The sequence below is a fragment of the Pseudomonas sp. S2_A02 genome, from assembly GCF_054668495.1.
In genome coordinates this window covers 1,037,103-1,151,354 of the sequence record NZ_CP162776.1, presented here as the reverse complement: position 1 = coordinate 1,151,354, position 114,252 = coordinate 1,037,103, and the positions used below count along the sequence as shown (strand labels likewise).

Here is a 114,252-nt window from a genome sequence, read left to right as displayed (position 1 = left end):
GATCGCCGTGGTCACGGTCGTTCGAGCCAGCCATGGTTCGGCAACGAGATGGACACTTACGCCGATGACCTGGCGCAGCTGATCGAGCATCTGGATCTGCAAAACGCCGTGCTGTTCGGCTTCTCCACCGGCGGTGGCGAAGTGGCGCGCTACATCGGTCGCCACGGCACCAGTCGGGTGGCCAAGGCCGGGTTGATTTCCTCGGTGCCACCGTTGATGCTCAAGACCGAGGCCAATCCCGGCGGCCTGCCGCTGGAAGTGTTCGACGGTATTCGTCAGGCGTCCCTGGTCGACCGTTCGCAGCTGTACAAGGATCTGGCCAGCGGTCCGTTCTTTGGCTTCAATCGCCCAGGGGCCAAGCCGTCCCAAGGCATGATCGACTGGTTCTGGCTGCAGGGCATGATGTCCGGCCACAAGAATGCCTATGACTGCATCAAGGCGTTCTCCGAAACCGACTTCACCGAAGACCTGAAGAAGTTCGATGTGCCGACCCTGGTGGTGCATGGCGACGACGATCAGGTCGTGCCGATCGAAGCCGCCGGCATCGCCGCGGCGAACCTGGTCAAGGGCTCCACATTGAAAGTCTACCCGGGAGCACCTCATGGCCTGACCGACACCCACAAGGATCAACTCAACGAAGATCTGCTGGCGTTCATCAAGGGCTGATCAGGATCAAAAGATCGCAGCCTTCGCCAGCGCCTACACGGTGATGTGAACCCCTGTAGGAGCTGGCGCAGCCTGCGATCGTTTGATTGTGAGAGAGGGAAGAGAACGCACGGCCCGACACCGCCAGACAAACGGTGAAACGCCTTCGCTGCGGGTGAAGATATGGGAAAAATGCGCCTGATCGCAGAAGCCGCATTCCAGGCTGATTTGCGTCAGGGTCAGGTCGGTGTTCTGGATCAACTGCTTGGCCAGGATGATGCGTTGCCGGCGAATCCAGTCTTGCGGCGAGAGGCCGGTGCTGCACTTGAACGCACGGGAAAAATGGCTGCGTGACAGGGCGCAGGCCCGTGCCAGTTCGGTCACTTCCAGAGTTTCACCGAGGTGATCGAGAATCAACTGCCTGGCCAGATCTTCACGCCAGGGGCTGAGCCCGCCAGTGGGTTTTTTCGCGTTTCAGTGGAGGACGCGCTGATCGCGTTTTGCTGAAAGTGAGCCATGGCCAATGTCCGTGTCGGAGGGCGCGCGCGGGTGCGCTGCACGGTAAGTCAGCACGTTCCCTCGAAAAAAAAGGTCTGCGCAGAGGGTTTCATTCTTGGTCGCGGGCGCTTTGGCTTGCGAGTTAAACGTTGTTAATTCCTCGATCGGCGCGGGCAGTCTCGAGTACAGTCAACCACACTCGTCAACCCTCGTGCCTGGCCGAAAACACAATGGGATTGTGCTTATGAACCGTAACGATCTGCGCCGCGTCGACATGAACCTGCTGGTGATTTTCGAAGCCTTGATGTTCGAAAAAAACCTGACTCGGGTTGCCGAAAAACTCTTCATGGGCCAACCCGCGGTGAGCGCTGCGTTGGGGCGGCTGCGTGATTTGTTCGACGATCCGTTGTTGCTGCGTAACGGTCGCGGGATGGAGCCGACAGCACGGGCGCTGGCGATTCTCAAGGAGCTGCAACCGGCGATGGACACCATCTCGGGGGCAGTCAGCCGTGCCAAGGAATTCGACCCGACGACCAGCTGCGATGTGTTTCGCATCGGGCTGTCGGACGATGCCGAGTTCGGTCTGTTCCCACCGTTGCTCCGGCAACTGCAAGAAGAGGCACCGGGGATCGTGGTCGTGGTGCGCCGCGCCAATTACCTGCTGATGCCGGCATTGCTGGCCTCCGGCGAAATCTCGGTGGGCGTCAGCTACACCACCGACCTGCCGGCCAACGCCAAACGCAAGAAGCTGCGCGACATCCCGTGCAAAGTACTGCGCGGCGACAACCGGCCAGAACCGCTGACCCTGGACGATTACTGCACGAGGCCTCATGCGATGGTGTCGTTTTCCGGTGACCTGAGCGGCAACATCGATGTGGATTTGGCCAAGGTCGGGCGCACACGACGCGTTGTTCTTGGGGTGCCGCAATTCAGTGGGTTACGCGCGTTGCTCGCCGGCACAGAGATGATCGCCACTGTCCCCGATTACGCAGCCTGCGCGTTGGTTGAAGGCTGTGCCTTGCGCGCCGAAGATCCACCGTTTCCCATCGATGCTGCGCAGTTGTCCATGGCGTGGAGCGGGGTGCACGACAACGATCCTGCGGAGCGCTGGTTGCGCTCGCGGATCAGTCAGTTCATGTCTGAGGCCCTGCAAATACCGGCCCCATAGGTGCTGCCGCAGGCTGCGATCTTTTTATCCTGACAGCCGACCCGATTTTGCGGATATACCCGATCCCCTGTGGGAGCGAGCCTGCTCGCGATGACGGAGTGTCAGACAACATCATTGTTGACTGGAAGACCGCCATCGCGAGCAGGCTCGCTCCCACAGGGCTTTGTGTCGTTCGGGCGTTCGGTGTGTCGGAGCAAAGAGAGCACGTACATTCAATTTTTCCCTACCCCGCAGCGGCACTATTAAGGCCAATGATCGATCAAGGGTAGGGCCATGAACGCTTCGCAATGGAATGAACAGGCTCAAGATATCGGGCTGCTGTTTCTGCGGGTCAGCGGTGCTTTATTTCTATTGGTCGTGCACGGCTTGCCCAAGCTGCTGGACTTCAGTGCGCAGCTGCAACTGATCGAAGACCCTTTCCACCTCGGTGCCCACCTCACCCTGAGCCTGGCGATCTTCGCCGAAGTGCTGTGCCCGCTGCTGATCATCGTCGGAGCGCTGGTGCGTTTGGCGTGCTTGCCTATTCTGTTTGTGCTGCTGGTGGCGTTGTTGATCGTGCATCCGCAATGGAGCGTGGCCGAAGGGCAGTTCGGCTGGCTGCTGTTGATCCTCTTCACCAGCCTCTTCATTGCCGGGCCTGGCCGGCTGGCGCTCAATGTTCGATTCACCGGAGCCTTCCGTTATGCCTGATTCCAATCGATTCGAAGAAGTCGTGACCCTGATCGTCAAGCACCGGGTCAAGGCCGGTTTTGAAGTCCCTTACGAGGCCTGGCTGCGCAACATCGTCAATGTGGCCGGGCAGAGCGAAGGACACTTGGGCGTGGATGTGATTCGCGGCAAGAACGGTGGGCTGGACATGTTCACCTGCGTGCTGCGTTTTTGCTCGACCGAGGCCATGCAGCGCTGGCTCGATTCGCCGCAACGTCAGGCGTTGATCGATGAAGCCGCGCCGATGCTGGCCGACGGGGACCAGACCGAGGTCAACCCGGTCAATGAGTTCTGGTTCTCACCGCTGACTGAGACCGGTTCGCCACCGCCGCGCTGGAAGCAAGCCGTGGTGACGTTGCTGGTGATCCTGCCGCACACCTTGCTGGTGCCGCTGCTCTGGGGGCCGCTGCTGCAGCTCAATGCCTTCCTGTCCAGCTACGTGGTCGCCACGTTTCTGATCACCCTGACCATTGTGCTGTCGGTGGTGTACGTCTTTATGCCGCTGGCCACGCGCCTGTTCGCGCCGTGGCTGGAAGCCGGCCGGTCCCATTCCACACAGCCTTAAGGAAACGCGATGAACGCCGATCTGATTCTGTTCAATGGCCAGTTCCATACCGTTGACCGTGAAAAACCCCTCGCCAGCGCCGTGGCGATCAGCGACGGCCGCTTCGTCGCAGTCGGCACCGATGCCGAGGCCATGGCCCTGCGCGGTTCGGGCACGCAGGTCATCGACCTCAAGGGCCGTTGCGTCATCCCCGGCCTCAACGACTCGCACTTGCACCTGATCCGTGGCGGCTTGAACTACAACCTCGAACTGCGCTGGGAAGGTGTGCCGTCCCTGGCCGATGCCTTGCGCATGCTCAAGGATCAGGCCGACCGCACGCCGACGCCGCAATGGGTGCGGGTGGTGGGTGGCTGGAACGAATTTCAGTTTGCCGAAAAACGCATGCCGACCCTGGAAGAACTCAACCAGGCCGCACCCGATACGCCGGTGTTCGTGCTGCATTTGTACGACCGCGCCTTGCTCAACCGCGCCGCATTGCGCGTCGCCGGCTACACCCGCAATACGCCGAACCCACCGGGCGGTGAGATTGTGCGCGATGCCAACGGTGAGCCGACCGGCATGCTGGTCGCGCGGCCGAACGCGATGATTCTGTACTCGACCCTGGCCAAGGGGCCGAAGTTGCCGCTGGAGTATCAGGTCAACTCGACCCGCCAGTTCATGCGCGAACTCAACCGCCTCGGCCTGACCAGCGCTATCGACGCCGGCGGTGGTTTCCAGAATTACCCGGACGACTATGCGGTGATCGAGCAGTTGGCCAAGGACCAGCAACTGACCATCCGCATCGCCTACAACCTGTTCACCCAGAAGCCCAAGGAAGAACTGACCGATTTCAAGAACTGGACTGGCAGCGTCAAGCTGCATCAGGGCGACGACTTCCTGCGGCACAACGGCGCCGGGGAAATGCTGGTGTTCTCGGCGGCGGATTTCGAAGACTTCCTCGAGCCGCGTCCGGACTTGCCGCAAACCATGGAAGACGAGCTGGAACCGGTGGTCCGCCACCTCGTCGAGCAGCGCTGGCCATTCCGTTTGCACGCGACCTACAACGAATCCATCAGCCGCATGCTCGACGTGTTCGAGAAGGTCAACCGCGACATTCCCTTCAATGGTTTGCCATGGTTCTTCGACCACGCCGAAACCATCACCCCGCAGAACATCGGGCGGGTGAGAGCGCTGGGCGGTGGCATCGCCATTCAGGATCGCATGGCGTTCCAAGGCGAGTATTTTACCGAGCGTTATGGCGCCAAGGCCGCCGAAAACACGCCACCGATCAAGCGCATGCTGGCCGAGGGTGTACCGGTCGGCGCCGGCACCGATGCGACTCGAGTGTCCAGCTACAATCCATGGACCTCGTTGTACTGGATGGTCAGCGGTCGCACCGTCGGTGGCCTGGCGCTGCACAGCGAAGGCCTGCCCCGGCAGACCGCGCTGGAACTGTTTACCCATGGCAGTGCCTGGTTTTCGTCGGAACAGGGCAAGAAAGGCCAGATCAAGGTCGGTCAACTGGCTGACGTGGCGGCATTGAGCGCGGACTTTTTCAGTGTCGAGGAAGAAGCCATCAAATGGATCGAATCGGTGCTGACCGTGGTCGGCGGCAAAGTGGTGTATGCCGCCAGCGACTTCGAAAAACTGGGCCCCCCAGTGTACCGGTGCTGCCGGACTGGTCACCGGTGGTCAAGGTGCCGGGTCACTGGCGTCCGGCTTCGCCGATGCAGGCGCAGGTTCACCAGTGCAGCGGGCCGTGTGCGGTGCATTCCCACAGCCATGAACGGGCGCGTTTGTCGAACGCGCCGGTCAGCGATTTCCAGGGGTTCTGGGGCGCGTTTGGCTGCTCGTGTTTTGCCTTCTAGTCATTTAAAAAAGCGCCGACCTGGTGTGTCGGCGCCCTGAGCAACGTCAATCCTGCGAGGAGTTTCACATGAGCAACGTTCCTTACAAACGTCTGAACAAAGATGATGCAGTTGTATTGTTGGTCGATCACCAGACCGGCCTGATTTCGTTGGTGCAGGATTTCTCGCCCAACGAATTCAAGAACAACGTGTTGGCCTTGGGCGACGTGGCCAAGTTTTTCAACCTGCCGACAATTCTGACCACCAGCTTCGACAGCGGCCCGAATGGCCCGATCGTGCCGGAGCTCAAAGAGCAGTTTCCGGACGCGCCGTTCATTCCGCGTCCAGGTCAGATCAACGCTTGGGACAACGAAGATTTCGTCAAAGCCGTCAAGGCTACTGGCCGTAAGCAGCTAATTATCGCCGGCGTGGTGACTGATGTGTGTGTGACATTCCCGACCCTGTCGGCGCTGGCTGAAGGCTTTGAAGTGTTCGTGGTGACCGACGCTTCCGGCACCTTCAACACCACCGTGCAACAAGCCTCCTGGGCGCGCATGTCGGCCGCCGGTGCGCAGCTGTTGAACTGGTTCTCTGTCGCCTGCGAGTTACAAGGCGACTGGCGCAACGACATGGAAGGCCTGGCCAACCTGCTGTCGCAGCGCATCCCGAACTACCGCAACCTGATCAACAGCTACACGAAGTTCACTGCGAAGTAAGAGGAACGGCTGCCGGTTTCGGTCGGCAGCTTTAAAAGATCGCAGCCTGCGGCAACTCCTACGGGGATTTTTGAGTGCATCTGATCATTTAGGGGTGTACACGCAACCCCGTAGATACCGTCTTAAACCTCACCGAGCAAGCGCAAGTTTCGGGTCATAAGGCTGGCCCGATTTGAGCACGCCATAAACGAAGTGCAGCAGCTTGCGCATCGCGGCACAAATGATCTGCTTGGGGGCCTTGCCGTTGGCCTTCAAGCGATCCTTCATGGCCATGATCGCCTTGTTGTGCTGCAGCGCCACCAGGCCGGGCATGTAAAGGCCTGCCCGCACGCGCGCTGAGCCGATTTTTGAGATCACAGTACGGCCTTTGAGCAGTCCCGAATCCTGCAGCTTGGGGTTCAACCCAGCAGCAGCAACCAGCTTGCGAGGATCGTCATATTTACGCAGGTCGCCCAGCTCGGCCAGCAGCCGCTCAAGCGTTTTCTGCCCGATACCGTCGATGGTCACGATCAAGTCGCGCATTTGACGCATATCCGGGTCGTCATCGATGTGTTTTTTGATCGCTTTGTGCGTTTCAGCGATCTCTTTTTCGATATGGTGCAGCACGGAGTTAATTGAGGCTTTGACCTTTTCGTCAGATACCCCCAGACGATTGAGCTCCATTTGCTGCATTTCCTGAAGGTCATCCAGGCGGCGAACCAAGGCTTTCAACTGGCGATACTTCAGAGGCTCCGGCGCCCATGGCTGAAGCTTTTCATCCTTTTCCCGGGCGAAGTCCGCGATCAGCTTGGCGTCGCTTTTATCGGTTTTGATCCGGCGTAACTCACTGCCGGCGTAGGCATGGGTCGTGGCCGGATTCACCACGCAAACCCGGTAACCCTTGTTGTAGACGAACTCGGCGAGCGCCAGGTGATAGACACTGGTGGCCTCCATCACGATCAGTGCCGAAGGTTCGACCTGCTTGTGCAGCCAGGCTTCAAACTCTTTGAATCCTTTGGCGTCGTTCGCCAGTTTGGCTTTGGTTTTATGCTTGCCATTCGGCAGGTGTGTAGCGATATCAAAGGTGTTTTTAGCGACATCGACGCCGACGAAACTGGACATGTCTTCTCCCAATCAGATCAGTTGCGATCATCACTACACTCTGTCCAACCTTGTGAATGCGGGCTCTCGCCAGAGACGGGCCCAAGATACCGTTCGAACTGTACGAGTGAGTGTGGAGGGTTGGAGCACGATCTACGTCACAGGCAAAAAGCCTAAGGAGCTGCACGGCTTCCAGGTCCCTCCCTCGATGATCAGTCGAGAACTATCGCTCCTGATGGAGCAATAGTCGAGATACAAGGAGCTGCCGCAGGCTGCGATCTTTTGATCTTTTGATCTTTTGATTTGGGGAGCCGGGAACCTTAAAAACGGCTATAAAGCGCTTGACCGTCAACCAGAGCGCGACAATGAACCCGTTCGAGGATATGCGTATTTTTTGCCAGGTCATGGACTCTGGCAGCTTCACTGCGGCAGCCGATCAATTAGGGTTGTCCAAGCAGTTCGTCAGCCGCCGCCTGATGCAACTGGAAGAGCGCCTCGGCGTGCGCCTGCTCAACCGTTCGACCCGGCGGTTGGACGTCACGCCGCTGGGGCAGAGTTATTACGAATCGGCCCTGCGCCTGCTCAGCGAAGTCGAGCAAGTGGAGCAGGGCATCGCCGGCCAGACCACTGAACCTCGTGGCACCATTCGCTTGAGCGCGCCGCTGTCATTTGCGGTCGCCCATTTGGGCAGTCTGCTGCCGGTATTTTTACAGCGTTATCGCGAGGTCACCGTGGAGGTCGACCTGAGCGATCGGCCAGTGGACTTGCTCGGCGAGGGCTACGATCTGGCATTGCGCATCGGCGTGCTGGAAGACTCGACATTGATCGCCCGACGCCTCGCCTCCATCGAGCGGGTGTACTGCGCGAGCCCGGCCTATCTGGCCGAGCGCGGCACGCCGCTCAAACCCGAGGATTTGCATACCCATGATTGCCTGCCTTATGGCCACGGTCGTCAGGTGCAATGGCGTTTCGAGGGGCGGGGCAAGCCGCTGAACGTCAACGTCACTGGGCGGATGCGGGTCAATAATGGTGAGTTGCTCAAGGACGCGGCCATCGCCGGCATGGGAATCACCTACCTGCCGACCTTCATCGTCGGTTCGGCCCTGGAGGACGGCCGACTCGTGCCGGTGCTGGATGATTTGCGCCCCGGGCCGCTGACCTTGTCGGCCGTCTACCCGCAACATCGCCAGAGTTCGCGACCGGTGCAGGTGTTGATCGAGTTCTTGCGTGAGCGGTTGAATCAACGCTAAGAGGGTTCGCCCCACAGCTGATTACAAGATCGCAACAAAGCTCGGATGGCGATTTTCCTGACGCTGATCCAGACTCTTGCCGGCCAATAAAAGGCCCGAATTCTGGAGCGTGCAATGGAAATGCCGACAAAAGAAAAAGCCATCGCCAGCAATCGCGATGCGTGGAATGACTCCGCCCAACACCACAAAGATACCCCTGAGTGGCAGGCCTGTTTGAGTGCCGTGAGCCATGGCGATTTTTCCTGTCTGGATGACACCCTCACCGGGTTGCTCCAACAGGTCGGCGTCGATGGCAAGGAGGTGGTGCAACTGGGCTGCAACAACGGACGCGAAAGCCTTTCGCTGTTTGCCTTGGGGGCCCGCCGTATCGTGGGTATTGACCAGTCGGAGGCCTTTCTCGATCAGGCCCGGGAGCTGGCATCCCGTTCACCCCATGAGCCCGAATTTATCGAGGCTGATATCCATCACTTGCCGACTGATCTTCACCAGTGCTTCGACGTGGCACTGATTACCATCGGTGTATTGAACTGGATGCCGGACATCGCCGAGTTCTTGCGCCATGCCGCGCAAACCCTCAAGCCCGGCGGCAGCCTGGTGGTATACGAAACCCACCCGTTCCTGGAGATGTTCGACCCCGAGTCAGCCGATCCCTATCGCCCCGACAGCTCGTATTTTCGCAGCGAACCTTTCGTCCAGAACCAGCCGATCGTCTACGAAGGCAAAGTCGAACAACAGGCCTCAGCGTCCTATTGGTTCGTCCACACCCTGGGCGCCATCTTCACCGGTGCCGTTGAGGCGGGATTGCAGATCAGCCACTTCAAGGAATACCCGCATTCCAACCGCGAAGAACTCTACGATCGGTATCAGCAGCAAAAGGCGCAGTTGCCGTTGTGTTACACGTTGGTGGCGGTGAAGCGCTGAGTGTCAGACCTGAGGAATGAGTTGCACTGACTGACGCCATCGCGGGCAAGCCCGCTCCCACATTGATCGCTGTCGTTCACAAATCCTTTGATCAAAGCAGATACCTGTGGGAGCGGGCTTGCCCGCGATGGCGGCGATACGGTCCACAGTCAAGCAACAACCATCGCTCCCACTGGCCAATCACGCCTGCGCCGCAGTCGTCGTCGGCTGCGCGGGTTTGCGCAGTTCAGTCAGCCGCGAGCCGCTGTAATAGGTTTCGCGGAAGAAGCGAAAGCGGCCGAACAGGTCGTAGATGTGGGTGATGCGCCCTTGCTCCTGGTAGTCCATGCGCAGGTGCATTTTCATGGCCTGGATGTTGCGGACATCGCAGACGTCCATGACCTTGTTGCAGCCTTGGTCCCGCATCGCCCCCCAGATATTGTACTGGGCATCCACCGACAGGCTGGAGCCGAAATAGAGAGGGATCATTTCACCGCCGAACTGGAAAAACTCACCGGGTTTGACCCGGAACCAGCAGCCGTAATAGTGCTGGTCAAAGTAGTCACTGAGGCTGCCCCAGATGAATCCGATCGCATCACCTGCCTCGTCCACATACATGTGCCCGGTGTGACCTTCGGAGGCGATTTGGGCCATGGCCTTGACACGGTTACCGTAATATTTGGTGAAAGCGATCGCGTTCTCCTGGGTAATCGTCACCCGCTTTAAACCCGTATAGGGCCGCAGTTTGTGCGGCGCCACCGGGGTGACCAGATCGCGCCCCAGCCACAACAGTTCTCGGTGGAAGTACACATAGCGCTTCCAGAGCGTCTGGAGCGTGTGGAGCAGGCCTTTTTGTTTGATTCGTTCGCGAAGCTTGGCGATGGCGCTCATGAGGTCCTCCGAGGCTGAAGCCAGGGTTGGGTGGGTAACGTTTTCAATGGCGATAATTCAAGGTTGCAACGGGTCCAGCTCAATCGAGTACTGCGGCTCTTCGTTGAATGTCGTTGACACATCGGCATAGGAAACTCTCGGAACGCCCGCAAGACGTTGCTCCAGGATGTGAGCCAGAGACTCTCCGGGGTTTAGATACATATCGCCAAAATCGGCGCCGATGTGCGTTGGATGGACAACGATTTCCAGCAGGCCGTCGATCGGCATTATCACGTTGCGCAGGTCTGCCGGGGTGCATACATACTGCGCAGTCGATCCGGCCAGATGGTTCAATCGATGATTGAGTAACGTCTTGAACAGCCGCTTGGGCACACTCAGGTTATTTCCCAGATGACGCGCCAGTCGCACGGGCACCCCTTGGTAGGCGGCGAAACGCGCGACGATTTCACCGATGGGCCAGATGTTGTGCACGTGCTGATGAGAGTCGATGTGGCTTGGGCGCAGGCCGTTATCCAGGCAGCGTTGCCATTGGGCTTCGAGTTCCTCCAGCACTGCATTGCGATCGTGGCGGTTCAGCCAGAGGCTGTGGCGAGGCAGGCTGAGGTCGAACAGGCCCTGGCTGTCACAGAACGTCGAACGCGCGAGAATTGACGGGCTTAACGGTCGGCCGTGGGTGAGGTTGAAGTGCAAGCCGATTCGCCCCTTGAGCAATGGCTGTCGGGCCATGACGCAGGCCTCCTCGAACGCCGGCATGTTGGCCATGGCGGTGGCGGAGCTGATGACCCCGGCCTGGAAGGCGCCGAGAATCACGGCGTTGTCGCTTGAGCTGAGGCCGAAATCGTCAGCGTTGACTATGACTTGGCGAGGCATGTTTGCCCTCCATGGTTTTTTCAGTGGACGCAGGACCTTGGTCGGCTTGCGTAGGAGTGGGGGCAGCAACAGCCAGCATCGCGGCACGCCAGTCCCGCCATTTTTTCAACCAGGGCTTGAGCTGGTGCCAGAGTCGCATGGTCAGCCCCAGGGCGAGACCGCTGGGGCGCCAGGAGTAGAAGCTCCAGCGCCAATGCTCAAGTTGCCCGGTCATGCGCTCCTGAAGTTGATGGCTGGAATTCATCAGGCTGACCCGAGAGGCGTCGATCCAGTGCCAGTTGTCATCCAGGCCCCAGCGAATCCACTCCTCGAGCAAAACACGACCGCTGCCCAGATCGGCGTACTTTGGCAGGAACGCCAGGTTGTAGTCGTACAGCCGGCCCTGTTCCAGCAATCCGAGCCGGTAGCTGATGCAGCGTCCGTCCAGCTCCAGCATGACTACCCGCAGCAGTCCTTGTTCGGCGAGGGCGGTGAAGGCCAGGTTGATCCAATGTCGGCTACGATCGCTGGTGAAAATCCCGACGCCTTCGACACCTTTCCAGCTCTGCGCTTCGACATCGCTGAGGGCCTGCAATAAAGGCCCGATGGTGGCCGCGTCAGGGGTTACGCGTCGGACTTGGGCACCATAGGCCAACATGCGTTTACGCGCCCGGCGCAGTTTGTAGCGCGGGTCGCCGGAGACTTCCTGTTGGTCGGCCTCGCTGATCAAATGCACCGGCACCCGGCAACTGAGGCGGCGCTCGCCGGTCGAGCTGTGGGCCATCCATGCGGTCAGCGCGCTTTCTTCGCCGATGGGTTCGGACAATTCATTGAGTTGCAGCATCGCATGGGGCACGCGACGGCGGATGATCACCAGTGCCTTGCGCATGCTGTCGGCATCAAGGCAGGTGAGCAGGGCCAAGCGATCGGTGAGGGGATAACCGAGGTGACGCAGGACCCGAAATGGCAGCTTTCCAAAGCGCTCCACGGACGCCACCAGCGGTAGGCACAAGGCCAATTCATCACCTTGCCAGCCCAGCAGAACGTGCAAGCATTCCCCGACGGTCAGTGCCTGTTCCGACGCGCACAGCCAGGCCAGGGTGTTGAACGGCGTGTGATCGGGCACGCGCAGGCGCAACCCCTCATAAGCAGCTGCCGGAAAGTCCGGGACGCACAACGACGTGCGCCATTCGAATCGTGCGACCATAACTTCAGGCCACCGCCTCAGGAACAGGTGAACGGGACGGTTTACGTAGCGCATCCAGGCGTGAGTCGCTGTAACGGGTCTCACGAAAGAAGCGCCAGCGACCGAATAGTCGATAGACGTGCTGGATGCGTCCTTGCTCTTGATAGCCCATGCGAATGTGCAGTTTCAGTGCCGGTATATTGTGGGCGTCGCAGACATCCACGACCGTGTTGCAGCCTTGGGCCTGCATGGCTTTCCAGAGTCGCAGTTGCAGATCCACCGAGAGCGTGGTGCCCCAATAGGCGCGAGCCAGTTCGCCGCCGAACTCGAAGAATTCGCCTTTCTTGACCGGGAACTTGCAGCCGTAGAAATGCCGGTCGTGATACTCCCGGGTGCTGCCCCAGATGAAGGCCACCGCGTCGCCTTTGCCATCCAGATACATGTGCCCGGTGTAACCCTCGGTGGCCAGTTCCTCCATGATATTGACCCGGTCGCCAAAGTGACGGGCAAAGGCTGCAGTGTTGTGCACCGTGATGGTCTTCACTTGCAGTGGTGGGCAAGGCTTGAGCTGGTGGGGCGGCACCGGGCTGACCAGGTCACGCTTCATCCACAAAAGCGCCCAGTGAGCAAACACGTAGCGCCGCCACACGATCCTGATCGTTGCACGCAGGCCTTTTCGTTTGATGTGTTGGCGAAGTTTCCCTAAGGCATTCATATCATTGCCTCCTGACAGGGACCGGTCGCGGATGGCGTCCTGCAGCGCGCGGTCGAGCGCGGCGCGGTCGTGGTGATGCAAGTTGACAGCGTTCATGAGGCGCTCCAGCTCAAGGCGAACAAGGTTTCGCCCGGCAGGTCGAAGCTGACGCGACCGTCGTGACAGTTGAATTGAGCGCTACGACTGCGGCTATCGGCACCGAAGTATTCCAGCGTGCCCTTGGCCAGCGGGCACGTCGCCCCGGCCAGATCGACACGCTGCAAGCGCACTCCCTTGTTGACCCCCAGTAAACTTCTCTGGTGTTCGGTGGCCATGGCCAGCACATCGACTTCGAAGGCGTCGTTGTCCAGGCGCATGACGTTTTTCAGCCAGTGCTGCTGGATGAATTGCTGGGCCAGACCCACCGGTTTGAGTTCGAAACGATCGCCGTCCAGCACCCGTACCATGCCTTTGGGGTAAGTCGGTTCGTCGGCGGCCTGGAACCAGTTGAGCATGTCCAGCAACCCGTCCTGGGCCGAGTTGACGACCACCGAAGTCCACCACAGGGAAGCAAAATGGGTTTCCTGATCGTAGGGACTCAGGCTTGAGCCGCTGGACAAGTTGGTCTGATCCAGCAGCAAGGCTTTGCGTGGCCGGCCCTTGGCATCGAGGCCTACCAGCTCGGCGGCACGGCGCACGCTGTCGCGGTAGACCCGAGTTGCCAGCAGGTCGCGAATCATCCATTCGTGCCAGGCGAGGGCGTCGATCTGCTCGCCGGATTCGGCCAGCAGGCGCCGCGCCCACTCGATACCGCGCTTGTCGGCGGCATTGTCGGCGAACGGGCCGTTGACGAAGCGCGAAGTGGCGGGCATGGCGATGCGCACACCGGCCTTGGCGTTGGCCGGATCGCTGCGCACTTGCCGGGCCATGCTGTTGAAGATCGCCTGGTAGTCGGCGTAGCTCGGGTAATTGAGGTTCGGCTCGTCGGCGAACGCGATGTAGTGCGTACCGTTGCCGCCGAGGGTGCGAGTGGCGGCGAGCCAGGCGTCGAGGCCAGCGTTGCTTTGGGTGTCGGCGCGCAAATCGGCCTGACGCTGGCTGCCGGCCAACAGCGTGAGGTCCTGCGTGATGCCGAAGCGGTTCTGATAGAGCTGGCGGAACGCATCTTCGTGGTGCGGATTTTGCGCGGTGACATCAACAAAACTGTAATAGGTGCCCGCTTGAGGCTTGAGGGCGTCGAGCGCTGCGAAACTGGATTGAGGGGGCAACACGTAGGGCAAGTAAATGCCCAGGTTCGGGGTGGGGCCGATCAGCTCTTTGTGCAGAGTCAAGCGGGTCTGGCCATCGTCCTCGCGCAGCGGCTTGAGTTGCTGCGGGTTCTGGGCGAACAGGTTCGCTGTGCCATCGAGCCAGAACGCGACCTTGCCGCTGCCTTGCAGGCGCAGACGCCAGACCTGTTCCTCCTGAGTAACAGGCAGTTCAAGTTGATCGAACTGCCAATAGGCGCGATAGGGTTTCAGCGCCAGGGACAGCTGTTTGTTGTCGCCCACACGCTGGGCCTGCAGGGCGTTGATCCCACCGTGAAACTTGCCGGCCAATACGGCGTGTTCCCCCGGCGCGACCTTGAAATACAGCTCATCGCCGCCACGGGTTTCGGCGCTGAAATGCACCTTGGCCGGGGCGAACAACGCCACGGTGTGTTCGTCGTGTTCGATCGTATAGCGGCGGAAACTGTAGCCCGGAATTTCCAGTCGATAACTGGCGGCACTCGGCGCCAGCGGCCAGCTCTGCTTGCCTCGGGTTTCACTGGCGGCGATCAGGCGCTCGCCCTTGAGGTTGCCGTTGCCATCGAGCAGGTAAAGGTGTTCTTCGTTGGCATCGGCCTGCCAGGCAGGGACCCAACGAATAGTCAGCGTGTCGGGGCGATCCGTTTGCAGGTACAGGCTGCCGTCGCGAATATCAGCCCAGCGCATGGGCGCCGCCTGGGCGCTCAAACCGAGGCCCAGGCTCAACAGCAGCATCAGGCGTTTCATGCCGATTTCCGCTGCAGCATCTGCAGCATCGGGGCCACATCGCTGGGCAGGATGATCAGAGTTTGCCAGACCGGTACGCCGCTCAACCGGCAGTACATCACCAGCAGCGCGAGGGTTACCGCCAGGTAGGCGATGGACGATGCCGTCGCGGCGCCGACGATGCCGTAAATCGGGATCAGCAACAGATTCAGGGCCAGGTTCAGTAACGCGCCGAGGCCCATTAACAGCGAAATTGTGCCGGGGCGATTTTTGCCCAGCAAGTCCAGGCGCAGGATGCTCGCATAGCAAAGGCCGAGCAGCCCCGGCAGCAGCGCCAGCAACGCCGGGTAGGCCGGCTGATAGGCAATGCCGAACAGCGTGACGATCAGCCATTCACCGATCACCGCCATGGTCAGGCAGGCGCCGAGCATCACCGTGGCGGTCAGGCGCAGGGCCAACGGGGTCAGGCGATCCATGCCTTCATCCTGTTGCAGCAGGCGTTTCATCAGCGGCGTGGTCACCGCTTCCGGGACGATCAGCAGCAACTCGGCGGCGGCGCTGGCCATGGCGTAATGCCCCAACGCCGTGCTGCCGAGCAGGGCGCCGATGAATAGATAATCGGAGCGTAGAATCACTTGCTGGAACAGCAGGTCTGGATGGCTGCGGGCGCTGTAGCGCAGCAGTTCATTCTGGCTGGCGCTGTCCCATTGCAACGCCAGGGGCTGAGCGCGCCTGAGCCAGAACCAACCGGCCAGCACCACCAGGCTGATGCCGGCCAGCCAACTGATCAGCGCCGCTTCCAGTGCAGCGTCTTTCCACATCCAGAACAAGGCCAGGAACAGCAGCAGTGGCGCCAGTGACTCCACCAGCCGCAAGGCATTGAACGCGACCACACCGCCCGACGCATTGTGCAAGGTCAGCAGGCCGCTTTTGAGCACGGTCAGCGGCACCGCCAGCAGTAACAACCAAGCGAGCAATCCCAATTGTGTGGTGATGTCGAGTTCACTGCCGAATTCGCGCACCAGCGCCACCACCAGCAACGTCAGCAAACCCGCCAGCAGGCAACCGAACACCAACACCTGGCTCAGCAACAATCCCATGGGCTGTTGCTTGGCCGCCTGATACCCCACCGCTGAATTCAGCCCGCCGCTGGTGGCGGCACTGATCAGATCAGGCAGGGTACTGAGCAATGCAAACAGACCGCGCTCGCTGGGTCCCAGAATCCGCGCCAGCAATACATTGCGCAGCAGCCGCAGGCCGATCATCGCCAGTTTGGTGCCCATGCTCAGGGCCAGGTGTTTGAGGTAATGACTGCGACTCATGGCTTGGCTCCGCGGTAGATGCGCCAGGACAGCAGCTCCGGGTTGCGCGCCGTGCGTTGGCTGATGCCGATTCGCGGCAAGGCCAATGGATCGCTGATATCACGATAAATTCCGGGGACGGTGCCCAGGGCAAACGGAAAATCGTGGTCGGCCACGTGTTCGCGCACCCGCGCATCGTGGTCGCCATTGGGGTAGCAGTAGACGGGCAGTGGCCGGTTGCAACCGTTGAGCAGGGCATTGCGGCTGCGGCTCAGCTCTTCATCCAGACATTGATCGTCAAGGCCGGTGAAGATCGCATGGCTGGCGCCGTGGGGGCCGAAGCGGATCAACCCGCTGGCTTCCAGCGCGCGTACTTGATGCCAATCCAGCGCCTGGGGCAATGACTCTTCCGGGCAGTGATCGGTGAGCCGGTCCAGTTCACCCGGGGGCAGGGTTTTCAAGCTTTGCAGAAAATGCAAAAGCGCCAGGCTACGGCACTGCACATCCAGATCATCGAGCAGCACCGGCAGCGGTCGCCCAAGCTGTTGCAGGCACTCAATCAAATGCGTCCGGGCTTTTTCACCGTGGCTGCGCCACAGGGTTTCCCCCAGGCTTTCCCACCAGAAGCGTTGCCGGCTGCCAATGAAATCGGTGGAGAGAAAAATGCTCGCCGGCATCTGATACTTCTTCAGCAACGGGAAGGCATTCAGCGCGTTGTCGCGCCAGCCGTCGTCGAAGGTCAGCGCTATTTTTGGCCGCTCGGTTCTGATGGCGCCGGGTTGCAAGATTTCCATCAGCGGCACGCATTCGAAGTTTTTTTTCAACCAGGCGAGCAGATGTTCGAACGCCTTCGGCCCGACGCACAGCTCATTGCGATGAGGCAGGTCGGCGGCGCGGTCATTGGCCAGCACCCGGTGCAGCATCAGGATCACCCCGGCGCCATGCAATTGGCGACGGCCTACGGGCGAGTTGAGATAAAGCCAGCCACTGGTGCGTTTTAATAATTGTTTGATCGCCATGGCGCGGTCCTTTCAACGATTTTGCTCGGGGTTCCATTGCGCGTACCGCTGGCCGCGCAAGAACTGCCACAGACCGATACTCATCCCGGCAAGGGTCACCAGAACGAACGCGGCGAGGCGAAAGGGTTTGGGCAAACGGTGTTGCACATCCAGCAGGCCGACGATGGCCATCGCGTAACCGAGCAGTTGCGCGATCAGGCTCAGGCGATAGAAGCCATGCACATTCCACAGCCAGAAATTGCTCAGCAGCAACGGCACCAACAGGATCGGTGCCAGGCGTCGAATCAGCTTGTGGCTGATCAGTGCAATCGCGTACAGGCCATACCGCCAAGGGTTCAGCATCTCCCGGCGCTGGGCCAGGCTTTGCAGGCCGCCAACGGTGACGCGCTGGCGACGACGCCATTGCTTGGCGATTTCGTCGACGCCCTGGTCGCTCACTCGTGCTTCGGGCACATAGACGATGCGTTTGAACGCCACCGGCGCGCAGGTGCTGATAAAGAAGTCGTCGTTGACCTCCGCCGGCACGTGCTGGAACAACTCACGGCGCAGGGCGAGCAGGGCGCCGTCGGCGGAGACCATGCAGCCGGTGCGATTTTCCATCTTGCGCAACCAGCCTTCGTAATGCCGATAAAGGCTGTCGCCCAGGCTCAGGCCCTTGCCCGGCACCGGGATCAGCATGTGCCCGGCACAGGCTCCGACCTCTGGATCGGCGAGGGGCGCGAGCAACTGGCCAAGGGTGTCGGTCGACCATTGGTTGTCGGCATCGGTGAACACCAGAATCTCGCCCGTGCTCAGGGCGACGCCAGCATTCAAGGTAGCTGCCTTGCCCTGACGGGGCAGGTCGAGCACGCTGATGCGCGGGTCGATGACCTTGTGGGCGCAGGCCACGGTGTCGTCCGTAGAGCCATCGCTGGCCAGAATGATGTGTAGCGAGCGCGCCTGATAATCCTGGGTGAGCAGGATGCGCAACTTCTCTTCGATATGCCGGGCCTCGTTGTGCGCGGCGATGATGATGCTGACGTTCATCGGTTGTGCCGGCACATGACGCCGCGCGGGGAACAACGGCGCGAGCAGCGTCAGCAGCAACGGGTAGCCGAGCCAGGCATACACCGGCAATAGCAGGCATAGCCAGAGAATGAATTCAGCCACGGGCCGGCCTCCTGGCATTCCAATGACAAAGGCTCAGGATGAGCGCGGCACCGGCCAGGTGCAGGCGCACCCAGTGCAGGCCCCACAGTTGCAGCATCAGGCCAATGTCACGGTGTTTCAGGCTGTGGCGCAGGCTCAGCACCAGCGCTGGCAGGCTGGCGATGAACACGATGAATAGCGCCACTTGAGGGAAACCATTGAACAGGGTGGATAGGGCAATGAAATCCAGCCCCCAGACGCTCATCGAAAAAGCCGGGAACCGCAACAAGCGCAAGCTCATCCCCTGGGTGCGCAGCAGTTGCAGGTGACTGCCCTGGCGCCACAACTCCTTGCCCATCCATTCACGCCAACTGCCTTCATAGCCCCAATGCAAGGCAACGCTTTGGTTGACCGCGAGCAATCGCGCGCCGGCTTCACTCAGGCGCATAGTGAACGCCTTGTCTTCACCGGTGCGCAGGGTTTCGTCGAAGCCGCCGACCTTGTCGAACCAGGTACGGCGCATCAGCAGGTTGGCGCTGGGCAACCATTGCACCGGGTGTAAGGTGTGAGTGGTCGGGCGGGCCATGCGGCGTTGCCAGGCCGTGGCAAACCACGGCGCCTGGATAGGGGTGTGCAAGTCCAGGGCAAGAACATCGGCCTGACCGCCGGACTCCAGTTCGAACAAGAGCGTCAGCCAGTCCCCGGGCATTTCGATATCAGCATCGATGAAGCCCAGCCATTCGCCTGTCGCCATCGCCGCTCCGCGATTGCGCAGGGCACCGATCAGCAGGCCGGGCAACACCAGCACCTGCGCACCGAACTGGCGAGCGATGTGCGGGCCCTGATCGTCGGAGCCGTTATCGACCACGATCAACTCGCATTCCAGCCCTGTGGCCTCAGCGGCTTTTTTCGCGGCGAGCAACGTCCGACCGATGTGTCGGGCTTCGTTGTACATCGGGATGACGAGGCTGATGCGGCTCATGCCCTGGCTTCCGTCGGCGGACGTTCTTCAGCCTTGAGACGTAACACGAACGTCAGGGCGAGCATGATCCACAGGTATTTGTGATTCGGTGCGCTGAGGAACATCAAAAACAGCATCAGCGACAGATAGCTGATACCCAGGTGCGTGATCAGGTCGGCCTGTTCCCAATCCCGTCGCAGTAACCAGGCATGACGGGCGCGGATCAGGTTGTACATCCCAAGGCCCAGCATGCCGACGAACAACAGCCCGGCGGGAATTCCCAGCTCACTGAAGATTTCCATGTACGTGTTGTGAGCGCGGCGGTACAAGTCGCCGGGCTTGCGGTTGGCGGAAAACACCTTGGCGTAACCGGAGCTGGCGTAGTGCAGCGGGAAGGTGCCGGGGCCGGAACCGAGCAACGGGTGCTCACGAACGATCTGGCTGCCGACCACCAGATATGACGCGCGGCGGCCGAGGGATTCGTCCTGGCTTTTGGCGCCAGATTTCAACACGCTCAAGGACTGGATGCGCTTGACGTAACCGGCGGGCATCGAATAGATGGCCAGCGGGATCACGATCGCAAGGCCAAGCATGGCAAAACCCAGATGGCGTGGACGGATGCGTGGCAATTGTGCGCGGTAGTGCCAGGCGCCGATCATCAAGCTCAGGAACAACACCACCAGCCCGGAACGGGAATCGGTTTTGGTCATGCCGCCCAGTAGCAAAATGCAGCAGCCGCCCCAGAACAATCGGTGCAACAGGTTAGGGCCGCGGATCATCAGCAGCAGGCCCAACGGCACGGCGAAGGCAATCAGCAGGGCAAACGAGTTAGCGTCTTCCAGCAGCCCGGCGGCGCGGCCCTGGTCCTGATACTTGGTGGAGAACATGGCCAGCGCGCAGGTCGCGCTGACGCTGAGGGTCACCAGCCGGGCGAACATCTCGAGGTTCAACTCGCGGCCGATCAGCAAGGTGATCACAAACAGAACCAGGCCGACGCTCAGATCCCGCAGATGACTCTGGGACATGTCCAGGTTGTCGGTATTGATCATGCTCAACAGGTACAACACCATGAACCAGATCAGGTAGCGCCAGATATTGCTGCGCAGGCGCTCGGACGGAATCTGGTGGATAGCCAGTTGCAACATCACGATCAGCGCCAATGACGCACCGATGAATTTGGTGCCCGACAGCGCACTGCCCTTGAAGAAACCTTCAAACGGCACCAGCGCCGCGATGCCCAATAAACCCCAGGCAGGTTTTCGGTACAACACCGCGACAGCCACCAGGCCGAGCACCGCGCCTGGCGCCAGATACGGATAAGGGCTGGCCAGCAAACCGAGGCAGACCAGGGCGAACAGACTGACGATCGAGAGCGGAAAGATCACGCGCGTGCCTCCCGTGCAGTACGGATATAAAGCTGCGACCAGCGTTCGGCCAAGGCCTTCAGGTCGTAACGGTCCAATTGCGTACGTCTAGCGTTGTCGATCAGTTCGCGAGCCAGGGCCGGCTCATTCAGCAGCGTGTCGATCTGCCGGGCGAGGGAGACGCTGTCGGTGGGTGTCGCCAGCAGGCCGTTGTGCCGGTCCTCCAGCACATCGGGAATCCCGCCGACGCTGAACGCCACCACCGGCACCCCGGCCTGCATCGCCTCCAGCAAAATCATCGGTGTGCCCTCGGTACGCGAACTGATCACCAGCGCATCGAGTTGCGGCCACCACCGGTTCATGTCGGTCTGATAACCCGGCAAGGTGATGCGTTTGTGCAAGCCGGCGGCGGCAATCCGCGCCAGCAGGGTTTGCTCTTCCGGGCCGTCGCCGAGCATCACGGCGTCCAGTTGCGGGTGTTGCTGACAGAGCGGAATCAGGGCATCGAGAAACAGGTCCGGGCCTTTTTCATTGCTCAGCCTACCGACGTAACCCGCCAGCCAGCGCGAGTGCGTGGCGTTGTGGGGTAGCAGGCCGCTGGCCTTTGGCAAACCATTGGGAATCACTTGCAGTTTCTCCGTCCGGACACTGGCCTTGCGGTGCAGCACGGCGATGCTTTCGGCTACGCAAACCACGCGATGCACCGACGCCGTGCGGCACAGTTGCAGGCTCAGCCAGCCGTAGACACGTTGCTTGCGACTGCGCGGGGTGAAACCGTGTTGGGTAATCACCAACGGCAAACGCAATAACGTCGCGCTCACCCAGCCAAACAACAAACCTTTGAAATTGTGCGTGTTGATCAGCGGCTGTTCAGCTCGCCGCTGACGTAAATGGCGCAGCAGCTCCCCCAGTCCCGCGCAATTACGGCAGTCAATCCCGGCCCCGCGAAATCGCGCGATCAGCGCTGGCGGCGCATCGAGAAACAGCACTTGGTGCTGCCCCGGCGTCGCCAGGCAATGGTCCAGCAGCATCCGCTCAGCCCCATAGAAGCCGCCGCTGCTGATCAAATGCATGATCGGCAGAGCGCTGGCGCTGAGCGGCCCGTTCAATGGCGCACCCAATACACGAAGCTATCCACAGTCCAGTTTTTGTGCGGATTGTTCGGCATAACGTCTTGCTCGTTGATCACCAACAGCACCGGCAAGCCCAGTTCATGGGTGATTTGCGCTGGGTGTTTGAAGCTGTGATCGAAGAACTCACGCATGTAGACGAAGGCAATCGCCAGCAGCAGACCGGTCAGCATCCCGAACGGAATGATCAGCAGCGGTTTTGGAAACGCCGCATCGGTCGGTTCGTACGGCGGGCTGAGTACCCGAGCGTTGGACATATCGTTGTCCAGCAAACCGGCGGAGCTGCTTTCAGCAAAGCGTTGGGCGTAGGTGGAGAACGCCGCGTGCAAGGCGTTGATCTCGGTGTCCATCTGCTGCAACTTGCTTTGCGCCACTTGCAACTGATGGATGCGGTCCTTGAAGTCGGCGATGCGCGCGGTTTTCTGCTTGATCACCGAGGTGACAATCGCCAGGTCGTTGGTCCGCTCCTGAATCCGGTTGCTGACGATTTTCAGGAACTGCTGACGGGTGCGGGAAATCTGCTCGCGGGTCAACAGCATCGGTTCACTGCCCGGCTGGAACACCGCCAGGTCATTCATGTAGCGGCTGACCTGAGTGGTCAGTTGCTCACCGAGCTGCCTGATCTCGCGGTCCTCGAACGCAATGTTGTCCACCGTGGTGGTGAAGGTGAAGGGGAAGGTGTAATCGCTGAGCCGGGATGTATTGGTGGCTGACGCCAGGGCGGTTTTCAGGTAGTCGAGCCAGCGCTGGCTTTGCAGCAGGCGATCCTGATACAGGTTCAGGGCCTGTTCTTCGGTGTTGATCGCATTGAGACGGAAGGTGATTTCTTCTTTCGGATCGGAGGAAGCCACGCCTTCGAGCAACGCCAGCCGTGTGCCTTCCAGGCCATCGAGGCGCACCTGATATTGCTTCTTCTTGGTTTCGTAGAAGCTCTGTGGCAGGTCGATCGATTGCAGTTCCTGACGACTGGCCAGGTAGTTTTGCAGCAGCGCCGCGACAAACCGGGTGCCTTGGGCGGGATCACCAAAGCTGTAGACAATGGAGATCACGTTGGAGCCCGGCAGGGTTTCGATTTTCAGGTTATCGACGGCCTCTTGGGTGTAGGTATCCAGAGCGGTGTCCCGAACCGGATCGGTCTCAAGTCCGAACGCATCACGTACCGGATTGACCACGTATTCACGCAAGGGGTTGGTCACGAAACGCTGGATCGGTTCGGTCACCAGTTTGCTGAAGATCCCGGGGTTGGGCGCGTACTCGCCTTTGTCCCGCAGGTCGCTGATGGTCTGACGGATCAGGGCCGGCGAACGCAGGATATTGCTCTCGGTTTCCATGTCTGCCAGTGACGGCGGAATGAACGAGGCATCACCTTGGGTCAGGGATGTGGTGGCATCTCCCTGGGAGAGTTTTTTGGACTGCACGATCACCTGTGCGGTGATGTCGAAGCTCTGCTTGAGCATCAGCGGCAGGACCAGCGCGATTACTGCAAAGACCAGGAAGACTCGTTTCACCAACTGCTTGTTGGCGAAGAAGATCCTGAAGAACTCATGCAGGTAGTTTTCCTTTGGGTTCATGGTCGGTCACCTGAGCGTTAGTTGTCACTGCCTTTGTTATCGACGCGGTAGCCGAAGCCGAAGCCTACCCCCTGGAACAACACCACATCCGCCAGTTGCCGTGCGAGCTCACCGGCGCTGGCCAGTTTGGTCTTGGGCACGTAGAGCATGTCGTTCGGCTGCAGGTAAGCAATCTGCGACGCATCGCCGGACAGGGCTTTTTCCACGTCGTAGTGCACGGCCTGCACATGGTTGCCGGTGCGGCGCATGATCACTACCGAATCGAGCCGCGCCTTGACGTTGGTGCCACGGGCCAGGGTCAGCGCTTCAAGCACCGAGACTGGCCGGTTGATCGGGTAGGAGCCCGGTTGCGCGACTTCACCCAGCACATAGATTTCATTGCCCGATGTGGATTTGAGCATGACGTCGACCGTCATCCGCCCCGGCAATTGCGCGTAGCGTTGATTGAGGAAAGTTTCCAGTTGGTTGACGGTCATGCCTTGCAGTGGTACTGAGCCGATTTCCGGAAAACTCGCATAGCCGTCGTTGCCCACGGTGATCTCCCGGCTCATGCCGGTAGCGGGGTGGTTCAGGGTGCTCTTGAGGTTCTGCTCGTTGCTCAGCGGGCTGGTGACCAGCACGGTCACCTGATTGCGATTGGGCTGGAACAGGGATTTGCGTTCATAAGCACGCTGGATCTCCTGCCGCGCTTCGACCGACGTCAGCCCGGCGATTTTCACCGCGGTGTTGGCCCCCGGCAGTTCGATGGTGCCGTCGGGCAGCACCAGTTGCGTGCCGTTGAGCTGGCTGGCCGCGGTAAAGTTCAGGGCAACCTGATCGCCGGGCTGAATGCGGTAAGCGCCCGAGCCACTGGTGCTGACGTGGAAGATCACGTCCAGCACGTCCTTGGGTCGCAGGGTCTGTTCGACCCTGGGCATGTCGGTGGCCTGGGCATTGGCCGGCTCGGCCGTGAGGATCTGTACCGGCATTTGTTGGGTTTCACTGGTGCTGGAGCAACCTGCAAGTGGCAGCAACAGCAGGAGAAGCATTTTGGCGTTCATAGCGTCATCCTTTTCTGCGGTTGCTTACAGGTTGTTGTAGAGCCATTTGGGCATGTAGTACTTGCGCCGGTTGAAGACGCTGCCCACCAGTTTTGCACCAGCCTGGGTCAGGCGCTGGGCCGCGGCCTGGGCCACTTCCCAACGCGTATCTTCGGCGCGCACCACCATGATCACGCCGTCCACCAGGGTGCTGATGACCAGGGTGTCGGCGGCTGAATACACCGCGTCGCCGTCGATCACCACGAAGCGATACAGATCACCCAGTTGGTTGAGCAACGGGGCCAATTGTTCGGTCGTCAGGTGCTCGGCGCCGCGGATATGCCGCCCGTTCGGCAGAATGTGGAAGGGCAGGCTGGAAACATTCACCAGGCAGTCCTGCAGCAGCGGCGGCGAGGCGTTGAACAGCAAGTCGCGAAAGCCGCGCTCTTTGGTCAGTCCCAGTTGTTGCGTGAGGTTGCTCTCCGACTGGCTGGCGTCCACCAGCAGCACTTGGCCGCTGCTCATTGACGCCAGTTGGCCGGCCAGCGCCAGGGCGCTGGTGGTGGTGCCGGTGCCTGCATTGGCAGCGGTCAGAAAGAGGATCCGCAGATCCAGGTCGAGCACGGTCGAGGTCAGGTTGGACTCGCTCGGGCTGGCGATGGTCAGGCTTTTATTCGATGAACCGTCCATTTAACTCGCTCCGTGGCCGCTGAATACTTTGAAGGGGGTTTTCAACAGGATCTTCAGATCAAGCAAGAGGCTCTGCTCGGCGATGTAGCTGAGGTCCAACTCAACGCGCTGGTCGAAGTCGATATTGCTGCGCCCGGATATCTGCCACAGGCCGGTCATGCCGGGGTAGATGCTCAGGCGTGCAAGGTGGTTGTCTTTGTAGCGGTAGGCGTTGAACGAGGTCGGTCGGGGACCGACTAAACGCATGTCGCCGCTGACTACATTGATCAGGTTGGGCAACTCATCGAGGCTGCTGCGCCGCAGGAAGCCGCCGATGGGGGTAATCCGCGGATCGTCGTCGATCTTGAAATCGATGGCGTCGGCGCCGTGCTTGTTCAGGTGCCGCAAGGATTCCTTGAGCTCCTCGGCATTGCTCACCATGGTGCGGAACTTGTACATGCCGAACAGGCGGCCGCGGTAACCGGTGCGCTTTTGCACGAACATCACCGGTCCCGGGCTGCTGAACTTGATCACCAGCGCCAGGCCCAGCAGCACAGGGGACAGCAGTAGCAGAATCACCAGCGCACCGAGGCATGCAACCACCCGGTTGGTTCGCGACAGGGTCCAGGGGCGACCACCGTCACGGCCGGTCAGCCAGCCGCGACCCTGCATGTGGATCGCCGTGTCCAGGCGCATTCGGTGTTCGGGGTCCAGACGTTTGTCACGCAGCATGTGATTGAGCAACACGCCTTTTTCTTGTCCAGTCATAGAGGCCTCCGCTGAAGCCCTTCCGCGAGTGGCGAGTGGGCATTGCGCAGTGGGTAGTAGTCACGGAACCAGGCGATGAATCGTCCGAGTCCTTCATCCAGCTCGATCCGTGGCTGGAAACCGGTGGCCTGGGCCAGATCACTGGCATCGGCGCAGGTGTTGAGCACGTCGCCCGGTTGCAGGGGCAGCAACTCGACGAGGGCTTTTTGTCCGAGGTGTTTTTCCAGCAGCGCCAGGTAGTCCTTGAGCTCCGCCGGCTGTTGTCCGCCAATGTTGTAAATGCGCCATGGCGCCATGCTGCTGGCCGGGTCCGGTTGTTCACGGTTCCACTGCGGTGCTGCTTGGGGCGCGCGCTCGATCAGGCGGGCGATGCTCTCGATGATGTCGTCGATGTAGGTGAAATCACGCTGGTGCTGGCCGTAGTTGAACAGCTTCACCGGCTGACCTTCGGCAATCGCCCGGGCGAACTGGATCGGCGACATGTCTGGCCGGCCCCAAGGCCCGTACACAGTAAAAAAACGCAAACCGGTGCAGGGAATGCCGAACAGATGGCTGTAGCTGTGGGCCATCAGCTCATTGGCTTTTTTGGTCGCGGCGTACAGCGACAACGGGTGGTCGACGCCGTCCTTGACCGAGTAAGGCGTGTGCTGGTTGGCGCCGTACACCGAACTGGACGAGGCATAGATCAAGTGCTTGACCGGGTGGTGGCGGCAGCTTTCGAGGATGTTCAGGAACCCGCTCAGATTGCTGTCGACGTAGGCCCGGGGATTTTCCAGGGAGTAGCGCACCCCGGCCTGTGCCGCGAGGTGAATCACCACCTCCGGTTGTTCACGAACAAACAATTCGTCGAGGGCGGTTGCGTCGGCCACATCGACTTTCGCCAGCGGAAAATCGCCGACGAGCCCACGTACCCAATCCACGCGGTCATGCTTGAGTTGCGGGTCGTAGAAGTCGTTGAAATTGTCCAGGCCACACACCTGATGCCCGTCGCGCAACAGCCGCAACACGCAATGGGCGCCAATGAAACCGGCCGCTCCGGTGACGAGTATCTTCATGACCGTGGCGTCTCGGGAGCGATGTGCCGAAGCCCAATGCCGCTGTAGTGCAAACCGGCCGCCGCCACGTGTTCCGGGTTGTAAAGGTTGCGCCCGTCGACGATCACCCGCGCGCGCAGTTTGCTCGCCAGCAGGTCGAAATCGACCACACGGAAATTCTTCCACTCGGTGCAGATCACCAGCGCGTCGGCGTCTTCCAGAGTGTCGTCGCGGGTGGCGCACAGGTGCAGGTCATCGCGGTAGCCGTAAATGCGCCGGCACTCGGACATGGCTTCCGGATCGTAAGCCTGCACGCTCGCACCTTCGGCCCACAGCGCTTCCATCAGATAACGGCTGGGTGCTTCGCGCATGTCATCGGTATTGGGCTTGAAGGCCAAGCCCCAAATCGCGATGGATTTGCCGATCAGGCCATCGGGAAATAGCGCCTGCAGTTTGCTGAACAGAATGTGCCGCTGGCGGTCGTTCACGTCGGTGACGCTGCGCAGCAAACGCAATGGCATGCCGTTGTGTGCGGCGGTGTGCAACAGGGCACGCAGGTCTTTGGGAAAGCACGAGCCGCCGAAGCCGCAGCCGGGGTAGATGAAGTGATAGCCGATGCGCGGGTCCGAGCCGATGCCTTTGCGCACAGCCTCAATGTCGGCCCCCAGCAACTCGGTGAGGTTGGCCAGTTCGTTCATGAAACTGATGCGGGTGGCAAGCATCGCGTTGGCCGCGTATTTGGTCAGCTCGGCGCTGCGGTTGTCCATGAACATGAGCTTTTCGCGGTTGCGGCAGAACGGCGCATAGAGTTCGCTCAACTGGTTGCGCGCTTCATCGTCATTGGTGCCGACGATGATCCGGTCCGGGCGCATGCAATCGGCCAGGGCGCTGCCTTCCTTGAGAAATTCGGGGTTGGACACCACCCGCACGTTCAACGCCTCTTTGCCACGGCGTTGCAGTTCCTCGTTAGCGGTGCTTGCCACCTGGTCCGCGGTGCCCACCGGCACGGTGGACTTGATGATCAGGGTGCGATCGGACTCCATGAAACTGGCGATTTGCCGAGCGACATTCAGCACATGGCTGAGGTCGGCGGAACCGTCTTCATCGGCGGGTGTACCCACCGCGATGAAAATCAGTTCGGCGTGTTCGACCGCGTCATTGGCCTGAGTGGAGAAGAGCAGGCGACCGGCCTTGATGTTGTCTTCCAGTGTGCTGGACAGTCCCGGTTCGCTGATCAGGGGCACGGCTTGCTGCAGTTGCTTGATCTTGTTGGGGTCAATATCAACGCACAGCACACGATGTCCGACATCGGCCAATGCCGCAGCTTGAATCAGACCGACGTAACCCGTACCAAATACGCTCACGTCCATACTGGCGTGCCTCGTAAAACGGTGGATGTAACTGAAATGAGACTGTCAAAAGGGGTATAGCCCAGCCATGGGAAAGCGAGTCAGCAAAATGACGGGTAGCGCGACCGGGGAAACCCCGATTTCACGGGCTATTTGCCATCAAGTGCTTGCCGTAGCTGGATTTGCCGCGGTTTTGAGGGGTTTCTGAGGGTTTGAAGAAAACGATAAACGGTCGTAAGGCTTGAAACACAAGGGTTACAGACGATTGAGTGTGTCAGATTTGAGGCAACGTTTTTTTGACGGTTTAGGAAAAAAACCGGCATTTCTTGCGCTTCGAGGGCTCGGTGCTAGTGTCAGAAAATGGCCGGCAATCTATTGGCCACGGAGGTGCTGTAATCACCATGATCCGTTACCTCAAGGAACTGCTGCTGGTTCTGTATTTACTCAAGAATTACGACGACTACCTCGATCGTCTTGACGCGCTGGGCATCGGTTTTCCTATGCTGTTGTATGGCGCAATGTTCGTCGTGCTGACAGTGGCGTTGTTCATGACCGCCTACATCCGTCAGACGCTGATCCGTCATCTGTTCGCGTTGGCGATGTTTGGCTCGGCGGTGTTCTTTGATGTCTATACGCAAGTGACTGCCGGCTACATGACTTACAGCAGTTTCGTGTCGTTGGTGTACTCCGGCGGGTTCATTCAGGAAGCGGCTTACCAGTACCATGATGCAATCATCAGCGGGACGGTCAGTGGTTTGTTGCTGCTGTTCGGTATCGGGCTCAAGCCGCGTCGACGGGCGCCATTACCGGGTGCGCTGTTAGTGGCTGCACCGGTGCTCGGGGTGTTACTGCTCAGCGTCGTACTATTCGTGCGGGCCGGTGAGGGTGCCCGTGGCTTGCCGATCATGTACACGCCGTTGGCCTATTTGAATCTGTTCACCTATGAAGCGTTGCACAACACCGTTGGCCCGCGTGAACCGGTGAGCCTGACGCGCATCGATCAGCCGGTGGGGCACGACATTGTGCTGATCATCGACGAGAGCATTTCCGGCAACTATCTGGACATCAACACGCCGTTCGGTGTGCACAGTAACCTCAAGGAACCGCGCCCGGGCGTGGACATTTTCAATTACGGCTACGCGGCGTCCATCGCCAATTGCAGTGCCGACACCAATGTCACCCTGCGCTACGGTGGCACCCGCGGCGACTACATGCGGATCAACAGCACGCTGCCGTCGATCTGGCAGTACGCAAAGAACGCCGGGCTGCGCACCGTTTACATCGACTCCCAACGCACCGCTGGCAACTTGCAGAACCTGATGAACGCTGCCGAGAAAAAGGACATCGACGAGTTCGTGCAATTCGACCAGACCAGCGTGCGTGACCGCGACATGGCAGCGGCGGCCAAGCTGATCGATCTGCTCAACGACGGTAAGCCGGAGCTGGTGGTGATCAACAAGGTCGGTGCGCATTTTCCCGTGCACGACAAGTACCCGGATGCGTTTATGGCTTACCGCCCGACATTGCCCCGTGGGCAGTTTGTCGAAGTGGCGGACACGGGCACACGCGATGGTTTCAACGGTCAGCCGGATGATTGGTTGCTGTACCGCAACGCCTACAAAAATACCGTGCTGTGGAATGTCGGCGAGTTCTTCGCTCGGGTTTTTGCCCAGGCGGATTTGAGCCATGCGCTACTGATTTACACCTCGGACCATGGGCAGGATCTGCATGAACGCGGTAACCCTGGGCTAAATACTCACTGCGGTGGTGATCCAGTGGAGGAGGAGGGAGTGGTGCCCCTGGTGGTGATTTCTGGCAGCGACTTGAAGACCCTGGATTGGCAGGCGCAGTTGCCGGCCAATAAGGATCGCTCCAGTCACTACAACATTTTCCCGACGTTGCTGCAGTTGATGGGCTATGACTTGGTGGGGATCGAGGCGGTGTACGGCAAACCGTTGAGTGTGCCGACGGCGGACGATTTCACCTTTAACTATCGTTTCAATGCGCGGTTGGGGGCCAAGCCTGAGTGGAAGCATATTGATCTGAACAGCATTGTGACTCCGGGGCAGGTGGTGCCGAGTGTGGCGGTGGGGCAGTGAGGTTGTTTGTTGGCTGAGTCGGCCCCTTCGCGAGCAAGTCGAATCGTCGCACCGCCGCTCCCACATTTGATCGATGTGTACACAGATTCTGCATACACCGGCGATCCCTGTGGGAGCGGGCTTGCTCGCGAAGAACGATAACGCGGTGTCGCTGCCGTCCGCTATCCTAGGCCCACTGTCTTCAACGAGTCTCCCCTCATGCTTTCGGTCCAGGGCGTCTTCAAAAGCTACGCCACCCCCCAAGGCCCATTGCCCGTGCTGCAAGGCGTCGACCTCACGTTGAAGCCCGGCAGCAGCCTGGCGCTGATGGGGGAGTCGGGCAGTGGCAAAAGCACCTTGCTGCACCTGATCGCCGGGCTGGACAAGGTCGACCGCGGCAGCATCCGAAGTGGCGAGCATCGGCTGGAGCAAATGAACGAAAGCCAATTGGCAAACTGGCGGCGGACCGAAATCGGTCTGGTGTTCCAGCAGTTCAACCTGATCGGCAGTTTGCGCGTCGAAGACAATCTGGCGTTTCAGGCGCGTCTGGCCGGGCGTCACGATCCACGTTGGCAGGCGCATCTGGTGCAACGTCTTGGGTTGGGGGATTTACTGCGGCGCTATCCGGAACAACTGTCCGGCGGGCAGCAGCAGCGGGTTGCGCTGGGGCGCGCCCTGGCATCGCAACCGAAACTGCTGCTGGCCGACGAGCCCACCGGCAGCCTCGATGAAGCGACCAGCGATGAGGTGTTGAAGTTGTTGCTGGAACTGCTCGACGACAGCCCGACGACGTTGTTGATGGTCACTCACAGCTCAAGAGTCGCCGCGCGGTTGGCAGACAAAGTGGTGCTGCACGGTGGCCGTCTGGCTGGCGCGGACGAACACTGAGGTGCGGGTTTTTCGCGAGACGCTACGGGCGCTGCTCAGCCATTGGCGACAGCACCCGGTGCAATTTTTCAGTGTGCTGACCGGGCTCTGGCTCGCCACCAGCCTGCTGACCGGCGTGCAAGCGCTGAACAGCCAGGCGCGAGAAAGCTACGCCCGGGCCAGTCAGCTGATCGGTGGTGAACCGCAAGCCAGTCTCAGCGCACCCGGCGGCGGAGTGTTCCCTCAGCAATGGTTTGTCGACTTGCGTCGTGCAGGCTGGCCGGTATCGCCCGTGTTGCAAGGCCGAGTGACACTCAAGGGCCATGAAGACCAGCGCTTGCAGTTAATGGGGATTGAGCCGGTGTCGTTGCCAGCCGGTTCCGCGGTGGCCGGGCGGTCGTTGCCGATCGAGCAGGTTGTCGAGTTTTTCACCCCGCCGGGCAGTACCTGGATTTCACCGCAGACCTTGCAGGCGTTGGGCTTGCACGAAGGTGAAACACCGGTGGCCCAGAGCGGAGTCGCCTTGCCGCCGTTGCGTGCCCAGGCCGACATGGCGCCCGGCGTGCTGCTGGTGGACATCGGTTTCGCTCAACAGATTCTGCAATTGCCCGATCAACTGTCGCGCCTGCTGCTGCCCAAGGATTTCATCGCAACCCTGCCTGATGCGTTAAAGGGCCAACTCCAGTTCAAAAGCAGCGGCGAAGAAAACAATCTCGCGCGCCTGACCGAGAGCTTCCACCTGAACCTCGATGCCTTGGGCTTTTTGTCGTTCGTGGTCGGCCTGTTCATCGTTCACGCGGCGATCGGCCTGGCGCTGGAGCAACGCCGAAGCTTGCTCAGAACCCTGCGCGCCTGCGGGGTCAGCGCACGCCTGTTGATTGCCTGCCTTGCCGTCGAACTGGGTGGCCTGGCGCTGATCGGTGGTATCGCCGGCGTCGTCAGCGGCTACCTGCTAGCTGGTGTGCTGTTGCCGGACGTCGCCGCCAGCCTGCGCGGTTTGTACGGTGCCGAAGTGCCAGGGCAGTTGAACCTCAGTGCGCTGTGGTGGTTCAGCGGCATCGGCCTGAGCCTGTTCGGCGCCTTGCTGGCCGGTGCCAACAGTTTGCTGCGGGCGGCGCGTTTGCCGTTGCTGGCGCTGGCCAATCCGCAAGCTTGGCATCAGGCCCACGCGCGCTGGTTGCGGCGCCAGGGTTGGGTCGCTGCGATGGCTGCGATAATCGCATTATTAGCGTTGAGCTTCGGCGACAGCTTGAGCAGCGGCTTCGTGTTGATGGCCGCCTTGTTGATCGGCGCCGCACTGGCCTTGCCGGTGGTGTTGAACAGCGTGCTCAACTGGGTGATTGGGCGCAGTCGTTCGGTGCTCAGCCAATGGTTTCTCGCCGACTGCCGTCAGCAGCTGCCGGCCCTGAGCCTGGCCTTGATGGCGCTGTTGCTGGCGCTGGCGGCAAACATCGGCGCCGGCAGCATGACCGCCGGTTTCCGTCAGACGTTCAGCAACTGGCTCGAACAACGCCTGACCGCTGAGCTGTACCTTAATCCGCAAAATCCTGCCCAGGCTCGAGAACTGCACATCTGGCTCAAACAACAACCTCAAGTTACCGCGGTGCTGCCGAACTGGCAGGTGTCGATTCAGTTGCAGGGCTGGCCGACGGACATTTTTGGCGTGATCGATCACCCGACTTATCGTCAGCACTGGCCCCTGCTGGAAGCCTTGGGCGACGACCCTTGGGAGCGACTGGCCAAGGACGACGCGCTGATGCTCAGCGAGCAATTGGCCCGGCGCTTGAAGTTACGACTCGGTGATCACCTGACGATCCCCACACCGAATGGCCCATGGTCGCCACGGATCGTCGGAATCTACGCCGACTACGGCAATCCCAAGGGCCATCTGCTGGTCAATATCAATCACCTGTTGCGCGGCTGGCCACAGTTGACACCCAGCCGTTTCAACCTGCGCATCGACCCGGCGTCGATTCCCGGGTTCCTGACCATGCTGCAAGCCCGTTTCTCCCTGGACGACAGCCGCATCGTCGATCAGGCCCGGCTCAAGGGCTGGTCCACGCAAGTGTTCGAACGCACGTTCGCCGCCACCGCCGCGCTCAATAGCCTGACGCTTTGCGTTGCGGGCGTGGCGCTGTTCATCAGCCTGCTGACCCAAAGCCAGAGCCGCCTCGGGCAACTCGCGCCACTGTGGGCGCTGGGCGTGACGCGGCGGCAGTTGATGCTGCTGAATCTGGGGCAAACCTGGTTGCTGGCGGTGTTGACGCTGGTGCTGGCATTGCCGTTGGGCATCGCATTGGCGTGGTGCCTGGACACCGTGATCAACGTTCAGGCTTTCGGCTGGCGCTTGCCGTTGCGGGTGTTTCCGTTGCAACTGTTGCAATTGATGGGCCTGGCGTTGATTGCGACATTGCTCGCGTCAGCGTGGCCGTTGTACACGTTGTATCGCACGCAACCGGCGGATCTGCTGAGGACGTTTGCTCATGAAGATTAAGCTCGGCGTGTTGTTATTGGCCGCGCTGCTGAACGGATGCGACAACCCGCCTGCGCCGGAAAAAGGCTTCGCCGGTCTGGGCCATCAGGCCGCCGCATTTACCCCGGTGGTGCCCGGACGAGTCTTCAATTTTCCGGCAGACCACGGCCCCCACGATGGCTTTCGCATCGAATGGTGGTACGTCACCGCCAACCTCAAGGACGATCAGGGCCAGGAGTTCGGCGCGCAATGGACGCTGTTTCGCAGCGCGTTGAAAGCGACTCCCGAACAATCTGGCTGGAGCAATCAAACCATCTGGCTGGGCCATGCGGCCGTGACTTCTGCCACGGCGCATCATGCCGCCGAACGCTACGCCCGGGGTGGCGTCGGCCAGGCCGGCGTGAGCCTGGCGCCGTTCAACGCATGGATCGACGATTGGCGTTTCAGCAGTCAGGCCACCGATGAAAACCCGCTGGCGGACTTGCAACTCAGCGCCCGCGACAAGGCTTTCAGCTACCAGCTTCGACTGACCTCCACACGTCCATTGGTGCTTCAGGGCGATAAAGGCTTCAGCCAGAAATCCGAACAAGGCCAGGCGTCGTACTACTACAGCCAGCCGTTTTTCCACGCCAACGGCATGCTGGAAATCGACGGCAAAACCTACACGGTCAGCGGACCCGCCTGGCTTGACCGCGAGTGGAGCAGCCAACCCCTGACCGCCAACCAGACCGGCTGGGATTGGTTCTCCCTGCACCTGGACAGCGGCGAACAGGTCATGCTCTACCGTATGCGACAAAAGGACGGCGCGCCGTATCTCACCGGTACCTGGATCGATGCGCAAGGGCAAACGCAGTTATTGCATGCCGACGACATCAGCCTCACACCCCAAGACACCGCCAACGTGGCCGGGCGTTCAATGCCCGTGCATTGGTCGATCAAAATCCCCGCCAAACACCTCGAAATCACCATCAGCGCCCTTAATCCCAAAGCCTGGATGGATTTGCGCATTCCCTATTGGGAAGGGCCGGTGCGGCTCAGCGGCAGTCATGGCGGGCAGGGGTATCTGGAGATGACCGGCTATTGACCGGAACTCTCGACGCCACGCCGTTTTCCTACGTAATGAAGCCCATTCACGGGAGCCCGCCATGAGCGACGATCTCAAACCGCCCACCCTTGCCACCTGGCAGCGGCTGTTCGACGACAAGGCCTACTGGCAGCAATCTCCCGACGTGCATTACAGCGAATTATTGCGCATCGCCGACGATCTGCTGGGGCAGGGCGCCATCGACCTCGATCAGTGGCAAATCCTCAAAACCAAGGCCGATCAATCCCACAAAGACTCACCCGCGGTGAACGTCGCCCATGAAGTCGACGATCCAGAGGCCTGAGGAAAAACCCATGAATCCGAAACCGACCACCCCCTCGGAAAACCCCGACGAACCCCGGCCACCAGGCGAAGTCGAACGCGACAACGACGCCTTGCGCCCCACCGACCCGACCCGGCGCAAGGAAAGTGGCAAGGGCACAGACAGTGGCGAATCCACCGCGCAAGAAACTGCGAACACTCCCTGATCAGCGTCTATGCAGGCGAAAATGAAAGATCTGAACGTAGAACAGAGCGTTGTGGTGACCTATACCGATGTGCTGAAAGTCACCAGTCAGCATCCAAGCTGATCATTACTTGTACGTATTGATTGTTCTTTTGCCAATAGGGGTAGAAGAACAATCAGTTTTAATGGTCGAACTGGTGAGTTTTAGAAGTTTGTATCCGATTTTTTAGCAAAAGCTTACGAAATATTACGTGCATAAATTTCATGTTTGTACCGAGGACATATCGGCCAAATTCTATTAAAATCCTTCTCGTTCGCCCGGTGTCAGGGCTCTTTACCGGTGCATGGATTGCCAGGCCATTACACTGGGCGAACACCTTCTTTGGGAGGCGGTGTTTAAAAGTTTTGGATATAAAAAATGGGCGACCTTGAAGTCGCCCATTTTTATTGGCTGGGTTAAAGGGGAGGCATTGGACACCCCATCAGGGGGGTGTAATGGCGTTTGTAGCCTGAGTCCATTTCAACCCGAAATTGTATCCATTACCGGAGTGCCGGCCTGGAGTTGTTGCCGGTAGTTGACTGCACGCTGAAGCACTCGGCTCAAGGCCTGAAAATTTGTCGGTTTGGTCAAAATATCATTGGCACCGGCGGCCCTGAAACGTTCTATCTCGCTCGAAAAAGCACTCGCGGTGAAAGCAACGATGTAGCAAATATCGCCCAGTGGTAGTTTGCGGATTTTACGGATGGCCTCTAGCCCATTCATGACAGGCATGTTGATATCCATAAAAATGATATCTGGAGTCGAAGTCATACACTGATTTACCGCCTCCAGACCATTTGACGCGAGGTCGGGTGAATAACCCAGCTCTTGTAACATCGCCATGGCAACTTTCTGACTCACGAGATGGTTTTCTACCAGCAGAATTTCGAGCGGGTAATCCTCGGCAAAAGATGAGTCGAAATCAACCGATGCATGGTCATCCCGGATGGGTAGTTCCGAGACTGAAAAAAGCTCCATGGGGAGTGAGAAGGAGAACGTCGATCCGACCCCAGACTGACTGGTAAAAGATAAAGTCCCCTGCTGCGCCTCAACCAGATTTTTGCAGATGGAAAGACCGAGCCCACTCCCGGTAAAGCGTTGACTGGCCAGTCCTTTGAACTGAGCAAAGGGCTTGAACAGGCTGTCTTGCCGTTCCATGGGGATACCTATGCCGGTATCGCGTATGGAGAATTCGAGTCGGGCTCGAGTGCCGTAACCGCTAGTCGTGACCATGAGCGATACTTTTCCGGCTTCGGTGAATTTAACCGCATTGCCCAGCAAGTTGATCAATATCTGGCGAAGGCAATTGGTATCGGTTTTGACCAACGGAGGTACGTCTGGTGAGACTTGGGCCTCAAGTACTATTGGCTTGTCCTGAATGTTTTGCCGGATCATTTCAATACTGGATGAAACCAGAGCTCTTATTTCGAAGACACGAGGCTTCAGTTCAAGTTTGCCTGCTTCGATTTTTGCAAGATCGAGAATGTTGTCGATAAGAGACAGCAGGGCTCGTCCACTTGTATTAATCGTTCTTAGCAGACTGCTTTGCTCGGGGTTCAGGGCGGACCTCGCCAGCAACTCGGTCGCGCCGATAACACCGTACATGGGCGTACGGATTTCATGACTCATGGTGGCCAAAAATCTGGTTTTTGAACGATCAGCGTCCTCGGCGGCATTTTTAGCCTGATTCAATACTTCTTCGTTTATTTGCAATTGCTGGAGATGAGCGCGCATGCGTATAACGCTGAAGACGAGAAATACCAGAATGGCCAGGATGATATGGTGCAGGGAGTCCTGTTTAAGTTGCTGGTAGTAATCCGTCAACGTCATCTCCGCACCCGCAACATAAATCGTACCGTCCTGCGATTTCATTGGGACGAAGACCGCGCGAAAGTCTCCCCAGTGATCCGAGTAGTCGATCCATGTGGGTTCGGTACGTTCAAAACTGTCGAGCAAAGCCTGACTGGCATCCGGATAGGGATCGAAAAAGCGTACGAAATTCTTCTCCAGGATCTCTTTCTTCGATGCGCTGGAGCTGACTAGATAGGCCTTGCCCGAGCGTTTGACCACGCTGTAGATAAAGGCAGTACCCATGGAATCGTTAAACCGGGAGAGCCGCTGAATGGCATTCCAGTCTTCTGCTTCGGATTTGGACTGTTTGTCGATCAAATCGTCATGGTAGCGGTCGCCAAGGATGGCCGAAGCGCCCAACGCGGCATGCAGCAGCTTGTTATTAATATTCTCAGTGAGGATTCCTTGAGTCTCGACGTAGAGGTAGTAGATATAGCCACTGACACCTATGGTGTAGACCAAGAGAAAAATCCATGTGGTCCGTTTGAGTTTGAACATAAATCACAGCCTCCATACTGTAGGCCCAAGCATAATTTGAAGGCGGGCTGAAAACCATTTTTTTGTTTTCGCTGTTTTCAGGTGAGGCGGTGGGGTATTACTTGACCGAGTAGCCAGTTTTTTTGGTTTTTTGTTCACCATATTGAGTCGGTTTTTTGGATTGATCAGAAGTTAAAAGACAGTTTTTAACAAACGCTTGCGAAGTGCTGCGTGCATAAGTCTGGGAGGCGATGTTTAAAAGTTTCGGACATGAAAATGGGCGACCCTACCCTGGGTCGCCCATTTTTATTGATGATTTAAAGTGGCGCTCGCAACCGCCGTCCGACCACATCCAGAAAATCGCAGCCATCGCGCAACGGGATGGCCAACACCCGCGCAAACTCTTGCAATAGCGCAGCATCACCACCAAGCGCTTCGCCCAAGGAAAGCGTTTCCAACAGTTGAGTGACGCTGCGAATGCGATACGCCGCCGTGTCATGCAACACATCGATAGGCGCTTCAGTGTCGATCAGCAGGGAAGGGATCGTGCAGTCGATGCCAGTAATCGGCATGTATCGAGTCATGGTGAACTGGCCTAATGATTTTGGACACTTCAATCGGGCGCTATGATGGCGCCCAAATCTGAGGTGTTTTGGCTATGCGTAAATCTTATTCCAGTGAGTTCAAACTCAAGGCGGCGAGCATGGTGCTGGACGAGGGACAGTCAGTTCCCGAGGTCTGCGCCAGCCTGGATATCGGTCCTACGGCCCTGCGCCGCTGGGTCGACCAGGTTCGGAAGGAACGTTTGGGCTCGACTCCGGTGGGCGCTAAGGCGATTACCGCCGATCAGCGAGAGATCCAGCAACTCAAAGCCTTGCTCAGGCAAAAAGACCTGGATATCGAAATCCTAAAAAAGGCCAGTGCTCTCCTGCTGTTGGACGCCAAAGATCATTCACGTTGATCGATGAGCTGGACGAGCAGTACGGCGTTAACAATTGCTGTCGGGCGTTCGGCGTCAACCGCAGCAGCTTTTATGCCTGGCGTCAGCGCCAAGGCAAGGTCAAACCTGAGAGGGAGAAACTCAAGGCCGTGCTGGTCGAACATCACAAGGAATCCAGATCATCTGCTGGCTCGCGCACTTTGGCCAAGGAGCTGCAAGCCAAGGGACATCGTGTTGGGCGGCATATGGCTCGCAGCCTGATGCGCGAAGCGGGCGTTGCCAGTCGTCAGCGCCGGCGGCACAAGTACAAATCTTCCGGCGTGGAAGCGCTGGTGGCGCCGCATGTGCTCAAGCGCAAGTTTGATGTTACAGCGGTCAATCAGGTGTGGTGTGGCGATGTGACGTACATAAAGGTCGGCACGCGCTGGCTGTACTTTGCGGCGGTTCTGGATCTGTTCGCTCGCCGGATTGTGGGCTGGTCGTTTTCGATGATTTCCGATGCCACGCTAACCTGCGAAGCGTTGCGCATGGCGGTCGAGCTCCGAGGCCGGCCAAAAGAGGTGCTGTTTCATTCTGATCAAGGCTGCCAATACACCAGCCATAAATTCAGAAATGAGATGCGCAAGCATGGACTTTTGCAAAGCATGAGTCGTAAAGGTGAGTGCTGGGACAACGCCCCGATGGAGCGTTTCTTTGGGAGCCTTAAATCAGAGTGGGTGCCAGAAGATGGCTACAACTCTGAGCACGAAGCCCGAATAGACGTGCAACGCTACGTGATGCGTTACAACAACGTCAGGCTCCATAGCTACAACGGCTATCGTTCACCGGTAGCTATGGAGAAACTGGCGGCATGAAAACCGTAACTGGTGTCCAAAATTAGTTGACCAGTTCATGGCTGCACCTTCTCAGCGTCGGACGCCCCACCAAGTGGATCGAGGTTGTCCAGCGCCCGGTTTACCAACAATTCCCCCAGCACGGCCAATTGCTGAATCGATAGCGCCAGGCTGCGGTGCGAACCTTCGAGTTCACCAGCAAAGTCGGTCGTCAGCACGTTGAGCGAGGCGAGGGTTTCGCAGGCGTGGCTTAACAGGGTTTTGGTGTCGATGTTGGGGAGGAGGGTGAAAACGTGGCTGATGGGGTCGGGGCTTTTTGGGTTGCGGAGGCGGGCGCTGATGGTGCGTTGGGTTGCTTGGCTGAGTTGGAGGGGGTCGAGGGAGTCGGGTGGACACTTTTTCATCGTGAAGCTCCTGAAACAATGGAGCCGCAAAGCGGCATTTGCATGCCTTGATCGTGTTCGGTCTGTCAAAACCGGTCGCTGAGGTTGCAGCGGCTGGGGGGAGATTATCTGGGGAGGATGGGGTGTACAAGTTCATGGGGGGCGATGGGGGCTGTGGGAAATGTCCGATGCTTTTGTCAGGCGTCCCGAGGGGCTGAAAAATTGAGTCATATTTGGGTTTAAGTGAGTTCGGGTTTTTTATCGTTCATATAAACTGAGGGTCCACAAAGTAGCGGAGATTTTGTTGTGAATTCAATTATCGAACTGCTGTTCGAAGCATGAATCATGAAGAGATTTTTGCTCTGAGTGACTCTTATACTAAGTTTTTCTTTTGTAGGTATGTTTTTGATCGTTAGGCTGCTGATTTCGCTGCAGTTTAAACCGATGCGGCATGTGTTGAATTCAGCCTTTTTCCATTTTGCGGGGGGGCGTCAGGGAGTTCCATAACTTCATTTTTTGCTCCTTGAAACTGGAAAATGGGGGGCTTTTCTTGTGCTTTTTTTGATTTTTGATTTTTGATTTTTGATTTTTGATTGCGGTTTCCAGAATTCAATGTTTTCCATGTGTCTTTCTATGGCGTCCATATCGTCTTCGCCAAGCGTATTGTCAAAGTTCTCGCTTAGTGTTTGTCGTACCTTGGCGAGTTTTTGTGTGATTTTTTTTCGTTGCCTATAAAGTTGGTTGTCGCACGTTGGTAGTCTGCGAGCACTATAATAGCTGCCCATTTTATGTAGAGATATTAAGGTGAGCTCTATCTCTGCTAGTGCTTCGAGTGCGGACTCTCCGGATAATATGATTTTTTATTTGTATCTGGTGTTTTTTATTGTGAGGAACAAAAAAACGAATTAATTTTAGCGAGCACGCACGGGATACGCCTGTTCACTTGTTTTCTCGGGTAGTCATTTTTCTAGTTTGTTTAAAACATTGGAAATTGCCTTGTTTAATTCTGTCCAGTTTTTTTATTTTTTTTCACTAAAAGTTTGGTGCTCCCAATCATAGGCTTTAATTAAATAAATTCTAAATGTGCCGTTTTTACAGAGCTCAAGGTGCGAGCCTATGTCAATAAGCTGATTATGGGGGAAGACGGCTTGGAATAGGTCCTCCTTTAAGTCATCGACGATCATTGAAATATCAATAAGCTGATTGAGGTGGGATATGTCATCAAATGTAATTGTTCCAGCTCAATTATTTTTTAGTATCCAATTTTTTTTTTTTTTGGAGGCAAATAAGGGACGAAACCTTTTTTGGCCGATTCGCCTTTCAGTCTAGCGGATAGTCACATGTCCAAGGTGGAGTGAATAGCTCTGGATCGATGTTGTTCTCTTGAAGATAGTTATTTATATCTTCTTTGGTTTCTAGCGCCTGACACTTAATGATAGTGGTGTCGCTGCTTCCAATGCTTTCTCTTGTTTCAATTATGAGCTTTGGTATTGTGAGGTCTATTACTAAGTACTTTGAATTTTTTGCATCTTCCAGGAATTTATAATAAAGCTCTCCTGGATATCTATTTGTAAAATTTAAATGATATATCGCGTATATGGCAATCCATCTGCATAAGGAGTCGTCGTTTGCAGGCAGTTCTTGCGCGATTTCTGTATACGATTTCGCTTCCCGACCCCACCAGACTTTTCTGGGGATTATTTTATGATTGCTCTTTTTTGATCTTCAATTTATTTGGCCAGTAAATTCGAATTTACTTCACCTTTGACAGAGCCAAATGAACGTCCACTTTTTTCTTAGCCAATTTTTTTAAATTGACCTATTTTGTTGTTCAAAAGAAGCTTTGTAAGCCGACAAGGCAATTTTCCAGTTTTCAAATAGTCGCTCTTCGGACCCTTCGACTCCTTCAGGTGGAGACATATATCTAACTAAAGGGGCAATTTCTTCTGGGTAATCGAAGTCTGCGTACAGATCTTCCACTATTTCAAGCGGGTCTTCATAGTTTTCTTGATGCTCAAGTAAAAAAGAGAGCAATAAAAAAATCCAAGGTTTGGTGGTGTCTGTTTCTGGTGAGAGGTCCTTGTCTGCTAGTGATTGGAGTAAGTTGCTTGCCAAATAATTTTCTTGAGGTAGCAATGAGGCGAGTTCAATGGCTTCTTGTTGGGGTTTTTTTGTTAAGACTTCGCAAGCGAATTTCGATACTCCTTTTTCATCTATAAATCCGTGCTCGAATCCATAGAGAAGCTCTTTCCAGTTTAGCCATGGAGTTTTTTTAAATATGTAATGACCATCGAGCAAAAGGCTTTTCATTTTGTATCTACTTAGGCAGTCTTGATGGAGTTTGGTGTGGTGTGCCAGTTATTTTTCCATCAGGGATGAATCTTTAATGAGTTAGCTCTAATTTTGAATTTGCAATCCATTCAAATCGGTCCTCTTTTTATTTGTCCTTTTTATTTCTTTTTATACGGTCGGAGACAAGGGGGGTTATTGCTCGGTTTCCAATAAGTCAAATTTTTAACGTGGCGTTCTACGTCATCCATATCATCTTCACCGAGAGTTGAGTCGACAGGCTCGCATATTATTCGCCGTACCTTTGCTAGGCACTGTGTAACTTTAAAGTCGTCTATGAAATCAGTGGCTCGCCGATAGTCCTCCACTGGTCTATCAATGTAATAAGTTCCCATTTTTCGTAGAGAAACTAAAATAAATTCAATTTCTGCTAGGGCTTCTAAAGCTTTTTCGCCGGGGATCACTATTTTTTTGTTTGAGCTCAACATGTTTATTTTCTACGTGTGAATGTTGTGTAATAGAAAATAAATCTGTCCCGAATGGCACTTACTTAACATGTTTAGCGTGCCCATTCTTCCTGACATCTGCCCTTGCTGACCGACGTGATTTGGTCAGCAAGGGGTAGGCTTGAGGTCTTCGTTTTATGGCTCGCGGCTCGATACGACCAGGTCGGTTTCCAACGCGCCTTTGAGCGATCAGCGTCAATAAGTTTGACAGGCCATCCTCTTCTTCGGGGTTGTCATATTGTCGCAGCGCCAGCCATAGCTGAAGGCTGTGTTTGAAGCTCAGTTCGCGAGGTAAGCAGTCCGCTAATAGAGCCGATTGTGCCATGAGCATTCGGATCAGATTGTGTGCCAACAGATAGACCCATAGCTCCTTGACTGCCATTCCTGGAGTTTTGCAGCTTAACTTTCCAAGTCCCAGCGTAGCTTTGAGATTTCGCAAATCTAACTCGACATGCCATCGCCCCTTGTACAGCGATTTGAGGGCTGTTTTGGGTGTCTGCTTCGGGCAATGCAACGTGGTCACCAAAGTCTTTCCACCAGCCTTCAGCTCTCGCACTGTCAATCTTTGAGGCGCCTGTTCGTAATGCGCCTGACTCATCCAGGGCGGCCTTCTTTCGGGCTTTTTCAACTCGATCAGATGATCTTCCGAACCCAGACTTTGCCCCAGGCGAAAGTCCGTGCTGCGCCGTCGAGCGCCATATTGTTCGAACACACCATCGACACCTCTTCGTTGCAACTCGCACAGCAGGAATAGGTCGCGTAGTAAGCATCGCCCAACAAAATGTCGCCTGTTTTCAAGGTGTCGAGCATTGATCTGAGCAGCGTCTGTTCATCGCCGCCCTTGCCTCGAAAACGCCCAAGGGCGGCATCTAAAACGGCGCCACTGGAGAGGCAAACGATGCCAACCACTCGACACAGCGGAAAACCAAGACCGACTTTCTGACCGCGAGACTGCGGATAGGCACCCTGATTGGCCGCAGTGTCGGGCATGCTGACCGTCGTACCGTCCACAAGGCGTACAGGCCGTCCCATCCAGCGCCACGACGATGGTGCTTTATCACTTATCGACGCACCGGTGTGCCTAACCAACGTGGAAACCATTTCCACAGGCAGGCGCCTTCTGGCTTTACAGTAGGCGCCCGTGCGAATGCTATTTGGCTTCATGCCGCCACAAGACCGTTTGATGGATAAGTCGTTGACGGCGTTCTGGCAGGAACGGTCGGCACTCATCGCTTGGGCCAGAAACATAGACAGCGTTTCAGTCGGCGGAAACAGACGCTCCCGATATTCTGGCAGTGCAGATTCGACGCGCTGTAACAGTTCGGGAGCAGTGAGAAGGTTGAAAAAAGCATAGGCATCACAGTTCGAAGCGTGTCGATGAAAACGTTGCTGTTGATGCTGGAGAATTTGCCGTCTACGATTCATTGGGGTTGTGTCCTTGGCTTGTCGGTGTGTGTTCGCAACTATCACCGTAGACCAAGACCAGCCCCTTCTTCATTTTTTGCTTTTAGCTCAAGTGGTTAGCTGCTAAGTAAGTGCCATTCGGGGCGGATTTATTTTCGTGAGTACGTGTTTTTTGGATGTTTTCTTCTTATTTATTCCATTTGTCCAAAGGTATTGCGCTCATAGTTTTTGCGAATTTTCCTTTTGCTTCTCCGAGAGTCATATGGTTCGGGCCACTGTATGTTTCAGTGTCTGTCACGCCATTGTCTTCCCAGTTGCATAGGCCGCAAATGTCATAATTTGCTATTGAAGGCAGTGTGCGGAACCCGCAGCATGGACAAACTTCTAGTAATTCGATATCTCCATATACCTCGTATTTTCCAAGTCCCATTTTTTGCATTGCGTTAGATAGATATGTATTGGTCACGCCTTTATATTCAGAAGATAGGGCGATGTTTATTAATTCATCATATAAACAATTCTCAATATCGCTCGGCGGATCTTCATTCAGAGTTAATTGGTCTTGTATTTCTTTTGATAAAAAAGAAAATTCAAAATCGCTCTCGTCGATTCCCCACCAATTTAATATGTATGATTCGCGCGCTTCGTTGTTGAGTGTGCTTAAGGTTTTTTTGCTTAATCTGTTTATTGCGTCGTTTCTGTGTAGTCTTTCCATGTTAAAGTCCTTTGGCTAGATCGATGGCTGACTTAAATGCATCTACACTTCTTCCGTCGTCTTTGTAAAATGTTCTGATTTCTCGAGATTTAAGGTGACCGACAAAAACTCGCCCGGAAGCAGGGTCGTGCTTGATAATGAAATTTCCAACATTTGTTTCATTAAAGTCACCTGATTCTTTTGCAAATCCTTTTGCTTGTTTTAGATATTCGGTCTGAGAGATGTCTCCGAACTCTTTTTGATCGATAACATGTTTTTGATAGTGAGGTTGTAGTTTTCCTTGAGAAAAACCTTTCCAGTTAACTGACGCTGCTGTCGGTGTTGTAACCTCTCCCTCATCGACTTTTGATTTCTCTTCCGGGCGCTCTTGAGTTTTCTGTGACTTACCTCCTTCAGACCCTGGGCACCCATTCAACCCCAACGGATCCACCCACCCCGTAGGGTTAGGCACGTACTGGTAGTTATTCAACCCACCCGCAAGCTTGATCGGATCCGGCGTCAAAAACCGTCCAGTCCCCGGATTGTAGTAGCGATGCCGGTTGTAATGTAACCCTGTCTCGGCATCGAAATACTGGCCCTGAAAGCGCAGCGGGTTGTCGATTTCGGCGATGTCGAGTGCGGCGAGATTACCGTAGGCGCGGTATTTCGCCGACCACATGATCTCGCCGCTGTAGTCGGTGAGTTCCTGCGGGGTGCCGAGGTGGTCGAGTTGGTAGTAGAACGGCGCGGCCTTCAGCGGGCCTTCGCCGTCGAGCATCGCCAGTGGGCGGAAGCTGCCGGGTTCGTAGATGTAACTACGATAGCGGTTGTCGGCGCTCTCGGCGATGAGGCGTTCGCCTTGCCACAGGAATTCGGTGGTGCGGCCATCGACGGTTTTGGCGGTGCGACGGCCGAAGGCGTCGTATTTGTAGCTCGCGATGCTGCCACCCGGCAGGCTTACGCCGATCAAACGATGCTGGCAGTCGTAACGATACTCGGTGACGAGTTTCTGGCCGGTACCGCGACGTTCGCGGGTCAGATTGCCAAAGGCGTCGTAGTCGTAATGGCGATCGCCCTGCATCAGTAGGCGGTTGCCCTTAACGTTGGCGAGGTTCGCGGTCGGCTCGTTGTTCTGGCCGAGGAGGTTGCCCGCCGGGTCGTGGGCGAAACTTTCAGGCGTAGCACCGCGTACGCTGATCAGGCGATCGAGCGGGTCGTAGTGGTAGCTGCGGTTGCCTTTGCGGCTGTCGTCGATGCCGGCGAGGTTGCCGTTGGCGTCGTAGGTGTAGCGGCGCTGGAATAGATTCTTTTCGCGCTGGCTGACGCTGTGTGCCTGCAACCGACCCTGTTCGTCGTACTGATATTGGCTGAGCAATAGGCCTTGTTGACGCTGCTGTTCGCGACCGGCGTTGAACTGGTGAGTGGTCAGGCGCGAGCCGTTGAGGTCGATGCTGCTCAACCGGCCACCGGGCTGATGGCGGTAGTCGAGCTTGCTGCCGTCCGGCAGGCGGCAGTGCTTCAGTTGGCCGACATTGTCGTACTCGTAACGCAGGGTGCCCCAACCCTGGTGTTCGGTGATGAGGCGGTCTTGCAGGTCATATTCATACGCCAGCGGCCAGTTGCCGTCGTCAACGTTAACGAGGCGGCCGAGGGCGTCGTAGCTGTAGTGAATTTCTTCGCCGTCGGCCAAGGTTTTCACCAGCAGGCGGCCAGCGGCGTCGCGCTGGTACTCGGTCAACAGTTCGCTGCCATCGTCGCCGAATTCGGTTTTCTTCAGCAACCGACCGTTGAGGTCGTATTCGTAGGCGGTGCGGCGACCGTCGAACCCGGTTTCCTGCTGGATCAGGCCGTTCGGGTAGTAGTCGAGGTGGTAGTGCTCGCCGCGTTCATTTTCAATCTCGGTGAGCAGCAGGCGCGAGTTGTCGTAGCGGTAACGCAGCTGGCTGCCGTCGGGGTTGATGCGGCGGCTCACGAGGTGCAGGTTGTCGGCGTATTCGTAGCGGGTGATGCGCCCGAGTTCATCCCGTTCGGCGGTGACGCGACCATACGGGTTATAGGTGAAGGCGCGGGTGGCGCCGCCGGGAAGGGTGATTTGTGTCAGGCGATCAACGGCGTCCCATTGGTAATGGGTGATGGCGCCGGTTTCATCCTGACGTGTGATTTGCCGACCTAGCGCGTCGTAACGGTACTTGCGTTGGCCCCCGTCGGGCAGGCGTTCTTCCAGCAGTTGGCCGAGATTGTTCCAGCCCAGTTGGTGACGGCTGCCGTCGGGATGACGGATTTCCAGCAGGCGGCCTTGACGGTCGTAGCTGTAGTGGGTTTCGGCGCCCTGAGGATCGGTTTGTTGGGTGATATCGCCTTGACGGTTGCGCTCGTACTTCCAGCGCGCTTTACCTCGCTGGACATCAATGAGTTGACCGTTGAAGTAGTTGTAACGGGTCGGTTCGTCTTCTGGCGGGATCACGGCCATCAAGCGCCCGGCATCGCTGTACTGATACTCGGTGATGGCGCCCATCGGGTCTTTTACTGCGACCAGACGACCCTGATCGTCATAGGCTTTCTGCGTTTCCCCACCATCGGGAGCGGTCTCGCTGATCAGACGCGCATTCTTATCATGCACGTAGACATGCTCGCTGCCGTCGGAGTTGTAAGCAGTCACTGAACCTTTGTCATCCCACTCGTAATGCGCTTCCAGTTGCGAGTAGTTAGCCCAGTGACGGACGCAACGGGAAAGCTTGCCTTCACGCTCCCACTCCCAGAAAAAACTGGCGCCACCGGCCAGTTGCCGTTCCAGAATGACGTGCTGATCGTTGTAGCGGTAATACTCAGTTTCACCTGCTGCATTGGTCGAGGATACGAGCTGATTACGCGTGTTGTAGTGGTAGGAAACCAAGGTCTGAATGGTTAGCCATGGATCCTGGCGTTCACCGCGCTCGTTGTACTCGGAGCGTTGTTGTTGATGATCCACCGCGGCGATATGACGATCGTCGTAGCGCAGCAGCAAGGCGCGGCCTGCGCCGTTGTCGATGCGTTGAATGCGGTCGACAAAGTCATAGCTGATATGCACCCGATTGTCATAGGCATCGCTGATGGTGATCAGTCGCCCGGCACGGAAGTGATAGAAGCGTGCTTTGGTCCCCGCCTGGGTAAGGATCAATTCACCGGGAGCATCGCCCAAATAAATCGCCGCCTGCGCCAGGCTGTTGGTGATGGCCGGGCGTTGTTCGGTTGGTATCGGGAAGCGGATCTGGCGGTTTTCGTTGTCCGTCCACAGCACACCTTCATCGTCCAGTAGCAAACGATGAGACAGGGAATGGCTCCAACCATGGCCAAGACGGCTGTCGATTTCGACCGCACTGCTTCGGTAAAGGCGCGTCCATTCCAGCGGCAACAAACCACCCAGCTCGCCATCGGAGAGGGTTAGCAATTCCTCGCCGGTCACCATCGAAATCGGGTCGTCTTTCAGGCAGGTTTTGTTGGCACACTCGGTGGGTTGGTCAGCCGGGTTTTTCGATTGATTTGGCGCGTTGTCGACCGCCTCTTTTTGCTCGACACGTGTGGCGCTTTCAGTCTTGCCCCGCGCTTGGATCTGCGCATCCGTTTCCACTTTTCCACCGGCGACAGGTGGCTTTTTCTTCGGCGCTGTTGCTGTTTCGGCGGGTTTGGGCGGGGCGATCTCAACATTGGCTTTACGCGCCGGGTTGAATGCCGAATTGCCATTAAGCAGTAAAGGCCGAGCAGCCTCGGTATGCGGTGCGGCGCTTGTTTTGCTGACTTTCATCAGCATGCCGGTAAAGTCTTCAATCAATTTCACAACTTTGCCGCTGTTTTGCGTGGCTTTAACTACCTTCGTGCCAATGCGCACGGCCAGGCCGAGACCACCGGTCAGGACGATACCGACCAGGATGTTCAGCAGGAACTCTGTGGTCAGCTGAGCCAGCACTTCCGTGCATGTCTGCGGTGGCAGCATCTTCACCCAGGCCATGATGGCGGCAACGTAGATCCACATTAGTGGTTCATCGCTGGCGATCAACAGGGCGGTGTGAATGGCCTCAGCGGAGGCGTCATAAATTTTCTTGATTTGCTCTTCGGTGAAGAAGTTTTTCAGCTTCTCGTAGTTCTCACGAGGATGCGCAACCAGGTTGTAGAGGCTTTTGATATCGCCCCACAAACCCATGATCGCTTTCAGAAAACCTTTCCAGGCAGCCTCCAGCTCTTGCAAGACACGGCCGGACATGGACGCGCTGTTATGCGCCTGCCAGAGCGGCAAAAAGTCAGTACTCCACTGAGTCTGCAACCAGCCGCTCAGATCACCGATCACGCCCTGATAGGAATTGAACAAGGTGTCGATTTGCACGGGTGTGGGGTTCGGGAAAAACGTGATTTTGTATTGCTGGTTAGGCGTAAGACCGTCTACTTCTAGAATCCCGCTGGGGCCGATGGTCTTGGTGATGGCTTGGCCTGCTTCATTTTTGCCGTACAGCTTGCCGTCAGTCACGGGCACCAAGCGAACCGGCGTATTACCAATCGGGACAAAGCGCGCAGACTCGAAGCTGTGAATCAGTTTGAGCTTGCCATTGGCTGGACAGTTTGCGTAAAGGTCGACTTTTTCTTTTCTGTCTTTGTCCTGAGTACCGACTTCGTCACCGACCTGAAATTGTTGTTCCGCATCCAGCGCACCGCCATACCAGGCTTCGGCATGGGCACGGTAGTCGACAATACACTTCTTGAAATCACTGATGATGACCTGAGCGTCTGGTTGTTTTGCTGACAGGTTTCCAACGATCGAACCCATCAAAATGCTCATACAGCCCCCTCATTTTCCAGATGAGCCTTCAACAGCCCGGTGAAATTTTCTTCCGTGAGCGGCGTGCGCTTTACGAAGCGCGCCACTTTTTCTCGCAGGTTGGATTCAGGGAACGAGAAATACAGCTCGGCGTGGTCGTCCTGCAACCACTGCATCATGTTGCCTATTACGGTCGACGGATTTTGCTTGGTCAGGCCATCCAGTAACGCCTTCGGCACCTCCCACCACGGCCAGTCCTTCGCCGGTGTCACCACCCTCGGCCCAACTTCCAGGCTCTTTCCATTGATCAGATACCGATCAAACACCGGCAGCACCTCACCGGCGGCATCGCCGAGTCCTTCCAGAATCGGGTAGATATGCCGCCCATCCCAGAACCGGAAAAACACTTCAGTCCCATCCGGCATCTTCACTTGAGTCAGGCTGCGAAGGTGTTCAAACACCTCGTTCGGCTCGGAGCGGGATACGGCCAGCCACCCCCAATCAAGGGCGTCGGTTTCGGTAATCCATGGCAGGAAGCTTGAGTTGGGTTTCAACTCTGTGAGGTAGGGCATCACCGGTTGCCAAGCCGCGTAGGGTGTACCGCCCCAGATCGGCATCGCCTGGTTTGTTGGTTCGTTTTGGTAAAGCGTCTTGAGCGCTTCGGCATTGCTGGCCGCGCTGACGATCAAGTACAAGCGCTCGCCCGTCTGCAATGGCCGTTCAGCCAACCATGCTTGAGGAGTCAACAGATCAGATCGCACAAGCACCTGCCTTGCATTTTTCGCACTCTTCACAGAACGACGCGTTGCGTTTCAGCGTATTGATCTGCGCCGGCGTCAATACCGCACCAGCCTTGTCCGCATCAGCCTGTTTCAGCGCGCCGGGCATCAATGGCGCCGCCGCCGTCCCGTTCCCCGGACTGCCTCCGGAGTTGATGTTGATCACCGGTCCGCTCAGCGTTACGCCGCTGGCGTCGATCTTGATGAAGCTGCCGCCGCCCTTGAGGGTGAGTTCGCTGCCGGCCTCGAGCACGACTTTCATGCCGCTGCTCAGGTGGATTTCCTGGCCGGCTTCGATGAACTGGCCGGTGCCGACCTTGATGTGTTGGTTCACGCCTACGGTCAGGTGGTCGTTGGTGCGGGTTTCGACTTTGCGGTCTTTGTGGACGGTGTGGTGTTCTTCGGCCTTGAATTCGCTGTAACTGTTTTGTTCGACGGTGTCGTGGCGTTCGTTGCCGACGCGGATTTTCTGGTCGTGTTCGACGTTTTCGTCCCAGTCGCGCTGGGCGTGCAGGAAGATCTGTTCCTGGCCCTTTTTGTCTTCGATGCGCAGTTCGTTGCAACCGCCGCCACCCGGAGAGCTCATGGTTTTGAATGTGCTGCGGGTTTTGTTCGCCGGCAGGGCGTACGGGACGACGTTTTCCTTGTGGTACAGACAGCCGCTGATCAGCGGTTGGTCGGGGTCGCCTTCGAGGAAGTTGACCAGCACTTCCATACCGATCCGTGGGATGGCGATGCCGCCGTAATGGGCGCCGGCCCAGGCGGAGGAGACGCGCAGCCAGCAGCTGGTTTTGTCGTCGGCCTGACCTTCGCGGTCCCAATGGAATTGCACTTTGACGCGGCCGTATTGGTCGCAGTGGATCTCTTCACCCTTGGGGCCGGTGACCACGGCACTCTGGCTACCGAGGATCCGTGGTTTGGGGTGGTTCAGCGGCGGGCGGTTGGGCACGTCCCAAGGGGTGGCCTGGAAGCGGTTGCGGTAGCCCTGATGGAAATCGTCCTTGAGCTGGGTGGTGTCGCTGGTGACCGACTCTTCCAGCACTTGCGGCTGTTTGCCTTCGTGAAGGATTTCGGTCAGCAGCCACAGGTCGTTCCATTTGGCTTTGGGGTGTTGGGTCAGGGCCAGGAAGTGGCCGCTGACCAGCAACGGCTGATCACTTTTGCCTTCGGCGAGCTGGAAGTCGCTGCGGTGACGCTCGAGAGCGCGCTTGGCCAGGTACTTGCCGCGTTCGCGGTCGATGAAGCGGCCGGGGTAGTCGTAGTCTTCGAGGTCGGGCAGAGCGTCGCCACGGTTTTCGCTTTCCAGCGTCAGGCGTGGTTTTTCGAAGTCGTAGTGGCGGCGGGTGGTGCGGCTGGTGCGGGTTTCCAGGCGCAGGTCGAAGCGTTTGATCACCGGCTCGTTGGCGACCATGCCGGAGTCTTGCTGATAGGCCACCGGCGCGAGTTTCGGGAACACCGTCTGGTCATCGCCGAATACCAGCTTGTGGGCAGTGGCGCTGTGCTGGAAGTGATAGTGGATACCTTCTTCCTCGCACAGGCGCTGGATGAACTGCAGGTCGGATTCATCGTATTGAACGCAGTAAATGCGCTCGGGATAAATCGCCCCGACTTTGAATTCGTAGGCGTTGCTCTGGATGCCATGCTCTTCGAGGACCATGCCAACGATTTTCGGCACGGTGAGGTTCTGGAAGATGCGTTGGTTGATGCGGTGCGCCAGGTAGGACAGCTGCGGACGCAGGGTCACGGCGTAGCGGGTCAGGCGTTTGCCTGAATCGCCCTGGGCGACGCGATAGATTTGGCCATGGATGCCGCTGCCGTCAGGCGAGAGCTGCAAAAAGGCCGGCTTGTGCAGCAGGGTCTCGAGGTCCAGAGACGGCTGTTCACTGACCAGCTCCACCTCAAACACAAAAGGCTGGCTGATGGCTTCCCGACCTTGCAGGGAAAGGATCTGGAGATCGTTTTCCAGACCTTCGATAGTCAGGGTAAAGTGAGTCTTATTGGCCGGCGCGAACATCCGTTGTTCCTCGTGCAGTGCAGCGGCGTTCGCGGCACCCGGGGGCGCTTGCGGACGCTAGAATTCTTGGAGGGCGCAAACAACATCGACCAGCAGAGCCGGCCGATGCTTGAAACGGTCGGCCAGACTTAGCCAGCGACCGGGGACCGCCAGTCATCGGAACCCGAAGTACCGGATACTTCGTGGGTCCAGGTGATTTTGCGGTAGGTGAATTGCACTTCTTCCAGGTGAGTGAAGTGCGAGTTCGACGGATCCTGGCAGTTGTGCATTTTGTTGTTGATGGCGACGATGATCGCGTCTTCCAGTTTGGTGGTGTAGTAGTGCTCTTGGGTGCCTTGAGCCGAGGTGCGGTACCACTGGATAACGATTTCGCTCATGCGCTCGCCGGAGGTCAATGCCGCTTGCAGCAGTGGCGAAGACTTGTCGTAGACCTTGGTGATCACGACTGGCTTGTGTACACGCTGACCGGTGGGTTGGCCGGACTGTGGGTCGCGCGGGATGATCACGTCGTGGCTGAAAGCCTGAACCATGACCTGGTCTTCGTGGCCTTCCTGGTAGGTGTTGCCCACGGAATCGGCGGTGAACGCGCCGGCAGTGATCAGGCCTTGTTTCTCGCCAGTAACGGACATGTACGCTGGTGTAGCCATGGATGTGCTCCTTGCTAAAAGTTAGGGTGCCCGGGAGGCGGTATCGCCCGGTGGGTGCCTGACTGTTATCAAGGTCCGTGCCAGCAATGAATAACGCTATATAAATCAGGTGGTTGGTGCGATTTATCCAGCGTTGAAAGGGTTTTCGGCAAGGATCAGCTGAAAAGGTGCGCAAGAAGTTGCGCACCACTGCGCAACTTCTTGCGCACTCGGCTGGAGGGCTTGGTAAACCTGGCGTCCAGCGTCGCTGGGGGACTTTTTCCCGAGACAGTTGCGCAACTTCTTGCGCATCAAGGCCATGAGCCTTCACCCCGAAAATGGGCGCAACGAACAGCGCTGTCCGGAGGTCAAACCCAGCGCCGAGATCGCTGAATAACCCTGAAATCGACTGGAGAACGACATGAAAATCCTGATGGTTTTAACGTCCCACGATCAATTGGGTAACACCGGTAAGAAAACCGGCTTCTGGCTCGAAGAATTCGCCGCACCGTATTACACCTTCAAGGATGCTGGCGCGCAGCTGACCCTGGTTTCACCCAAGGGCGGCCAACCACCGTTGGACCCTAAAAGCGATGAGTCAGACGCGCAAACCGCCGCCACCGATCGCTTCCACAAGGATTCCGCTGCCCAGTCCGCATTGGCCTCTACCGGAGTGCTGAGCACCGTGAGGGCCGAGGACTACGACGCTGTTTTCTATCCCGGCGGGCATGGCCCACTGTGGGATCTGGCTGAAGACACCTTTTCAATTGCGCTGATCGAAGCGTTTTACAAGGCGGGTAAACCGGTGGCGGCGGTCTGTCACGCGCCGGGGGTGTTGCGTCACGTCAAGGATGCGGACGGCCAGCCATTGGTCAAAGGCAAGCGCGTGACAGGCTTCACCAACTCCGAAGAAGCCGCTGTGCAGCTGACGGATGTGGTGCCGTTTCTGGTGGAGGACATGCTCAAGGCCAACGGTGGTCTTTTCTCCAAGGCCGATGACTGGGCAAGTTACGTGATTGCGGATGGTCTGTTGCTGACCGGTCAGAACCCGGCCTCGTCGGAAGCGACCGCCAAGGCTTTGTTGGCGAAGCTGGGTTAACCCCAGATAGCCTGCGGGTCAAAAATTTTTATGTGGCGAGCGAGCTTGCTCGCGTTGGGCTGCGCAGCGGCCCCAAAACTCTGCATACAAGCGGAGATTTTGTGAGTGCTACGCACTCAAGCGGGAGCAAGCTCCCTCGCCACAAAGTACATTTGACTGGTCAAGTCAGACTCGGTAATCCCAATGTCGTGCAGCACTCATCAATCGACCGCCGCTGCGTCTCGGCATACAACCCCAACTCATCAATCGTCGACCTTCCCAAGGCTTTTTCGAACGCTTGCTGGTTCGAATTCACGCCATAGTGGATTTGCGCCGCATCCCCCAGGTTCGACTGAAAAATCCCCGCCGCACTGACTGGCAGAAAGTCTTCGTACACCAGCGGTTCAACCCGCACATAGCCGCCTTTGAGCAAATCTTCCAGCGACGCGCCTTTCAGTTCCTCCGCCGCCAGGCCTTTTTCCGTTACGAAGTAGCGAAAGTACGCCAAATCCTGTTGGCGCATGTCCTCGACGGTGTCAGGGAATTCGCCGAAGTGCTGCGTCATTAGTGCGTTGTAGCGTGCGGCATTGGCTTCGTTGGGGAAGTCCTTGAGTTCATCCCGGGCCGCGTTAAGCAAGCGGTCGTAAAGCGCCCGGCCCTTGGGGGTGAGCGCCGCGCCACGTTGCTCGATTTCACCGAAGCGGGCGCTATGGCTGCCACGGGGCTGGGCTTGATCGGTGAAGGTGATGGGCTCGTCCAGCGCCTTGAAACTGGTTTGACGCAGCAGGATCGGGCATTGGCGGCGGGGCGGGCCTTCGATCACCGCTTTGGGGGTGATGCCATGGGCGGGCATTTGCGCCTGCACAATATCGATGTCCAGAGTGCGTGGCGTCAGGTGATTGATGTGCGGGCCTTTGAACGCCACTACGTCGGCGATCAATCGATGCTGGGCGCTCAGTTGCTGGTATTGCGCGGCGGTGACGGTGGCGCTGTGGTGCCAGCGGAAGGTTTCCAGGGCCTGTGCGACGAAATCCTGCGCTTCATATTCGGTCAGGCCACCCTGAGTTTCAGCACGTTCGATGAGGACCAATGCCGCCGGGGTGAAGATCGAGCGCGTGTCCAGCACCGACTGGGCAAAGGCCCGCAGTTCGGCGTCTTCGATCAGCTCCAGGCGCAGCAGCGAGGTGAACACCCGGAACGGGCTGACCTGCAACGCCGCCTCATGCACGGCACGGAACGCGGTGGAATGCACCGGCACGCCGGCCGGGGTCAGGTCGTAATAGCCCACCGGCTGCATGCCCATCACCGCAAACAGGCGGGCGAGGGTCGCCAGTTCCGCGGCGGTGCCGACGCGGATCGCACCGTGGCGTTCCAGATCCAGGCGCTGGATTTCGCCGGTGCTGTTCAACTGTCGGGCGATTTGCGGATCGCTGTCCAGCACGTGGCGGTTGGTCTGTTCCACCAGTTCCATCAGCGCGCCGTACAGCGGCACTTCTTCGCGGTACATGTCGGACATCGCTTTGGAGAAGCGTTGGCGGATCAGGTCAGGGCTGACGAAGTTCGGATGGCTCATGAAAAGTTTCCTGGCGCAGTGACGTAACGGATGCCGGAAAAGATCGCAGCCTTCGGCGGCGCCGACAAACGAAGTTTCTGACGAACTTCATTCTGCCAAGGACTGTTCTTGCAACGCAGGCTGTTCTTGCAACGTAGGCTATTCGGTTATTGCAGCACTTGGTCGACCAGTTCGATCCAGTGCCTGACCGGCGTTCGTCCGGCGCTGTTGAGGTGGCTCTGACAGCCGATGTTGGCGGTGGCGATGACCTCGGGGTGGCCGCTTTCCAGGGCGTTGAGTTTGTTGTCGCGCAGTTGCCGGGCCAGTTCAGGTTGGGTGATCGAATAGGTGCCCGCCGAGCCGCAACACAAATGACTGTCGGGCACCGCTGTGAGATTGAAGCCCAACCGGGTCAGCACGGCCTCTACCGCGCCGCCGAGTTTCTGCGCGTGCTGCAAGGTGCAGGGGCAATGGAAGGCGATCCGCTGGTCGGTGGCTGCGCAAACCCGTTCCAAAGGTTCATCGGCCAGCACTTGCACCAGGTCCAGGGCCAGTTCGCTGACCCGCTGGGCTTTGGCCGCATAGATCGGGTCGCGCTCCAGCAGATGCCCGTAATCCTTGATGAAGGCGCCGCAGCCGCTCGCGGTTTGCACAATGGCTTCGGCGCCGTTTTCCAGGTGCGGCCACCAGGCGTCGATGTTGCGTCGGGCGCGGTCCAGGCCCATGGCTTGGGCGTCGAGGTGATAGTCGAGCGCGCCGCAGCAACCGGCGTCTGGTGCGGGAATCACGCTGATCCCCAGCCGATCCAGGACCCGCGCGGCCGCGGCATTGGTGTTCGGCGACAGACCAGGTTGCACGCAACCTTCGAGCATCAGCACCCGGCGAGCATGCCGAGGAGCAGGGCGCTCGCCTGCGGCGGGGAGGTCGTGGGGCAACTTCGCCTCGACGCCCCGTGGCAGCAACGGCCGGAATGTGGCGCCGATTTGCAGCAAAGTCCTGAACAGATTTGGATTCGGCGCCAGTGCCCGCAACCCTTGGCGCAACAGCCGCTGGCTGGCCGGGCGCGGCACCGCTTGATCGATCACGGCGCGGCCAATGTCTAGCAAATTGTGATAATCCACCCCGGACGGGCAGGTGGTTTCGCAGTTGCGGCAGGTCGAGGCAGCGATCCAGGTGCAACTGGGCTTTGGCCGTGGCGGGGGCGCCTTCGAGCACTTGCTTGATCAGGTAGATGCGCCCGCGCGGCCCGTCCAGTTCGTCGCCCAGCAGTTGGTAGGTCGGGCAGGTGGCGTTGCAGAACCCGCAATGCACACAGGTGCGCAGAATCTTGTCCGCTTCTTCGGCGCGGGGCAGTCGTTTGGACTGTTCGCTGAGATTGGTTTGCATGCTAAAGCTCCGCGTACATCCGGCCAGGGTTGAACAGCCCTTGCGGGTCCAGTTGCGCCTTGAGTTGCCGGTGATAGCGCAGCAGCGCCGGGGCCAGCGGCTGGAATGGCGTTTCGCTGACGCCATGGCTGAAACAGGTGGCGTGGCCGCCGAGTTCACGGGCTCGCGACTGAATGTTGTCAGCCGCGGATTTCAACCAGCGTTGCGCGCCGCCCCAGTCGATCAGTTGCTCACCGGGCAAGTCCAGAGGCCCGAGGTTGTTGGGTAATGACAAGCGCCACAGCGGCAGGCCCTCATTAAAAGTCTAGTCGTTGTTCGTTCAGGTCGGCCCAATAACCGGAGTCCAAGGGTTCGCCGCCGAGCCGTTGATGGGCGGCAGTCACCGAACCTTCGCCGCCTTCCAGCCGCAGATACAGACGCTGACCGTCGTGGCTGGCGGCGCTGATGGGCAGCGGTTGCTGGCCCCATTGCGCCAGATTGGCCAAGGCGCGGGCGCAGTCGATGTCCAGGCTGATGCTCAAGCATTGCCGGGGTTTGGGCAGCACTTTGAGCGAGACTTCGGTCAGCACGCCGAGGCAGCCATAACTGCCCACCATCAGGCGCGAGAGGTCGTAGCCCGCGACGTTTTTCATCACTTCACCGCCGAAGCGCAGGTGGGTGCCGAGGCCGCTGATCACCCGGGTGCCGAGGACAAAATCGCGCACCGAACCGGACCACGGGCGCCGAGGCCCGGACAGTCCCGCCGCGATCATCCCGCCAACAGTGGCGCCTTCGCCGAACGACGGCGGCTCGCAGGGCAGCATTTGCCCCGCTGCGTCCAGTGCGGCGAACAGTTCGCTCAGCGGCGTGCCGGCGCGAACGCTGATCACCAGCTCCGTCGGGTCGTAGCTGACGATGCCGCGATGGGCGCGGGTGTCGAGTATTTCTCCGGCCACTTCACGGCCGAGAAACGCCTTGGTGTTGCCGCCCTGAATGCGCAACGGCGTGGCGTTTTCCCGCGCCTGTTTGACCTGCTCAAGCAGGGCTTCACTGGCATCGAAGTCCGGCATCAGAAACGCTCCAACTCAGGGAACGGCAGTTGCCCGGCGTGGATGTGCATCGCGCCGAATTCCGCGCAGCGGTGCAGGGTCGGGATGTTTTTGCCGGGGTTGAGCAGGCCTTTTGGGTCGAACGCGGCTTTGACGGCGTGAAACAGCGTTAACTCGTCACTGTTGAATTGCGCACACATCTGATTGATTTTCTCCCGGCCGACGCCATGCTCGCCGGTAATGCTGCCGCCGACTTTCACGCACAGTTCGAGGATCTTGCCGCCGAGGGCTTCGGCCCGCTCCAGCTCGCCGGGCTGGTTGGCGTCGAACAGGATCAGCGGGTGCATATTGCCGTCGCCGGCATGGAAAACGTTGGCCACGCGCAAGCCATATTCTTGCGCCAGACTGGCGATGCCCTTGAGCACACCGGGCAATTCGCGGCGGGGGATGGTGCCGTCCATGCAGTAGTAATCCGGTGAGAGGCGGCCAATTGCCGGGAAGGCGTTCTTGCGCCCGGCCCAGAACCGCACGCGTTCGGCTTCATCTCGGGCTTGGCGTACCTCGCTGGCGCCGGCCTGTTGCAGCACCTCGCGGACTCGCTCGCAGTCGTCGTGGACATCGGCTTCGACACCGTCCAGTTCGCACAGCAGGATCGCCTCGGCGTCCACCGGGTAACCGGCGTGGATGAAATCTTCAGCGGCACGGATTGCCAGGTTGTCCATCATCTCCAGGCCACCGGGGATGATTCCGGCGGCAATGATCTCAGCCACTGCGCGACCGGCCTTTTCCACTGAATCGAAACTCGCCAGCAGGACTTTGGCGACTTGGGGTTTGGGCAGCAGTTTGACCGTGACTTCAGTGATGATTCCGAGCAAGCCTTCGGACCCGGTGAACAGAGCCAGCAGGTCGAATCCCGGCGCGTCCAGCGAATCGGCGCCGAGGGTCAGGTGTTCGCCTTCGAGGGTCAATACTTCGAGTTTCAGCAGGTTGTGCACGGTCAGGCCGTACTTGAGGCAATGCACACCCCCAGCGTTTTCCGCGACGTTGCCGCCGATGGAGCAGGCGATTTGTGAGGACGGGTCCGGCGCGTAATACAGACCGAAGGGCGCCGCCGCCTGGGAAATCGCCAGGTTACGCACCCCCGGCTGAACCCGTGCGGTGCGGGCGGCGGGGTCAATGTGCAGAATGTTGTTGAACCGCACCATCACCAACAGCACGCCTTTGTCCAACGGCAGCGCTCCTCCGGACAACCCGGTGCCGGCTCCGCGTGCCACCACCGGCACATTCCGGGCATGACAGAGCCTGAGCAGCGCCTGCACCTGTTCCAGTTGCCGGGGCAGGGCGACCAGCATCGGCGTGGTGCGATAGGCCGAAAGACCGTCGCATTCGTAGGGTTTTAGTTCTTCTTCGCGCCAGAGGATGTCCAGGTCCGGCACCTCCTGTTGCAAAGCCTTGAGTAACGCAGCCTTGTCGACATTGGGCAGAACACCGTCGATGCGTTCGTCGTAAAGAATGTTCATCGTTCACCACCAAGCCCAAAGGGGCTTGCCCCCTTCGCCACAGGGGATCTCATCAGTTTTTCCTTCCCAAAAACTCCTGGTACAACCGCGCCGTATTGGCCGGTTGCTCAACCATCGGCATATGGCCGACACCGTCCCAGATTTCTACCCGAAGATCGGCGATGCCCTTGCTCCAGACCGGTACGCTGCTGACGTCGATCAAACGGTCCTTGCGCCCCCACAGGAGCAGCGCCGGGCATTTGATGTCGGGCAGTTTCGGCTCCATCGGCGGGCTGGCGTGAAAGTCCCTGAAAATTTCTTCCAGCTCGTCGCGCTGCTGTTCATAGCGTTGGGCGACGGCGTCCAGCACGATCCCCGGCACCCATGGCGGTGAGGCCATCGTCATGGCGTAGAAATACTGGAACTCTTGCCGGGAATGAATCAAAAACGGGTTGTGGCCGCGGGCCAGGTGTCGCTCCATGTCGCTGGGCTCCGGGGCGGTGACGCCGGCCGGGTCGAGCAACGCCAGCGAGATGATGCGCTCGGGGTAGTTGGCCGCCAGCCACGCCGCGATATAACCGCCCATGGAGTTGCCGATTACATGTACCTTTTCGACCCCACAGATATCGAGCAACTGGATCAACCGTTTAGCCTGGACCGGAATGTCATAGCCACCGCCGGCCTTGAAGCCGGTTTCGCCATGCCCGGCGAGGTCAGGAATAATCACTCGGTAGTCGTCGACAAAATGCCGGGCGAAACGCAGCCAGATGTTCTTGTCGGCGCTGTAGCCGTGCAGCATCAGCACACTGCTGGAGGCTTCGTAAGGCCCGCCTTGCCAGGTCGAGACGGTCATTTCAGTGATCGGCACGACGATCTTGTGCAACCGGTACAGCCGGGCCTCCAGCGCCATGTTCAAGTCATAGAGGCAGTAACCGATGGCCGGGTAGCTCAACCAGCTCCAGGCCACGAAGACGGCGATAGTGACAACCAACAAAAGCATCAGGCTATTCCTTTGCAGTGATCAGGGCAGGTTGTTTATCGATCCCTCCCTTCATGTATAGACCAAACATTGGGCACTCAGCTCATGACGAGGCCGCGCTATTCAGACCGCCAACCGGTGATGGCTATTTGCCGTCGCCCTGATAGACTTCAAACACACTTTCACCCCGTGTGTTGTCAGGCTCCGTTCAGTGGTACAGAGGCCGCTATGGAAAATAAGGGAGGAAAGGGACTTTCACTGGCCAGGAGGCTTTATGGGTCGCGAATCCTGGGGCTGGCCCTTGGATTATTGTGCGTCGGCGCAGGAATGTATCCACTCGACCCGGCGCCTTGGGTCTGGGGGATGATGCTGCTCAACGGGCTGATCTGGCCGCATGTGGCCTATCAATGGGCGCGCCGGGCGAAAATTCCTTACCACGCCGAACACCGCAACATTTTGGTGGACGCGTTTCTCGGCGGTTTCTGGGTGGCCGCCATGCAGTTCAATCCGCTGCCCAGCGCGGCAACACTGTCGATGATGGCGATGCACAATGTGGCCATCGGCGGTTTGCGTTTTCTGTTGATGGGCGCCGTCGCGCAGATACTTGGGTTAGGCCTTGGGCTGCTGGTGTTCATGCCGGCTTTTGTCCCGCAAACCAGTCCGTTTCAGCTGTACGCCTGCTTGCCTTTGCTGTCGATTTATCCGATGTCCCTGGGCTGGATCTGCTTCCGTCAGGCCCATACTCTTGGCCGACACAAGCGCGAACTGTTGGCCCTGAGCCGCACCGACAGCCTGACTGGCCTGCTGAATCACGGTGCCTGGAAAGATCAGCTGGAAATTGAGTTTCAGCGTTGCCAACGCCAGCAGCAGGGCGGGGCGATTGCGCTAATCGACATCGACCACTTCAAAACCATCAATGACACCTACGGCCATGTCGCCGGGGACATTGTCCTGCGTCGCTTGAGCAAAATGCTCAAGCAGAACCTGCGGGCAGCGGATGTCGCCGGGCGCTATGGCGGCGATGAATTCTGCGTGCTGTTGCCGGACCTGCCGCTGGACCGCGCCGCCGTGGCGATGGATGCGCTGCGTGATCGTTTCGCCACATTGGGTTATGAGCAGAACCCCGCGCTGAAAGTCAGTTTGAGCATCGGTCTGGCGGCCTTCAACCCGGCCCACGACGACGCGACCCTGTGGCTCAACGACGCTGACCAGGCGCTCTACGAAGCCAAGACCACCGGCCGCAACCGCGTCATTTGCCACGGCGACGGTAAACCGCGTAAAGAGTTGCTCGACTCGGTCTGACCCCATCGCACAAATCCCCTGTGGGAGCGGGCTTGCTCGCGAAGACGGAGTGTCAGTCGACATCATCGTTGCCTGATACACCGCTTTCGCGAGCAAGCCCGCTCCCACAAGGGATGTGTTGTCAATCAGGTTGGTGTGGGTCGCATCCGGTGTAGAGCCTTGCGTCGTAGTCAGGTAGGGTATTTTCGACCCCCGACACGAAACAAGGATCGATTCATGACGTTCAAACGCTCTCGCTCCCTCCTGGCCACCAGCCTCGGCCTGACCCTCGCCCTCGGCGCCTTCACCCCCACAGCCTTCGCCGAACCCCATAAACAAGTCCTCGCCGATGCCGAACAGTACAAGGGTGAAGCCCTGAAACTGCTGGAACGGTTGGTGAACATTGATTCCGGTTCTGGCTATGAACCGGGTCTGACCCAGGTGAGTGACATCGCCATCGAGGAGTTGAAGAAGCTCGGTGCCACCATCGAACTCGTGCCCAACACTCCGGATAAGAGCAACCATGTACTGGCCACGCTCAAAGGCACCGGTAAGGCGAAAATCCTGCTGATGGCGCACATGGACACCGTGTTCAAGGAAGGCTCGGCCGCCGCGCGCCCGTTCCAGATCAAGGACGGCCGCGCTTATGGGCCGGGTGTGATGGACGACAAGGGCGGCATCGTCGCGGGCATCTATGCGCTGAAAGTCCTGAAAAACCTCGACTTCAAAGACTATGCGCAAATCACCTTTTTGCTCGACGCCAGCGAAGAAACCGGCTCGGACGTCGCCACCGACCTGATCAAGAAAACCGCCAAGGCCCACGACGTGACCCTCAACCTCGAACCAGGTCGCCCGGCGGATGGCCTAGTGGTGTGGCGCAAAGGCAGCGCCACCGCCATGGTCGAGGTCAAAGGCAAGGCATCTCACGCGGGCGTCGCACCGGAACTGGGGCGTAACGCGGCCATGGAAGCCGCGCACCAGATTCTGCAACTCGGCAAACTGGGTGATGCAGAAAAGAAAACCACCATCAACTTCACTGTGCTTAACGCTGGCGACCGCACCAACGTGATTCCGGATCAGGCCACCGCCAAGGCTGACGTGCGGGCAGCGGTGCCGGAAGAGTTCGACCGGATCGAAAAGGACCTGGCACGGGTTTCCAAGGACAAACTGATTCCCGAGACTGAAGTCACTACCACCCTTAAACGCGGCTTGCCGCCGATGCCGGAAACGGCGGAGTCGGATCGTTTGATGGCCATGGCCCAGGGGATTTACGGCGAAATCGGCCGCAAGCTGACGGAAGAAGGCAGCGGCGGGGCGGCGGATGCCAGCCTCTCGGCTGGTGTTGGCACGCCGACGCTGGACGGGTTCGGAGTTGTCGGCGGCAATATTCATACGCCAGAGGAATACGCCGAGGTCGAGAGCGTGGCGCCGAGGATTTATCTTCTGTCGCGGATGATTATGGAATTGACCAAAAAATAAGTCATACAGTCTCCAGATCTCGGGCGCAGCTCTCTGTGGCGAGGGGGCTGGTCGGAACGCCGCATCGCCCCGTTGGGGCGCGTAGCGGCCCCTGCATTCTTTCAGACCCACCGAGTCGCCTGGATTACGACTGCTGCGCAGCCGAACGGGGGCAAGCCCCCTCGCCATAGGGATTGGCGGTGGCCTGTCTCATCTGACGCTATCGCGAGCAGGCTCGCTCCCACATTTGATCGCTGGCGTACACAAATAATGTGTTCACAAAAATCCAGTGTGGGAGCGAGCCTGCTCGCGATGGCGTCATGTCGGTTCACGCCATCATTTCAGCCGAACCCTCACTCCTTGACGCTCATGTGTTCCTTCGCCCAACGAATGTAATCTTCAGGCTGCGTATAGGTGTGAGTCAGTTCAGTGGCACTCAGATCCGACGCCTGAGTGAAGATCTGCCGCTGTTCGCGCAGGCTGTCATAAGTTGCCTTGATCGCCGCGAAATAGGCGCCATGGCCGTCGATGGTGACGCGCACGCCCAGTTCGGCCAGGCGTTTATCGTCGCGCAGCAGCGGGTTGCCGTAGGTGACCAGCATCAGTGGCACACTCAAGTGCTCGGCGATTTGTTCGAGGTGGTCGAAGTCCCGCACGCCCACCATGCAAATCCCGTCGGCGCCGGCCTGTTGGTAATGCTGGGTGCGGCTGATGATTTCCTGGATCGACAGGATCCCCGCGTTGGTGCGGGCGATGATCGCCATTTCCGAGTCGACCCGCGCTTCCAGTGCCGCGCGAATCTTGCCAACGCCTTCGGCGACCGTGATCAGGTCGGTGGATTTGCGGCCGAATTGCGCCGGTAACAGGGTGTCTTCAATGGTCAGGGCGGCCACGCCGGCGCGTTCGAGCTCGACGATGGTGCGCATGACGTTGAGCGCATTGCCATAGCCGTGGTCGGCGTCGGCGATCACTGGCAATTGGGCCACGCGGCCGATGCGGGTCGCCTGCTCGGCGAACTCGCTCAGGGTGATCAAGGCAAAGTCGGGGGCGCCCAACACCTGCAACGACGCGACCGAACCACCGAGGATCCCCACTTCAAAACCCAAGTCAGCGGCAATGCGTGCCGACATGGGATCGAAGACCGACGCGGTGTGATAGCAGGCGTGGGAAGCGAACAGTTGGCGGAAATTATGGCGCAAATCTTGATGTGACAGCCTGGACATATGAGTTCCACCAATACAAAGGAATGGAAGGGCTTGAGCAAAAGTGTCAACGCCGAAGGAACAAAAGGCTATCACGTGGGCGGGTGAAGAATGATGACGAATTTGCCGGCCAAGGGATGCAAGATCAAAAGTCTGCGGCAGCTCCTACAGGATGTTCAATGATCGATGCGGCTGCGATCTGTTCTGATCACGCCGCCACCGCCTGCTGCTGGTGGTTGCGCAGCGGCACGGCGCGGACCGAGTTACCGGGTTGCAACTGCAGGCGTTTGGCGGTGAGCCGGTCGACGATCAGGCTGTTGCCGACCAGCCGCGCCTGGGCAGTGGTGATGCGGCAGTTTTCCAGGCGGCGGTTATGGATCAGCCATACCGGCGCCTGGTCGTCGGGCGTGCCGATGGCCAGCTCCAGGCGTTGGCTGTCACGCACCGTGCGGATTCTCGATACCGGGGCTTCGATCACCGGGCCTGCGTCGAAGATGTCGATGTAACCCTTATGGACAAACCCCTCGCTGGTGAGGATTTTCAGCGCAGGCTCCGTGTTCGGGTGCGGCTTGCCGATCACTGCTTGCGCCTGTTCGGTGAGCAGGCAGGTGTAGAGCGGTTGGCGTGGCATCAGTTCGGCGATAAAGGCTTTGCTGCCCAGCCCCGACAAATGATCGGCATGGCTGAAATCCATCTTGAAAAAATGCCGGCCCAGGCTGTCCCAGAACGGTGAGCAGCCTTGTTCGTCGGCGCTGCCGCGCAGTTCGGCAATGAGTATGTCGCCGAACAGGTGGGGGAATTCGGCAACGAACAGCAGGCGCCCCAGCGACAGCAATCGACCGTTACTGCCATGGCGTTGATCGTGTCGCAGAAACAGCGAACAGATTTCCGATTGGCCGGTCATTTCGTTGTTCAGGAACAACGTGGGGATCTGGCGCTGAATACCCAGGTCCGGTGACGAGCTGACGGTGAGTCCGACCCGGTAGTTATACCAGGGCTCCCGCAGGCCTACAGCCCCCACCAGGGCACTGACGCCGACCACTTGTTGATCGTCGTCTTCGAGCACGAACAGGTAATCGGCGTCCGCACGCTCGACCTGTTCGGCAAAGGTGCGCTGAGACCAGCGCACTCGGTGGGCCAAGCGTTCCTCATTGGCCGGCAGGGTGGTGACCCCGGGTGCGGCCCGTTGCACCAAATCCAGCAAGGCGGGCAGGTCGGTGACTTGAACCGGGCGGACAATCATGATGCAGCTCCTTCTTCGCGCCTGTTCGGGCGTTGTCGTTGGGCATGGGGCCGGTGGCGGCTCACAGGGCGATCAACCGGATCGCACTGGCGTCGGTCACATTCAGGGCCGCACACATTTCGGCGCTCAACGTCACAGGTTGCCCGGCTCGATAGTCGAGCTCGGCGACGATGGCGCGATAACCCTTCAACGAATCGTTGCTCACCAGGTAGTTGCCACGGGCGTCGATGGCTGAGCCTGGATGCACCGTACCGGTCTGGCTTTGGGCGATGGAGCGAATGTTCGAGGTGCGTGCGTACAACGTCGGGCCACCGTCGAACAGGTCGATGTAGCTGTTGGTCTCGAAGCCTTCGCGTTCAAGAATGTCGAAGGCCTCCTGACCGTCGGGATGAATCCGGCCGATGCATTCCTGCGCAGCCGGGGGCAGCATCGGCACGTAGATCGGGTATTGCGGCATCAGTTCGGCGAGAAATGTCCGGCTCTGCAGGCCGCAAAGCCGCTCGGCCTCGACGTAGGGCAGGTCGAAGAAATGCTTGCCCAGTGCATCCCAGAACGGTGACTGGCCCTGTTCGTCGCTGTAGCCAACGATTTCGGTGATCACCGCTTCGGCAAAGCGCGCCGTGTGTGCGGCGATGAACAGCAGCCGCGCCCGGGACAGCAATTCGGAAAACCGCGTGCGTTCCAGCGCTGTGTCTATATGGAAACCGCGCAGCAACGTATGACCACTGAGGTCGTGGCACAACGACAGCGCCGGCACCCCGTGCTCGATGTTCAGCTCCCGTGAGGCACTGGTGAAATGGCGGTTGCGCAAACTGTAGAACGGCTGGTTGAACCCTGCGGTGGCGAGGATTTCCGAGCAGCCGACCAGACGGCGAGTCGTGAGATTTTCCAGCACGAAGAAGTAATTCTCCGGGCCAGGCCCCTGTACGTCTTTCTCGAACGAAGCGCAGGAGTCGAGAATTTTCTCGCGCAGGCGTTCGGTGTCGTCCGGCAAGGACGTGACCCCCACCAGACTGTCGCGCGCCAGTTGCTGCAACTGGGCCAGGTCGGTTAACTCCACTGGGCGTAAGACCAGCATGGATGTACTCCTGTATCAAAGGGTTCGGCGATTTGCACCGAACCTGACTATCACTGTCGGTTTCCACGCGTTAAATCGGCAGTCGCCTGAATTCATGTCAGACGCTGCTCTTTTTCTTGTCAGCCATTGCTTGGGTCGGGTAGGACCGTGCTGGCACCCAGTTTGTTGAGGAAGAATAGATAGACCAGCCCCAGGGCAATCCAGATCAGGCCGAGTTTCTGTGCATCGACGCCCATGTTGTACATGATGGCCGCGACGATGATGAAGCCGATCACCGGGCAGAGCAGGTGACGAATCACCTGGCCGGACTTCTGCCGACGCCAGTAATAGTTGATTACGGTCAGGTGCAGCAACATAAAGCCGCTCAGGGCACCGAAGTTCACCAGGGAGGTGAGGGTGTCCACCGAGTTGATGAACAGGTAGCAGATCACCAGCGACAGCGCCGCCACCAGATAGATACTCACATACGGCGTGTTGTGTTTCGGATGCACCTTGGCCAGTACTTTCGGCAGCTTGCCATCCCGCGCCATGCCGAACAGCAGGCGCGAAACCGCCGCTTGCGAGGTGATCGCGACCGCGACGCCCCACGCCAGGGCGGTGGCCACGGCAGTCAGGGTTGCCAGCCAGCTGCCGGCAGCGATTTCGGCGATTTCATAGAACGCAGTGTCGGCGGACTTGAAGCCCAGTCCGGCGGCCAGATCCGTGGCAATCCAGGTCTGCACGACGAAGATCACGCCCATCACCAGCAATGTGATCAGCGCAGCCTTGCCGACACTACGACCCGGGTCGCCCTTGATTTCTTCGGCGAGGGTGGAAATCGCATCGAAACCGAGGAACGACAGCACGGCGATCGACACCGCTTGCATCAGCAGGGCGAAATTGAACGTCTCGGGGTTATACAGCGGCGCCAGCGTCAGCTCGCCGTTACCGCCGCCGTTGTGCAGGGCATTCCAGGCATAAAACAGGAAGATCCCCAGCACCACCAGTTGCGCCAGTAGAAAGACGATGTTCATCCGCGCGGTGAAGGTGATACCCCGCAGGTTGACGAAGGTGGCGCTGACCAGAAAGGCCAGGATGAAGCCGACTTTCGGGATGTCCGGGTACAAATGATTCAGCGCCATCGCCGCGTAGACGTAGAGCAGTGGCGGAATCAGCAAATAATCGAGCAGCATCAACCAACCGGCGATAAACCCGACATGCGGGTTGAGGCCGCGTTGCGCGTAGGAATACACCGAGCCCGCAATCGGAAAGGCCCGGGCCATGCTGCCGTAACTGAGGGCGGTGAACAACATCGCCACCATGCCGATGATGTAGGCCAGCGGCACCATCCCCGGGGCTTCGGCGTTGACGTAACCATAAACCCCGAACGGGGCGATGGGGATCATGAAGATCATCCCGTACACCACCAGGTCCGTCAGCGAGAGGCTGCGTTTCAACTCTTGCTTGTAGCCGAACTCTTCTATTTCCATGAAGCCCTTCTCCTTGATTTGAAAGCAGCTGCACGCTGCGAGTTTGAAGCTATTGCTCTACAGCAGTGGCGCCAGATAGTCGGTCCAGCGACCGATGTTTTCGGGCGTGCGCAGCAGATCGTTGCGTACCTCGATCAACACCGACTCAAGCCCTCGTGCATCGCCGTGAACCGGCACGGTCATATCACCCCGCGGATCGACTTTGTACGGCTGATTACCGGCAACTTTCAAGGGATGCCGGCTCAGCCCGTCGATCACTTTCTGGGCGTACTCCCCGGCTTGTCCGTACAACACGCCGACTTCCAGCGACCGTGGCTGGCCGTAATAGATCGGCGTGAAACTGTGAATCCCCACCACTCGAACCGGACGACCTTGCGCCACACGGGCGTCGATCAAGGTTTGCAGGCGTGTATGAAACGGCTTGAACAGGCAGTGCCGGCGATAGTCGCGGGTGGCCTCGTCCAGATCCCGATTGCCCGGCACCTGATAAATCTCGCTCTGCAACGCAATGCTGTCCGGCGCATGGCGCGGGCGGTTGAGGTCGATCAACAGCCGTGAATAGTTGGCTGCCAACAGAGTGGCGCCCAGTGCTTCGGACAAGCCCTCGGCCAGCGCCAGGGCGCCGATGTCCCAGGCGATGTGTTCGCGGGCGGCTTCATGGCTCAAGCCCAGGTCATTCAACTCGGCCGGGATAAAACGACTGGCATGTTCACACACCAGAATCAGCGGGTGCTCGGAGGCTTCCCGGCTCAGGGTGTACGCAGGCTGGGTATAGAGCCCCCGTTCGGCGGACTCAGTACAGGCGCGCATAGTGCTCACAAAGATCGGCGGGCGAGAGCTGTTCCGTCAGCGTCAGCTCCTCGGTTTTAACAGCGAAGTAAGTGTCCAGTAACGCACTCGGCAGGGCTTCGATCAGCGCCTCACTATTGCGCAGGCAATCCAGGGCCTGGGACAGGGACGCGGGCAGGGCGACGATGCCGCGAGCCTGGCGTTGCTCTTCGTTCAGAGAATCGGGGACTTCATCGGTGATCGCGTTCAGAGCCAAGCGCTGCTCGATGCCCAGGCGCCCGGCGATCAGCAACGCGGCCATGGCCAGATGCGGCGAGGCGGTGGCGTCCATGGCGCGAAATTCCAGGTTGTACTGCGCCGCCACGGCTTTGCCGCCCAGGCTCACGGTCGGGCAAATCCGCAGCGCCGCTTCGCGGTTGCGTTGGCCGAGGCAGGCGTAGGAAGCGCTCCAGTGATGGGGCTGCAAGCGCTGATAGGAAACTGGCGTCGGCGCGGTAAAGGCGCAGAGTGCAGGCAAATAATGCAAAACGCCGGCGGCCCAATGCTGCCCGAGGGTCGACAGGCCGTTGGTGGTGCCGGCGTCGTACAGCACCGGGTGGCCGGCCAGATCCTGCAGGCTCACGTGTAAATGCACGCCATTGCACACCGCCTGCTCGGAGGTCTTGGGGGCGAAACTCAGGTCCAGGCCCATTTGCCGAGCGATCTCACGGGTGATCTCACGCACGTTCACCGCGCGGTCGGCGGCGGCGACGCCGAGGGCCGGGCGGCAGGTGATTTCGTATTGGTGCTTGCCGTATTCCGGCAGGAACATCTCCGGCTCCACACCGCCGGCACGCAGTGCGCTGAGCAACCAGCCGCCGAATTCGGCGCCTTGGCGCTGTGCCTCAAGAGAAAACGCCAAATGCTCAGCCACGCCGCTGCCGAGGTTGAATTCATGTTCGAACGCGGCGTTGATCTGCAGTCCCAATTCGTCGCGATAACGCGCCACCTCGTTGCGCAACAGCGTACGCGGGCAGGCGCCCCACGGGCGGCCATCGGTTTCGCGAATGTCGCCGTGAATGAAGTCCAGCGCCGGGGCATTGGCGTCCGGGCCGTTGTTGACTGTCACGTGGCTACTCAAGTCGGGGATCAGCCGCAAGTCTCCATAAGCGCCCCATGGATTGCTGGAGGCGATGATGTCTTGCGGGGTCAGGGCGCTGTTGGCCGGCACCCAGCCGCAGCCCGCCACTTGATAGGCATCGAGTTCGTCGGCGGGAAAGGAACGGCCGCGCGTCACGCCAATCAGGTCGGTGGTGACGATCGTGGTCATCGGCAGTGGCGAGAGGCGAGCGCTCATGGCTGCATCTCCCGTAACCGTCCGAGCACGGTCTGGGTGTCGGTGATCCAGCAGTAGCCCTTGATGGCGTTCAGACAGGCGTGATGCCGTTGTTCGGTGTAGGTGGCGCAGGCATCTTCGACCAGCGTCACCAGGTAACCGCGGTCGGCGGCGTCACGCATGGCCATGTCGACGCACTGGTCGGTGACAATGCCGGCGATGATCAGGTGCCGGGTTTCAAGGTTGCGCAGCACGTAGTCGATGTTGGTGGAGTTGAAGACCCCGGAAGAGGTCTTGGGCAACACGATTTCGTTTTCGATCGGCGTCAGGTCATCGATGATTTGCGCGTGCGGGCTGCCCTTGGGCAGGTGCATGTCCGAGAGTTTGTGGTCCAGCGAGCGGTCGCGACCGTCGGCAGTGAGGCTTTCGATGAGCGTGTGCAGCACGTTTTGCCGTGCTTCGCGAAAGGCACTGAGCAACCGGCGTTGATTGGGCACCACCTGCATGTGGGCACGGGTCAGAAAATATTCGGCATCCGCTCCGTTGAGGTGCGGGTCGAACTGCGGCTCAAGCCAGGCACGCTGCATGTCCACCAGCAACAATGCGGTATGGTCGGTGGTGAACGGCAAGTCGCGGGGCGAGTGGTGGGGGAGCATGAACATCCTTATTTATCCTCCAGCAGGTGAGTGTCGAAGTCGGTCCGCAGGGCATCGATGCCTTCCAGGCGATCGGCCAGATCGGGGCTGCGCAGGGACAAGCAGGCAACCAGTGCTTCAACCTGGGCCAGCGCCGGAACCATCGAGTCGAAGGCCGACGCCGATTCCACCGGTGCGCTGATGATCAGGTCGGCCATTTCTCGCAGCGGGGACGCGTAGGTATCGGTGAACAGAACGACCCGCGCATGTCGGCCTTTAGCGGCATTGGCGACCCGCAGGGCCTGGGACTGATAGCGGCGATAGTCGAACACCAGCACCACGTCCTGACGTTGCACGTCAAACAATCGGTCCGGCAATTGCGCGTTGTCTTCCAGGACTAAACAGCCGGGCCGCAGCAGGCGCAGATGGTTGAGCAAATAGTTGGCGAGGAAACTGCTGAATCGGCCGCCGAAGCAATGGACCTGATGGCGTGTGTCGAGCAGCCATTCGATCAGAATGCGTACATCTTCGGGTTGGGTCAGCGCCTGGGTGTCGGCCAGTGCCCGATGGCTGTCCGCCAGATAATGGCTCCAGGGGTCATCTTTCTTGAGATGAGCGCGGGGTTGCAACAGGGTACGGGGAGAGCGCAGGCGGTCATCCATGTCGCGGAGCAAGGCCTCCTGAAACTCGGCATGACCGCTGAAACCAAGCTTCTTCACCAGCCGCACGATGGTCGGATCGCTGACACCGGCATGTTCGGCCAGACGTGACATGGGGCCCAGTCCGTTACGTGGATACTGGTCCAGCAAGGCTCGTATGACTTTGCGTTCCGATGGGGTGAAGTCCAGGCCGGGATCGGTGATCAGGTCTCTGAGAGAGGGCATCCGGGCTCCTGCTGGATGGGTGTGTCGGTTTCATTTCATAAACTGCTAAAACAGTATTTATGTAACGTGTACTACATGTCTAGTGAATTATTGTGTGGATTTTAAACGCTCAAAAATGGGGCGAAAACCCTGTGCGCCGCGGGCTACGCGGATGTCGACTACCTTTGTAGGACATTGCCCGTAGAGGTGTCAGAGATCGCTACTTATCGGGGATAAAATGAGCTCGCCAAGCCGATCGACTGCTTGAAACGAAGCGCCCTGGATCGCGCTTCTTGCGGCACAATGGGCCGATTATTCGTGGCATCGTGCCGTTCTCCATCCCATCGACAGAGTGATCTTCCGTGCAGGCGACCCGCTTGACCCTGATGTGCCACGCTCGAACCGTCGCACAAAAATTGGCGTGTTTTCCTACGAATGAGCCATTGGAAATGGATTGGCAATCGGCGAAGGGTTCGCGTTGCCGCCAGTTCAAGGGCACACCTCGTTTGCTCTGTGGCCCGGAACTGCGAACCCGGCAAACCGCTGAGCTGTTTAGCGACGATGTGGAGATTGTCGCGGCCTTGGGGGATTGCGATTTCGGACGCTGGAAAGGCACGTCGATCGACGACCTGCAAATAACCGAACCCGAGACGCTCCAGGCCTGGCTCAATGACCCGACCTCGGCGCCTCACGGTGGAGAGTCGGTGACGCAACTCGGTGAGCGGGTGGCTGCGTGGTTGAATAGCCTTGAGGCAACGCCGGGGCATGTCGTTGCCGTCACCCATCCTTTTGTCATCCGCGCCGCATTGATGCAGGTGCTGCAGGGCGCGGCGTTCAACCAGATCGACGTCGAACCGTTGTCAGCCATCGAGTTGCGGTTCAACGGTCGCTGGCGGCTACGCTTGATGGGCACGGACTCTGAGGGAGCACGTTGATGAAAAAACTTCTGGTCATCGGTGTCGGCGCCGGCAACCCCGACTACATCACCATGCAGGCGGTGAAGGCGCTGAACCGCGTCGATGTGTTTTTCCTCATGGACAAGGGCCAGAGCAAAGACAAACTGATCGACCTGCGCCGCGAGATCTGTGAGCGCTACATCACCGATCGCGACTACCGCTTCGTCGAAGCCCATAGTCCTGAGCGGGAGCGCGGGGATGTGGACTACAAGGCCAGCGTCGAAGATCTGAACCGCGCCAAGCAGCAGACCTTCGAGCGGTTGATCAGTGAGGAAATGACCGATGACCAGTGCGGCGGTTTTCTGGTGTGGGGCGATCCAGCGTTGTACGACAGCACCATTCGGATTCTGCAGGCGATTCTGGCGTCGGGCCGGTGTGTGTTCGAGTTCGAGGTGATCCCCGGGATCACCAGCGTGCAGGCGTTGGCGGCGCAACATAAGGTGCCGCTGAATCGCATCGGTCGCTCGATTGAAATCACCACTGGCCGGCGGTTGGCGGCGGGGCAGGTGAGTGACGCCGACAGCGTGGTGGTGATGCTGGATGCGCAAGATGCTTACCATCACGTGGCCGATCAGGAGACAGAGATTTACTGGGGGGCCTACCTGGGGACGCCGGATGAAATCCTGATCAGTGGCAAGCTCAAGGATGTCGCGAATGAGATTGAACGGGTGCGCAAGGCGGCGCGGCTGGCGCATGGGTGGATTATGGATACCTATCTGTTGCGCAAGTCTTGAGGTAATGGGTGTCTGAGGCGGCGCCTTCGCGGGCAAGCCCGCTCCCACAGTGGATCTCTATTGAGCACAACATTTGTGTACGACGCCTTCGCGGGCAAGCCTTGCTCCTACAATGGTCTTGTGGTCACCACAGATCTAATGTGGGAGCGAGCCTGCTCGCGATGGGGCCCTCAATAACACTTCAAAAAATCGCCTTTACCTCACGCCCAAACCGCTCCCGATACACCGACGGCGGCACACCGACCACGCTGCGAAACGCCACCCGGAAGCTTTCCACCGAACGATAACCGCAGTGCTGGGCAATCTGCTCGGTGTGCTGGCGGGTACTCTCCAGCAGTTCGCGGGCCCGGGCCAGACGCTCATGTTGCAACCATGCCTTGGGCGGCAAGCCGCTGGCTTCGGTGAACCGCCGCAGGAACGTGCGCTCACTCATGGCCGCCTCGCTGGCGAGGTCGCGAACTTCCAGCGGTTCGTGCAGACGTTCCCGCGCCCATTGCATGACGCGCGACAGATCGCTGCGTGGCGTCGGGCTGACCGGTGACGGAATGAACTGCGCCTGGCCGCCAGTGCGTTGCGGCGACATCACCAACCGCCGCGCCACCGAGTTGGCCACCTGAGTGCCAAAATCCCGCGCGACCAGGTGCAGGCAGGCATCGATGCCCGCGGCGCTGCCGGCCGAAGTGATCAATTGGCCCGAATCGACATAAAGCACGTCCGGGTCCACCTGAATGTCCGGAAAACGTTTGGCCAGTTCAGCGGTATAGCGCCAATGCGTCGTGGCGCCGTGACCATCGAGCAAACCGGTGGCCGCCAACACGAATACCCCCGAACAGATCGATAGCAATCGCGCCCCCGGGCATGGGCCTGACGCAGGGCGGCGAGCAACGGTTCAGGCACCGCCGCGCTGCGGTCGCGCCATCCAGGGATGATGATGGTCCGGGCCTCTTCAAGCAGTTCCATCCCGCCGTCGGCCAGCACCTGAATGCCACCCATGGCACGCATCGGCCCTTGGTCGACGGCGACGATACGGTGCTCATACCAAGGGAAATCGAACTCTGGCCGCGCCAGGCCGAAGATCTCCACGGCGATGCCGAATTCGAAAGTGCAGAGGCCGTCGTAGGCCAGAATCGCGACCAATCCAGGGGTGGGCTGCATTTGGCGGAAAATTCCCGGTGAGTGTCTTGTGCGCCACTGTAGCGACAAGCGCGGAGCAGATAAAGTCTTCCCACACCTATCGAGACTTTGGAGTACAGCCCATGCCCAGCCTGGTTCGCGAAATTCCCGCAGCCCCATCTGCCATTGCCCTGATGCATTTCAGCAACCGTCTGACCTTCGAGACCGATTGTTCCGACGTCTATGGCAGCCAACAGGCCGGCGAGATGGATTTTGTTCTGGTCGACGTGCGCGGACCGTTGGCGTTCGAACGCGGACATGTGCCGGGCGCGATCAACATCCCGGGCCGACTGATCACGGCTGACGGCTTGGCGGGTTATTCGAAGTCCACGCTGTTCGTGGTCTATTGCGCAGGGCCCCACTGCAACGGCGCCAACAAGGCCGCGGTGAAATTGGCGGCGCTGGGTTACCCGGTCAAGGAGATGATTGGCGGGGTGACGGGGTGGCTGGATGAGGGGTTTGAATTGAGTGTTGTGGTGCAACAGCCGGTCAGTACCGTGATCGGCTGCGAATGTTGATGTAGCCGAAAAGATCGCAGGCTTCGCCAGCTCCTACATTGACCGAGTACACCGGTGAAATTACGGCTGTACGTTCCCTGGAGCTGCCGAAGGCTGCGATCTTTTGATCTTGATTCAAACCGCTGTCCGCGCCGCCCACCACTGGTCAAGCGTCACCTGCAACCAGCCAAACACGGCTGTATAGGCGGCGCTGTCCTGTGGCCCCCGAGGCAACGGCGATTCCTCGGCAAAGTGCTCATTGAGGGTCGCCACCGATTCAGCATTCCACTCCGGATGGAACTGCAACCCCAGCCGCGCCGCGCCGATGCGATACATCTGCTGCTCACACACGTCACTGCTGGCCAGCAATTGCGCATCCGCCGGTAGATCGATCGCGTCTTCGTGCCATTCCAGCACCTTCAGCCTCTGGCCATCCGCAAAGGTCACAGTCGTCCAGCCAGTTTCGGGGTAAGCCATCCGCCGCACATTGCCCCCCAGACTCAGCGCCAGCAATTGCGCGCCCAGACAAATCGCAAACACCGGCGCATCCTGATCCAGACTACCCGCCAGCCACTGACGCTCCGCTTCCAGCCACGTCGGCCCGGCATTGGATTCATAAGGCCCGCCCAACAGGATCACCGGTGTCGCACTCACCGGCGGCAACTGGCCGAGGTCGGCGCGAAACACGTTCAGCGCAATGCCACGGGCTCGGGCCCATTCGGCAATGGCGCCAGGACCTTCGGCAGGATGATGCTGGATCAGGTTCAACGCGGGCATCACGCTTCTCTTCCGGGAATGGGTTGGCAGGGCCAATGTGCCGCAAAAAAAGCTTCATCGCCAGCGCGACTGTTCAATCGGATCACACCCGAAATCTTGCGGGGACACTGTTGATGCGGTGGCCACTTTTTTATGCTTTCTAATCAGGCCGCGATTTCATGGGAGCAGGCTTGCTCGCGAAGACGGCCTGCGAAGCGGCGAAGATGCCAGGGTCATCATCGACATACCGCCTCACAGTGTTAGGCTTTGCCCCGAATCCTGCGCGCTGTGAAGGAAGATTTATGTTGAAGTTACTTGCTCTGCTCACGCTCCTGGCGTCCACCGCCGTCCACGCTCAAACCCCGCTGCACACCGATCTGCCGCTCAAGTATCTGGAGCAGGCCGACGCTGAATCCCGTAACCAACCCCTGGTGATTTTCCTGCACGGTTATGGCAGTAACGAACAGGACCTGTTCGACATCAAGGATGAGTTGCCGCCGCAGTACAACTACCTGTCGGTGCGGGCGCCGATGACGTTGGAGGAGGGCAGTTACCAGTGGTTTCGCCAGAAAGGTGAGGGCGCCTATGACGGCGAGACGGACGACCTGAAGGCCAGCGGGCAGGTGCTGAGGGATTTTGTCGCACAAGCGGCGAAGAAATATCACACCGAAGCGGACAAGGTATTCCTGGTGGGTTTCAGCCAGGGCGCGATGATGTCCTACGAGGTCGCGTTGCGTCATCCCGAGGCGGTAGGCGGGATTGCGGCGTTGAGCGGGCGCATCTTGCCGGTGCTCAGGGCCGAGCTCAAACCGGATGAAAAACGCCAGCAGCTGGCGATTTTCATCGGTCATGGTACCGCCGACAAACTCCTGCCCTACAACGACGGTACTGATGCCGACAGCCTGTTACAGCGCCTGTCACTCAAGCCCGAATTTCACGCCTATCCGGGTGTCGGCCACAGCATCAGCGCCACCGAGGTGCAGGATTTGAGCGCCTGGTTGCAGCGCCTCAATCCCTGAATCGTTCGGGTTTATTTGCCGCTGATGATTTGTTTCACCAGCGTATCGTGGCCGGTTTTGTCGTTGGGGCGGGAAATGATCTGAACGATGGCCATGCGCGTGCCGGAAGCGGCCATCAGCGTGCTGTCCAGTGTCATGCCGCCGCCCTGGGTGGCGGTGCTGTCGAGCTGCCGAAGGCCCAGGCCCGTGCCTTTCTGGGTCAGGCTTTTTTCGCTGGTTTTGTTGAAATCCGGCAAGGCGTTGCGTTGCTCGGTGGCGAACGCGGACACGGTGGCGTCAAGGAACTCACCGTCGTTGTCCTTGACGTTGGCGCCGCCGGGGATGGTGTTTTCAGCGGCGATCACCACGGTTTTGGTGGTCTGGTTGGTATACATCGTGCCAGTCGCCCCGGCAGTGCCGGTGGCCGCATCGCCGGCCGGCAGCGGGTTGGCGATGAAACCCTTGGGCAGGGTAAATTTGAACTTGCCGCCGAGCATCGAGACTTTCTGGGTCGGCGCTTTGTCGCTGGCAGTGGCCTTCGCCGCCTGCGCATTCAAGGCACCCAGGCTGGCAGCCGCCGCCAGCAGCAGGACAACGGCTTTTTTACTCAACAATGACATTCAAACTCTCCGAGGGATGATCCGCGCTTTGATGGCGATCATCCCACGGATCGCGATCTGTAGCAGCTGCCGCAACCTGCGTTTGTTGTAGCAGCAGTCGAACTCGCGAGGCTGCGTTCGGCTGCAGCGTCTACTCCGGAATGCGCGAAACGTCTAAGCTGCGCGCTTCCACCTGTTAACGGATGTTTGCGTGAAATTCAGTTTGCCCAAAGTCGGCACTGCGCCGTTTTGCCCACCGGAAGTGGCCGGCACTGTTGCCGTTGATCCGAGTGCGTCTTTCTTCAAACGCGTCCTGCGCTTTGCCGGCCCCGGTTTGCTGGTGTCCATCGGCTACATGGACCCGGGCAATTGGGCCACGGCCATCGAGTCCGGTTCACGGTTTGGCTACAGCCTGTTGTTCGTGGTGTTGCTGGCGAGCCTGGCGGGAATGGTGGTGCAGTGTTTGTGTTCGCGTCTGGGCATTGCCACCGGGCGTGACCTGGCGCAACTGTCCCGCGAACGCTACAGCACGCGAACCGCACGGACCCAATGGTTGCTGGCGGAAATTTCGATCATCGCCACCGACCTCGCCGAAGTGCTTGGCTGCGCGCTGGCGTTCCACTTGTTGTTGGGCTGTTCACTGACATTTGGCATCGCGCTCACAGCGTTCGACACGCTGCTGGTATTGGCACTGCAGAACCGCGGCTTTCGCCGGCTGGAGGCGATCATGCTGGTGCTGGTGGGCACCATCGGTGCATGTTTCTTCGTCGAGCTGTTGCTGATCAAACCTTACTGGCCGGACGTCGCCCGTGGTTTTACACCGTCACTTTCGGCTATTGGTGATGCCGCGCCGTTGTACCTGGCCATCGGTATTCTCGGGGCCACGGTGATGCCGCATAACCTCTATCTGCACACCTCAATCGTGCAGACCCGGATGATCGGCAAGGATCTGGCCAGCAAGCAAGACGCGGTGAAACTGGCGCGCATCGACACCATCGGCTCTCTGGCCTTGGCGCTGCTGGTCAACGCGGCGATCCTGATTCTCGCCGCGGCGGCCTTCTACAAAACCGGACACACCGACGTGGTGGACATTCAGGATGCCTATCACTTGCTCGACCCGTTGGTGGGCGGAGCGTTGGCCAGTGTGCTGTTCGGCGTGGCGTTGCTGGCGTCAGGACAGAGCTCGACCTTCACCGGCACCATTGCGGGCCAGGTGATCATGGAAGGCTACCTGAACCTGCGACTGCCTTGCTGGCAACGGCGGTTGATCACTCGCGGGCTGGCGCTGATCCCGGCGTTCATCGGTGTCTGGCTGATGGGCGACGGGGCGATCGGCAAACTGCTGGTGTTGAGCCAGGTGGTACTCAGCCTGCAACTGCCATTCGCGTTGTATCCGTTGATTCGCATGACCAACGATCAAAAACTCATGGGGCCGTTTGTGAATCGACTGCCGACACGGGTGTTGGCGTGGGGGTTGTTTGTGGTGATCAGTGGGGCGAACAGCTGGTTGATTCTGCAGTTTGTTGTCTGACTCGGGAGGGGTGTTTCCTGGTCGGGCCTCTTCGCGAGCAAGCCCGCTCCCACATTGGAACTGCGCCGATCACAAAATTTGTGATCAACCCCGATCAACTGTGGGAGCGGGCTTGCTGGCGAAGAACGATAACGCGGTCTCGGGGCTAGCGTTCGATCGCCAGTGCTACGCCTTGGCCTCCGCCGATGCATAACGTCGCCAGGCCTTTTTTGGCGTCACGCTTGATCATTTCATGCAGCAAGGTCACCAGCACCCGGCAACCCGAGGCACCGATCGGATGGCCCAGGGCAATGGCGCCGCCGTTGACGTTGACCTTGTTCAGATCCCATTCCAGATCCTTGGCCACCGCCAAAGATTGCGCGGCGAAGGCTTCGTTGGCTTCGATCAGGTCCAGTTGATCGATGGACCAACCAGCCTTGTCCAGGCAACGACGAGTGGCCGACACCGGGCCGATGCCCATGATCGCCGGATCGACGCCCGCGTTGGCGTAAGCGGCGATTTTCGCCAGCACTGGCAGCCCCAGCGCCTTGGCTTTCTGCGCACTCATCAGAATCACCGCAGCGGCGCCGTCATTCAGCGAAGAGGCGTTGCCAGCAGTCACCGAGCCGTCTTTCTTGAACGCCGCTTTCAGTTTGCCCAGAGAGTCGGCGGTGGTGCCGGCCCGAGGCTGTTCATCGGTGGCGAAGGACAGCGGATCGCCCTTGCGCTGCGGGATCAGGATCGGCGTGATCTCATCGGCAAACCGCCCGGCTTCGATGGCGGCCACGGCTTTCTGCTGTGAGGCGGCAGCGAAGGCGTCCTGTTGCTCACGGGTCAGGCTGTACTTCTCAGCCAGATTCTCGGCGGTGATGCCCATGTGGTAATCATTGAACGCATCCCACAAACCGTCGCTGATCATCGTGTCGACGATCTGCGCGTGACCCATGCGCAAACCGGTGCGGGCGCCCGGCATGACGTAATTGGCCAGGCTCATGTTTTCCTGGCCGCCGGCGATGATCACTTCGGCATCGCCGCAGCGAATCGCTTGAGCCGCCAGATGCAGCGCTTTCAGGCCCGAGCCGCAGACTTTGTTCAGGGTCATGGCCGGCACGGCGAAGGGCAGGCCGGCCTTGATCGCGGCCTGACGCGCCGGGTTCTGGCCGGCACCTGCGGTCAGCACTTGGCCCATGATCACTTCATCGACTTGCGCCGGGTCCAGCCCGGTCTGCGCCAGCAACTGGCGGATCACCGCAGCCCCGAGGTCAACTGCGGACACATTGGCCAACGAGCCCTGGAAGCTGCCGATGGCAGTACGAGTGGCGGCAACAATCACGACTTCTTGCATGGAAGGATTCCTCACTGGGCAGCGAACTGCATTTCCGGGACGTGGTCAGGCACGATCAGTTTACCAGCGGTCTTGGCGACGATTTCCTCGACGCTGACGCCCGGCGCGCGCTCTTTTAGAATGAACGCACCGTCCTGGATTTCCATGTAGGCCAGGTCGGTCAGCACACGTTTGATGCAACCGGCGCCGGTCAGCGGCAAGCTGCAACGCGACAGCAGTTTCGACTCGCCGTCCTTGGAGGCGTGGGTCATGGTGACGATGATGTTGTCCGCACCGGCCACCAGGTCCATCGCGCCGCCCATGCCCTTGACCAGTTTGCCGGGGATCATCCAGGAGGCGATGTTGCCTTCGACGTCGACTTCAAACGCGCCCAGCACGGTCAGGTCGATGTGGCCGCCGCGGATCATTGCGAACGATTCGGCGGACGAGAAAATCGATGCGCCAATACGCGCGGTCACGGTTTGCTTGCCGGCGTTGATCATGTCGGCGTCGACTTCGGCGTCGGTCGGAAAGGCGCCCATGCCGAGCAGGCCGTTTTCCGATTGCAGCATGACTTCCATGCCTTCAGGGATGTAGTTGGCGACCAGGGTCGGGATGCCGATGCCGAGGTTCACGTAGTAGCCGTCCTGCATTTCGCGGGCGACGCGCTGAGCCATTTGTTCGCGGGAAAGTGCCATTGTTGTTATTCCTTCATTCGGTCCGGGGGCAGGGGATCACTTACGCACGGTGCGTTGTTCGATGCGCTTCTCGAACGTGCCGCAAATGACCCGATCGACGTAGATGCCAGGGGTATGGATCTGCGACGGGTCCAGCTCGCCGGGTTCGACGATTTCTTCGACTTCGACCACGGTGATCTTGCCGGCGGTGGCGGCCAGCGGGTTGAAGTTCTGGGCGGTGTGGCGATAAACCACGTTACCGAAATGGTCGGCTTTCCAGCCTTTGACGATGGCGAAGTCACCGGTGATGGACTCTTCCATCAGGTACTTGCGGCCCTTGAATTCGCGGACTTCCTTGCCATCTGCCACCGGAGTGCCGACGCCAGTGGCGGTGAAGAACGCCGGGATGCCGGCACCGCCTGCGCGCATTTTCTCGGCGAGGGTGCCTTGAGGTGTCAGGTCGACTTCGATTTCGCCGCTCAGCAGTTGCTTTTCGAACAGCGCGTTTTCGCCGACGTAGGAGGCCACCACCTTGCGGATTTGCCGGTCTATCAGCAACACACCGAGGCCGAAACCGTCGACGCCGCAGTTGTTGGAGACCACGGTGAGATCACGGGTGCCGCGGTGCTGGATCTCGGCGATGAGGTTTTCCGGAATCCCGCACAGGCCGAAGCCGCCGGAGATCACGGTCATGCCGTCTTCAAGACCTGCCATCGCTTCCTCGTAGGAATACACGCGCTTGTCGAACCCTGCCATATGCACCTCTTTTATTCTTTGTGGGCGGCTGGCTAGCCGGATGGGGAAGGAGTGTCTCGCCGGAGGATTTATTTGTTAAGTTGATTTTTAAGGTTGATTGATAGATAAAACTCACTAATACGCAGGAGCTGCCGCAGGCTGCGATCTTTTGATCTTCTGCACCTTCAAGGGCGCCGAAGATCAAGATCAAAAGATCGCGGCCTTCGGCAGCTCCTTGTATCTCGACTATTGCTCCATCAGGAGCGATAGTTCTCGACTGATCATCGAGGGAGGGACCTGGAAGCCGTGCAGCTCCTTAGGCTTTTTGCCTGTGACGTAGATCGTGCTCCAACCCTCCACACTCACTCGTACAGTTCGAACGGTATCTTGGGCCCGTCTCTGGCGAGAGCCCGCATTCACAAGGTTGGACAGAGTGTAGTGATGATCGCAACTGATCTGATTGGGAGAAGACATGTCCAGTTTCGTCGGCGTCGATGTCGCTAAAAACACCTTTGATATCGCTACACACCTGCCGAATGGCAAGCATAAAACCAAAGCCAAACTGGCGAACGACGCCAAAGGATTCAAAGAGTTTGAAGCCTGGCTGCACAAGCAGGTCGAACCTTCGGCACTGATCGTGATGGAGGCCACCAGTGTCTATCACCTGGCGCTCGCCGAGTTCGTCTACAACAAGGGTTACCGGGTTTGCGTGGTGAATCCGGCCACGACCCATGCCTACGCCGGCAGTGAGTTACGCCGGATCAAAACCGATAAAAGCGACGCCAAGCTGATCGCGGACTTCGCCCGGGAAAAGGATGAAAAGCTTCAGCCATGGGCGCCGGAGCCTCTGAAGTATCGCCAGTTGAAAGCCTTGGTTCGCCGCCTGGATGACCTTCAGGAAATGCAGCAAATGGAGCTCAATCGTCTGGGGGTATCTGACGAAAAGGTCAAAGCCTCAATTAACTCCGTGCTGCACCATATCGAAAAAGAGATCGCTGAAACGCACAAAGCGATCAAAAAACACATCGATGACGACCCGGATATGCGTCAAATGCGCGACTTGATCGTGACCATCGACGGTATCGGGCAGAAAACGCTTGAGCGGCTGCTGGCCGAGCTGGGCGACCTGCGTAAATATGACGATCCTCGCAAGCTGGTTGCTGCTGCTGGGTTGAACCCCAAGCTGCAGGATTCGGGACTGCTCAAAGGCCGTACTGTGATCTCAAAAATCGGCTCAGCGCGCGTGCGGGCAGGCCTTTACATGCCCGGCCTGGTGGCGCTGCAGCACAACAAGGCGATCATGGCCATGAAGGATCGCTTGAAGGCCAACGGCAAGGCCCCCAAGCAGATCATTTGTGCCGCGATGCGCAAGCTGCTGCACTTCGTTTATGGCGTGCTCAAATCGGGCCAGCCTTATGACCCGAAACTTGCGCTTGCTCGGTGAGGTTTAAGACGGTATCTACCTTGAATGTGCTTACCGTTGGAGGCAGTGACCATGACCGTCAAACAGATCCGTGCATTCCTGGCCGTGGCCCAGAGTTTGAGTTTTGCCGTGGCGTGCGAGCGGCTGCACTTGTCCCAGTCGGCGTTGAGCCTGACGATCAAGGCGCTGGAGGAGGGCTTGGGCGGACGCCTGTTCACGCGCAATACCCGCAACGTTGCACTGACCGCCGAAGGCGAATCGTTGCTTCCGTTGGCTCGTCGATTGATCGCGGACTGGGACAACGCCGAGGATGAACTGCGACAACGCTTCACCCTCCAGCGCGGCCGGGTGACCCTGGCGGCGATGCCGTCGTTTGCCGGCAACCTGCTGCCGCCGATTCTCAAGACCTTTCGCGCGCGTTATCCCAAGGTCAACGTCACGGTGAACGACGTGATCAACGAACAAGTGCTGGAAATGGTCCGCGACCGTCAGGTGGAATTGGGCGTGGCGTTCGAACCAACCCAGAGCTCGTCGCTGGTGTTCACGCCGTTGTACATCGACCGGTTTGTGGCGGTGGTGCCGTTCGATTCACCGCTGGCGGAGCTGGACGACATTGATTGGCAGACCTTGCTCAAGGAACCGTTCATTACCTTGCAGCGCCCATCGACGGTGCGGGTGATGCTCGAAGAGCACTTGCAGGCGCGGGGTATGAAGTTGCCGGTGGAATTTGAAAGCCATCAATTGGCGACAGTCGGGCGGATGGTGGCCAGCGGATTGGGTGTGAGCGCGGTGCCGGCGTTGTGCGCCGGGCAGATGCGCGAATTGGGCGCGCGTTGCATTACGCTGCGGGATCCGGTGGTGGAACGGGCGATCGGAGTGCTGACGACGGGGCATGAACTGTCGGCGGCGGCGCAAGCGTTGTTCGATATTCTCAAGGCTGAAAATCTTGGCGAGCGCCTGTCCATGCAGTGAACACGTTCACCTGTGGGAGCGGGCTTGCTCGCGAAGGGGCCGGTACAGTCAACATCGATGTCGCCTGACACTACGCCTTCGCGAGCAAGCCCGCTCCCACAGGGTCCGGTTTCGTCAGCTGCATCCGGGCAGTCCAACCTGCCCGGATGATGAACCTGTCCTTATTTATTTACGCGCCTCCAGAATCAGGTTGAACGGCGTTTCCGTGGCCCGCCGGAACTGCGTGAAGCCTGCTTCGGTAAAAACCTTGCGCAACCGTGCCTCACCCGCTTGGGCACCGAGCCCGAGGCCGACTTCCTGGGACAGCGAGTTGGGCGTGCAGATAAAGGTCGAGGCTGCATAAAACAGCCGTCCCACCGGGGTGGTGTTGGCATCGAGCGTGTCGTTGGCGAAGGGCTCTACCAGCAGCACCGAACCGTCGGGCTTGAGCGATTCATAGGCATGTTTTGCGGCGCCGACCGGGTCACCCATATCGTGCAGGCAGTCGAAATAGCAGACCAAGTCATAGTCGTTGCCCGGATAGCTCTTGGCGGTGCCCTGGAAGAACCGCGCCCGGCCTTCCACACCACCTTCCTCGGCGCGCTGGGTGGCGACGGTGACCGAAGGCGCGTGGTAATCGAAACCGACGAACCGTGAATTAGGAAACGCCTGGGCCATGATCACGGTAGAAGCGCCGTGGCCGCAGCCGATGTCCGCCACTTTCGCGCCGGCCTCCAGTTTGGCGACTACCCCCTCGAGGGCCGGCAGCCATTCGCTGACCAGATGCGCCTTGTACCCTGGGCGGAAAAACCGTTCCGTGCCGCTGAACATGCACGGATGGTGATCGCCCCACGGCAGGGCGCCATTGCCGCGCATGGCATTGACCAGTTTGTCCTTGTCATGGAAAAACGACGCAACCACGCCGATACCGCCGGCCACATAGACCGGTGAATCTTCGATCGCCAGCGCCAGGGCTTGCTCTTCGGGCAGGCGGAACTGGCCGTCGCGGTGTTCCATGTAACCGGAGGCGGCGTGGGCGCTGAGCCATTCACGCAGCAGGCGGGTGTTGCAGCCGGTCTTTTCGGCGAGTGCTTCGGGGGTGAGTGGCTGACTGTCGGCCATCGCCCGGTACAGACCGAGTTCTTCGCCGAGGATGACGTTGGCGAGCATCGCCGCGCCGCCCATGTCGTTCACCAGTTTGCCCATGAAATCATTGAGCCTGGCCTCGTCCATCATGTGTGCTCCTTCAGCAGGATCACGGTCCAGAGGCATTGTTTGTCGAGGCATGCACCTTTGGGCGGTGATCGTGGGAATGAACAGGACGATAACCGCGTCCTGGCTCCCCCGGAGGGGGTAACCATTGAGTCTAGTTCGTGTATCCCACTGTATCTGACTGCCTGTCCGATACAGTGGCCTGAGAAGAGCGGCGTTTGTGACACAGACCCGACACACCATGGCGTTTGACTGAGCCTGCCGGCCGGCACTGAGTTTTCAGACGCTGGAGACCGGATCCCAGGATGAGATCGACACCATGCAGACTCCCCTCACATCAACGGAGGCGACCATCGGGCTAGGCTTGCGCCGCGGTTTAATGAAGGACCTTCAAGCGGCCCCGGTGGGCTCTTTCGACTTTCTGGAAGTCGCCCCGGAAAACTGGATCGGCATCGGCGGCGCTCACGGCGCGGCGTTTCGCGCCCTGGCCGAGCGCTATCCGTTGTCCTGTCACGGCTTGTCCTTGTCTTTGGGCGGGCCGGCGCCGCTGGACGTCGGGTTCCTGCAGGAAGTGCGGGTTTTTCTCGATCACTATAACGTGCCGCTGTACAGCGAACACCTGAGCTACTGCAGCGATGACGGGCATCTTTACGATTTGCTGCCGTTGCCGTTTACCGAAGAAGCGGTGCATCACGTTGCCGCTCGAATCCGCCAGTCCCAAGACATTCTCGGTCGGCGCCTGGCAGTGGAAAACGTCTCCTACTACGCCGCGCCGCAGCAGGACATGGACGAACTGACGTTCACCAACGCAGTGCTGCGCGAAGCCGATTGCGATCTGTTGCTGGACGTCAACAATGTCTACGTCAATTCGATCAATCACGGCTTCGATCCGCAGACATTTCTGACCGGCATCGACGCGGGGAGGGTGGTTGCCATGCATGTGGCGGGGCATTTCGATGAATCCGACACGCTGAAGATCGACACCCATGGCGCCTCGGTCAAACCGGTGGTGTGGTCGTTGTTGGCCGAGGCGTATGCGCGGTTTGGTGTGCAACCGACGCTGCTTGAACGGGATTTCAACTTTCCGGTGTTCTCCGAATTGGTGAGTGAATTGCAGACCATTCGCCGCCTGCAGGGTGACTACCGTGGATAAGCCGAGCTTGTATCAACAGCAAGACACATTGACTCGCTACCTGCGCGACCCCCACCACTGCGCGCCGCCCGCCGAGATGGACGTGGCACGGGCACAGGTTTATCGCGACCTGGTGTTCTCGAATTTGTCGTTGTTGCTCAGCGGGACTTTTCCGGTGCTGGTGAAGATATTGGGTGACGGTGAGTGGCGTTCTTTGGTGCGGATCTTCCTGCGGGACTACCGCGCGCGCACGCCAAAATTCGGCGAGATCGCCCAGGAATTTGTCGAGTTTCTCGCCTCTGAGCCGTTGGCGTTGAGCAAGGGAACGTGGCCGCCGTTCATGGTCGAGCTGGCGCATTACGAATGGGTCGAGATGGCGTTGCAACAATCCGACGCGGAGCCGTTGCCGGCCAGCGATGCCGCATTACTGCTGGATCGACCGTTGCAGGTTTCGCCGCTGGCCTGGCCATTGGCGTATGGCTGGCCAGTGCAGTTGGTGGGGCCTGATTACCGGCCGGACACGCCGCCAGTTCAGCCGACGTTGCTGTTGGTTCGTCGGGCCGAGGACTGGAGTGTGCGCTTCTCCGAACTGAGCCCGTTGGCGTGGCGGTTGTTGCAGCGGATCGGGGAGTTTCCTCAGCTCAATGGCCGGGCGCAACTGGAAGGGTTGGCGGTGGAAGCGGGGATGGTTGGGGCGCCGGAGTTCATCGACAGCGGATTGGCGTTATTGCGGCAGATGCACGGAGAAGGGGTGATCGGCATGGCGGCCTGACCGCACACAATCCCCCCAAACACCACGAATCCAATGTGGGAGCGGGCTTGCTCGCGAAGGCGGTGTGTCAGTCGACATAGATGCTGAATGGGCTGGCCTCTTCGCGAGCAAGCCCGCTCCCACATTGGAATTCGTGGTGTTTATTGGGTCTTTGGCAACTTGAGTTCGGCACACAACCCACCCCCTTCGCGATTGCTCAAGGTCAGCGCCCCGCCAATCGCCAACGCCAACTGCTGCGCAATTGCCAACCCCAAACCGGTCCCTCCCGTACTGCGATTACGCGAATTCTCCACGCGGTAGAACGGCTCCATTACCTGCGCCAATTCCTCTTCGGCAATCCCCGGCCCACGGTCCATCACCTTCACCGACAAGCTGCCATCAGCCTTCGTTTCCACCCACAGCTCTGCCGCGCCGGCGAATTTCAGCGCGTTGTCTATCAGGTTCACCAGTACCCGTCGCAAAGCATGCGGCCGGGTGTTAATCACGGCTGCGCTTTTGCCGTAGAGCTGCACGTCTTTGCCGGTGTCCTGATAGTCGAACACCAGGCTATCGAGGAATGAATCCAGATCAGTACGGCGACTTTCCTCGGTGGCGCCATGAATGCTGCGGGCATAGGCCACGCCTTCGCGCACCAGGTGTTCCATCTCGCCGAGATCGTTCCACAGCTTGTCTTTCTCGCTGGAGTCATCCATGAACTCGGCGCGCAGTTTCATGCGGGTGATCGGGGTTTGCAGGTCGTGGGAAATTGCCGCCAACAGCTGCATTCGCTCCTTGAGGTAAGCCGCAATGCGCGCCTGCATCGCATTGAAAGCCCGGGCGGCGTAGGCGACTTCGGTCGGGCCTTTTTCATCCAGGTGTATGGCGTGGGTGTTGGGGTCGAGGGTTTCCACCGCTTGGGCGAGGCGGGTGAGTGGGCTGATGGCGATTCTCACGGCCAGCCAGGTGCAGGCAATCATCAGCGCCAGTTGCCCTAGCAATACCGCCGGTAACCACGGCGACAACGGCACCATCGAAGGCCGCACATCGATAGTGACAGGGCTGCCGTCCTTGAGTTTCAGGTGGGCCTGAAAGTGTTTTTTCGGGCCTGGGATGTCGGTAAAGGTCAGCGGGTAATCATGGCCGATGGCGTCCTGAATCGAGGTCACTGCAATCGGCACACCGCTGGCTGCCATCGGCATGCCCGGCGAGCCTTCATTCAGCAGATAGCTGTAGTTGGTGCGCTCCAGACGCTGCAGCCAGTTCACACGCTCATCGGCGGGCAAACGGTCGAGGATGGCGAGGGAGGTCGAGACGTCGGTTTCCAGATTGCCCAACATCGTATTTCTCGCACTTTCGTAACGCTCGTAGTACTGAGCGCCAAAGGACAGCGCCTGGGCGAGGATCAGGCCGATGAGGAAAATCAGAGACAGCCGCGAGGCCAGCGTGCGAGGCCAGTGCAGCGCAAGGTTCATGACGGCGCACCGAGCACTTCTACTGGCAGGGAAAACACATAGCCTTCACTGCGCACGGTCTTGATATAGGCCGGTTCCCGGGCATCGTCCAGCAGACGCTGACGTAAGCGGCTCACCAGCAAATCGATGGAGCGGTCGAACAGATCGGCATCGCGGCCTTGAGTCAGGTTGAGCAATTGGTCGCGATTGAGCACCCGCTGAGGATGATCGAGGAACACCCGCAGCAAGCGATATTCCGCGCCGCTGAGGGCGACCATGGTGCCGTCCTCATCCAGCAGATGCCGGGCCGAGGTGTCCAGGCGCCAGCGACCGAACGCCAGCAGGCGACCGCTTTCGGTGATCACCAGGTTCGGCGGCAGCATCCGCGTGCGTCGCAGCACAGCGTTGATACGGGCGAGCAATTCACGGGCGGCGAACGGTTTGACCAGATAATCGTCGGCGCCCATTTCCAGGCCGATGATGCGGTCGGTTTCATCGTTGCGAGCGGTGAGCATCAGCACCGGCGTGGCCTTGTGTTTGCCGGCGCGCAGCTCACGGCAGAGCACCAGGCCATCGTCGCCCGGCATCATGATGTCGAGCACGATCAGGTCCACCGGCGTGGACTCCAGAAACGAGCGCATCTGCCGTCCATCCGCTACCACGGTGGTACGCAGGCCGTTCTTCTTCAGATAGTTGCCTACCAGTTCCCGGATCTCGCGGTCATCGTCCACGATGAGAATGTGATCGACGTGTTCCATGGTGACCAAGCCTCTTGAATGGGAGTTGTCGCACAGTCTATCGAGCCTTGGCCCGCTCGCCTGCCGTCGATTGTATTGCAGTGTATCTGGCTTATCGGCGGATACACGGGGACGTAAAAATGGCCGATATCAGAGGTTTTGTATCGCTGTGTATCGCAAGCAGGCACAGATACACAGCGATTTACCCGCGCCTGTTCTGGACACAGACGAGATACCTCGCGGGTTTCAAATAGGTTCCATCGAGGCAAACCCAAGCGCCTCGGCTCAATCAACGATTGACCTATTGAAGCCCTGAGGAAATCACCATGAACACCAAAGTCGTCTACGCCGCCTGCCTGTTTGCCGCCCTGAACATCTGCACCTTGTCGGCCCGCGCCGAAGCCGATGTAACCCCTCAAACCTACACCTACGGCACGCACCTGGACATCCAGAAAGTGCTGTCGATGAAACAGGACGCCAGCCCTGCCTGCGGGATTGTGAATGCCCGGATGACCTACCTGGATTCCCAAGGCAAAACCCAGGTTCTGGATTACAGCAAATTCGCTGACGGCTGCAATGAAGGCAACTGAGTCCTTCGACTACCCAATGCCCATCCCCTTTGAAACAGGAAGAACATCATGAGTAACGTCACCCGCTTTTTGACCGCCATCGTTTTCTCCGTAGCTGGCGCCGCCGCCCATGCCAACGCCGCGGTTGAACAAAATACCTGTGGCAGCAGCACCTGCTTCCAACTGGCTCCGCTGCTGACTGAGGATGGTTCGAGCCGCACGCCGCAAGGGCAACTGGTTGCAGAGAATGGCTACAGCCGCACGCCACAGGGCCAGCAGCTGGAGGCCTGAAGCCTGGCACAGTTCTGTCAATTCCCGCCGTTCCAGTGTGGGAGCGGGCTTGCTCGCGAAGAGGCCAGTACATTCAACATTGATGTCGACTGACACTCCGCCTTCGCGAGCAAGCCCGCTCCCACATGAGCACTGCGGTGATATCGCCCTTCACATTCTCAAGGTGATCCCCATGTTTCTCATCGCATTCCTGGGCGGCATTTTGACCGTCCTCAGCCCCTGCATCCTGCCGGTCGTGCCGTTTCTGTTTGCCGGTGTTAAACGCACGCGTTCTTCGATCCTGCTCACCCTCGGCGGCATGGCCCTGACTTTCGCCCTGATCTCCAGCCTGGCCGTGGTCAGCAGCGATTGGGTGGTACAAGCCAACAATACCGGCCGCCATGTGGCGCTGATCGTGATGGTGCTGTTTGCCCTGTCTCTGATCTCCGCTCGCATCGGTAGCTGGCTGGCGCGTCCGTTCGTGCTGCTGGGCAATCGCCTCGATCCCGACACTCGCAAAATGTCTGGCCCGTTAGGCTCGGTAATGATCGGCGTCGCCACTGGTCTGCTCTGGGCGCCGTGTGCCGGGCCGATCCTCGGCGTGATCCTCACCGGCGCCATGCTGCAAGGCGCCAACGCTCACACCAGCCTGCTGCTGGTGGCGTACGGCCTGGGCAGCGCGTTGTCTTTGGGCACCTTAATCTTCGCCGGTCGTGGCTTGGTCAATCGCTTGAAGCCGTCGATTCCGCTCACCGGTTGGCTGCGTCGCGGCACGGGGACTGCGGTGTTGGTCGCCGCAGCGGTCATCTCCACTGGCGCTGACAACAAGCTGCTCGCCAGCACCTCATCCGAAGGCGTCACTACGGTTGAACAGCACGTGCTGGAAACCGTACCAAAAGTGGTCGATTACTTCATCAGCAAGGTCAAGGCCGACTCGACCATGGACGCGGCCAAAGGCGCGATGCCGTCACTTTCCGGCGCAGTCGAATGGCTCAACTCGCCAGCGCTGAGCAACGATTCCCTGCGCGGCAAAGTGGTGCTGGTGGACTTCTGGACGTACGACTGCATCAACTGCCAGCACACCTTGCCCTACGTGAAGGACTGGGCGAAGAAATACCAGAAGGACGGCCTGGTCGTGATCGGCGTGCACACCCCTGAATACGGTTACGAACGCATCATCGACAACGTCCGCGATCAGGTGAAAAAACTCGGCATCACCTACCCGGTGGCAATCGACAACAACTACGCGATCTGGCGCGCCTTCGACAACCAGTACTGGCCCGCTCACTACCTGATCGACGCCAAGGGCCAAGTGCGTTACACCCACTTTGGCGAGGGCCGCTACGAGACTCAGGAACAGATGATTCGGCAACTGCTGGAAGAGGCCAAAGCGCCTGCCGCGTGATCCGTTTCAGTGAAGCAAACCAACCTGTTAAGGCGGCATTACAAATGGCGACCATGCATCGGAGAATGCCGTATTTCTTGAATTCTCCGGACGATCGGCAGGACGTCGGCGTATCCGGGAGCGATAGTTTGTGGACGACGGGATCACCTCCGACCCTGTCATCACCCTCAAGAAAGGAAGTTGCCATGCCTAAATTCATTATTGAACGCGAGCTTCCAGGCGCCGGCGCACTGCCGCAACAGGAGCTCAAAGCGATCTCGCAAAAATCCTGTGATGTGTTGCGCGGGATGGGGCCAGAGGTGCAATGGCTGCAGAGTTACGTCACCGGCGACAAGATTTACTGCGTGTACATCGCGCCGAATGAGGAATTGATCAGGGAGCACGCCAAACTGGGTGGTTTTCCCGCCAATAGCGTTTCCCGGGTCATGAACATCATCGATCCCACCACGGCGGAGTGAGCCGGGACGCGTTCCAACCCGCAACGGAGCAGACTCCATGAGCACACCCATTGACCTCACTGCCCTGAAAAACCGGCAAATGGCCTCGTGGGCCAGCGGCGACTACGCCGTGATCGGCACTACTTTACAGATCGTCGGTGAACAACTGGCCGAAGCCTGCGACTTGCTCTGTGATGAGCAGGTGCTGGACGTCGCCGCCGGCAACGGTAACGCAACGCTCGCCGCCGCGCGCCGGGGATGCAAGGTCACGTCCACCGACTACGTGGCCAAGCTGCTTGAACGCGGCGAAGACCGCGCACGGGCGGAACATCTGGACGTGACTTTTCAGGTGGCCGATGCCGAGGACTTGCCGTTCGAGGACGCTAGTTTCGATGCCGTGCTTTCGACCTTTGGTGTGATGTTTACGCCGGATCAGCCCAAGGCTGCAGCGGAACTGGCGCGGGTGTGCCGCCCTGGCGGACGGATCGGCCTTGCCAACTGGACGCCTGAAGGCTTCGTCGGCCAGATGTTCAAGACCCTGGGCCGCCATATGCCGCCACCTGTGGGCGCCCAACCGCCTTCAAACTGGGGCTCTGAAGCCTGGTTACATTCGCAGTTCGACCAGCGCGACTTCCAGCTTCAGGTGACACGGCGGTTATTCAACTTCCGCTATCGCTCGGCCGCGCACTTCATCGACACCTTCCGCACTTGGTATGGCCCGGTTCACAAGGCTTTTTCGACGCTGCCACCCGAAGGGGCCACAGCCCTGGAAAACGACCTGACCGAACTGCTGAATCGGCTGAACCGGGCGGGGGAGCGGTCGCTGGTGGTGCCCAGTGAATACCTGGAGGTGGTGATTACACGGCGTTGAAACATCAATACAAACCCCCTGTGGGAGCGAGCCTGCTCGCTCCCACAAAGTGAATGTGCAAATTAGTCCGTCACTCACTCATCCAGTCGCTCGGTGTACACCACCCACACACTGCACGGCATTTTGTACAGCAGATGCTCCACCGTGCTGCCGATCAACCGGCCCATGCCGCGATGGCCGACCCGGCCCATGACAATCACGTCGACGTGATAAGTATCGGCATAGCGGGTCAGCACTTTGGTCGGGCTGCCCATGAGCATGTGCCGTTGCTCCGGCGCGATGCCGTTGCGCGCGGCCAATTCGTTGAAGGCGTCCTCCTGGAAGTCGAACAGGGTCTTGGCCTTGTCCGAAGCGAAAAACGCCGAGCCGTTTTCGAAGCTGAACTCGTCCGAGCTGATAGACGAAAGGTCATAGGCGTAGACCACGTCGAGCTCGGCATTGCAGGCGCTCGCCAGTTTTGACGCTTCGTGCAGAATCCGGTCATTGAAGCTTTTGTAGTGATCATCACGATGAAACGGATCGACCGCCGCAACGATCTTGCGTGGCAACGCATGTTTGGCATGGCTGACGAAGTGCAGCGGCACCGGGCATTCGCGCAGCAAATGCACGTCGAGAGGGGTAAACACCAGCCGCGACAGCCGTGATTGATGTTCCAGCGCCTTGATCAGCACGTCCATCGGCTGCTCTTTGAGGTGAGTCAGGATTTCCTCCAGCGGATTTTCGACCCAAACCACCTCGGTGGTGACGTGCACACCGATCTTGCGCAAGGGACGGGCCTGTTCCTCAAGCCACTGACGGTGGCGCTCGACATACCCCAGACGCATCTGCTCCAGAGCCTTTTCGTTGACCATGCCGGCGGTCGCCAGGCCTTCCAGATAGTCGAAAGCCACGATGTGCAAGGCTGCATCCTCAGCCTTGGCCAGCGCCGCGGCCCGGTCGAAGGCAGGGCTGTGTTCCATCAGGGGCGAGGCGACCAGCATGAAACGTGCTTGACCAGACATGACAAACCTCCCGTGGGTAAACGAGCAGACGACGGTCGTTTAATACATCTCAATCCCTTAATTATTGACCATGATCAGTCTCTGGGGTGCTTAGTCGCTCGAGCGGGCCGTACAAGACAGTGCAATGCTCCAATGCAAGTAACGGAATCGGCGGTGTTCATGCGATGGGTATTGCGCCGACGTTCTAATGTGGGAGCGGGCTTGCCCGCGATGACGGAGTATCAGGCAACATCTCTATCGACGGAAAGACCGCCTTCGCGAGCAAGCCCGCTCCCACAGGGGATTTTGGGTGTTCACCCTATCTAAACAACCTTTGCTCCTCGAGCCTCCAGCAGTTCCCGTAATACGGAACGGTGACAGTGCGCCTCTTCCTCGCAATAACACCCCAAAGCCAGCGACGTTTGATGGGAGAGGGCGGCCAGCAGGTCGAGCATCTGGCTGGGCGCGGGATGGTTCATCTCGGCCTTGAATTTGCGCTTGAAGGCTCCCCAGGCTTTGGCATCTTCAGCCGCTTTGGCTTCGGCCACCAACTCGGGGCTGGGGGACAGCAGCGGTTGCCACACATCGTAAAAATCCCGGCTGGCAAATTCGGCCTTGGGCACACCCCGAGGCGGGCGGCGTACCGTACCCAGGCGCAGCCCTTCATTCGCGGTGCGGGGGGAGCCGAGTTGGACGATGTGGATGGGCATGATCGCAGTGCCTATTTGAGCCGCGAGCTGTCGAACCACTCCAGCGCCGTGCGCCAGAAGCAGATCCCCAGGAAGTACGCCGACATCAACAGCCACAAGCCCATCACCAGCGGATTGATGACCGGGTGGTTGACCACCAGCGACAAGCTGCAGAGCAGCCAGATGGCCGTCACGGCAATGTTGATCGGCATGAACCGCCGCACGCGGAATGGGTGCAGGAATTTCATTCGGGTCACGGTCAACAGCGCCAGGCCGATGACGGTGAGCAAGGTGATCCACGGCGATGGGTCGATGATGTACAGGCACAGCGCAACTACGTTCCACGCAGCGGGGAAGCCCTGGAAGTAGTTGTCTTTGCTCTTCATGTTGACGTTGCAGAAGCAAAACAGAGACGACACCAGAATCAGCGACACGGTCAGCAGCAGGGTGTAGTCCGGCAACGGGATGTAACGATAGATGAACAGTGCCGGAATAAACACATACGTCAGGTAGTCGATCACCAGGTCGAGGATTGAACCGTCGAAACTCGGCAGCACCGACTGCACGTTCACCTTGCGCGCCAGCGCACCGTCCAGACCGTCGACGATCAGCGCCACGCCCAGCCACAGCAGGCAATTGGTGGGCTGATTCTCCAACAAGGCGAGGGTCGCGAGGAAGGCTGTGACCACGCCAGTGGCGGTAAAACCATGGGCACCCCATGCTTTGAGCCTGGCAATGTGTACAGTGGATATCACGGGGGCGTTCTCCAGAAAGTGAAGCAAGCCAATTATCACCCTCTTGTTGAGGGCGTCGGCAAACCGGGTCGGGTTGCAGGTATCGACCGGATTTTCGGGAATAAGGTTCACCACCTTTGAATCTTAGCCTCCGTGCAAAAAAATACCCCGGAAATATCCGGGGCACGTATTGAGCGCAGCACGCCTGTGCCTGGCCGATGTCGAGGACGGGGTTCAGCTCAGCGAGGGGTGAAACACGCGCAGTCGATGGTTATCCGGGTCAAGCGCGACGAAGGTGCGACCGAAGTCCAGCTCTGTCGGTGCTTGCGCCATGGTCAGCCCAAGCGCGCTCCAATCGGCAAACAGTGCATCGACCTGCTCGGCGGACTCCACGGGGAACGCCAGCTCGGTCCCGCCGCCCGTCGCTTGCGCTGCTGGTTCGGCGGTATGCCGTGACCAGAGCCCCAGTTTGTAGCCGCCCTCCAGGACAAATAGCGCGAAGGTCGGCGACTCTTCCACGGGCTTGCGCTCCAGCAGAAACTCATAGAACCGCGCACTGACGGCGGGGTTTTCCACGAAAAGCAAAATATAACGGGGAGTGATCATAGGGGCTGCTCCATTCAAGGTGGGCGCAGCATAAAAGGAGGCGGTGTCAGTTTCTGTCAGGAGTGTGAAGGGCAAGGGCAATACCCATGACGTCAGTCAGACGGAGTTGGCGGAATGTCTGGCGAAGACTATCGTTGCCTGACTGAGTTTCTGCCCATTGATGAGGACGTCGTCATGAACACCAGCGATTTGCTTGAGCAATTACTGCGGGCTAGCCAAGGCTCGCAGTCGCAACAAGGTGGCGGTGCGGCGTCAGCTCAAGGAGGCCTCGGCGGGTTGCTTGGTGGTCTATTGGGGGGCGGGGCGGGTGCCGGTGCGGGCGGCGGAGGCTTGGGTGGTTTGCTCGGTGGTCTGCTGGGCGGCAATTCACCCATCGGCCGTTCGACCCAGACACGTTCGGGCGGCACCAATTACGCGGCGTTGGCTTCTTTGGGGATGATGGCGTTCCAGGCGTATCAGGCCTGGCAACGCAGCCAGGCTTCGGCACCGCAACAGGCACCGCGCACCGTTGACCTGTTGTCTGGCCCGGAAATCGAAGACCACAGCCACGCCATCCTTCGTGCCTTGATCGCCGCCGCCAAGGCCGATGGCCGCATCGATGATGCCGAGAAACACATGATCAGCACCGAAATCGGTCGCCATACCGACGATCCGCAACTGCAGCAATGGCTCGATGACGAAGTCACCCGGCCGCTGGATGCCGCCGATGTGGCGCAGTCTGCCCAGGATCCGGGCATGGCCGCCGAGATGTACCTGGCCAGCGTGATGTTGGTGGACGATCAGCAGGACGCCGAGCGCAACTATCTGGATGAATTGGCCGCTGCGCTGAAGATCGATCCAGAGTTGCAGGTGCATCTGGAGCAGCAGGCCAAGGGCGGTGCTGTCTGAGCATTCCCCTGCGATCTTTTGATCTTCAGCGTTTTCGAACATGCCAAAGATCAAAAGATCGCAGCCTGCGGCAGCTCCTTGTATCTCGACTATTGCTCCATCAGGAGCGATAGTTCTCGACTGATCATCGAGGGAGGGACCTGGAAGCCGTGCAGCTCCTTAGGCTTTTTGCCTGTGACGTAGATCGTGCTCCAACCCTCCACACTCACTCGTACAGTTCGAACGGTATCTTGGGCCCGTCTCTGGCGAGAGCCCGCATTCACAAGGTTGGACAGAGTGTAGTGATGATCGCAACTGATCTGATTGGGAGAAGACATGTCCAGTTTCGTCGGCGTCGATGTCGCTAAAAACACCTTTGATATCGCTACACACCTGCCGAATGGCAAGCATAAAACCAAAGCCAAACTGGCGAACGACGCCAAAGGATTCAAAGAGTTTGAAGCCTGGCTGCACAAGCAGGTCGAACCTTCGGCACTGATCGTGATGGAGGCCACCAGTGTCTATCACCTGGCGCTCGCCGAGTTCGTCTACAACAAGGGTTACCGGGTTTGCGTGGTGAATCCGGCCACGACCCATGCCTACGCCGGCAGTGAGTTACGCCGGATCAAAACCGATAAAAGCGACGCCAAGCTGATCGCGGACTTCGCCCGGGAAAAGGATGAAAAGCTTCAGCCATGGGCGCCGGAGCCTCTGAAGTATCGCCAGTTGAAAGCCTTGGTTCGCCGCCTGGATGACCTTCAGGAAATGCAGCAAATGGAGCTCAATCGTCTGGGGGTATCTGACGAAAAGGTCAAAGCCTCAATTAACTCCGTGCTGCACCATATCGAAAAAGAGATCGCTGAAACGCACAAAGCGATCAAAAAACACATCGATGACGACCCGGATATGCGTCAAATGCGCGACTTGATCGTGACCATCGACGGTATCGGGCAGAAAACGCTTGAGCGGCTGCTGGCCGAGCTGGGCGACCTGCGTAAATATGACGATCCTCGCAAGCTGGTTGCTGCTGCTGGGTTGAACCCCAAGCTGCAGGATTCGGGACTGCTCAAAGGCCGTACTGTGATCTCAAAAATCGGCTCAGCGCGCGTGCGGGCAGGCCTTTACATGCCCGGCCTGGTGGCGCTGCAGCACAACAAGGCGATCATGGCCATGAAGGATCGCTTGAAGGCCAACGGCAAGGCCCCCAAGCAGATCATTTGTGCCGCGATGCGCAAGCTGCTGCACTTCGTTTATGGCGTGCTCAAATCGGGCCAGCCTTATGACCCGAAACTTGCGCTTGCTCGGTGAGGTTTAAGACGGTATCTACGTGTGTTCTGGTGATTTCGGCAGCAGAAACGTAACGCCGAAGTCTTCAGATATCTCCAGTATCCGAGGCAGGTCTTCAGGCACTTTGAGCTGGTCCAACGCTGAAAAAACTGACCGCCGCGTGGATCGGAAACCACGCCAATGAATTTCGCGGTGGGGATTCACTGCGCCGCGAGCAAGTGCCGTAACACCGATCCGTCTGTCCGGGCAATTTCAACGGCGATGGAATTTTCTTCCAGGCCTGTCGCTCTGCTGATGTAGAACCTGCCCACTCAGCGTTCGGCAACGAGCATCAGCCATGAACAAGAACCTGGACGATTACAACCGCATGCGCGATTTCTCGGCGACCTCGGAACCGGCCGCCGCCAAACGCTCGGGCAAAAAAACGGCGAAGGATCATGCGTTGCAGTTCTGCATTCAGAAGCATGACGCCTCCCACCTGCACTATGATTTTCGCCTGGAACTCGACGGTGCGCTGAAAAGTTGGGCGGTGCCGAAAGGGCCGTCGCTGGACCCCAAGGTCAAGCGCCTGGCCATCCATGTCGAAGACCATCCACTGGATTACGCCACGTTCGAGGGCACCATTCCCAAAGGGCATTACGGCGCCGGCGATGTGATCGTCTGGGATCGTGGGGTGTGGATTCCCCAGGACGATCCGGCCAAGGCGTACACCAAGGGCCGGCTGAAATTCGAGCTGAAAGGAGAAAAGCTTGGCGGCCTGTGGAACCTGGTGCGCACGCACATGCCGGGCAAGCAGGAACAATGGTTTTTGATCAAGCATCAGGACAGCGCCGCCAGACCCGACAGTGAATACGACGTGGTCGCCGCCGAGCCGGACAGCGTGCTCAGCGACCGCACCATCGTGGAAAAAAAGCACGGTGCTGAAAAACCAAAACCGATCAAAAAAGCCCCGGCCAAGGCGCGTAAGGAAAAGTCGGCACAACTGACGGGCGCGCGCAAAGCCAAGCTGCCCGAGCTGCTCAAACCCGAACTGGCGACGCTGGTCGAATCCGCGCCGAGCGGCGAATGGAGCTATGAGATCAAGTTCGACGGCTACCGGGTCATGGCGCGCATCGACCACGACGAGGTCAAACTCTTCACCCGCAACGGTCACGACTGGACCCACAAACTGCCCGGGCAAGCCGAGGCACTGGCAGCGCTGGGCCTGGAGTCGGCCTGGCTCGACGGCGAAATGGTGGTGGCCAACGAGCAGGGCGTTCCGGATTTTCAGGCGCTGCAAAACGCGTTCGATTCCGGCCGAAGTGGCAGCATCGTTTACTACCTGTTCGACTTGCCCTACCTCAACGGGGTGGACCTGCGCGAAGTGCCTGTCGAGGAGCGCAGGGCTGCGCTGGCGACTGTGCTCAAGCCCAATGAGAATCCGCTGTTGCGATTCTCCGACGCCTTCGGCGAATCCCCGGAGGCCTTGCTCAACAGTGCCTGCGAGATGCAGATGGAAGGGCTGATCGGCAAACGCCTGGGTTCGCCTTACGTGTCTCGGCGCACCAGTGACTGGATCAAACTCAAGTGCAAGCATCGGCAGGAATTCGTCGTGATCGGCTTCACTGACCCCAAAGGCGCACGCAGTGCTTTTGGCGCATTGTTGCTGGGGTTGCACGACCGCGACAGCGGTGAGTTGCGTTATGCCGGCAAGGTTGGCACCGGGTTTAACGAAGCGACCCTCAAACGTATTTACGAACAGTTGAAACCGCTGCAGACGAAAAAACCGTCGGTGGTCAATCCGCCTAGCGGTTTTGAAGCCAAGGGGGTGCATTGGCTCAAACCCACACTGTTGGCAGAAGTGGCCTTCGCTGAAATGACCAAGGACGGCTCGGTGCGCCACGCCGTGTTCCATGGCTTGCGTGATGACAAGCCTGCCAAAGAAATTACCGAGGAGCTGCCGACAACCGTGAACACTTCCGCCTCGAAAACATCAGCCTCGAAAACCGCCGCAGTAAAATCCACAGCGAAGAAGAAATCCGTCGCCGAGAAACCTGACGCCGCCGACCCGAAAAACGTCCAGTCAACTGTCGCGCCGTCGCAGATCGGCCTGGCCAGCGGCAAGGTGCGCATCACGCACCCGGACCGGGTGATCGACGCCAGTAGTGGCACCACCAAGATGCAACTGGCGGAGTACTACGCCAGCGTCGCCGAATGGATTTTGCCGCAACTCAAGGACCGGCCGGTGGCGCTGGTGCGCGCGCCGGACGGCATCGCCGGCGAACTTTTCTTTCAGAAGAACGCCGAGCGCCTGGCCATTCCGGGGATTGTTACCCTGGACAAGGAACTGACGGGCCAACCGGTGATGATCATCAACAATGCCAAAGCGCTGATCGGCGCGGTGCAGATGAGCACGGTGGAACTGCACACCTGGAACGCCACGTCAGTCGATCTGGATAAACCCGATCGCTTTGTCCTCGACCTCGACCCAGATCCGGCGCTGCCCTGGAAAAGCATGATCGAAGCGACTCAACTAACCCTCACAGTGCTGGATGAACTGGGACTCAAGGCGTTTCTCAAAACCAGCGGCGGCAAGGGGATTCACCTGGTGGTACCGCTGACCCGCAAACAGGGGTGGGACGAGGTCAAGGACTTCAGCCACGCGATCGTCAGCCACATGGCCAAATTACTGCCGGATCGCTTTTCGGCGGTGTCCGGACCGAAAAACCGCGTCGGGCGGATCTTCATCGACTACCTGCGCAACGGTCTGGGCGCCACCACTATTTGCGCCTACGCCGTGCGCACCCGCGAAGGGCTGCCGGTGTCGGTGCCGATCTTTCGGGAGGAGGTGGCGCAGCTCAAGGGCGGCAATCAATGGAATGTCCACAATGTGCATGAACGCCTGGCCGAAATCGGTGACGAACCCTGGGCCGAGCTGAAGAAAACCCGACAGACAATCACTGCAGAAATGCGCCGGCGGGTCGGGATGAAAAAGTAATGAAGTAGAGGAGGGCGGCGAGGGGAGCCTGTCAGTTAAGGCGCGCAATTTGTGGGAGCGAGCCTGCTCGCGATAGCAGCGGTACATTCAGCATGAATGTTGGCTGACCCGCCGCTATCGCGAGCAGGCTCGCTCCCACAAGGGCCGCAGTATTCAGCTCTTGTCTGACTGACATTGAGTGTGAGCTGCGCTCGCCGCCTCGACGACTATTGTTTGCCGAGCGCGGCAGCCAGCAGCGGCGCCGCCTGTTCATCGGTCAATGCGGCGTGAACTTCCATGCTCATGAGGTCACTCCATTCCAGCACCCACTTCTGAATCGACACCGGATCATCGGCCTCTGCAATGCCAAAACCACTCGAGCCACCGACGGCATGCCAGCGCCCCAACATTTTGACGCCTGCGGGTGGCGCACCACCGGTCTTGAGAAAACGTTCGATTGCGCTGTTACGGTGTTGCGGACTGATTGACCAACTGACAATGAATAACATCTGCCACCTCCTGCTACGGATTGGCACCTTTATCTTCGCGCACCTGACTGGCGCCGGGGCCACGGTCACGCTTGTGTTTCCAGCTCCATCCTGGCTGGCCTGAAACCCTTTCTCCCATGAAAAGGCATAGCAGCGGCCCGCGTTTTGCGTACGACCGCTGATCCTCTTTCAGGCATTTGAAATGAACATATCGGGATAACAGTGCAAACCATCAGGCATCACGCAACAAGTCGTTGGCATTGAGCAGCTCGTAGGCAATCTCCGGGCGCTTCTCCAGCCCGCGGCGAATCGCCGCCGGAATCGACTGACGGGTTTTGCGACACAGGCCCGGCAATTCGCCGAGGGTGATGTTGATGCCGCGCATGGTGCGCACTTCATTGAAGCCCGGGACGATCTCCACGCGCAGACCCAACTGCTCATACATCCGGTGTTGCAGACGCTCCAGGTCGCTCAGGCTCTGGAGATTTTCCAGGCGTTCGATCAGGCGCTTCTCCTCCGACCGGGTCAGGCTCAGGATGCGCAAATCCGCGCCGGGGGTTTCCAGCAAAGGCTCACGCTCGCAGATGCAGGCTCCGGGCGGGCAGGGTTGGCGGATCGGAAGAGAGGTCGTCATGGGGTTCAATCATAGAGCGCTATGATCGGATTTGCCCATGGGGTTGTTGTGCCGTTGAGCGTGATGTCTACATTCCTCTACCGATCGCTTCTTCGACGAGCATTGGTAAGTCGAATGTAAACGCTACTCAGCACTAAAGTGACTTGTGATGGTCAATTAATCCCGCAACGATTATCAGCAGTCGTACTGCTCGGAACCGACCGAATCCGCATCGGTATTTTGATCAAGGACAGTGAAAGCATGCTTGCCGCAATTTAATCAGCAACCGCCTCCACCGGGTTCCGTGAATCGGGACTCGTCGTACGTTTACCCCTCAATCCAATTCGAAGATTTTAAAGCATGCACCTACGCAAAATTGCAGTTGGGCTGTCGGCCCTTGTTTTGCTCTCGACCGGGGCAGAAGCCCGCGGTCTGCTGGATCTCCTCAAACCGCCCACCCAGCATCAGGAACAAGTATCCCGTTCGGGCTCGGTCAGCCAGAACGCGGCCCTGGGCCTCTATTCAAACAAACAGAAACAGGCATCGTTTGACGGCTGCGCAGAGCTGTTCCCGGCTGCGAAACCGATCAACACGGCCACTGTGCCTGCAACCATGAAACCCTTGGCGCTGTGTTCCGACAACTTTGCGGTGTTGTACTCGCAAACCAGCAAGACGCCATTGGTAGTGGTCGAACGCCTTAATGCCGCCCAACTGCAGGATGCCAAAGGCGAGGAGCGCACCAACCAGTTCTACCCGGACCCACGCATCCCCAAGAGTGGACGGGCAGAGTTGAGCGACTACCGTAGCCAGCATCCGGCCGTGGACCGCGGCCATCAATCCCCGGCAGCCGATGCACCGAACCCCAATGCAATGGCCCAATCCTTTGCACTGTCGAACATGGTGCCGCAAGACCCAACCAACAACCGGAAGATCTGGAGTAAGGTCGAGTCCGATGTCAGGAAATTTGCCAAGCGAGCCGACGGTAATGTTTTTGTCTTTACCGGCCCGCTCTTTGACTCAGGCCATACCACCATCGGCGACAACAAGGTCTGGGTGCCGACTCGCCTGTTCAAACTGGTTTACGACGCATCGTCCAAGCGTGCCTGGGCCTACGTACTGCCCAACGCTGAAACTCGCATCGAGAGACCGATGGACTATGACGCTTTCGTGAAGAGTACCGGGCTCAAACTGCTTGGAAATCTACCGGTCACAGGTTCCGTAGGGCGCTCTTGATGGCTTGATGAATTGCACCCCAAAGGCTGGATGCAGCCGATGGGGTGTTTCATTCTGGCCCAATATTTTAAGCTGATATCATTCAAGAGCTTACAAACCGAGTAGAAGAATATGAATCGTCGTAAAAAAATAAAGCAGTTATTAAAGGCTCACGCCAAAAAGGCGAGTGCCAAATTGGCACCGCCAAGCAAGTCCAAATACATTAGTAAAGCTGACCGATTGAAGCTGGCTGCTGAATCCAGTCAGGACTCAATCATTTCTTCTGAGAGCTGATCTATGTAGCTGCGAGGACGCGGCCTAACAACTCATTCAAGCCGTAGCCGCTTCGCGGCTCTGAATTGAACCAGATTCCCTGGGTACATTTGATTAGCCGCTGTTGGCCGTTATCCAGCTGATACAAAAGCCAGTTATCCCTGGCAACGCAGCCGGCGCGATGCGCTCGGCTATCGGTCCAGCAGAGGTGCCAGCAGTTCGCACATGCTGCGCCAGTGCGAACCCTCCCAGTAAACCCGTTGGCAGGCGTCGCAGCGCAGGAAGTGTGAATAGAGGACGCCAACGCGTGGCGGCACCTGCTGTCGGGCCTGTTCCGGGCTGATCTCGTGCAGCGGCAGGTTGCAATGAAGGCACAGGCTGAATGGCCGCGCGCTACGCGCCAGGTCGAGGCGCTCGTACAATTCGCGCAGCTGCAGCGACGGTTTCAGGGCATGCACGTAACAGCCGTGGCTGATGATCCGCCGCTTGAGCAGTTCGCGATCGCGGGTCAGCACGATGCGTCCTTGCTGCGCGGCGATCTCGGCGATCTCGCTATCCTCGAAGCCATTGTCGTAGAGGGTGTCGAAGCCGCTCATGCGCAGCAGATTGGCCAGCCCGCCAAGGTGCGCATCAGCGACGAAGCGCAACACCCGTAAAGGTTGCGCACGAACCTTGAGCAGCGGGCTGATGTCCAGCGCTTCGAACTTGGGATACACCGCCAGCCGGTCATCGTCGAAGATCACCCGCTCGAAGCCCACCGACTCGCCGTTGAGCAGCACCAGTTCGACCTCGGTATGCGGAATCCCGAGCGCCTCGATCATGTGCTTGACCGTTGCCCCTCGCGCGCACTCGCAGGTGAAGGACTGCCGCCGCCGTCCGGCCGGCAGGAAATCGTTGAGCTCCTCGTAGAAGCGGAAGGTTGCACTGGTCATGCTGAACAGTATGGCAGGGGCTGAAGGATGAGCGAGTCTGGTTTGGATATCTGCGGCAGGCGCCGAACTACGATCGCAATCAAGTTGAAATTGACTATGCCATGGCGCTTCTTCGATTGTTGATACTGTTCAGGCAGTTCACATTAGGCTGAGCAAGCAAGCAGGATTACCCTTTGATGATGTAAGCGCCCCGGGTCGGCAGTCTTTCCGTTTTGAGATGGACGCCCGTGTTGCAGGCGGATTGATCCCGTGGCTTCGCACTAGCGACGATAGTAGCGGCGATTGTCCTCGTAGCGGTGCCGCATGACCCGATCCTGGTGGCGCTCCCAATCACGATGGCGTTCTCGGCGGGCTTGCTCTCTACGCCAGTTTTCTCTACGCCAGTCGTCTCGGCGCCAATCGTCTCTACGATCGTGCCAACGGCCGTCATGCCAGTATCGGTCGTCATGAGCAAGCAACGGCCCTGGCTGCTTGCCGGCCATGCTAGCCAAGGTCGGCCAAGGGTTGCCGGCGGGCTGGACAGGAGCCTGAACGGCTGTGACTTCAGTTGCGAAAGCAGGGGTTGAGGTCTTCATCTGTGTTGCTGATGCCGAGCCCACTGCCGCGAACGCGAACAGGGCGAAGAGCACCATCCGTGGGTCATGAAATTTCATGAGCGAAGACAACCTCTGATTGACAATTGGACGTGTGGCCATCTGGCTACGGGGGGCGCGGGTTCGCGCTAACCGAGCGGATGTGCCTTTCCACATAGACAGATAAATAGGGAAAAGTTCTAGGGAGCTGCTGTTTAAATAGCCTGCGGCCCTTGCTATCTCGATGTCCGATTCTGGCCGCGGTGCGCTTGAGCGCCAATGCCATGTCCCGCTTTACCCCGGCATCAAACCGAAGGTTTTGGCGAGAGCGGAGCCTATCTGTGCTCCGAATGGAATTGTGCGCAAAGGTGCAGTACCTTGTATTTGTAGCACTCTCGTATCGCAGTCCTGTCCAGGTGAGAGGTGGCCTTCATGAACAACATCATCTACATCGTTGGGGTCGTTGTGATTGTCGTGGTTATTCTGTCGTTCCTCGGGTTCACATAGCTTCGAAGACCGATTGCCGGGCACCGAAAGCAGTCAAGCCTTGACCCAGCGTTGACGGCTCCAGCTACTCAATGTATCGACGGCGAGTACCAGTAACAGCATGGCCAGAATAACCGTGCTGGCTTGAGCTTCCTGGAACAGACTGAGGCTGACATAGAGCATCTGCCCCAAACCACCGGCGCCGACGAAGCCGAGCACGCTGGCCATGCGGATATTGTTTTCCCAGCGATACAGGATGTAGGCCAGTAGCTGTGGCAACAGGTTGGGTAGTGTGCCGTAACAGAAAGCCGATACGGCGTTGCCGCCCTGCAGGCGGATGGCTTCGGCCGGTTCTGGTGGGGTGTTTTCCAGCGCTTCGGCGAACAGCCGGCCAAGCACGCCGGTGGTGTGCAGGGCTAATGCCAGGGTACCGGCATTGGGGCCGAGACCGGCGGCAAGGACCATCAGCGCGGCCCACACCAGTTCCGGAACCGCGCGCAAGGCGTTGAGCACCAGGCGCGACGCGCTCTGCCATGGCCAGCCGAAGCGCCCGGCCGCAGGCAATGCCAATAACAGACCGAATACCGCTGCGAGCAGGGTGCCCAAGGCAGACATGGCAATGGTTTCCAAGGCGCCATTGCCGATGGCTTGCAGATGGCCGACGCTCAGGTCCGGTCTGAGAAAACGCTGCGCATAAGCGCCCATCTGCTTCAGATTGCCGGTGCCGCCCAGCTCGCCGAGGTCAATGCCCAGGTAACTGAACGAGGCGAGCACCGCTGCGCCGATGCAGAGCAGCAGTGTCAGATTGATCAGGCGATTCATGCCAGCCTCCAGCGCAACAGGCGGCTGAGTTGATCGGCGAGCAGCACCAGCACGAGGAACGTCAGTAACAAACTGGCCACTTCACCGCCGGCGAACATGCGCAACGACAGATCCATTTGCTGGCCCAGGCCGCCGGCACCGACGAAGCCCATCACCACCGAGGCGCGGATGGCGCATTCCCAGCGGTACACCGTATACGACAGCAGCTCTGCAGCGACATTGGGCAGGATCCCATAGCAAAAGGATGCGAGCCGACCGCTGCCCGATTGCAGTAGCGCGTGGGCCGGGCGCTGGTCGACCGACTCGAAAATTTCCGCGTAAACCTTACCCAACATGCCGCTGTAGGTAATGGCAATGGCCAGCACCCCAGCCGTCGGGCCGAGGCCGACGGCGCGCACGAACAACAGGGCCCAGACGATTTCCGGCACGCTGCGCAGGAAGATCAGTAAACCGCGTACAGGCCAGCGCAGCAGTTGGCCCCAATAGCTCGGGTGGCCGGCGCGGGAGGCAGCAGACAGCGACAGAGCGCGGCTGGCCAACAGGCTGGCAGGGACTGCCAACAGCAACGCCAGGGCCATGCCGGCCGTGGCGATGGCCAAGGTCTGCAGGGTGGCTTGCCACAGCAGCTCAATGAACTCCTCGCCATGGGCCGGTGGCCAGAAGGCGGATACAAACCGGCCCATCTCGCTCTGACTGTCACTCGCCACCAGCACGCTGAGGTCCAGCTCGCTGAAGTGAATGCCCGGCCACAGCAAGGCAAGGGCCAGCAAGGTGAACAGCAGGCGGGGCCGGGTGGCCGGATCTCGGGTATCTCGGGTATCACGGGTCAGCATCGGGGAATCTGCACACTCAAGGGCGGCGGAGCAAGCGGTGGGGATTGCAGTTGTTCGTTGGCGTAGAGCTTGTCGAGCAACTCACGGTCGACTTCGCTGGCCGCAAGGTCGAACAGGATCTGTCCATCACGCAAGCCGATGATGCGCGAAAAGTGCGCCAGGGCCAGCTCCACCGCATGCAGGCTGGCGACCAGGGTGACGTTGTGCTGCCGGGCATGGCGACAGAGCACCGAAAGCGTGTGCTGGGCCAACACGGGGTCCATGGCCGATACCGGCTCATCGGCCAACAACACCTCGGGCGCTTGGTACAACACGCGGGCAATGCCCACGCGCTGCAATTGTCCACCGGACAGTTGCTGGCATTGCGCGAACAACTTGTCACTCAGGTCCAGCCGGGCCAATGCCGCGCGTGCGCCCGGAATATCCAGTGGATGCAGCAGGTTCAGCAAGCTCTTGCCCAGCCCCCACTGACCCAGCTTTCCGGCCAGCACCGCAGTGATCACGCGCTGGCGCGGTGGCAGAGGGGGCGACTGATGGATCAGGCCGATTCGAGCGCGCAGGCGCTGGCGCTGACGGGCAGAAAGCTGCCAGGCTCGCTCGCCGAGCACCTGCAACTCACCGTTGCCCGGTCGCAGGGCGGTGGCCAGCAGGTTGAGCAGGCTCGACTTGCCCGCGCCGGACGGGCCGATAATGGCGACCTGTTCGTTTGCACCGATGTGCAGGTCCACGCCACGCAACGCCTGGACGCCGTTGACGTGGGTAAGGCTGACCTGGGTCAGGTGCAATGTCATTTGAGCAGTTCGGCGGCGCGTGCGGCTTCTTCGATACCTTTGTAGTTCTCGGGTTTGGTGTCGATGAAGCGGCTGGCGGCCTGCAGATCCAGAATCTCCTTGTCCGCAGGCTTCGCCGGATCGAGCGCCAGGAAGGCTGCCTTAATCTTGGCCGCCAGCGCTGGGTCGAGGGTCCCGCGCACCGTCCAGTTGTAGTCGAAGTAGGCCGGAGTGGTCGCAAACACTCTGACCTTGGTGGTGTCGACCTTGCCGGCGGCGACCAGTTTTTCCCACACGCTGGCGTTCAGTACGCCGGCGTCGACCTTGCCGGCCTGGACCCAGGCGACAGTGGCGTCATGGGCGCCGGAGTAACCAACGCGACTAAAGTAAGTTTCCGGCTTGATGCCGTCCTTGAGCATAAAGTAGCGCGGCATAAGACTGCCTGACGTGGAGGACACCGAGCCAAATGCAAAGGTCTTGCCCTTGAGATCGGCAAGGGACTTGACGGCAGGGTCGGCGGTGATGAATTTGCTGGTGAATTGGGCGTCCTGTTCGCGCTGTACCAACGGAATGGCATTGCCGGTTTTCAGACGTGCCTGCACGAACGTGAAGCCGCCCAGCCAGGCCAGGTCGATGCGGTCGGTGGCCAGCGCTTCGACCACGGCCGGGTAGTCGCTCACGGGCACGAACTCGACCTTCATGCCCAACTGTTGTTCCAGATAGGCTCCAAGCGGCTTGAACTTGCGCAGCAGTTCGGTCGGGGCTTCATCGGGAATCGCGCTGACTTTCAGCGTATCGGCGGCCTGTGCCAACAGGGTGCAAAATGACAGGGTCAAGCCGATGGCCAATGCCAGGGTGCGCTTGAGCATGGAAGATCTCCGGTGTATTAACGAAAGAATGTCGAGGCGCCTGGCATGCCTGGCGCTTTGTGAGGGTAGACGAAAGGAGCGATATTGACCGGTTTTGGCCCAATTGCAATCTGTTGCGAAGGGTGACAGTCGACCCGAAGCTCCATAGCGTCAGTGCCACATCTTCGTCGCTAGAACGAGGGGGTGTATTTTACGCTGAACATGACGTTTCGCGGTTCACCAAAGTTGTTGTTGCCATTCAGTTGGTTGTATCCCGCCATGTAGTAGGACTTGTCAAACAGGTTGTTGGCGTTGAGTGCCAGACCGATCTCGGGGGAGAGTTGGTACCCGAGGCGGGCGTTCCATACGGTGTAACCAGGCACCTGGTAAGTGCGTTCGTAACCCAGGGTGTGACTTTGGGTGGTGAAGCCCAGACCGGTGCTGACTCGGTTCCAGTCGCCACTGAACTGGTAGTCGCTCCAGACCCGCAGCATGTGTTTTGGCGTCCATTGGCTGAAGACTTTGCCTTCGTCGACCGGATCTTCAAGGTATTTAGTGGTGTTGTAGGTGTAGCCAGCGAACAATTGTAAACCGCTGAGCACTTCACCGCTGATTTCTGCTTCGATCCCCTGGCTGCGAACTTTCCCCGCGGCCGTCGAGCAATACCAGCCGTCACAGGCGAAACCCGAGGCGACGTCGTTGACGGCACGGTTTTCCTGGTCGTAGCGGAACATGGCCAGGGAAGAGTTGACCCGGCCATCCATCAGCTCGCCCTTGAGGCCGATTTCGTAGTTGGTACCGATCACCGGTTTGAGCACCGAGCCGCTCGCGGTGCGTGCGGTCTGTGGTTCGAATACGTCGGTGTAGCTGGCATAGACCGCCCATTCGTGGCTCAGGTCATAGACGATGCCGGCGTAGGGCGTGACTTCCCCGGTTTCGTGCATGGTGCTTGGAGCATTGGCGATAGAGAGGTTGGTAAAGGCCGCCTGGTTCGCAGACGTATAGCTGTAGTCATACCAGCTGACCCGAGAGCCGAGCACCAGAGTCAACGGCTCGAACGGTTTGATCCGCCAGCTGCCGTACAGGCCTTTTTGACGGATGTCGTACTTGCTGGTGGTCGCACGGCCGCCAGCGGTATTGAGCAAGCCGTCGTAGCTGATTTCGGGGCGGTCGTGGTCGATCTCGAAAATGGTGTCACTGGTGTTATTGAAGGTTCGCGCGTAACGGTCATCCGTGGCCATCTTGGCGTAATTGCCGCCCAGCGTGATTTCTTGCTGCATGGACAAGACTTCAAAGTGCCCGGTCAGGTTCATGTCCAGACCGATCTTGGTGGAGTCGAAGTCCGTGACCCAATCGGCGTATTGCATGCCACTGCCGTCGGCGTTGAGGCCGGCCCCGGAGGTTTGCACCCGCTGGTGGGTGGAGTTGTTGTCTTCACTCATGCGCACTGCGCCGACCTTGAAGGCCCAGTCATCGTTGAAACGATGCTCCAGATCGGCATAGACGGTGGTGACGTCGATGTCCGAATGGTTCCAGCGCGCGCCGGAGTAGGTTGAACGCGACACGTCGACAGGGTCGCCGTTAGCGTAGCGTGGCAGGCCACGCAGCATCGGGCGTGATTCGGCGTCGGAGCGGCTGACCGCCAGGCCCAGGGTGGTGTCGTCGCGCAGATCGATGTCCAGAGCGCCGTACAGCGAGTGGGTCTTGCTCCATTCGTAGTCGATGAATGAACCACTCTGGTCCTCGTCGGCAACGAAGCGTCCACGCACGGTGCCGGTCTGGTTCAGCGGACCGCCGGCGTCCAGTTGCAGGCCGTAGTGATCCCAGGAACCGGCCTTGCCGGTGAGGGTCACGGTCGGTGCGTTCTGGCCGCGTTTGCGCACCAGGTTGATCGCACCGCCGGGGCTGCCTGTGCCCTGAAGCAACCCGGATGCGCCGCGCAGCACCTCCATGCGATCGAAGAAGATCAGATCCTGCGTGGCCCAATTGCCCAGCGCGTAGGTGTTGCGCGGGATCGGCACGCCGTCGTACTGCCAGTCATCGATCTGAAAACCGCGAGAGGTCAGAATCATGCCCTTGCCCACACCTTGGACGCCAACCAATCCGGTGGTCTGGTTGGCTGCGTCTTTGAGGTCGGTCAGGCCTTGGTCGTCCATTTGTTTGCGGGTCATCACCGTGACCGACTGCGGAATTTCCTTGAGCGTGTGCGTACCCTTGCCAATAGTCACCGACCGCGCGGCATAGGAGCCCGAGCCTTCGGTGGTGGCATCGGCGCTGTGCTCGACGATACTGGTCACATCCAGTTGCAGCGTTGCGTTGCTGTCCATGACCGGCTCGACGCTGAAGTTGCCTTGCTCGGTCACCCGCAACTGCAGGCCGCTGCCCGTCAGTGCCCTGTGCATCGCCTGTTCAGCAAGCATCTGGCCGATCACCGCCGGCGCCTGTTTGTCCTGCACCAGCGAAGGCTCCAGTGAAACGATATGCCCGCTCTGGCTGGCGATGGCATTCAGCGTGCTCGCCAGTGAGCCGGCTGGCAGGTTGAAGGTCAGGCTTTGCGTCTGGGCCACAGCGGGGCTGGTCAGGGTTGCCAGGGCAACGGCAACGCAAAGGGTGTGGGGCCATGGGTTGAACACAGCATTCTCCTGATCGTGTGGAAGTGTCAGGAGATAGGTGGGACGAGAAATGAAAACCAGACACGAATGAGAGTTATTTTCAAAAAAAATTATCTGGCACGAATCAGCGTCACCCAGGGGCTGTAGCGATCCACTCGTATTGGCAGGGTTTCAGCCAGGGCGGTGAAGGCCCGATCGGGGTCGTTGAGCGGGAAAACGCCCTGGACGCGCAAATTGCGAACTTCGGGTGCAACCCGTACAAAGCCCCGACTGTAGGGGCGTAGAGCGTCGACGACCTGATGCAGTGGATCGTCCAGCACGTTCAGTCGCCCGCTGAGCCAGTCGGAGCGATGGCTCTGGTCGCCGGTAATGCGGATTATCTGCCGGTCATATAACAAGGCTGACTGACCTTCTTGCAGATCAAGCGTTGTACCGTTGAACAGCCGAGCTTCGACCGAATGCTGCAGCACCACCACTCGACTGGCGTCCTGCTCCTTGGCAACCAGGAAACGAGTGCCCAGTGCACGTACTTCACCCTGTGCGGTACGCACGCGCAGCGGACGTTGGGGATCGGCGGCCACCTGAATCACCAGCTCTCCGTGGCGCAGCACCACCAGCCTTTGCTTGTCATCGAAGTACAGGTCCACCGCACTGTCGGCGTTCAGGCTCAGGCGACTGCCGTCGGCCAGATTGAAGTGCTGACGCTCTCCGGTTCCGGTGTGCAGATCAGCCAGTAGCGAGTCGCCCAGCGGGCTGCGAGCACCCAGCCACAAGCCGCCACCAAGCAAACCCAAGCCGGCGATCACCCGCAGCGCGTCGCGTCGCGAACCATGGGGCTGCAGCAACAGTTGGCGAGCTTCACCGGCTTGACCGGGCACCCGTCGATCCAGCGCGCGAACCGTGTTGAAGGAACCACCGAGACGCTCCTGCAATATTGCCCAGGCCTGAGCGTGCGCAGGATCCATAGCCAGCCACGCGTTGAAACGCTCTTGCAGTGCGGCATCGGGCGTACCAGCGCGCAGCCTCACCATCCAGTCAATGGCCTGCTCGCTGACAGGATCCAGGCGCAGCTTGCTCATGGCGACAATTCGCTCAGGTAGCACTGCCGCAATGCCTGTTTCATGTAGCGGCTGACCGTGCGTTCCGACAGCCCCAGCTTGTGCGAAATAGCCACGTAACTCAGACCGTCCAGTTGGCTGTAGAGAAAGGTAGCCTTGACCACAACAGGCAAACCGTCGAGCGCCCGGTCGATCGCGACCAGCGCCTGGATTAACTGCAACTGTTCTTCGGGGGAGGGTGCTAGCGCTTCGGGCAGCGTAGACAGGCGTTCCAGGTAAGTTAACTCCAACTTGCGCCGGCGATGACGATCGTAAATCAGCCGTCGAGCAATCGTTGAAAGGTATGCACGAGGTTGTTCGATGCTGTCGGGGTCAACGCGGGCCACCAGCATCTGGTAAAACGTATCGCCGACGGTGTCTTCGGCATCCGCGTGATTGCGTAGACGCCGCTGAATATGCTGCAGCAGCCAACGATGGTGGTCGCTGAAAAAGAAGCCCAGCTTGCTGGTCGGGAGAGAGTGCACTGGTCGTTTTCCAGATGTTAGTGTGAATCGTTCTCAATATTACCTGTGTGATGATGGCCACTGCAATCTCTCAAGTGCTCCACCGAACTCGACGATATCTGGATGCGTGATATCGGGGCCAATTTTGTCATCGATGGGGCAGGCGGGCTCGGCGCCGTGGATTTCAACTTCGACGGCTGTGGCATGGCTTGAACAAGTATCATCGTCGACAGGCGGTCCGAGGGCCTCGTCCCTCCGGTATTTTGCTAATTACCATCCGCCACCTTGCGTTCTATCTCCGCTATTTTTCGCCTGAGCTCTTCAGCCTCCAGCTCCTGGGCGTGAGTTTGATTTACACCTTCGGCGTCACTCTCGCTGTCCTCAAGTTCTCCTTCGACCACATCGACGGGTTTGCCAGACGTATCGGTAGGCGGGACGTTCGAGGTCGTTTCTGATTCGTCGCCATTAACACGGTCATCATTGTTCATTTCGCTTACCTCTATTGGCCTACACATTAGATACAGCGGTATGGAGGGAGTTCGGGTTTTCAAGTATTTGTGGCTGGGCCCGGATCACCCGCCACAACACTATCTTTGTCGATGATAAAGACCCGCTTCGTCACGGCTTTCAACTGGCCTGATCGGTCGCATAATGGCGCTAGGGTTTTTTGAGCTTTTGCCGTTAGCATGACGCTTTATAAGCACACCAAATGGCAGATTGGCTAACGTAACCGAGTGGGTCGAACATTGATCGAACGACGTCAATTCAGCGGAGGCATGAAGGGCAAAAACCTCCGCTATCTGAATGAAAACCCTGGCGAGCCTGCTCGAATGACTCGGGCGGGCTTTTTGCTGCTCGAGCATTTCTCGCTGCCCGCGTTCACGCAAGCGCTGGACACGATTGTCACCGCCAATCTTCTGCGCCCCGGATTGTTCTCTTCTCGAACGTTCGGCTTGAACGAGGGGGAAGTCGTCAGCGATCTGGGCCTGGTCATTCGGCCGGATGCGCGCATCGATTCTTCAGCCATTCGCGACCTGGACCTGCTGGTCATTTGCGGCGGCTACAGGACAGAACTGAAGGCGACTGATGAGTTCATCAGCCTGTTGCGAGCGGCGGCAGACCACGGTGTCAGTCTGGCCGGGTTGTGGAACGGTGCATGGTTCCTGGGCAGCGCAGGCTTGCTCGATGGATACCGTT

At 58.9% G+C, this 114,252-nt stretch carries 102 protein-coding genes and 8 pseudogenes (2 of these 110 running past the window's edge); 40 read left to right on the top strand and 70 right to left on the bottom strand.

What is annotated here, in order from left to right; genetic code table 11:
* Positions 1–666 carry the 3' portion of an alpha/beta fold hydrolase gene (locus tag AB4O41_RS05040; protein ID WP_460146539.1) on the top strand. It extends 159 nt beyond the left edge of the window, so 666 of the gene's 825 nt are visible here — the last part of the coding sequence; the start codon falls outside the window, past its left edge; it ends in the stop codon at positions 664–666.
* 33 nt (positions 667–699) lie between these two features.
* Here the strand turns inward: AB4O41_RS05040 and AB4O41_RS05035 are convergent.
* Positions 700–1,163: pseudogene (locus AB4O41_RS05035) on the bottom strand (helix-turn-helix domain-containing protein).
* Positions 1,164–1,387: 224 nt separating this feature from the next.
* On the opposite strand from AB4O41_RS05035, the gene AB4O41_RS05030 reads away from it, so the two are divergent.
* The 5 genes and pseudogenes from AB4O41_RS05030 to ycaC all read left to right on the top strand — a co-directional run bounded on the left by AB4O41_RS05030 (position 1,388) and on the right by ycaC (position 6,126).
* A complete protein-coding gene (locus AB4O41_RS05030) occupies positions 1,388–2,311 on the top strand; it encodes a LysR family transcriptional regulator (protein WP_460146538.1) in 924 nt (307 codons plus the stop codon).
* 273 nt (positions 2,312–2,584) lie between these two features.
* The gene (locus AB4O41_RS05025) at positions 2,585–3,001 is read left to right on the top strand and encodes a DoxX family protein (RefSeq protein WP_460146537.1); all 417 of its coding nucleotides are present in this window, start codon (positions 2,585–2,587) and stop codon (positions 2,999–3,001) included.
* A complete protein-coding gene (locus AB4O41_RS05020) occupies positions 2,994–3,584 on the top strand; it encodes an antibiotic biosynthesis monooxygenase (protein ID WP_460146536.1) in 591 nt (196 codons plus the stop codon). The genes AB4O41_RS05025 and AB4O41_RS05020 overlap by 8 nt, the downstream gene beginning before the upstream one ends.
* A 9-nt stretch (positions 3,585–3,593) precedes the next feature.
* Positions 3,594–5,431: pseudogene (locus tag AB4O41_RS05015) on the top strand (amidohydrolase).
* Positions 5,432–5,499: 68 nt separating this feature from the next.
* The gene (gene ycaC, locus AB4O41_RS05010) at positions 5,500–6,126 is read left to right on the top strand and encodes an isochorismate family cysteine hydrolase YcaC (RefSeq protein ID WP_460146535.1); all 627 of its coding nucleotides are present in this window, start codon (positions 5,500–5,502) and stop codon (positions 6,124–6,126) included.
* A gap of 129 nt (positions 6,127–6,255) precedes the next feature.
* On the opposite strand, the gene AB4O41_RS05005 is transcribed toward ycaC, so the two are convergent.
* The gene (locus AB4O41_RS05005; RefSeq protein WP_460144197.1) at positions 6,256–7,227 is read right to left on the bottom strand and encodes an IS110 family RNA-guided transposase; all 972 of its coding nucleotides are present in this window, start codon (positions 7,225–7,227) and stop codon (positions 6,256–6,258) included.
* A 344-nt stretch (positions 7,228–7,571) separates the two neighbouring features.
* Here AB4O41_RS05005 and AB4O41_RS05000 point away from each other — a divergent pair, with 344 nt between their 5' ends.
* On the top strand, positions 7,572–8,456 hold the full coding sequence (locus AB4O41_RS05000; protein ID WP_460146534.1) for a LysR family transcriptional regulator: 885 nt from the start codon (positions 7,572–7,574) through the stop codon (positions 8,454–8,456).
* Positions 8,457–8,570: 114 nt separating this feature from the next.
* Positions 8,571–9,377, top strand: coding sequence for a class I SAM-dependent methyltransferase (locus tag AB4O41_RS04995; RefSeq protein WP_460146533.1), 807 nt, complete (start codon positions 8,571–8,573; stop codon positions 9,375–9,377).
* A gap of 180 nt (positions 9,378–9,557) precedes the next feature.
* Here AB4O41_RS04995 and AB4O41_RS04990 read toward each other — a convergent pair whose 3' ends face one another.
* From AB4O41_RS04990 to AB4O41_RS04910, 17 genes are all read right to left on the bottom strand, one after another.
* Positions 9,558–10,247 carry an N-acetyltransferase gene (locus tag AB4O41_RS04990; RefSeq protein WP_460146532.1) on the bottom strand — a complete coding sequence of 230 codons (690 nt, stop codon included), beginning with the start codon at positions 10,245–10,247 and terminating at the stop codon, positions 9,558–9,560.
* 57 nt (positions 10,248–10,304) lie between these two features.
* Positions 10,305–11,117: a carbohydrate deacetylase gene (locus AB4O41_RS04985; RefSeq protein WP_460146531.1), complete on the bottom strand. Its 813-nt coding sequence runs from the start codon at positions 11,115–11,117 to the stop codon at positions 10,305–10,307.
* Positions 11,089–12,303: a GNAT family N-acetyltransferase gene (locus AB4O41_RS04980; protein ID WP_460146530.1), complete on the bottom strand. Its 1,215-nt coding sequence runs from the start codon at positions 12,301–12,303 to the stop codon at positions 11,089–11,091. Before AB4O41_RS04980 ends, AB4O41_RS04985 begins: the two co-directional genes overlap by 29 nt.
* Before the next feature lie 4 nt (positions 12,304–12,307).
* Positions 12,308–12,997 (bottom strand): N-acetyltransferase family protein, encoded by a 690-nt coding sequence (locus AB4O41_RS04975; RefSeq protein ID WP_460148285.1) that lies wholly within the window; start codon positions 12,995–12,997, stop codon positions 12,308–12,310.
* 92 nt (positions 12,998–13,089) lie between these two features.
* A complete protein-coding gene (locus tag AB4O41_RS04970) occupies positions 13,090–15,009 on the bottom strand; it encodes a hypothetical protein (protein ID WP_460146529.1) in 1,920 nt (639 codons plus the stop codon).
* A complete protein-coding gene (locus AB4O41_RS04965; protein ID WP_460146528.1) occupies positions 15,006–16,310 on the bottom strand; it encodes a lipopolysaccharide biosynthesis protein in 1,305 nt (434 codons plus the stop codon). The genes AB4O41_RS04970 and AB4O41_RS04965 overlap by 4 nt, the downstream gene beginning before the upstream one ends.
* Entirely contained in the window at positions 16,307–17,308 is a 1,002-nt protein-coding gene (locus tag AB4O41_RS04960; protein WP_460146527.1) for a polysaccharide deacetylase family protein, read from the bottom strand. The genes AB4O41_RS04965 and AB4O41_RS04960 overlap by 4 nt, the downstream gene beginning before the upstream one ends.
* Positions 17,309–17,320: 12 nt before the next feature.
* Entirely contained in the window at positions 17,321–18,457 is a 1,137-nt protein-coding gene (locus AB4O41_RS04955; protein ID WP_460146526.1) for a glycosyltransferase, read from the bottom strand.
* A complete protein-coding gene (locus tag AB4O41_RS04950; protein ID WP_460146525.1) occupies positions 18,450–19,418 on the bottom strand; it encodes a glycosyltransferase family 2 protein in 969 nt (322 codons plus the stop codon). The genes AB4O41_RS04955 and AB4O41_RS04950 overlap by 8 nt, the downstream gene beginning before the upstream one ends.
* Positions 19,415–20,782: an O-antigen ligase family protein gene (locus AB4O41_RS04945; protein WP_460146524.1), complete on the bottom strand. Its 1,368-nt coding sequence runs from the start codon at positions 20,780–20,782 to the stop codon at positions 19,415–19,417. Before AB4O41_RS04945 ends, AB4O41_RS04950 begins: the two co-directional genes overlap by 4 nt.
* Positions 20,779–21,834 (bottom strand): glycosyltransferase family 4 protein, encoded by a 1,056-nt coding sequence (locus AB4O41_RS04940; protein WP_460148284.1) that lies wholly within the window; start codon positions 21,832–21,834, stop codon positions 20,779–20,781. The genes AB4O41_RS04945 and AB4O41_RS04940 overlap by 4 nt, the downstream gene beginning before the upstream one ends.
* 32 nt (positions 21,835–21,866) lie before the next feature.
* Complete coding sequence (locus AB4O41_RS04935) at positions 21,867–23,462, bottom strand: GumC family protein (RefSeq protein ID WP_460146523.1); 1,596 nt, start codon at positions 23,460–23,462, stop codon at positions 21,867–21,869.
* A 17-nt stretch (positions 23,463–23,479) separates the two neighbouring features.
* The gene (locus tag AB4O41_RS04930; protein WP_460146522.1) at positions 23,480–24,502 is read right to left on the bottom strand and encodes a polysaccharide biosynthesis/export family protein; all 1,023 of its coding nucleotides are present in this window, start codon (positions 24,500–24,502) and stop codon (positions 23,480–23,482) included.
* Between the two features lie 24 nt (positions 24,503–24,526).
* Positions 24,527–25,171, bottom strand: coding sequence for a CpsD/CapB family tyrosine-protein kinase (locus tag AB4O41_RS04925; RefSeq protein ID WP_460146521.1), 645 nt, complete (start codon positions 25,169–25,171; stop codon positions 24,527–24,529).
* A complete protein-coding gene (locus AB4O41_RS04920; RefSeq protein WP_367372006.1) occupies positions 25,172–25,918 on the bottom strand; it encodes a sugar transferase in 747 nt (248 codons plus the stop codon).
* Complete coding sequence (locus AB4O41_RS04915) at positions 25,915–26,973, bottom strand: NAD-dependent epimerase (protein ID WP_460146520.1); 1,059 nt, start codon at positions 26,971–26,973, stop codon at positions 25,915–25,917. Before AB4O41_RS04915 ends, AB4O41_RS04920 begins: the two co-directional genes overlap by 4 nt.
* On the bottom strand, positions 26,970–28,322 hold the full coding sequence (locus tag AB4O41_RS04910) for a UDP-glucose dehydrogenase family protein (protein WP_460146519.1): 1,353 nt from the start codon (positions 28,320–28,322) through the stop codon (positions 26,970–26,972). Before AB4O41_RS04910 ends, AB4O41_RS04915 begins: the two co-directional genes overlap by 4 nt.
* A 380-nt stretch (positions 28,323–28,702) precedes the next feature.
* On the opposite strand from AB4O41_RS04910, the gene AB4O41_RS04905 reads away from it, so the two are divergent.
* From AB4O41_RS04905 to AB4O41_RS04880, 6 genes are all read left to right on the top strand, one after another.
* Positions 28,703–30,400 (top strand): sulfatase-like hydrolase/transferase, encoded by a 1,698-nt coding sequence (locus tag AB4O41_RS04905; protein WP_460146518.1) that lies wholly within the window; start codon positions 28,703–28,705, stop codon positions 30,398–30,400.
* Between the two features lie 198 nt (positions 30,401–30,598).
* Positions 30,599–31,267 (top strand): ABC transporter ATP-binding protein, encoded by a 669-nt coding sequence (locus AB4O41_RS04900; protein ID WP_460146517.1) that lies wholly within the window; start codon positions 30,599–30,601, stop codon positions 31,265–31,267.
* 1 nt (position 31,268) lies between these two features.
* Positions 31,269–33,740: an ABC transporter permease gene (locus tag AB4O41_RS04895; RefSeq protein ID WP_460148282.1), complete on the top strand. Its 2,472-nt coding sequence runs from the start codon at positions 31,269–31,271 to the stop codon at positions 33,738–33,740.
* Complete coding sequence (locus AB4O41_RS04890) at positions 33,730–34,803, top strand: lipocalin-like domain-containing protein (RefSeq protein WP_460146516.1); 1,074 nt, start codon at positions 33,730–33,732, stop codon at positions 34,801–34,803. Before AB4O41_RS04895 ends, AB4O41_RS04890 begins: the two co-directional genes overlap by 11 nt.
* A 61-nt stretch (positions 34,804–34,864) precedes the next feature.
* The gene (locus AB4O41_RS04885; protein WP_038984012.1) at positions 34,865–35,107 is read left to right on the top strand and encodes a hypothetical protein; all 243 of its coding nucleotides are present in this window, start codon (positions 34,865–34,867) and stop codon (positions 35,105–35,107) included.
* Positions 35,108–35,117: 10 nt separating this feature from the next.
* Positions 35,118–35,291 carry a hypothetical protein gene (locus AB4O41_RS04880; RefSeq protein WP_176466896.1) on the top strand — a complete coding sequence of 58 codons (174 nt, stop codon included), beginning with the start codon at positions 35,118–35,120 and terminating at the stop codon, positions 35,289–35,291.
* A gap of 498 nt (positions 35,292–35,789) precedes the next feature.
* Here the strand turns inward: AB4O41_RS04880 and AB4O41_RS04875 are convergent, their stop codons facing one another.
* Positions 35,790–37,658, bottom strand: coding sequence for an ATP-binding protein (locus AB4O41_RS04875; RefSeq protein WP_460146515.1), 1,869 nt, complete (start codon positions 37,656–37,658; stop codon positions 35,790–35,792).
* Between the two features lie 296 nt (positions 37,659–37,954).
* Positions 37,955–38,221 carry a hypothetical protein gene (locus AB4O41_RS04870; RefSeq protein WP_460146514.1) on the bottom strand — a complete coding sequence of 89 codons (267 nt, stop codon included), beginning with the start codon at positions 38,219–38,221 and terminating at the stop codon, positions 37,955–37,957.
* Between the two features lie 74 nt (positions 38,222–38,295).
* Between AB4O41_RS04870 and AB4O41_RS04865 the strand changes: the two genes are divergently transcribed.
* Positions 38,296–38,598, top strand: a complete 303-nt coding sequence (locus AB4O41_RS04865; RefSeq protein ID WP_223464023.1) for a transposase — start codon at positions 38,296–38,298, stop codon at positions 38,596–38,598.
* On the top strand, positions 38,595–39,431 hold the full coding sequence (locus tag AB4O41_RS04860) for an IS3 family transposase (protein ID WP_223464022.1): 837 nt from the start codon (positions 38,595–38,597) through the stop codon (positions 39,429–39,431). Before AB4O41_RS04865 ends, AB4O41_RS04860 begins: the two co-directional genes overlap by 4 nt.
* Positions 39,432–39,466: 35 nt before the next feature.
* Here AB4O41_RS04860 and AB4O41_RS04855 read toward each other — a convergent pair whose 3' ends face one another.
* The 10 genes and pseudogenes from AB4O41_RS04855 to AB4O41_RS04810 form a co-directional block, all read right to left on the bottom strand.
* Positions 39,467–39,814 (bottom strand): DUF6124 family protein, encoded by a 348-nt coding sequence (locus tag AB4O41_RS04855; RefSeq protein ID WP_460146513.1) that lies wholly within the window; start codon positions 39,812–39,814, stop codon positions 39,467–39,469.
* Positions 39,815–40,032: 218 nt separating this feature from the next.
* Positions 40,033–40,239 carry a hypothetical protein gene (locus AB4O41_RS04850; protein ID WP_460148281.1) on the bottom strand — a complete coding sequence of 69 codons (207 nt, stop codon included), beginning with the start codon at positions 40,237–40,239 and terminating at the stop codon, positions 40,033–40,035.
* Positions 40,230–40,406, bottom strand: a complete 177-nt coding sequence (locus AB4O41_RS04845; protein WP_460146512.1) for a hypothetical protein — start codon at positions 40,404–40,406, stop codon at positions 40,230–40,232. The genes AB4O41_RS04850 and AB4O41_RS04845 overlap by 10 nt, the downstream gene beginning before the upstream one ends.
* Before the next feature lie 1,196 nt (positions 40,407–41,602).
* The gene (locus AB4O41_RS04840; protein WP_460146511.1) at positions 41,603–42,103 is read right to left on the bottom strand and encodes a DUF2247 family protein; all 501 of its coding nucleotides are present in this window, start codon (positions 42,101–42,103) and stop codon (positions 41,603–41,605) included.
* 525 nt (positions 42,104–42,628) lie between these two features.
* A pseudogene (locus AB4O41_RS04835) lies at positions 42,629–44,013 on the bottom strand (IS4 family transposase).
* 166 nt (positions 44,014–44,179) lie between these two features.
* Positions 44,180–44,707, bottom strand: coding sequence for a CPCC family cysteine-rich protein (locus tag AB4O41_RS04830; protein WP_460146510.1), 528 nt, complete (start codon positions 44,705–44,707; stop codon positions 44,180–44,182).
* A gap of 1 nt (position 44,708) precedes the next feature.
* Entirely contained in the window at positions 44,709–49,493 is a 4,785-nt protein-coding gene (locus tag AB4O41_RS04825; protein ID WP_460146509.1) for an RHS repeat-associated core domain-containing protein, read from the bottom strand.
* On the bottom strand, positions 49,490–50,218 hold the full coding sequence (locus tag AB4O41_RS04820) for a DUF4123 domain-containing protein (protein ID WP_460148279.1): 729 nt from the start codon (positions 50,216–50,218) through the stop codon (positions 49,490–49,492). Before AB4O41_RS04820 ends, AB4O41_RS04825 begins: the two co-directional genes overlap by 4 nt.
* Before the next feature lie 4 nt (positions 50,219–50,222).
* Positions 50,223–52,265, bottom strand: coding sequence for a type VI secretion system Vgr family protein (locus tag AB4O41_RS04815; RefSeq protein ID WP_460146508.1), 2,043 nt, complete (start codon positions 52,263–52,265; stop codon positions 50,223–50,225).
* 128 nt (positions 52,266–52,393) lie between these two features.
* The gene (locus AB4O41_RS04810; protein ID WP_460146507.1) at positions 52,394–52,912 is read right to left on the bottom strand and encodes an Hcp family type VI secretion system effector; all 519 of its coding nucleotides are present in this window, start codon (positions 52,910–52,912) and stop codon (positions 52,394–52,396) included.
* A 400-nt stretch (positions 52,913–53,312) separates the two neighbouring features.
* Here AB4O41_RS04810 and AB4O41_RS04805 point away from each other — a divergent pair, with 400 nt between their 5' ends.
* On the top strand, positions 53,313–53,990 hold the full coding sequence (locus AB4O41_RS04805) for a type 1 glutamine amidotransferase domain-containing protein (RefSeq protein ID WP_460146506.1): 678 nt from the start codon (positions 53,313–53,315) through the stop codon (positions 53,988–53,990).
* Positions 53,991–54,150: 160 nt separating this feature from the next.
* On the opposite strand, the gene hglS is transcribed toward AB4O41_RS04805, so the two are convergent.
* From hglS to AB4O41_RS04780, 5 genes and pseudogenes are all read right to left on the bottom strand, one after another.
* Entirely contained in the window at positions 54,151–55,542 is a 1,392-nt protein-coding gene (gene hglS, locus AB4O41_RS04800; RefSeq protein ID WP_460146505.1) for a 2-oxoadipate dioxygenase/decarboxylase HglS, read from the bottom strand.
* Between the two features lie 146 nt (positions 55,543–55,688).
* Positions 55,689–56,907, bottom strand: a pseudogene (gene glcF / locus AB4O41_RS04795) (glycolate oxidase subunit GlcF).
* A gap of 1 nt (position 56,908) precedes the next feature.
* Positions 56,909–57,956, bottom strand: a pseudogene (gene glcE, locus AB4O41_RS04790) (glycolate oxidase subunit GlcE).
* Positions 57,956–59,455 carry a glycolate oxidase subunit GlcD gene (gene glcD / locus AB4O41_RS04785; RefSeq protein WP_123721115.1) on the bottom strand — a complete coding sequence of 500 codons (1,500 nt, stop codon included), beginning with the start codon at positions 59,453–59,455 and terminating at the stop codon, positions 57,956–57,958. The pseudogene glcE and the gene glcD overlap by 1 nt, the downstream one beginning before the upstream one ends.
* A gap of 52 nt (positions 59,456–59,507) precedes the next feature.
* On the bottom strand, positions 59,508–60,434 hold the full coding sequence (locus AB4O41_RS04780; RefSeq protein ID WP_460146504.1) for an alpha/beta fold hydrolase: 927 nt from the start codon (positions 60,432–60,434) through the stop codon (positions 59,508–59,510).
* 207 nt (positions 60,435–60,641) lie between these two features.
* Between AB4O41_RS04780 and AB4O41_RS04775 the strand changes: the two genes are divergently transcribed.
* Together AB4O41_RS04775 and AB4O41_RS04770 are read left to right on the top strand one after the other, a co-directional pair.
* Positions 60,642–61,715: a diguanylate cyclase gene (locus AB4O41_RS04775; RefSeq protein ID WP_460146503.1), complete on the top strand. Its 1,074-nt coding sequence runs from the start codon at positions 60,642–60,644 to the stop codon at positions 61,713–61,715.
* A 216-nt stretch (positions 61,716–61,931) separates the two neighbouring features.
* Complete coding sequence (locus AB4O41_RS04770; RefSeq protein ID WP_460146502.1) at positions 61,932–63,173, top strand: M20/M25/M40 family metallo-hydrolase; 1,242 nt, start codon at positions 61,932–61,934, stop codon at positions 63,171–63,173.
* A 332-nt stretch (positions 63,174–63,505) separates the two neighbouring features.
* Here AB4O41_RS04770 and AB4O41_RS04765 read toward each other — a convergent pair whose 3' ends face one another.
* The 8 genes from AB4O41_RS04765 to AB4O41_RS04730 form a co-directional block, all read right to left on the bottom strand.
* On the bottom strand, positions 63,506–64,375 hold the full coding sequence (locus tag AB4O41_RS04765) for an isocitrate lyase/PEP mutase family protein (RefSeq protein ID WP_460146501.1): 870 nt from the start codon (positions 64,373–64,375) through the stop codon (positions 63,506–63,508).
* 187 nt (positions 64,376–64,562) lie between these two features.
* Positions 64,563–65,597 carry an arginine N-succinyltransferase gene (gene astA, locus AB4O41_RS04760; RefSeq protein WP_460146500.1) on the bottom strand — a complete coding sequence of 345 codons (1,035 nt, stop codon included), beginning with the start codon at positions 65,595–65,597 and terminating at the stop codon, positions 64,563–64,565.
* Positions 65,598–65,658: 61 nt separating this feature from the next.
* Positions 65,659–66,675, bottom strand: a complete 1,017-nt coding sequence (locus AB4O41_RS04755) for an arginine N-succinyltransferase (protein ID WP_460146499.1) — start codon at positions 66,673–66,675, stop codon at positions 65,659–65,661.
* Positions 66,676–66,794: 119 nt separating this feature from the next.
* Positions 66,795–68,144, bottom strand: a complete 1,350-nt coding sequence (locus AB4O41_RS04750; RefSeq protein ID WP_305449222.1) for an APC family permease — start codon at positions 68,142–68,144, stop codon at positions 66,795–66,797.
* A gap of 57 nt (positions 68,145–68,201) precedes the next feature.
* The gene (locus tag AB4O41_RS04745; protein WP_460146498.1) at positions 68,202–68,954 is read right to left on the bottom strand and encodes an N-formylglutamate amidohydrolase; all 753 of its coding nucleotides are present in this window, start codon (positions 68,952–68,954) and stop codon (positions 68,202–68,204) included.
* Positions 68,938–70,269: a type I glutamate--ammonia ligase gene (locus tag AB4O41_RS04740; RefSeq protein ID WP_460146497.1), complete on the bottom strand. Its 1,332-nt coding sequence runs from the start codon at positions 70,267–70,269 to the stop codon at positions 68,938–68,940. The genes AB4O41_RS04745 and AB4O41_RS04740 overlap by 17 nt, the downstream gene beginning before the upstream one ends.
* Positions 70,266–70,910 carry a cysteine hydrolase family protein gene (locus AB4O41_RS04735; RefSeq protein ID WP_460146496.1) on the bottom strand — a complete coding sequence of 215 codons (645 nt, stop codon included), beginning with the start codon at positions 70,908–70,910 and terminating at the stop codon, positions 70,266–70,268. Before AB4O41_RS04735 ends, AB4O41_RS04740 begins: the two co-directional genes overlap by 4 nt.
* Before the next feature lie 2 nt (positions 70,911–70,912).
* Positions 70,913–71,767: a MurR/RpiR family transcriptional regulator gene (locus tag AB4O41_RS04730; RefSeq protein ID WP_460146495.1), complete on the bottom strand. Its 855-nt coding sequence runs from the start codon at positions 71,765–71,767 to the stop codon at positions 70,913–70,915.
* A 341-nt stretch (positions 71,768–72,108) separates the two neighbouring features.
* On the opposite strand from AB4O41_RS04730, the gene AB4O41_RS04725 reads away from it, so the two are divergent.
* Positions 72,109–72,681 (top strand): histidine phosphatase family protein, encoded by a 573-nt coding sequence (locus AB4O41_RS04725; protein ID WP_460146494.1) that lies wholly within the window; start codon positions 72,109–72,111, stop codon positions 72,679–72,681.
* On the top strand, positions 72,681–73,436 hold the full coding sequence (cobF, locus tag AB4O41_RS04720; protein WP_460146493.1) for a precorrin-6A synthase (deacetylating): 756 nt from the start codon (positions 72,681–72,683) through the stop codon (positions 73,434–73,436). Before AB4O41_RS04725 ends, cobF begins: the two co-directional genes overlap by 1 nt.
* Before the next feature lie 181 nt (positions 73,437–73,617).
* On the opposite strand, the pseudogene ftrA reads toward cobF, so the two are convergent.
* Positions 73,618–74,591, bottom strand: a pseudogene (ftrA, locus tag AB4O41_RS04715) (transcriptional regulator FtrA).
* Between the two features lie 101 nt (positions 74,592–74,692).
* Here ftrA and AB4O41_RS04710 point away from each other — a divergent pair.
* The gene (locus AB4O41_RS04710) at positions 74,693–75,127 is read left to right on the top strand and encodes a rhodanese-like domain-containing protein (protein WP_460146492.1); all 435 of its coding nucleotides are present in this window, start codon (positions 74,693–74,695) and stop codon (positions 75,125–75,127) included.
* Between the two features lie 114 nt (positions 75,128–75,241).
* Here the strand turns inward: AB4O41_RS04710 and AB4O41_RS04705 are convergent, their stop codons facing one another.
* Positions 75,242–75,883, bottom strand: a complete 642-nt coding sequence (locus tag AB4O41_RS04705; protein ID WP_460146491.1) for a type 1 glutamine amidotransferase — start codon at positions 75,881–75,883, stop codon at positions 75,242–75,244.
* Between the two features lie 281 nt (positions 75,884–76,164).
* Between AB4O41_RS04705 and AB4O41_RS04700 the strand changes: the two genes are divergently transcribed.
* On the top strand, positions 76,165–76,881 hold the full coding sequence (locus AB4O41_RS04700) for an alpha/beta hydrolase (protein ID WP_460146490.1): 717 nt from the start codon (positions 76,165–76,167) through the stop codon (positions 76,879–76,881).
* Positions 76,882–76,892: 11 nt separating this feature from the next.
* On the opposite strand, the gene AB4O41_RS04695 is transcribed toward AB4O41_RS04700, so the two are convergent.
* Complete coding sequence (locus tag AB4O41_RS04695; protein ID WP_460146489.1) at positions 76,893–77,480, bottom strand: DcrB/PsbP domain-containing protein; 588 nt, start codon at positions 77,478–77,480, stop codon at positions 76,893–76,895.
* 190 nt (positions 77,481–77,670) lie between these two features.
* Between AB4O41_RS04695 and AB4O41_RS04690 the strand changes: the two genes are divergently transcribed.
* Positions 77,671–78,990, top strand: coding sequence for an Nramp family divalent metal transporter (locus AB4O41_RS04690; protein ID WP_460146488.1), 1,320 nt, complete (start codon positions 77,671–77,673; stop codon positions 78,988–78,990).
* Between the two features lie 145 nt (positions 78,991–79,135).
* Here AB4O41_RS04690 and AB4O41_RS04685 read toward each other — a convergent pair whose 3' ends face one another.
* Genes AB4O41_RS04685 through AB4O41_RS04675 form a run of 3 tightly spaced genes read right to left on the bottom strand, consistent with a single transcriptional unit; the run spans position 79,136 to position 81,726 of the window.
* Positions 79,136–80,314, bottom strand: a complete 1,179-nt coding sequence (locus tag AB4O41_RS04685; protein ID WP_460146487.1) for an acetyl-CoA C-acetyltransferase — start codon at positions 80,312–80,314, stop codon at positions 79,136–79,138.
* An 11-nt stretch (positions 80,315–80,325) separates the two neighbouring features.
* Positions 80,326–80,991, bottom strand: a complete 666-nt coding sequence (locus tag AB4O41_RS04680) for a CoA transferase subunit B (protein ID WP_367371957.1) — start codon at positions 80,989–80,991, stop codon at positions 80,326–80,328.
* Positions 80,992–81,027: 36 nt separating this feature from the next.
* The gene (locus AB4O41_RS04675; protein WP_460146486.1) at positions 81,028–81,726 is read right to left on the bottom strand and encodes a CoA transferase subunit A; all 699 of its coding nucleotides are present in this window, start codon (positions 81,724–81,726) and stop codon (positions 81,028–81,030) included.
* Between the two features lie 451 nt (positions 81,727–82,177).
* Here AB4O41_RS04675 and AB4O41_RS04670 point away from each other — a divergent pair, with 451 nt between their 5' ends.
* Complete coding sequence (locus AB4O41_RS04670; protein ID WP_460144197.1) at positions 82,178–83,149, top strand: IS110 family RNA-guided transposase; 972 nt, start codon at positions 82,178–82,180, stop codon at positions 83,147–83,149.
* Between the two features lie 51 nt (positions 83,150–83,200).
* Positions 83,201–84,100: a LysR substrate-binding domain-containing protein gene (locus AB4O41_RS04665; protein ID WP_460146485.1), complete on the top strand. Its 900-nt coding sequence runs from the start codon at positions 83,201–83,203 to the stop codon at positions 84,098–84,100.
* A gap of 165 nt (positions 84,101–84,265) precedes the next feature.
* On the opposite strand, the gene AB4O41_RS04660 is transcribed toward AB4O41_RS04665, so the two are convergent.
* Positions 84,266–85,312, bottom strand: coding sequence for a class I SAM-dependent methyltransferase (locus tag AB4O41_RS04660; protein ID WP_460148277.1), 1,047 nt, complete (start codon positions 85,310–85,312; stop codon positions 84,266–84,268).
* Positions 85,313–85,610: 298 nt separating this feature from the next.
* Between AB4O41_RS04660 and AB4O41_RS04655 the strand changes: the two genes are divergently transcribed.
* Both AB4O41_RS04655 and AB4O41_RS04650 read left to right on the top strand, forming a co-directional pair.
* Positions 85,611–86,444, top strand: a complete 834-nt coding sequence (locus AB4O41_RS04655) for an HvfB family MNIO-type RiPP peptide maturase (RefSeq protein ID WP_460146484.1) — start codon at positions 85,611–85,613, stop codon at positions 86,442–86,444.
* Positions 86,437–87,195 (top strand): HvfC family RiPP maturation protein, encoded by a 759-nt coding sequence (locus AB4O41_RS04650; protein ID WP_460146483.1) that lies wholly within the window; start codon positions 86,437–86,439, stop codon positions 87,193–87,195. The genes AB4O41_RS04655 and AB4O41_RS04650 overlap by 8 nt, the downstream gene beginning before the upstream one ends.
* Positions 87,196–87,335: 140 nt before the next feature.
* On the opposite strand, the gene AB4O41_RS04645 is transcribed toward AB4O41_RS04650, so the two are convergent.
* Both AB4O41_RS04645 and AB4O41_RS04640 read right to left on the bottom strand, forming a co-directional pair.
* Complete coding sequence (locus tag AB4O41_RS04645) at positions 87,336–88,646, bottom strand: ATP-binding protein (protein WP_460146482.1); 1,311 nt, start codon at positions 88,644–88,646, stop codon at positions 87,336–87,338.
* Positions 88,643–89,383 carry a response regulator gene (locus tag AB4O41_RS04640; RefSeq protein ID WP_007896007.1) on the bottom strand — a complete coding sequence of 247 codons (741 nt, stop codon included), beginning with the start codon at positions 89,381–89,383 and terminating at the stop codon, positions 88,643–88,645. Before AB4O41_RS04640 ends, AB4O41_RS04645 begins: the two co-directional genes overlap by 4 nt.
* 305 nt (positions 89,384–89,688) lie before the next feature.
* On the opposite strand from AB4O41_RS04640, the gene AB4O41_RS04635 reads away from it, so the two are divergent.
* From AB4O41_RS04635 to AB4O41_RS04615, 5 genes are all read left to right on the top strand, one after another.
* Positions 89,689–89,952 (top strand): DUF2790 domain-containing protein, encoded by a 264-nt coding sequence (locus AB4O41_RS04635; protein ID WP_460146481.1) that lies wholly within the window; start codon positions 89,689–89,691, stop codon positions 89,950–89,952.
* Positions 89,953–90,000: 48 nt separating this feature from the next.
* Complete coding sequence (locus tag AB4O41_RS04630; RefSeq protein WP_460146480.1) at positions 90,001–90,222, top strand: hypothetical protein; 222 nt, start codon at positions 90,001–90,003, stop codon at positions 90,220–90,222.
* A gap of 172 nt (positions 90,223–90,394) precedes the next feature.
* Positions 90,395–91,606, top strand: coding sequence for a cytochrome c biogenesis protein DipZ (locus AB4O41_RS04625; protein WP_460146479.1), 1,212 nt, complete (start codon positions 90,395–90,397; stop codon positions 91,604–91,606).
* 185 nt (positions 91,607–91,791) lie between these two features.
* Complete coding sequence (locus AB4O41_RS04620) at positions 91,792–92,064, top strand: DUF4242 domain-containing protein (protein WP_460146478.1); 273 nt, start codon at positions 91,792–91,794, stop codon at positions 92,062–92,064.
* 37 nt (positions 92,065–92,101) lie between these two features.
* On the top strand, positions 92,102–92,914 hold the full coding sequence (locus tag AB4O41_RS04615; RefSeq protein ID WP_460146477.1) for a class I SAM-dependent methyltransferase: 813 nt from the start codon (positions 92,102–92,104) through the stop codon (positions 92,912–92,914).
* 74 nt (positions 92,915–92,988) lie between these two features.
* Here the strand turns inward: AB4O41_RS04615 and AB4O41_RS04610 are convergent, their stop codons facing one another.
* The 4 genes from AB4O41_RS04610 to AB4O41_RS04595 form a co-directional block, all read right to left on the bottom strand.
* Positions 92,989–93,915 carry a universal stress protein gene (locus AB4O41_RS04610; RefSeq protein WP_460146476.1) on the bottom strand — a complete coding sequence of 309 codons (927 nt, stop codon included), beginning with the start codon at positions 93,913–93,915 and terminating at the stop codon, positions 92,989–92,991.
* A 302-nt stretch (positions 93,916–94,217) separates the two neighbouring features.
* Positions 94,218–94,604, bottom strand: a complete 387-nt coding sequence (locus tag AB4O41_RS04605) for a DUF488 domain-containing protein (protein WP_460146475.1) — start codon at positions 94,602–94,604, stop codon at positions 94,218–94,220.
* Positions 94,605–94,615: 11 nt separating this feature from the next.
* Positions 94,616–95,338, bottom strand: coding sequence for a phosphatidylcholine synthase (pcsA, locus tag AB4O41_RS04600; protein WP_032830527.1), 723 nt, complete (start codon positions 95,336–95,338; stop codon positions 94,616–94,618).
* A gap of 213 nt (positions 95,339–95,551) precedes the next feature.
* On the bottom strand, positions 95,552–95,923 hold the full coding sequence (locus AB4O41_RS04595; protein WP_123359919.1) for a VOC family protein: 372 nt from the start codon (positions 95,921–95,923) through the stop codon (positions 95,552–95,554).
* A 114-nt stretch (positions 95,924–96,037) separates the two neighbouring features.
* Between AB4O41_RS04595 and AB4O41_RS04590 the strand changes: the two genes are divergently transcribed.
* Positions 96,038–96,811 (top strand): tellurite resistance TerB family protein, encoded by a 774-nt coding sequence (locus tag AB4O41_RS04590; protein ID WP_460146474.1) that lies wholly within the window; start codon positions 96,038–96,040, stop codon positions 96,809–96,811.
* A 315-nt stretch (positions 96,812–97,126) separates the two neighbouring features.
* Positions 97,127–98,098: an IS110 family RNA-guided transposase gene (locus AB4O41_RS04585; RefSeq protein ID WP_460144197.1), complete on the top strand. Its 972-nt coding sequence runs from the start codon at positions 97,127–97,129 to the stop codon at positions 98,096–98,098.
* A 15-nt stretch (positions 98,099–98,113) separates the two neighbouring features.
* On the opposite strand, the pseudogene AB4O41_RS04580 reads toward AB4O41_RS04585, so the two are convergent.
* A pseudogene (locus AB4O41_RS04580) lies at positions 98,114–98,274 on the bottom strand (cupin domain-containing protein); the annotation flags it as partial.
* A 140-nt stretch (positions 98,275–98,414) separates the two neighbouring features.
* On the opposite strand from AB4O41_RS04580, the gene ligD reads away from it, so the two are divergent.
* Positions 98,415–101,054, top strand: a complete 2,640-nt coding sequence (ligD, locus tag AB4O41_RS04575; RefSeq protein WP_460146473.1) for a DNA ligase D — start codon at positions 98,415–98,417, stop codon at positions 101,052–101,054.
* Between the two features lie 206 nt (positions 101,055–101,260).
* Here the strand turns inward: ligD and AB4O41_RS04570 are convergent, their stop codons facing one another.
* Complete coding sequence (locus AB4O41_RS04570) at positions 101,261–101,542, bottom strand: DUF3303 domain-containing protein (protein ID WP_460146472.1); 282 nt, start codon at positions 101,540–101,542, stop codon at positions 101,261–101,263.
* A 211-nt stretch (positions 101,543–101,753) separates the two neighbouring features.
* A complete protein-coding gene (locus AB4O41_RS04565) occupies positions 101,754–102,155 on the bottom strand; it encodes a hypothetical protein (protein WP_183678382.1) in 402 nt (133 codons plus the stop codon).
* A gap of 339 nt (positions 102,156–102,494) precedes the next feature.
* Between AB4O41_RS04565 and AB4O41_RS04560 the strand changes: the two genes are divergently transcribed.
* Both AB4O41_RS04560 and AB4O41_RS04555 read left to right on the top strand, forming a co-directional pair.
* Positions 102,495–103,367, top strand: coding sequence for a DNA/RNA non-specific endonuclease (locus tag AB4O41_RS04560; protein ID WP_460146471.1), 873 nt, complete (start codon positions 102,495–102,497; stop codon positions 103,365–103,367).
* 111 nt (positions 103,368–103,478) lie between these two features.
* Positions 103,479–103,640: a DUF2986 domain-containing protein gene (locus AB4O41_RS04555; protein ID WP_095053428.1), complete on the top strand. Its 162-nt coding sequence runs from the start codon at positions 103,479–103,481 to the stop codon at positions 103,638–103,640.
* A 170-nt stretch (positions 103,641–103,810) separates the two neighbouring features.
* Here AB4O41_RS04555 and AB4O41_RS04550 read toward each other — a convergent pair whose 3' ends face one another.
* The 9 genes from AB4O41_RS04550 to AB4O41_RS04510 all read right to left on the bottom strand — a co-directional run bounded on the left by AB4O41_RS04550 (position 103,811) and on the right by AB4O41_RS04510 (position 113,076).
* Positions 103,811–104,551 carry a Mut7-C RNAse domain-containing protein gene (locus AB4O41_RS04550; protein WP_460146470.1) on the bottom strand — a complete coding sequence of 247 codons (741 nt, stop codon included), beginning with the start codon at positions 104,549–104,551 and terminating at the stop codon, positions 103,811–103,813.
* Between the two features lie 260 nt (positions 104,552–104,811).
* Entirely contained in the window at positions 104,812–105,204 is a 393-nt protein-coding gene (locus AB4O41_RS04545; protein WP_460146469.1) for a hypothetical protein, read from the bottom strand.
* A 459-nt stretch (positions 105,205–105,663) separates the two neighbouring features.
* A complete protein-coding gene (gene phnE, locus AB4O41_RS04540; protein WP_460146468.1) occupies positions 105,664–106,431 on the bottom strand; it encodes a phosphonate ABC transporter, permease protein PhnE in 768 nt (255 codons plus the stop codon).
* Complete coding sequence (gene phnE, locus AB4O41_RS04535) at positions 106,428–107,264, bottom strand: phosphonate ABC transporter, permease protein PhnE (RefSeq protein ID WP_460146467.1); 837 nt, start codon at positions 107,262–107,264, stop codon at positions 106,428–106,430. The genes phnE (AB4O41_RS04540) and phnE (AB4O41_RS04535) overlap by 4 nt, the downstream gene beginning before the upstream one ends.
* Positions 107,258–108,055: a phosphonate ABC transporter ATP-binding protein gene (locus tag AB4O41_RS04530; protein ID WP_460146466.1), complete on the bottom strand. Its 798-nt coding sequence runs from the start codon at positions 108,053–108,055 to the stop codon at positions 107,258–107,260. The genes phnE (AB4O41_RS04535) and AB4O41_RS04530 overlap by 7 nt, the downstream gene beginning before the upstream one ends.
* Positions 108,052–108,903 (bottom strand): putative selenate ABC transporter substrate-binding protein, encoded by an 852-nt coding sequence (locus tag AB4O41_RS04525; protein ID WP_460146465.1) that lies wholly within the window; start codon positions 108,901–108,903, stop codon positions 108,052–108,054. The genes AB4O41_RS04530 and AB4O41_RS04525 overlap by 4 nt, the downstream gene beginning before the upstream one ends.
* A 170-nt stretch (positions 108,904–109,073) precedes the next feature.
* Positions 109,074–111,515, bottom strand: coding sequence for a TonB-dependent siderophore receptor (locus tag AB4O41_RS04520; protein WP_460146464.1), 2,442 nt, complete (start codon positions 111,513–111,515; stop codon positions 109,074–109,076).
* An 89-nt stretch (positions 111,516–111,604) separates the two neighbouring features.
* A complete protein-coding gene (locus tag AB4O41_RS04515; protein WP_460146463.1) occupies positions 111,605–112,573 on the bottom strand; it encodes a FecR domain-containing protein in 969 nt (322 codons plus the stop codon).
* Positions 112,570–113,076, bottom strand: coding sequence for a sigma-70 family RNA polymerase sigma factor (locus AB4O41_RS04510; protein ID WP_460146462.1), 507 nt, complete (start codon positions 113,074–113,076; stop codon positions 112,570–112,572). Before AB4O41_RS04510 ends, AB4O41_RS04515 begins: the two co-directional genes overlap by 4 nt.
* Positions 113,077–113,154: 78 nt before the next feature.
* Here AB4O41_RS04510 and AB4O41_RS04505 point away from each other — a divergent pair.
* Positions 113,155–113,259: pseudogene (locus AB4O41_RS04505) on the top strand (hypothetical protein); the annotation flags it as partial.
* A 62-nt stretch (positions 113,260–113,321) separates the two neighbouring features.
* Here AB4O41_RS04505 and AB4O41_RS04500 read toward each other — a convergent pair.
* The gene (locus AB4O41_RS04500; RefSeq protein WP_460146461.1) at positions 113,322–113,543 is read right to left on the bottom strand and encodes a hypothetical protein; all 222 of its coding nucleotides are present in this window, start codon (positions 113,541–113,543) and stop codon (positions 113,322–113,324) included.
* Between the two features lie 258 nt (positions 113,544–113,801).
* Between AB4O41_RS04500 and AB4O41_RS04495 the strand changes: the two genes are divergently transcribed.
* Positions 113,802–114,252 carry the beginning of a GlxA family transcriptional regulator gene (locus AB4O41_RS04495; RefSeq protein WP_460146460.1) on the top strand. It continues 563 nt past the right edge of the window, so only the first 451 of its 1,014 coding nucleotides appear in the window; its start codon is at positions 113,802–113,804; its stop codon lies off the right edge, out of view.

Coding starts and splice junctions, on each gene's coding strand:
- AB4O41_RS04890 (WP_460146516.1), top strand. CDS start 33,730: ATGAAGATTAAGCTCGGCGTGTTGTTATTGGCCGCGCTGCTGAACGGA.
- AB4O41_RS04685 (WP_460146487.1), bottom strand. CDS start 80,314: ATGCAAGAAGTCGTGATTGTTGCCGCCACTCGTACTGCCATCGGCAGC.
- AB4O41_RS04675 (WP_460146486.1), bottom strand. CDS start 81,726: ATGGCAGGGTTCGACAAGCGCGTGTATTCCTACGAGGAAGCGATGGCA.
- AB4O41_RS04995 (WP_460146533.1), top strand. CDS start 8,571: ATGGAAATGCCGACAAAAGAAAAAGCCATCGCCAGCAATCGCGATGCG.
- AB4O41_RS04740 (WP_460146497.1), bottom strand. CDS start 70,269: ATGAGCGCTCGCCTCTCGCCACTGCCGATGACCACGATCGTCACCACC.
- AB4O41_RS04705 (WP_460146491.1), bottom strand. CDS start 75,883: ATGCCCGCGTTGAACCTGATCCAGCATCATCCTGCCGAAGGTCCTGGC.
- AB4O41_RS04665 (WP_460146485.1), top strand. CDS start 83,201: ATGACCGTCAAACAGATCCGTGCATTCCTGGCCGTGGCCCAGAGTTTG.
- AB4O41_RS04825 (WP_460146509.1), bottom strand. CDS start 49,493: ATGAGCATTTTGATGGGTTCGATCGTTGGAAACCTGTCAGCAAAACAA.
- AB4O41_RS04765 (WP_460146501.1), bottom strand. CDS start 64,375: ATGTCCAGGCTGTCACATCAAGATTTGCGCCATAATTTCCGCCAACTG.
- AB4O41_RS04640 (WP_007896007.1), bottom strand. CDS start 89,383: ATGGAACACGTCGATCACATTCTCATCGTGGACGATGACCGCGAGATC.
- phnE (WP_460146468.1), bottom strand. CDS start 106,431: ATGAATCGCCTGATCAATCTGACACTGCTGCTCTGCATCGGCGCAGCG.
- AB4O41_RS04630 (WP_460146480.1), top strand. CDS start 90,001: ATGAGTAACGTCACCCGCTTTTTGACCGCCATCGTTTTCTCCGTAGCT.
- AB4O41_RS05030 (WP_460146538.1), top strand. CDS start 1,388: ATGAACCGTAACGATCTGCGCCGCGTCGACATGAACCTGCTGGTGATT.
- AB4O41_RS04870 (WP_460146514.1), bottom strand. CDS start 38,221: ATGACTCGATACATGCCGATTACTGGCATCGACTGCACGATCCCTTCC.
- AB4O41_RS04695 (WP_460146489.1), bottom strand. CDS start 77,480: ATGTCATTGTTGAGTAAAAAAGCCGTTGTCCTGCTGCTGGCGGCGGCT.
- AB4O41_RS04855 (WP_460146513.1), bottom strand. CDS start 39,814: ATGAAAAAGTGTCCACCCGACTCCCTCGACCCCCTCCAACTCAGCCAA.
- AB4O41_RS04605 (WP_460146475.1), bottom strand. CDS start 94,604: ATGCCCATCCACATCGTCCAACTCGGCTCCCCCCGCACCGCGAATGAA.
- AB4O41_RS04755 (WP_460146499.1), bottom strand. CDS start 66,675: ATGCTGGTCTTACGCCCAGTGGAGTTAACCGACCTGGCCCAGTTGCAG.
- AB4O41_RS04730 (WP_460146495.1), bottom strand. CDS start 71,767: ATGCCCTCTCTCAGAGACCTGATCACCGATCCCGGCCTGGACTTCACC.
- AB4O41_RS04550 (WP_460146470.1), bottom strand. CDS start 104,551: ATGACCAGTGCAACCTTCCGCTTCTACGAGGAGCTCAACGATTTCCTG.
- AB4O41_RS04910 (WP_460146519.1), bottom strand. CDS start 28,322: ATGGACGTGAGCGTATTTGGTACGGGTTACGTCGGTCTGATTCAAGCT.
- AB4O41_RS04940 (WP_460148284.1), bottom strand. CDS start 21,834: ATGCATTTGATCAGCAGCGGCGGCTTCTATGGGGCTGAGCGGATGCTG.
- AB4O41_RS04960 (WP_460146527.1), bottom strand. CDS start 17,308: ATGGCGATCAAACAATTATTAAAACGCACCAGTGGCTGGCTTTATCTC.
- AB4O41_RS04625 (WP_460146479.1), top strand. CDS start 90,395: ATGTTTCTCATCGCATTCCTGGGCGGCATTTTGACCGTCCTCAGCCCC.
- AB4O41_RS04815 (WP_460146508.1), bottom strand. CDS start 52,265: ATGTTCGCGCCGGCCAATAAGACTCACTTTACCCTGACTATCGAAGGT.
- AB4O41_RS04880 (WP_176466896.1), top strand. CDS start 35,118: ATGAATCCGAAACCGACCACCCCCTCGGAAAACCCCGACGAACCCCGG.
- AB4O41_RS04985 (WP_460146531.1), bottom strand. CDS start 11,117: ATGCCTCGCCAAGTCATAGTCAACGCTGACGATTTCGGCCTCAGCTCA.
- AB4O41_RS04865 (WP_223464023.1), top strand. CDS start 38,296: ATGCGTAAATCTTATTCCAGTGAGTTCAAACTCAAGGCGGCGAGCATG.
- AB4O41_RS04750 (WP_305449222.1), bottom strand. CDS start 68,144: ATGGAAATAGAAGAGTTCGGCTACAAGCAAGAGTTGAAACGCAGCCTC.
- AB4O41_RS04980 (WP_460146530.1), bottom strand. CDS start 12,303: ATGGTCGCACGATTCGAATGGCGCACGTCGTTGTGCGTCCCGGACTTT.
- AB4O41_RS04920 (WP_367372006.1), bottom strand. CDS start 25,918: ATGACTGGACAAGAAAAAGGCGTGTTGCTCAATCACATGCTGCGTGAC.
- AB4O41_RS05000 (WP_460146534.1), top strand. CDS start 7,572: ATGAACCCGTTCGAGGATATGCGTATTTTTTGCCAGGTCATGGACTCT.
- AB4O41_RS04545 (WP_460146469.1), bottom strand. CDS start 105,204: ATGAAATTTCATGACCCACGGATGGTGCTCTTCGCCCTGTTCGCGTTC.
- AB4O41_RS04805 (WP_460146506.1), top strand. CDS start 53,313: ATGAAAATCCTGATGGTTTTAACGTCCCACGATCAATTGGGTAACACC.
- glcD (WP_123721115.1), bottom strand. CDS start 59,455: ATGAACATTCTTTACGACGAACGCATCGACGGTGTTCTGCCCAATGTC.
- AB4O41_RS04660 (WP_460148277.1), bottom strand. CDS start 85,312: ATGGACGAGGCCAGGCTCAATGATTTCATGGGCAAACTGGTGAACGAC.
- AB4O41_RS04645 (WP_460146482.1), bottom strand. CDS start 88,646: ATGAACCTTGCGCTGCACTGGCCTCGCACGCTGGCCTCGCGGCTGTCT.
- AB4O41_RS04935 (WP_460146523.1), bottom strand. CDS start 23,462: ATGAACCCAAAGGAAAACTACCTGCATGAGTTCTTCAGGATCTTCTTC.
- AB4O41_RS04990 (WP_460146532.1), bottom strand. CDS start 10,247: ATGAGCGCCATCGCCAAGCTTCGCGAACGAATCAAACAAAAAGGCCTG.
- AB4O41_RS05005 (WP_460144197.1), bottom strand. CDS start 7,227: ATGTCCAGTTTCGTCGGCGTCGATGTCGCTAAAAACACCTTTGATATC.
- AB4O41_RS04615 (WP_460146477.1), top strand. CDS start 92,102: ATGAGCACACCCATTGACCTCACTGCCCTGAAAAACCGGCAAATGGCC.
- AB4O41_RS04965 (WP_460146528.1), bottom strand. CDS start 16,310: ATGAGTCGCAGTCATTACCTCAAACACCTGGCCCTGAGCATGGGCACC.
- AB4O41_RS04500 (WP_460146461.1), bottom strand. CDS start 113,543: ATGAACAATGATGACCGTGTTAATGGCGACGAATCAGAAACGACCTCG.
- AB4O41_RS04525 (WP_460146465.1), bottom strand. CDS start 108,903: ATGCTCAAGCGCACCCTGGCATTGGCCATCGGCTTGACCCTGTCATTT.
- AB4O41_RS04915 (WP_460146520.1), bottom strand. CDS start 26,973: ATGAAGATACTCGTCACCGGAGCGGCCGGTTTCATTGGCGCCCATTGC.
- AB4O41_RS04780 (WP_460146504.1), bottom strand. CDS start 60,434: ATGCTTTTGTTGGTTGTCACTATCGCCGTCTTCGTGGCCTGGAGCTGG.
- AB4O41_RS04565 (WP_183678382.1), bottom strand. CDS start 102,155: ATGACGACCTCTCTTCCGATCCGCCAACCCTGCCCGCCCGGAGCCTGC.
- ligD (WP_460146473.1), top strand. CDS start 98,415: ATGAACAAGAACCTGGACGATTACAACCGCATGCGCGATTTCTCGGCG.
- AB4O41_RS04570 (WP_460146472.1), bottom strand. CDS start 101,542: ATGTTATTCATTGTCAGTTGGTCAATCAGTCCGCAACACCGTAACAGC.
- AB4O41_RS04975 (WP_460148285.1), bottom strand. CDS start 12,997: ATGAATGCCTTAGGGAAACTTCGCCAACACATCAAACGAAAAGGCCTG.
- AB4O41_RS04970 (WP_460146529.1), bottom strand. CDS start 15,009: ATGAAACGCCTGATGCTGCTGTTGAGCCTGGGCCTCGGTTTGAGCGCC.
- AB4O41_RS04555 (WP_095053428.1), top strand. CDS start 103,479: ATGAATCGTCGTAAAAAAATAAAGCAGTTATTAAAGGCTCACGCCAAA.
- AB4O41_RS04885 (WP_038984012.1), top strand. CDS start 34,865: ATGAGCGACGATCTCAAACCGCCCACCCTTGCCACCTGGCAGCGGCTG.
- AB4O41_RS04595 (WP_123359919.1), bottom strand. CDS start 95,923: ATGATCACTCCCCGTTATATTTTGCTTTTCGTGGAAAACCCCGCCGTC.
- AB4O41_RS04620 (WP_460146478.1), top strand. CDS start 91,792: ATGCCTAAATTCATTATTGAACGCGAGCTTCCAGGCGCCGGCGCACTG.
- AB4O41_RS04950 (WP_460146525.1), bottom strand. CDS start 19,418: ATGAGCCGCATCAGCCTCGTCATCCCGATGTACAACGAAGCCCGACAC.
- AB4O41_RS04530 (WP_460146466.1), bottom strand. CDS start 108,055: ATGACATTGCACCTGACCCAGGTCAGCCTTACCCACGTCAACGGCGTC.
- AB4O41_RS04635 (WP_460146481.1), top strand. CDS start 89,689: ATGAACACCAAAGTCGTCTACGCCGCCTGCCTGTTTGCCGCCCTGAAC.
- hglS (WP_460146505.1), bottom strand. CDS start 55,542: ATGAGCCATCCGAACTTCGTCAGCCCTGACCTGATCCGCCAACGCTTC.
- AB4O41_RS05020 (WP_460146536.1), top strand. CDS start 2,994: ATGCCTGATTCCAATCGATTCGAAGAAGTCGTGACCCTGATCGTCAAG.
- AB4O41_RS04655 (WP_460146484.1), top strand. CDS start 85,611: ATGCAGACTCCCCTCACATCAACGGAGGCGACCATCGGGCTAGGCTTG.
- AB4O41_RS04745 (WP_460146498.1), bottom strand. CDS start 68,954: ATGCGCGCCTGTACTGAGTCCGCCGAACGGGGGCTCTATACCCAGCCT.
- AB4O41_RS04875 (WP_460146515.1), bottom strand. CDS start 37,658: ATGTTCAAACTCAAACGGACCACATGGATTTTTCTCTTGGTCTACACC.
- AB4O41_RS04610 (WP_460146476.1), bottom strand. CDS start 93,915: ATGTCTGGTCAAGCACGTTTCATGCTGGTCGCCTCGCCCCTGATGGAA.
- AB4O41_RS04905 (WP_460146518.1), top strand. CDS start 28,703: ATGATCCGTTACCTCAAGGAACTGCTGCTGGTTCTGTATTTACTCAAG.
- AB4O41_RS04775 (WP_460146503.1), top strand. CDS start 60,642: ATGGAAAATAAGGGAGGAAAGGGACTTTCACTGGCCAGGAGGCTTTAT.
- AB4O41_RS04670 (WP_460144197.1), top strand. CDS start 82,178: ATGTCCAGTTTCGTCGGCGTCGATGTCGCTAAAAACACCTTTGATATC.
- AB4O41_RS04810 (WP_460146507.1), bottom strand. CDS start 52,912: ATGGCTACACCAGCGTACATGTCCGTTACTGGCGAGAAACAAGGCCTG.
- phnE (WP_460146467.1), bottom strand. CDS start 107,264: ATGCTGACCCGTGATACCCGAGATACCCGAGATCCGGCCACCCGGCCC.
- AB4O41_RS04840 (WP_460146511.1), bottom strand. CDS start 42,103: ATGAAAAGCCTTTTGCTCGATGGTCATTACATATTTAAAAAAACTCCA.
- ycaC (WP_460146535.1), top strand. CDS start 5,500: ATGAGCAACGTTCCTTACAAACGTCTGAACAAAGATGATGCAGTTGTA.
- AB4O41_RS04900 (WP_460146517.1), top strand. CDS start 30,599: ATGCTTTCGGTCCAGGGCGTCTTCAAAAGCTACGCCACCCCCCAAGGC.
- AB4O41_RS04770 (WP_460146502.1), top strand. CDS start 61,932: ATGACGTTCAAACGCTCTCGCTCCCTCCTGGCCACCAGCCTCGGCCTG.
- AB4O41_RS04515 (WP_460146463.1), bottom strand. CDS start 112,573: ATGAGCAAGCTGCGCCTGGATCCTGTCAGCGAGCAGGCCATTGACTGG.
- cobF (WP_460146493.1), top strand. CDS start 72,681: ATGAAAAAACTTCTGGTCATCGGTGTCGGCGCCGGCAACCCCGACTAC.
- AB4O41_RS04925 (WP_460146521.1), bottom strand. CDS start 25,171: ATGGACGGTTCATCGAATAAAAGCCTGACCATCGCCAGCCCGAGCGAG.
- AB4O41_RS04560 (WP_460146471.1), top strand. CDS start 102,495: ATGCACCTACGCAAAATTGCAGTTGGGCTGTCGGCCCTTGTTTTGCTC.
- AB4O41_RS04585 (WP_460144197.1), top strand. CDS start 97,127: ATGTCCAGTTTCGTCGGCGTCGATGTCGCTAAAAACACCTTTGATATC.
- AB4O41_RS04590 (WP_460146474.1), top strand. CDS start 96,038: ATGTCTGGCGAAGACTATCGTTGCCTGACTGAGTTTCTGCCCATTGAT.
- AB4O41_RS05025 (WP_460146537.1), top strand. CDS start 2,585: ATGAACGCTTCGCAATGGAATGAACAGGCTCAAGATATCGGGCTGCTG.
- AB4O41_RS04700 (WP_460146490.1), top strand. CDS start 76,165: ATGTTGAAGTTACTTGCTCTGCTCACGCTCCTGGCGTCCACCGCCGTC.
- AB4O41_RS04930 (WP_460146522.1), bottom strand. CDS start 24,502: ATGAACGCCAAAATGCTTCTCCTGCTGTTGCTGCCACTTGCAGGTTGC.
- AB4O41_RS04830 (WP_460146510.1), bottom strand. CDS start 44,707: ATGGAAAGACTACACAGAAACGACGCAATAAACAGATTAAGCAAAAAA.
- AB4O41_RS04680 (WP_367371957.1), bottom strand. CDS start 80,991: ATGGCACTTTCCCGCGAACAAATGGCTCAGCGCGTCGCCCGCGAAATG.
- AB4O41_RS04735 (WP_460146496.1), bottom strand. CDS start 70,910: ATGTTCATGCTCCCCCACCACTCGCCCCGCGACTTGCCGTTCACCACC.
- astA (WP_460146500.1), bottom strand. CDS start 65,597: ATGATTGTCCGCCCGGTTCAAGTCACCGACCTGCCCGCCTTGCTGGAT.
- AB4O41_RS04710 (WP_460146492.1), top strand. CDS start 74,693: ATGCCCAGCCTGGTTCGCGAAATTCCCGCAGCCCCATCTGCCATTGCC.